The 114,363-nt window shown below is 67.9% G+C and carries 104 protein-coding genes and 4 tRNA genes (2 of these 108 running past the window's edge); 46 read left to right on the top strand and 62 right to left on the bottom strand.

What is annotated here, in order from left to right:
• The 5 genes from tgt to ACFVAV_RS17410 form a co-directional block, all read right to left on the bottom strand.
• Positions 1–1,157, bottom strand: partial view of a tRNA guanosine(34) transglycosylase Tgt gene (tgt, locus tag ACFVAV_RS17430; protein WP_379035915.1) — the 5' portion only. The gene continues 97 nt to the left of window position 1, outside the view; the window shows 1,157 of its 1,254 coding nt (coding positions 1–1,157); it begins with the start codon at positions 1,155–1,157; its stop codon lies beyond the left edge, outside the window.
• Positions 1,158–1,205: 48 nt separating this feature from the next.
• A complete protein-coding gene (locus tag ACFVAV_RS17425; RefSeq protein WP_379035914.1) occupies positions 1,206–3,113 on the bottom strand; it encodes an ABC transporter ATP-binding protein in 1,908 nt (635 codons plus the stop codon).
• Positions 3,110–4,843, bottom strand: a complete 1,734-nt coding sequence (locus ACFVAV_RS17420; RefSeq protein ID WP_379035913.1) for an ABC transporter ATP-binding protein — start codon at positions 4,841–4,843, stop codon at positions 3,110–3,112. Before ACFVAV_RS17420 ends, ACFVAV_RS17425 begins: the two co-directional genes overlap by 4 nt.
• Before the next feature lie 83 nt (positions 4,844–4,926).
• Complete coding sequence (locus ACFVAV_RS17415; RefSeq protein ID WP_379035912.1) at positions 4,927–5,403, bottom strand: RrF2 family transcriptional regulator; 477 nt, start codon at positions 5,401–5,403, stop codon at positions 4,927–4,929.
• 10 nt (positions 5,404–5,413) lie between these two features.
• Positions 5,414–6,007 carry a TetR/AcrR family transcriptional regulator gene (locus tag ACFVAV_RS17410; protein ID WP_379035911.1) on the bottom strand — a complete coding sequence of 198 codons (594 nt, stop codon included), beginning with the start codon at positions 6,005–6,007 and terminating at the stop codon, positions 5,414–5,416.
• 204 nt (positions 6,008–6,211) lie between these two features.
• On the opposite strand from ACFVAV_RS17410, the gene ACFVAV_RS17405 reads away from it, so the two are divergent.
• Positions 6,212–8,506: an MMPL family transporter gene (locus tag ACFVAV_RS17405; RefSeq protein WP_379035910.1), complete on the top strand. Its 2,295-nt coding sequence runs from the start codon at positions 6,212–6,214 to the stop codon at positions 8,504–8,506.
• 181 nt (positions 8,507–8,687) lie between these two features.
• The gene (locus ACFVAV_RS17400; protein WP_379035909.1) at positions 8,688–10,976 is read left to right on the top strand and encodes an MMPL family transporter; all 2,289 of its coding nucleotides are present in this window, start codon (positions 8,688–8,690) and stop codon (positions 10,974–10,976) included.
• Between the two features lie 5 nt (positions 10,977–10,981).
• Here the strand turns inward: ACFVAV_RS17400 and ACFVAV_RS17395 are convergent, their stop codons facing one another.
• From ACFVAV_RS17395 to ACFVAV_RS17380, 4 genes are all read right to left on the bottom strand, one after another.
• Positions 10,982–11,173, bottom strand: a complete 192-nt coding sequence (locus ACFVAV_RS17395; RefSeq protein WP_218721347.1) for a hypothetical protein — start codon at positions 11,171–11,173, stop codon at positions 10,982–10,984.
• A gap of 153 nt (positions 11,174–11,326) precedes the next feature.
• Positions 11,327–11,417: transfer RNA gene (locus ACFVAV_RS17390), tRNA-Ser, on the bottom strand.
• A 46-nt stretch (positions 11,418–11,463) separates the two neighbouring features.
• On the bottom strand, positions 11,464–11,898 hold the full coding sequence (locus ACFVAV_RS17385; RefSeq protein ID WP_379035952.1) for a nucleoside deaminase: 435 nt from the start codon (positions 11,896–11,898) through the stop codon (positions 11,464–11,466).
• A gap of 11 nt (positions 11,899–11,909) precedes the next feature.
• Positions 11,910–12,449: a tRNA adenosine deaminase-associated protein gene (locus ACFVAV_RS17380; RefSeq protein WP_378854241.1), complete on the bottom strand. Its 540-nt coding sequence runs from the start codon at positions 12,447–12,449 to the stop codon at positions 11,910–11,912.
• A 58-nt stretch (positions 12,450–12,507) separates the two neighbouring features.
• On the opposite strand from ACFVAV_RS17380, the gene ACFVAV_RS17375 reads away from it, so the two are divergent.
• Positions 12,508–13,455 (top strand): prephenate dehydrogenase, encoded by a 948-nt coding sequence (locus ACFVAV_RS17375; protein WP_379035908.1) that lies wholly within the window; start codon positions 12,508–12,510, stop codon positions 13,453–13,455.
• A gap of 13 nt (positions 13,456–13,468) precedes the next feature.
• On the opposite strand, the gene ACFVAV_RS17370 is transcribed toward ACFVAV_RS17375, so the two are convergent.
• From ACFVAV_RS17370 to ACFVAV_RS17360, 3 genes are read right to left on the bottom strand one after another with little or no spacing between them, the layout of a single operon-like run.
• The gene (locus tag ACFVAV_RS17370; RefSeq protein ID WP_379035907.1) at positions 13,469–14,086 is read right to left on the bottom strand and encodes a putative glycolipid-binding domain-containing protein; all 618 of its coding nucleotides are present in this window, start codon (positions 14,084–14,086) and stop codon (positions 13,469–13,471) included.
• Between the two features lie 49 nt (positions 14,087–14,135).
• Positions 14,136–15,998, bottom strand: coding sequence for an ABC transporter ATP-binding protein (locus ACFVAV_RS17365; protein WP_379035906.1), 1,863 nt, complete (start codon positions 15,996–15,998; stop codon positions 14,136–14,138).
• Positions 15,995–17,701, bottom strand: coding sequence for an ABC transporter ATP-binding protein (locus ACFVAV_RS17360; RefSeq protein WP_379035905.1), 1,707 nt, complete (start codon positions 17,699–17,701; stop codon positions 15,995–15,997). The genes ACFVAV_RS17365 and ACFVAV_RS17360 overlap by 4 nt, the downstream gene beginning before the upstream one ends.
• A gap of 322 nt (positions 17,702–18,023) precedes the next feature.
• Here ACFVAV_RS17360 and ACFVAV_RS17355 point away from each other — a divergent pair, with 322 nt between their 5' ends.
• Both ACFVAV_RS17355 and ACFVAV_RS17350 read left to right on the top strand, forming a co-directional pair.
• The gene (locus ACFVAV_RS17355; RefSeq protein WP_379035951.1) at positions 18,024–19,157 is read left to right on the top strand and encodes a DNA cytosine methyltransferase; all 1,134 of its coding nucleotides are present in this window, start codon (positions 18,024–18,026) and stop codon (positions 19,155–19,157) included.
• Positions 19,154–19,636, top strand: a complete 483-nt coding sequence (locus ACFVAV_RS17350; RefSeq protein WP_379035904.1) for a very short patch repair endonuclease — start codon at positions 19,154–19,156, stop codon at positions 19,634–19,636. Before ACFVAV_RS17355 ends, ACFVAV_RS17350 begins: the two co-directional genes overlap by 4 nt.
• A gap of 31 nt (positions 19,637–19,667) precedes the next feature.
• Here the strand turns inward: ACFVAV_RS17350 and ACFVAV_RS17345 are convergent, their stop codons facing one another.
• Positions 19,668–19,796: a hypothetical protein gene (locus tag ACFVAV_RS17345; RefSeq protein ID WP_379035902.1), complete on the bottom strand. Its 129-nt coding sequence runs from the start codon at positions 19,794–19,796 to the stop codon at positions 19,668–19,670.
• Positions 19,797–19,938: 142 nt separating this feature from the next.
• Between ACFVAV_RS17345 and ACFVAV_RS17340 the strand changes: the two genes are divergently transcribed.
• Positions 19,939–20,619, top strand: a complete 681-nt coding sequence (locus ACFVAV_RS17340; RefSeq protein WP_379035901.1) for a DUF998 domain-containing protein — start codon at positions 19,939–19,941, stop codon at positions 20,617–20,619.
• Here ACFVAV_RS17340 and ACFVAV_RS17335 read toward each other — a convergent pair.
• Complete coding sequence (locus tag ACFVAV_RS17335; protein WP_379035900.1) at positions 20,612–22,192, bottom strand: esterase-like activity of phytase family protein; 1,581 nt, start codon at positions 22,190–22,192, stop codon at positions 20,612–20,614. The genes ACFVAV_RS17340 and ACFVAV_RS17335 overlap by 8 nt on opposite strands.
• Positions 22,193–22,277: 85 nt before the next feature.
• Between ACFVAV_RS17335 and ACFVAV_RS17330 the strand changes: the two genes are divergently transcribed.
• The 4 genes from ACFVAV_RS17330 (at position 22,278) to ACFVAV_RS17315 (ending at position 25,422) form a co-directional block, all read left to right on the top strand.
• Positions 22,278–22,673: a RidA family protein gene (locus tag ACFVAV_RS17330; RefSeq protein ID WP_379035899.1), complete on the top strand. Its 396-nt coding sequence runs from the start codon at positions 22,278–22,280 to the stop codon at positions 22,671–22,673.
• Between the two features lie 144 nt (positions 22,674–22,817).
• On the top strand, positions 22,818–23,543 hold the full coding sequence (locus tag ACFVAV_RS17325) for a maleylpyruvate isomerase family mycothiol-dependent enzyme (RefSeq protein WP_379035898.1): 726 nt from the start codon (positions 22,818–22,820) through the stop codon (positions 23,541–23,543).
• A 161-nt stretch (positions 23,544–23,704) separates the two neighbouring features.
• Positions 23,705–24,013 (top strand): hypothetical protein, encoded by a 309-nt coding sequence (locus ACFVAV_RS17320; protein WP_379035897.1) that lies wholly within the window; start codon positions 23,705–23,707, stop codon positions 24,011–24,013.
• A gap of 32 nt (positions 24,014–24,045) precedes the next feature.
• On the top strand, positions 24,046–25,422 hold the full coding sequence (locus ACFVAV_RS17315; protein WP_379035896.1) for a serine hydrolase domain-containing protein: 1,377 nt from the start codon (positions 24,046–24,048) through the stop codon (positions 25,420–25,422).
• An 82-nt stretch (positions 25,423–25,504) separates the two neighbouring features.
• Here the strand turns inward: ACFVAV_RS17315 and ACFVAV_RS17310 are convergent.
• From ACFVAV_RS17310 to ACFVAV_RS17300, 3 genes are all read right to left on the bottom strand, one after another.
• Positions 25,505–25,577, bottom strand: a tRNA-Arg gene (locus ACFVAV_RS17310).
• Between the two features lie 32 nt (positions 25,578–25,609).
• Positions 25,610–25,699 (bottom strand) — tRNA-Ser (locus ACFVAV_RS17305).
• Between the two features lie 93 nt (positions 25,700–25,792).
• On the bottom strand, positions 25,793–26,527 hold the full coding sequence (locus ACFVAV_RS17300) for a dienelactone hydrolase family protein (RefSeq protein ID WP_379035895.1): 735 nt from the start codon (positions 26,525–26,527) through the stop codon (positions 25,793–25,795).
• Between the two features lie 87 nt (positions 26,528–26,614).
• Between ACFVAV_RS17300 and hisC the strand changes: the two genes are divergently transcribed.
• Positions 26,615–27,691 (top strand): histidinol-phosphate transaminase, encoded by a 1,077-nt coding sequence (hisC, locus tag ACFVAV_RS17295; protein WP_379035894.1) that lies wholly within the window; start codon positions 26,615–26,617, stop codon positions 27,689–27,691.
• A gap of 188 nt (positions 27,692–27,879) precedes the next feature.
• Positions 27,880–28,986 (top strand): nitric oxide synthase oxygenase, encoded by a 1,107-nt coding sequence (locus ACFVAV_RS17290; RefSeq protein WP_379035950.1) that lies wholly within the window; start codon positions 27,880–27,882, stop codon positions 28,984–28,986.
• Here ACFVAV_RS17290 and ACFVAV_RS17285 read toward each other — a convergent pair.
• A complete protein-coding gene (locus tag ACFVAV_RS17285) occupies positions 28,929–29,441 on the bottom strand; it encodes a hypothetical protein (protein WP_379035893.1) in 513 nt (170 codons plus the stop codon). The two genes, ACFVAV_RS17290 and ACFVAV_RS17285, sit on opposite strands and share 58 nt — an antisense overlap.
• Positions 29,442–29,465: 24 nt before the next feature.
• On the bottom strand, positions 29,466–30,338 hold the full coding sequence (locus ACFVAV_RS17280; protein WP_379035892.1) for a VOC family protein: 873 nt from the start codon (positions 30,336–30,338) through the stop codon (positions 29,466–29,468).
• A gap of 84 nt (positions 30,339–30,422) precedes the next feature.
• On the opposite strand from ACFVAV_RS17280, the gene ACFVAV_RS17275 reads away from it, so the two are divergent.
• Positions 30,423–31,373, top strand: coding sequence for an Lrp/AsnC family transcriptional regulator (locus tag ACFVAV_RS17275; protein ID WP_379035891.1), 951 nt, complete (start codon positions 30,423–30,425; stop codon positions 31,371–31,373).
• Positions 31,374–31,455: 82 nt separating this feature from the next.
• Here ACFVAV_RS17275 and ACFVAV_RS17270 read toward each other — a convergent pair.
• Positions 31,456–31,543 (bottom strand) — tRNA-Ser (locus ACFVAV_RS17270).
• A gap of 169 nt (positions 31,544–31,712) precedes the next feature.
• On the opposite strand from ACFVAV_RS17270, the gene ACFVAV_RS17265 reads away from it, so the two are divergent.
• Entirely contained in the window at positions 31,713–32,714 is a 1,002-nt protein-coding gene (locus tag ACFVAV_RS17265) for an NAD(P)H-quinone oxidoreductase (protein WP_379035890.1), read from the top strand.
• 79 nt (positions 32,715–32,793) lie between these two features.
• Here the strand turns inward: ACFVAV_RS17265 and ACFVAV_RS17260 are convergent, their stop codons facing one another.
• On the bottom strand, positions 32,794–33,996 hold the full coding sequence (locus ACFVAV_RS17260; RefSeq protein ID WP_379035889.1) for a cysteine desulfurase-like protein: 1,203 nt from the start codon (positions 33,994–33,996) through the stop codon (positions 32,794–32,796).
• A gap of 86 nt (positions 33,997–34,082) precedes the next feature.
• On the opposite strand from ACFVAV_RS17260, the gene ACFVAV_RS17255 reads away from it, so the two are divergent.
• The 6 genes from ACFVAV_RS17255 to ACFVAV_RS17230 all read left to right on the top strand — a co-directional run bounded on the left by ACFVAV_RS17255 (position 34,083) and on the right by ACFVAV_RS17230 (position 40,576).
• Entirely contained in the window at positions 34,083–34,670 is a 588-nt protein-coding gene (locus ACFVAV_RS17255; RefSeq protein ID WP_379035887.1) for a bacterial proteasome activator family protein, read from the top strand.
• 189 nt (positions 34,671–34,859) lie between these two features.
• Positions 34,860–35,687, top strand: a complete 828-nt coding sequence (locus ACFVAV_RS17250) for an ABC transporter permease (RefSeq protein ID WP_379035949.1) — start codon at positions 34,860–34,862, stop codon at positions 35,685–35,687.
• Between the two features lie 12 nt (positions 35,688–35,699).
• Positions 35,700–36,542: an ABC transporter ATP-binding protein gene (locus tag ACFVAV_RS17245; protein WP_379035886.1), complete on the top strand. Its 843-nt coding sequence runs from the start codon at positions 35,700–35,702 to the stop codon at positions 36,540–36,542.
• Positions 36,539–37,573 (top strand): glycosyltransferase, encoded by a 1,035-nt coding sequence (locus ACFVAV_RS17240; protein WP_379035885.1) that lies wholly within the window; start codon positions 36,539–36,541, stop codon positions 37,571–37,573. The genes ACFVAV_RS17245 and ACFVAV_RS17240 overlap by 4 nt, the downstream gene beginning before the upstream one ends.
• 197 nt (positions 37,574–37,770) lie before the next feature.
• Positions 37,771–38,802, top strand: coding sequence for a ribosome small subunit-dependent GTPase A (gene rsgA, locus ACFVAV_RS17235; protein ID WP_379035884.1), 1,032 nt, complete (start codon positions 37,771–37,773; stop codon positions 38,800–38,802).
• 1,441 nt (positions 38,803–40,243) lie between these two features.
• Positions 40,244–40,576 carry a hypothetical protein gene (locus ACFVAV_RS17230; RefSeq protein ID WP_379035883.1) on the top strand — a complete coding sequence of 111 codons (333 nt, stop codon included), beginning with the start codon at positions 40,244–40,246 and terminating at the stop codon, positions 40,574–40,576.
• A 76-nt stretch (positions 40,577–40,652) separates the two neighbouring features.
• Here ACFVAV_RS17230 and ACFVAV_RS17225 read toward each other — a convergent pair whose 3' ends face one another.
• Together ACFVAV_RS17225 and ACFVAV_RS17220 are read right to left on the bottom strand one after the other, a co-directional pair.
• On the bottom strand, positions 40,653–42,551 hold the full coding sequence (locus ACFVAV_RS17225) for a glycosyltransferase (protein WP_379035882.1): 1,899 nt from the start codon (positions 42,549–42,551) through the stop codon (positions 40,653–40,655).
• A 111-nt stretch (positions 42,552–42,662) separates the two neighbouring features.
• On the bottom strand, positions 42,663–43,193 hold the full coding sequence (locus ACFVAV_RS17220; RefSeq protein WP_379035881.1) for a GtrA family protein: 531 nt from the start codon (positions 43,191–43,193) through the stop codon (positions 42,663–42,665).
• A gap of 127 nt (positions 43,194–43,320) precedes the next feature.
• Between ACFVAV_RS17220 and ACFVAV_RS17215 the strand changes: the two genes are divergently transcribed.
• Complete coding sequence (locus ACFVAV_RS17215) at positions 43,321–44,286, top strand: glycosyltransferase (RefSeq protein ID WP_379035880.1); 966 nt, start codon at positions 43,321–43,323, stop codon at positions 44,284–44,286.
• Positions 44,283–45,827, top strand: a complete 1,545-nt coding sequence (locus ACFVAV_RS17210; protein WP_379035879.1) for a DUF2142 domain-containing protein — start codon at positions 44,283–44,285, stop codon at positions 45,825–45,827. Before ACFVAV_RS17215 ends, ACFVAV_RS17210 begins: the two co-directional genes overlap by 4 nt.
• A gap of 21 nt (positions 45,828–45,848) precedes the next feature.
• Here the strand turns inward: ACFVAV_RS17210 and rfbB are convergent, their stop codons facing one another.
• The gene (rfbB, locus tag ACFVAV_RS17205; protein ID WP_379035878.1) at positions 45,849–46,850 is read right to left on the bottom strand and encodes a dTDP-glucose 4,6-dehydratase; all 1,002 of its coding nucleotides are present in this window, start codon (positions 46,848–46,850) and stop codon (positions 45,849–45,851) included.
• Positions 46,851–47,175: 325 nt separating this feature from the next.
• Between rfbB and ACFVAV_RS17200 the strand changes: the two genes are divergently transcribed.
• A complete protein-coding gene (locus tag ACFVAV_RS17200; RefSeq protein ID WP_379035877.1) occupies positions 47,176–47,883 on the top strand; it encodes a hypothetical protein in 708 nt (235 codons plus the stop codon).
• Positions 47,884–48,014: 131 nt separating this feature from the next.
• Positions 48,015–48,716 (top strand): hypothetical protein, encoded by a 702-nt coding sequence (locus ACFVAV_RS17195; RefSeq protein ID WP_379035876.1) that lies wholly within the window; start codon positions 48,015–48,017, stop codon positions 48,714–48,716.
• A gap of 112 nt (positions 48,717–48,828) precedes the next feature.
• Here the strand turns inward: ACFVAV_RS17195 and ACFVAV_RS17190 are convergent, their stop codons facing one another.
• Positions 48,829–49,881, bottom strand: coding sequence for an alpha/beta hydrolase (locus ACFVAV_RS17190; protein ID WP_379035875.1), 1,053 nt, complete (start codon positions 49,879–49,881; stop codon positions 48,829–48,831).
• Between the two features lie 240 nt (positions 49,882–50,121).
• Between ACFVAV_RS17190 and rfbA the strand changes: the two genes are divergently transcribed.
• The gene (gene rfbA, locus ACFVAV_RS17185; RefSeq protein ID WP_379035874.1) at positions 50,122–50,994 is read left to right on the top strand and encodes a glucose-1-phosphate thymidylyltransferase RfbA; all 873 of its coding nucleotides are present in this window, start codon (positions 50,122–50,124) and stop codon (positions 50,992–50,994) included.
• Between the two features lie 2 nt (positions 50,995–50,996).
• Entirely contained in the window at positions 50,997–51,545 is a 549-nt protein-coding gene (locus tag ACFVAV_RS17180) for a dTDP-4-dehydrorhamnose 3,5-epimerase family protein (RefSeq protein ID WP_379035873.1), read from the top strand.
• Between the two features lie 60 nt (positions 51,546–51,605).
• Here the strand turns inward: ACFVAV_RS17180 and ACFVAV_RS17175 are convergent, their stop codons facing one another.
• Positions 51,606–53,087 carry an MFS transporter gene (locus ACFVAV_RS17175; protein ID WP_379035872.1) on the bottom strand — a complete coding sequence of 494 codons (1,482 nt, stop codon included), beginning with the start codon at positions 53,085–53,087 and terminating at the stop codon, positions 51,606–51,608.
• A gap of 85 nt (positions 53,088–53,172) precedes the next feature.
• Here ACFVAV_RS17175 and ACFVAV_RS17170 point away from each other — a divergent pair, with 85 nt between their 5' ends.
• The gene (locus ACFVAV_RS17170; RefSeq protein WP_379035870.1) at positions 53,173–53,574 is read left to right on the top strand and encodes a MarR family winged helix-turn-helix transcriptional regulator; all 402 of its coding nucleotides are present in this window, start codon (positions 53,173–53,175) and stop codon (positions 53,572–53,574) included.
• Between the two features lie 3 nt (positions 53,575–53,577).
• Here the strand turns inward: ACFVAV_RS17170 and ACFVAV_RS17165 are convergent, their stop codons facing one another.
• Together ACFVAV_RS17165 and ACFVAV_RS17160 are read right to left on the bottom strand one after the other, a co-directional pair.
• Positions 53,578–54,423, bottom strand: a complete 846-nt coding sequence (locus ACFVAV_RS17165; protein ID WP_379035869.1) for a helix-turn-helix domain-containing protein — start codon at positions 54,421–54,423, stop codon at positions 53,578–53,580.
• 147 nt (positions 54,424–54,570) lie between these two features.
• Positions 54,571–55,173, bottom strand: coding sequence for a DUF4282 domain-containing protein (locus ACFVAV_RS17160; RefSeq protein WP_379035868.1), 603 nt, complete (start codon positions 55,171–55,173; stop codon positions 54,571–54,573).
• 181 nt (positions 55,174–55,354) lie between these two features.
• On the opposite strand from ACFVAV_RS17160, the gene ACFVAV_RS17155 reads away from it, so the two are divergent.
• Positions 55,355–55,846, top strand: a complete 492-nt coding sequence (locus ACFVAV_RS17155) for a hypothetical protein (protein ID WP_379035867.1) — start codon at positions 55,355–55,357, stop codon at positions 55,844–55,846.
• A 192-nt stretch (positions 55,847–56,038) separates the two neighbouring features.
• Here ACFVAV_RS17155 and ACFVAV_RS17150 read toward each other — a convergent pair whose 3' ends face one another.
• Positions 56,039–56,449, bottom strand: a complete 411-nt coding sequence (locus tag ACFVAV_RS17150) for a hypothetical protein (RefSeq protein ID WP_379035866.1) — start codon at positions 56,447–56,449, stop codon at positions 56,039–56,041.
• A 155-nt stretch (positions 56,450–56,604) separates the two neighbouring features.
• Here ACFVAV_RS17150 and ACFVAV_RS17145 point away from each other — a divergent pair, with 155 nt between their 5' ends.
• Entirely contained in the window at positions 56,605–58,776 is a 2,172-nt protein-coding gene (locus tag ACFVAV_RS17145) for a molybdopterin-dependent oxidoreductase (RefSeq protein WP_379035864.1), read from the top strand.
• 170 nt (positions 58,777–58,946) lie between these two features.
• A complete protein-coding gene (locus ACFVAV_RS17140; RefSeq protein ID WP_379035863.1) occupies positions 58,947–59,585 on the top strand; it encodes a pyridoxamine 5'-phosphate oxidase family protein in 639 nt (212 codons plus the stop codon).
• On the opposite strand, the gene ACFVAV_RS17135 is transcribed toward ACFVAV_RS17140, so the two are convergent.
• Positions 59,586–60,083 (bottom strand): GtrA family protein, encoded by a 498-nt coding sequence (locus ACFVAV_RS17135; RefSeq protein ID WP_379035862.1) that lies wholly within the window; start codon positions 60,081–60,083, stop codon positions 59,586–59,588.
• Between the two features lie 15 nt (positions 60,084–60,098).
• On the opposite strand from ACFVAV_RS17135, the gene ACFVAV_RS17130 reads away from it, so the two are divergent.
• From ACFVAV_RS17130 to ACFVAV_RS17100, 7 genes are all read left to right on the top strand, one after another.
• Positions 60,099–61,526 (top strand): FAD-binding protein, encoded by a 1,428-nt coding sequence (locus tag ACFVAV_RS17130; protein WP_379035861.1) that lies wholly within the window; start codon positions 60,099–60,101, stop codon positions 61,524–61,526.
• Positions 61,523–62,302: a decaprenylphospho-beta-D-erythro-pentofuranosid-2-ulose 2-reductase gene (locus tag ACFVAV_RS17125; RefSeq protein ID WP_379035859.1), complete on the top strand. Its 780-nt coding sequence runs from the start codon at positions 61,523–61,525 to the stop codon at positions 62,300–62,302. Before ACFVAV_RS17130 ends, ACFVAV_RS17125 begins: the two co-directional genes overlap by 4 nt.
• Positions 62,303–62,431: 129 nt before the next feature.
• Complete coding sequence (locus ACFVAV_RS17120; RefSeq protein ID WP_379035858.1) at positions 62,432–64,402, top strand: galactan 5-O-arabinofuranosyltransferase; 1,971 nt, start codon at positions 62,432–62,434, stop codon at positions 64,400–64,402.
• Positions 64,403–64,607: 205 nt separating this feature from the next.
• Positions 64,608–65,147 carry a hypothetical protein gene (locus ACFVAV_RS17115; RefSeq protein ID WP_379035857.1) on the top strand — a complete coding sequence of 180 codons (540 nt, stop codon included), beginning with the start codon at positions 64,608–64,610 and terminating at the stop codon, positions 65,145–65,147.
• Positions 65,148–65,363: 216 nt separating this feature from the next.
• On the top strand, positions 65,364–65,876 hold the full coding sequence (locus ACFVAV_RS17110) for a hypothetical protein (RefSeq protein WP_379035856.1): 513 nt from the start codon (positions 65,364–65,366) through the stop codon (positions 65,874–65,876).
• Between the two features lie 36 nt (positions 65,877–65,912).
• Positions 65,913–69,230 (top strand): arabinosyltransferase domain-containing protein, encoded by a 3,318-nt coding sequence (locus ACFVAV_RS17105; protein ID WP_379035855.1) that lies wholly within the window; start codon positions 65,913–65,915, stop codon positions 69,228–69,230.
• A 151-nt stretch (positions 69,231–69,381) separates the two neighbouring features.
• Positions 69,382–69,543 (top strand): hypothetical protein, encoded by a 162-nt coding sequence (locus ACFVAV_RS17100; protein ID WP_218721237.1) that lies wholly within the window; start codon positions 69,382–69,384, stop codon positions 69,541–69,543.
• Between the two features lie 75 nt (positions 69,544–69,618).
• Here ACFVAV_RS17100 and ACFVAV_RS17095 read toward each other — a convergent pair whose 3' ends face one another.
• Positions 69,619–72,951, bottom strand: coding sequence for an arabinosyltransferase domain-containing protein (locus ACFVAV_RS17095; RefSeq protein WP_379035854.1), 3,333 nt, complete (start codon positions 72,949–72,951; stop codon positions 69,619–69,621).
• 463 nt (positions 72,952–73,414) lie between these two features.
• On the opposite strand from ACFVAV_RS17095, the gene ACFVAV_RS17090 reads away from it, so the two are divergent.
• On the top strand, positions 73,415–74,062 hold the full coding sequence (locus tag ACFVAV_RS17090) for a hypothetical protein (protein ID WP_378856326.1): 648 nt from the start codon (positions 73,415–73,417) through the stop codon (positions 74,060–74,062).
• Between the two features lie 233 nt (positions 74,063–74,295).
• A complete protein-coding gene (locus ACFVAV_RS17085; protein ID WP_379035853.1) occupies positions 74,296–74,793 on the top strand; it encodes a peptidylprolyl isomerase in 498 nt (165 codons plus the stop codon).
• A 90-nt stretch (positions 74,794–74,883) separates the two neighbouring features.
• Here ACFVAV_RS17085 and ACFVAV_RS17080 read toward each other — a convergent pair whose 3' ends face one another.
• The 3 genes from ACFVAV_RS17080 to ACFVAV_RS17070 all read right to left on the bottom strand — a co-directional run bounded on the left by ACFVAV_RS17080 (position 74,884) and on the right by ACFVAV_RS17070 (position 77,404).
• Positions 74,884–75,312 carry a hypothetical protein gene (locus tag ACFVAV_RS17080; protein ID WP_379035852.1) on the bottom strand — a complete coding sequence of 143 codons (429 nt, stop codon included), beginning with the start codon at positions 75,310–75,312 and terminating at the stop codon, positions 74,884–74,886.
• The gene (locus tag ACFVAV_RS17075; protein ID WP_379035850.1) at positions 75,291–76,082 is read right to left on the bottom strand and encodes a hypothetical protein; all 792 of its coding nucleotides are present in this window, start codon (positions 76,080–76,082) and stop codon (positions 75,291–75,293) included. The genes ACFVAV_RS17080 and ACFVAV_RS17075 overlap by 22 nt, the downstream gene beginning before the upstream one ends.
• 359 nt (positions 76,083–76,441) lie before the next feature.
• Positions 76,442–77,404: a hypothetical protein gene (locus ACFVAV_RS17070; RefSeq protein ID WP_379035849.1), complete on the bottom strand. Its 963-nt coding sequence runs from the start codon at positions 77,402–77,404 to the stop codon at positions 76,442–76,444.
• A gap of 429 nt (positions 77,405–77,833) precedes the next feature.
• Between ACFVAV_RS17070 and ACFVAV_RS17065 the strand changes: the two genes are divergently transcribed.
• Genes ACFVAV_RS17065 through ACFVAV_RS17050 form a run of 4 tightly spaced genes read left to right on the top strand, consistent with a single transcriptional unit; the run spans position 77,834 to position 80,904 of the window.
• On the top strand, positions 77,834–78,370 hold the full coding sequence (locus ACFVAV_RS17065) for a DUF3558 domain-containing protein (protein WP_379035848.1): 537 nt from the start codon (positions 77,834–77,836) through the stop codon (positions 78,368–78,370).
• A gap of 10 nt (positions 78,371–78,380) precedes the next feature.
• Positions 78,381–78,770, top strand: coding sequence for a hypothetical protein (locus ACFVAV_RS17060; RefSeq protein ID WP_379035847.1), 390 nt, complete (start codon positions 78,381–78,383; stop codon positions 78,768–78,770).
• Positions 78,770–80,134, top strand: coding sequence for a hypothetical protein (locus ACFVAV_RS17055; protein WP_379035846.1), 1,365 nt, complete (start codon positions 78,770–78,772; stop codon positions 80,132–80,134). Before ACFVAV_RS17060 ends, ACFVAV_RS17055 begins: the two co-directional genes overlap by 1 nt.
• On the top strand, positions 80,131–80,904 hold the full coding sequence (locus ACFVAV_RS17050; RefSeq protein ID WP_379035845.1) for an ESX secretion-associated protein EspG: 774 nt from the start codon (positions 80,131–80,133) through the stop codon (positions 80,902–80,904). Before ACFVAV_RS17055 ends, ACFVAV_RS17050 begins: the two co-directional genes overlap by 4 nt.
• Positions 80,905–80,968: 64 nt before the next feature.
• Here the strand turns inward: ACFVAV_RS17050 and ACFVAV_RS17045 are convergent, their stop codons facing one another.
• The 12 genes from ACFVAV_RS17045 to ACFVAV_RS16990 form a co-directional block, all read right to left on the bottom strand.
• Positions 80,969–81,394 carry a TA system VapC family ribonuclease toxin gene (locus ACFVAV_RS17045; protein ID WP_379035844.1) on the bottom strand — a complete coding sequence of 142 codons (426 nt, stop codon included), beginning with the start codon at positions 81,392–81,394 and terminating at the stop codon, positions 80,969–80,971.
• Positions 81,391–81,645, bottom strand: coding sequence for a hypothetical protein (locus ACFVAV_RS17040; protein WP_379035843.1), 255 nt, complete (start codon positions 81,643–81,645; stop codon positions 81,391–81,393). The genes ACFVAV_RS17045 and ACFVAV_RS17040 overlap by 4 nt, the downstream gene beginning before the upstream one ends.
• Positions 81,646–81,751: 106 nt before the next feature.
• Complete coding sequence (locus ACFVAV_RS17035; protein WP_379035842.1) at positions 81,752–83,296, bottom strand: acyl-CoA carboxylase subunit beta; 1,545 nt, start codon at positions 83,294–83,296, stop codon at positions 81,752–81,754.
• Positions 83,293–88,491 carry a polyketide synthase Pks13 gene (gene pks13, locus ACFVAV_RS17030; RefSeq protein ID WP_379035841.1) on the bottom strand — a complete coding sequence of 1,733 codons (5,199 nt, stop codon included), beginning with the start codon at positions 88,489–88,491 and terminating at the stop codon, positions 83,293–83,295. Before pks13 ends, ACFVAV_RS17035 begins: the two co-directional genes overlap by 4 nt.
• A 97-nt stretch (positions 88,492–88,588) precedes the next feature.
• Positions 88,589–90,502, bottom strand: a complete 1,914-nt coding sequence (gene fadD32, locus ACFVAV_RS17025) for a long-chain-fatty-acid--AMP ligase FadD32 (RefSeq protein WP_379035840.1) — start codon at positions 90,500–90,502, stop codon at positions 88,589–88,591.
• Positions 90,503–90,712: 210 nt separating this feature from the next.
• Positions 90,713–91,732, bottom strand: a complete 1,020-nt coding sequence (locus ACFVAV_RS17020) for an LLM class F420-dependent oxidoreductase (protein ID WP_379035839.1) — start codon at positions 91,730–91,732, stop codon at positions 90,713–90,715.
• 209 nt (positions 91,733–91,941) lie between these two features.
• The gene (locus ACFVAV_RS17015) at positions 91,942–92,880 is read right to left on the bottom strand and encodes a cutinase family protein (RefSeq protein ID WP_379035948.1); all 939 of its coding nucleotides are present in this window, start codon (positions 92,878–92,880) and stop codon (positions 91,942–91,944) included.
• A gap of 47 nt (positions 92,881–92,927) precedes the next feature.
• Complete coding sequence (locus ACFVAV_RS17010; protein ID WP_379035838.1) at positions 92,928–93,446, bottom strand: DUF732 domain-containing protein; 519 nt, start codon at positions 93,444–93,446, stop codon at positions 92,928–92,930.
• Positions 93,447–93,559: 113 nt separating this feature from the next.
• Positions 93,560–95,416 carry an alpha/beta hydrolase-fold protein gene (locus ACFVAV_RS17005; protein WP_379035837.1) on the bottom strand — a complete coding sequence of 619 codons (1,857 nt, stop codon included), beginning with the start codon at positions 95,414–95,416 and terminating at the stop codon, positions 93,560–93,562.
• Between the two features lie 362 nt (positions 95,417–95,778).
• The gene (locus ACFVAV_RS17000; RefSeq protein WP_379035836.1) at positions 95,779–95,928 is read right to left on the bottom strand and encodes a hypothetical protein; all 150 of its coding nucleotides are present in this window, start codon (positions 95,926–95,928) and stop codon (positions 95,779–95,781) included.
• On the bottom strand, positions 95,925–96,101 hold the full coding sequence (locus ACFVAV_RS16995) for a hypothetical protein (RefSeq protein WP_379035835.1): 177 nt from the start codon (positions 96,099–96,101) through the stop codon (positions 95,925–95,927). Before ACFVAV_RS16995 ends, ACFVAV_RS17000 begins: the two co-directional genes overlap by 4 nt.
• A gap of 110 nt (positions 96,102–96,211) precedes the next feature.
• A complete protein-coding gene (locus tag ACFVAV_RS16990) occupies positions 96,212–96,364 on the bottom strand; it encodes a hypothetical protein (RefSeq protein ID WP_379035834.1) in 153 nt (50 codons plus the stop codon).
• Between the two features lie 134 nt (positions 96,365–96,498).
• On the opposite strand from ACFVAV_RS16990, the gene ACFVAV_RS16985 reads away from it, so the two are divergent.
• Positions 96,499–96,984: a hypothetical protein gene (locus ACFVAV_RS16985; RefSeq protein WP_379035833.1), complete on the top strand. Its 486-nt coding sequence runs from the start codon at positions 96,499–96,501 to the stop codon at positions 96,982–96,984.
• A 197-nt stretch (positions 96,985–97,181) separates the two neighbouring features.
• Here ACFVAV_RS16985 and ACFVAV_RS16980 read toward each other — a convergent pair whose 3' ends face one another.
• The 14 genes from ACFVAV_RS16980 to ACFVAV_RS16915 form a co-directional block, all read right to left on the bottom strand.
• Positions 97,182–98,198, bottom strand: coding sequence for an alpha/beta hydrolase (locus tag ACFVAV_RS16980; protein WP_379035832.1), 1,017 nt, complete (start codon positions 98,196–98,198; stop codon positions 97,182–97,184).
• Between the two features lie 174 nt (positions 98,199–98,372).
• Positions 98,373–99,425 (bottom strand): alpha/beta hydrolase, encoded by a 1,053-nt coding sequence (locus tag ACFVAV_RS16975; protein ID WP_379035830.1) that lies wholly within the window; start codon positions 99,423–99,425, stop codon positions 98,373–98,375.
• 300 nt (positions 99,426–99,725) lie between these two features.
• The gene (locus ACFVAV_RS16970) at positions 99,726–100,796 is read right to left on the bottom strand and encodes an alpha/beta hydrolase (RefSeq protein ID WP_379035829.1); all 1,071 of its coding nucleotides are present in this window, start codon (positions 100,794–100,796) and stop codon (positions 99,726–99,728) included.
• A gap of 240 nt (positions 100,797–101,036) precedes the next feature.
• Positions 101,037–102,968, bottom strand: coding sequence for a flagellar motor control protein ZomB (zomB, locus tag ACFVAV_RS16965; protein ID WP_379035828.1), 1,932 nt, complete (start codon positions 102,966–102,968; stop codon positions 101,037–101,039).
• Positions 102,946–103,878, bottom strand: a complete 933-nt coding sequence (locus tag ACFVAV_RS16960) for a decaprenyl-phosphate phosphoribosyltransferase (protein WP_189032058.1) — start codon at positions 103,876–103,878, stop codon at positions 102,946–102,948. The genes zomB and ACFVAV_RS16960 overlap by 23 nt, the downstream gene beginning before the upstream one ends.
• Before the next feature lie 26 nt (positions 103,879–103,904).
• Positions 103,905–104,495 carry a phosphatase PAP2 family protein gene (locus ACFVAV_RS16955; RefSeq protein WP_379035947.1) on the bottom strand — a complete coding sequence of 197 codons (591 nt, stop codon included), beginning with the start codon at positions 104,493–104,495 and terminating at the stop codon, positions 103,905–103,907.
• A gap of 5 nt (positions 104,496–104,500) precedes the next feature.
• Entirely contained in the window at positions 104,501–106,432 is a 1,932-nt protein-coding gene (locus ACFVAV_RS16950) for a glycosyltransferase (protein ID WP_379035827.1), read from the bottom strand.
• The gene (gene glf, locus ACFVAV_RS16945) at positions 106,429–107,667 is read right to left on the bottom strand and encodes a UDP-galactopyranose mutase (protein WP_379035826.1); all 1,239 of its coding nucleotides are present in this window, start codon (positions 107,665–107,667) and stop codon (positions 106,429–106,431) included. Before glf ends, ACFVAV_RS16950 begins: the two co-directional genes overlap by 4 nt.
• A gap of 109 nt (positions 107,668–107,776) precedes the next feature.
• A complete protein-coding gene (locus ACFVAV_RS16940) occupies positions 107,777–108,517 on the bottom strand; it encodes a hypothetical protein (RefSeq protein ID WP_379035825.1) in 741 nt (246 codons plus the stop codon).
• Positions 108,518–108,540: 23 nt separating this feature from the next.
• Positions 108,541–109,194 (bottom strand): hypothetical protein, encoded by a 654-nt coding sequence (locus tag ACFVAV_RS16935; RefSeq protein WP_379035824.1) that lies wholly within the window; start codon positions 109,192–109,194, stop codon positions 108,541–108,543.
• Positions 109,195–109,244: 50 nt separating this feature from the next.
• Positions 109,245–109,790 (bottom strand): hypothetical protein, encoded by a 546-nt coding sequence (locus ACFVAV_RS16930; protein WP_379035823.1) that lies wholly within the window; start codon positions 109,788–109,790, stop codon positions 109,245–109,247.
• Between the two features lie 9 nt (positions 109,791–109,799).
• The gene (locus ACFVAV_RS16925) at positions 109,800–110,225 is read right to left on the bottom strand and encodes a hypothetical protein (protein WP_379035822.1); all 426 of its coding nucleotides are present in this window, start codon (positions 110,223–110,225) and stop codon (positions 109,800–109,802) included.
• Between the two features lie 30 nt (positions 110,226–110,255).
• Positions 110,256–110,711, bottom strand: coding sequence for a hypothetical protein (locus tag ACFVAV_RS16920; RefSeq protein ID WP_379035821.1), 456 nt, complete (start codon positions 110,709–110,711; stop codon positions 110,256–110,258).
• Positions 110,712–110,961: 250 nt separating this feature from the next.
• On the bottom strand, positions 110,962–111,720 hold the full coding sequence (locus ACFVAV_RS16915; protein ID WP_379035820.1) for a TipAS antibiotic-recognition domain-containing protein: 759 nt from the start codon (positions 111,718–111,720) through the stop codon (positions 110,962–110,964).
• Between the two features lie 93 nt (positions 111,721–111,813).
• Between ACFVAV_RS16915 and ACFVAV_RS16910 the strand changes: the two genes are divergently transcribed.
• Positions 111,814–112,095 carry a hypothetical protein gene (locus tag ACFVAV_RS16910; protein WP_379035819.1) on the top strand — a complete coding sequence of 94 codons (282 nt, stop codon included), beginning with the start codon at positions 111,814–111,816 and terminating at the stop codon, positions 112,093–112,095.
• A gap of 5 nt (positions 112,096–112,100) precedes the next feature.
• Here the strand turns inward: ACFVAV_RS16910 and ACFVAV_RS16905 are convergent, their stop codons facing one another.
• A complete protein-coding gene (locus ACFVAV_RS16905) occupies positions 112,101–113,117 on the bottom strand; it encodes an EamA family transporter (RefSeq protein WP_379035818.1) in 1,017 nt (338 codons plus the stop codon).
• Between the two features lie 101 nt (positions 113,118–113,218).
• Between ACFVAV_RS16905 and ACFVAV_RS16900 the strand changes: the two genes are divergently transcribed.
• Positions 113,219–113,719, top strand: a complete 501-nt coding sequence (locus tag ACFVAV_RS16900) for a MarR family winged helix-turn-helix transcriptional regulator (RefSeq protein WP_379035817.1) — start codon at positions 113,219–113,221, stop codon at positions 113,717–113,719.
• Positions 113,720–113,749: 30 nt separating this feature from the next.
• On the opposite strand, the gene ACFVAV_RS16895 is transcribed toward ACFVAV_RS16900, so the two are convergent.
• Positions 113,750–114,363, bottom strand: partial view of a SpoIID/LytB domain-containing protein gene (locus ACFVAV_RS16895; protein ID WP_379035816.1) — the final stretch only. It continues 892 nt past the right edge of the window; only the last 614 of its 1,506 coding nucleotides appear in the window; its start codon lies beyond the right edge, outside the window; its stop codon occupies positions 113,750–113,752.

The following is a 114,363-nucleotide window of genomic DNA, read 5'->3' as shown; positions in this document are numbered from 1 at the left end:
TCGACCAGCCGCACGGTGAACCGCTCGTTGTGGATCGTGCAGAGCGTGGCCGAGAGCATCTCCTTGGCCTTGAACAGGTGATGCAGGTACGCGCGGGTGTAATGCGCGCAGGTGTAGCAGTCGCAGTTCTCGTCGATCGGGGTGAAATCGCGGCGGAAGCGGCTGGTGTTGATGTTGAACCGGCCCTCGTCGACGTAGATCGCCGCGTTGCGCGCCACCCGGGACGGGTTGACGCAGTCGAAGGTGTCGGCGCCGTTCTCGATGGCGACGAACATGTCCTCGGGTTCGCTGATGCCGAGCATGTGGCGCGGCTTGTGCTCGGGCAGTTCGTCGCAGCACCAGCCGACGATGGTGCCGAGGTTGTGCTTCTCCAGCGCGCCGCCGATGCCGTAGCCGTCGAATTCCGTGCCGCCGGAACCGCGGATCTCCTCCAGCTCGCGACAAGCCTTTCGCCGCAGGTCCTCGTACTGCGCGCCCTGGATCACCGCGAACAGCGCCTGGTACGGCCGGTGGCCGCGGTCGCCGGTGAGCTTCTCGTGTTCATCGATGCAGCGCTGCGCCCAGTCGTGCGTGCGCTGGAGCGATTTCTCCTGGTAGCCGCGGGTATTCAGCAGCGTCGTTAGCTCGTCGAAGGCGAACATGATGTCGGCGCCGAGCTGATGCTGGATGCCCATCGACACCTCGGGCGTGAAGCGATGCTTCGAACCGTCCAGGTGCGAGCGGAAGGTGACGCCGTCGTCGTCGACGGTGGCGAGGCGTTCCTTGCCCGCGGCGATCACCTCGTCGGAGCGGATGTCGACGGCCTCCATCGCGAGCACCTTCTTGAACCCGACGCCCAGCGACATCACCTGGAAGCCCCCGCTGTCGGTGAAGGTGGGGCCGGACCAGTTCATGAACTTGCCGAGGCCACCGGCGTCGTCGACGATGTCGGCGCCCGGCTGCAGGTACAGGTGGTAGGCGTTGGCCAGCAGCGCCTGGGCGCCCAGGTCCTTCATCGTCTCCGGCAGCACCGCCTTCACCGACGCCTTGGTGCCGACCGGGATGAAGGCGGGCGTGGCGATCTCCCCGTGCGGGGTACCGATGACGCCGGTACGGCCGTGCCGCCCGCCGTCGAGACGGGCGCCTACGGTGAAGGAGAACTCGCTGGGATCGGCCACCCGCCCATCGTGCCAGGGCTGCCCGGCGCGGCACCGGACACCCTGTTCCTACAGTTCCGCCGCCGCGAACTGCGCGTTGTACAGGCGGTAGTACGCGCCCCGTTCCTCGAGCAGCCGCTCGTGCGAGCCGTGTTCGACGATGCGGCCCTTTTCCATCACCACGATCAGGTCGGCGTCGCGGATGGTGGAGAGGCGGTGGGCGATCACGAAGCTGGTCCGGTCTCGGCGCAGGGCCGCGGTCGCGTGCTGGACCAGCAGTTCGGTGCGGGTGTCGACCGAGCTGGTCGCCTCGTCCAGGATCAGGATCGACGGCTTGGCCAGGAACGCGCGGGCGATGGTGATCAGCTGCTTCTCACCCGCGCTGACACCGCCACCCTCCTCGTCGATCACCGTGTCGTAGCCGTGCGGCAGCGCGTGCACGAACCGGTCGACGTAGGCGGCGCGGGCCGCGGCGAGGATGTCGTGTTCGGAGGCGTTGGGATCGCCGTAGGCGATGTTCTCCCGGATCGTGCCCTTGAACAGCCAGGTGTCCTGCAACACCATGCCGATCCGGGACCGGAGGTGGTCGCGGGTGATGGTGGTGATGTCGACGTCGTCGATCGCGATGGTGCCCGCGTCGAGTTCGTAGAAGCGCATCAGCAGGTTGACCAGGGTGGTCTTGCCCGCGCCGGTCGGGCCGACGATGGCGACCACGTGCCCGGGATCGGCGACCAGCGACAGCCGCTCGATGACCGGGACCTCGGGCTCGTAGCCGAACGACACCGCCTCGAACTCGACCCGGCCGCGATCGACCGGACGCGGGTTCTCCACCGCCGGGTCGGGGCTCTGCTCCTCGGCGTCGAGGATCTCGAAGATCCGCTCGGCCGAGGCGACGCCGGACTGCAGCAGGTTGGCCATCGCGCCGATCTGGGTGAGCGGCTGGCTGAACTGGCGCGAGTACTGGATGAAGGCCTGCACCTCACCCAGCGACAGGTTGCCTGTCGCCACCCGCAGGCCACCGACCAGCGCGATGAACACGAAGTTCACGTTCCCGAGGAACATGATGGCGGGCATGATCAGGCCGGAGATGAACTGTGCCTTGAAGCTCGCGTCGTAGAGCTTCTGGTTGCGCTCGTCGAACTCCTTGCCGACCTCCCGGCTGCGGCCGAACGCGGTGATGATCTCGTGGCCGGTGTAGGCCTCCTCGACCGAGGCGTTCACCGCGCCGGTGTACTTCCACTGGTCGACGAAGTGCGGCTTGGATCGCTTGGCGATCTGCGCGGTGACCACGATCGCGGCGGGCACGGTGAGCAGGGCGATCAGCGCCAGCAGCGGCGAGATCCAGAACATCATGATCAGGATGCCGACCACGGTGAACAGCGAGACCAGCAGCTGGCTGATCGTCTGCTGCAGGCTCTGCGAGACATTGTCGACGTCGTTGGTGACGCGGCTGAGCACGTCGCCGCGCGGCGCGGTGTCGAAGTAGCGCAGCGGCAGGCGGTGCAGCTTGTTCTCCACCTCGTCGCGCAGCCGCTTCACCGTCCGGTTGATGACGATGTTGAGCAGGTAGCCCTGCAACCAGCCGAACACCGAGGCCGCCACGTACAGCGCGAGCACGATCATCAGCACCCGGGCGACGGCGTCGAAATCGATGCCGGTACCGGGGATGACGTCCATCGCCGAGAGCATGTCGGCGCGGGTGTTCTCGCCCCGGTCGCGCAGCATCTCGATGGTCTGTTCCTTGGTGAACCGCGGATCGAGCTGCTTGCCGACGAAGCCGTCGAAGACCAGGTTGGTGGCCTTGCCGAGCAGGTAGGGACCCAGTGTGTTGAGCACCACCGAGGTGATCACCAGGCCGATGATCGTGCCGACGGCGACGCGTTCCGGCGCGAGCCTGCGCAGCAGGCGCTTCAGCGACGGTCCGAACGATTTGGCCTTCGTGCCCGGGGCGCCGGGCACGGGTCCACCTGGCCTCATCGAGCCTCCTCCACACTCAGCTGGGACTCGACGATCTCGCGGTACTCGGGGCACCGCTGCATCAGGTGTTCATGGGTGCCGATGCCGGCCATCGCACCGTCTTCGAGGACGACGATCTGGTCGGCGTCGCGAATGGTCGCGATCCGCTGGGCGACGATGATCACCGACGCGTCGGCGGTCTCCGGCTTCAGCGCCGCGCGCAGCCTGGCGTCGGTGGCGACATCGAGCGCGGAGAAGGAATCGTCGAACAGGTAGACGCGCGGCTTGCGCACCAGCGCGCGGGCGATGCACAGGCGCTGGCGCTGGCCACCGGACACGGTGGTGCCGCCCTGGGCGACCGGCGTATCGAGCCCCTGCGGCATCTCGCGCACGAAATCGGCCGCCTGGGCGACCTCGAGCGCATGCCAGAGTTCCGCGTCGGTGGCGTCGGGTTTGCCGTAGCGCAGGTTGCTCGCGATGGTGCCGGAGAACAGGTACGCCTTCTGCGGTACCAATCCGATCCCGCCGCGCAGGCTCTCGAGGTCTAGGTGGCGCACGTCGGTGCCGCCGACGTAGACCGCACCGTCGGTGACGTCGATCAGTCGCGGGATCAGGTTGATCAGGGTGGTCTTGCCCGAGCCGGTGGAACCGACGATCGCGGTGGTGGTGCCGGGGGCGACCTGGAAGCGGATGCCGCGCAGCACCGGCTTCTCCGCACCGGGGAAGGCGAATTCGGCGAACTGCATGTCGACCGCGGCCGGGTCACCGGCGAAGGGCTGCGGCAGCCGCGGTGGCCGCACCGAGGACTCGGTCTCGAGCACCGCGCCGATCCGGTCGGCCGAGACGGCGGCGCGCGGCGCCATCATGGCCAGGAACGAGGCCATCATGACGGCCATCAGGATCTGCATGATGTAGGACAGCAGCGCGGTGAGCGAGCCGATCTGCATGGTGCCGTTGTCGACGTGGTGGCCGCCGAACCAGATCACCGCGACCGCGGTGAGGTTGCTGATCAGCATGACCGTCGGGAACATCAGCGCCATCAGCTTGCCCACGCGCAGCGAGGCGTCGGTGAGCGCGGTGTTGGCCATCCCGAAGCGCCAGATCTCCTGCCGTTCCCGCACGAACGCCCGCACGACGCGGATACCGGTGATCTGCTCGCGCAGCACCCGGTTCACGTCGTCGATCCGCGCCTGCATCTGCCGGAAGCCGGGCACCATCCGCGCCACGATCGTGCCCATGGCCAGCGCCAGCGCCGGGACCGCGATGAGCAGCAGCCAGGACAGCCCTAGGTCTTCGCGCAGCGCCATGATGATGCCGCCGATGCACATGATCGGAGCCATCACCAGAATCGTCACCGACATGACGATGAGCAGCTGCACCTGCTGGATGTCGTTGGTCGAGCGGGTGATCAGCGACGGTGCGCCGAACAGGCCGACCTCCCTGGCCGAGAACGTCTCGACCCGGTGCAGCACGCCACCGCGCATATCCCGGCCCGCGCCCATGGCCGCCTGCGCACCGAAGTAGACCGACGCCGAGGACGCCACGATCTGCACACAGCTGACCGCGAGCATCCACAGGCCGGTGGTCCAGATGTAGCCGATATCGCCCTGGGTGACACCGTTGTCGATCAGGTCGGCATTGAGACTGGGCAGGTAGAGCATCGCGATGACCGAGATCAGCTGGAGTACGAGAACCCCCGCCAGCTGGGCGCGGTACGGGGCCAGGTAGGTCCGCAGCAGGGTGATCAACATGATGGTCGCAGGCTACCGCGTGCCGGTAACCGGTGCCGCTAGGTTTTCACAGGCTGTGGATAAGTTCCCGGCCTGTGGACAACTCATGGCGCGGCAGGCGTTCGCGGCTCGCGACGCACCCACGCGCCGGGGTCGGCGACGAGCTCGCCGATGAAGCCGGGCAGCCGATCCGCCGCGATATCGGCGATCGACACGTTCTCCAGCACGGCCCTGATATTGACCCGAAGCGCGATCCACACCTGCTGCAGCGGTTCGGCGGCGCCGGGATAGCGCACGTCCTCGGGTCGCTGCCCGCGCACCGAGGCCAGCGGCGATTCCACGGCACGGATGACGTCGGCCACCGAGATCTCCGACGCGGGCCTGCCGAGGCGATAGCCGCCGTCGGGTCCGCGCCTGCTCAGCACGAGGTCAGCGCGGCGCAGCTCGGACAGGACGGTCTCGAGCACCTTCGGTGGGATCTGCGCTGCGGCGGCGATGGCCTCGGCCTTGACGACTCCGTCGGCCGCGGCGAGCTCGAGCAACGTTCGCACCGCGTAATCGACCCTGGCGGTGATATGCACGGTCTCGAACTTACGCGGTGCCGCACGCGGTCAGTACGCAGGTCGCCGCGTCGAGCAGGGTCTTCTCGACGATGGTGTCGGTGGCGCCCGGCGCCAGTTCGGTCGACAGCAGCGCGACACCGAGCACCTCGATCGCGGCGGCGGCCCGCAGCAGTGACTCCTGCGTCGGGTCGGGACCGGCCAGCCACACCCGGAACTCCCTGGTCGGTTCCATCAGATCGGGGTAGCGATCGGCGATCGCGTTGACGATCGCGGCGGTGTCGCGCACGCAGAGCGCGCCCGCGGCGCGGTGCCGGATCATCCCGCGCAGGTAGGTGCGCAGGACCGCGCGGATGCCCTCGTCGTTGTACGGGACGGCGTCGATGTCTTCGACGATGTCGCGCATGTGATCGATGATCGGGTCGATGATCGCGATCAGCAGATCGAGCTTCGACGGGTAGTGGTAGTAGAGCGAGGCCTTTGTGATTCCCACCATATCGGCGACCTCGCGCAGGCTCGCCTGCTCGAATCCCTTGGCCGCGAACAGCTGTACCGCGGCGTCGCGGATCGCCTCTTTAGTGCTTCTACCTGCGGTGACGGTATCGGCGATGCCTCGGGAAGCCATCGGGCAATCCTTCCACGATTCGGTGTAACCTCTGCGGCACCCCCAAAAATTGAGGTTGCCCCTCCACTTACCGTATCGCTATTCTACCTACCGCACGGTAGGCAGAAAACGACGATGTGGAGGCGGGTCACCCAGGGGACGACCCGCGAGTGCTGTCTACGAGCCTGATCCCACCCGAGTTCTTCGCGCTAGGAGCACACCCTCGTGTCCGTATACCTGTACAGATGGGGAAAGTTCGCTTTCCGCCGCAAATGGATCGTGTTGCCGGTCTGGCTACTGCTTTTCGTTCTGCTCGGCGGCCTGGGCGCGACGCTCAGCAAGCCGATGACCAACGACTTCAGCATGCCCTCGCTGCCGTCGGCGCGAGCCAACGACATCCTCGACAAGCACTTCCCCGGCATGTCCGAACAGTTCAAGTTCGACGCCGTCGCCGGCACCTACGTGATCGGCGCACCGGAGGGTCAGAAGCTGACCGACCCGGCCAACCGCGCCGCGATCGACGCCTTCATCACCAAGCTCGGTGAACTGCAGATCGTCGATCACGAGAAGCCGCTCATGAGCCCGATCGAGCTGACCGACAAGATGGGCTGCCTGAGCAACCCCGACCCGTCGCAGTGCTCGGGCGCGCCGCTCAACGTGCTCAGCTCGACCGCGCCGCAGAGCGTCGCGGTGCTGAACGTGCCGTTCACCATCAAGGCCGTCACCGATGTGACCGACGCCGAGCGTGCGGCCGCCTACGACGTCGCCGCCGAGGCCCGCAACGCCGGCCTGACCGTCGAGCTCAGCGGTTCCGTCGCGATGAAGCAGGAGCAGCCGAGCGGCAAGTCCGAGCTGATCGGCATGGGTGTCGCGCTGATCGTGATGGTGGTGGCCTTCGGCGCCATCGTCGCCGCGGTCGTGCCGATCGTCACCGCCATCGTCGGCCTCGGCGCCGCGACCTCGCTGATCATGCTCGGTACCTCGGTCATGGAGGTGCCCAGCTTCACCACCTTCCTGGCCTCGATGATCGGTATCGCGCTCTCGATCGACTACGCGCTGTTCATCGTCTCGCGCTACAAGCACGAACTGGCCGTGCGTGATTCGGCCGAGGAAGCCGCGGGCACCGCGCTCGGCACCGCCGGTTCGGCCGTCGTCTTCGCCGGTCTGACCGTCATCATCGCGCTCGGCGCGCTCAGCATCGTCGGCGTGCAGTTCCTGACCTTCATGGGTCTGGGTGGCGCCATCGCCGCCGGTTTCGCGGTGCTCACCGCGATCACGCTGATGCCGGCGCTGATGGGCGCCTTCGGCAAGTCACTGTTCAAGCCGAAGCTGCCGCTGGTCGCCCAGCACGACCCCGAGAACGAGAACTCGGTCACCAACGGCCAGCGTTTCGCCCGCCTGATCGGCAAGGCCCCGTGGGTCGCGCTGATCCTGTCGGTGGTCGTGCTCGGTGCGCTCGCCGCCCCCGCGGCCGGCCTGAATCTGGGTCTGCCCGGCGAGGACTCGATGCCGAAGACCTCCACCGTCCGCAAGGCCTACGAGCTGCGCACCGACGGCTTCGGCGAGGGCAGCAACGGCGTGCTGATGGTCGTCACCGATCTCAGCGCGGTGCCCGAGGACCAGCGTGAGGCCGCAGTCGGCGCGCTGCGCGACCGGCTCGCGTCCTACGACGGCATGGACTACGTCACCGAGCCGCAGTGGAGCGAGAACAAGCAGGGCGCCATGCTCAACGGCGTGCCGAAGTCGGGCCCCAACAACCAGGCCACCAAGGACCTGGTCGCCGAGGCGCGCGGCGCCGAAGGCGAGCTGCAGGCCAAGTACGGCATGGAGTACGGCATCACCGGCACCACCGCCATCTACGCCGACGTCGACCACGTGCTGCTCAGCAAGATCGTGCCGTACCTGGCGATCGTGGCGGGCGCCGCGTTCGTCCTGCTGATCCTGGTGTTCCGCTCGATCCTGGTCCCGCTCACCGCGGCCCTCGGCTTCCTGCTGTCGATGGCGGCGACCTTCGGCGCGACCGTGCTGATCTTCCAGGAGGGCAAGCTCGGCCTCATCGAGGACCCGCAGCCGCTGGTCAGCTTCCTGCCGATCATGTTGATCGGCTTGGTATTCGGCCTGGCCATGGACTACCAGGTGTTCCTGGTGACCCGCATGCGCGAGGAATTCGTGCACGGCAAGTCGCCCAAGGACGCGATGGTCTCCGGCTACCACCACGGCGCCCGCGTCGTGACCTCGGCGGCGATCATCATGATCTCGGTGTTCGGCTCGTTCATCCTGGAAACCGATGTCACCGCGAAGTCCTTCGGCTTCGCGCTGGCCGCCGGTGTGGCGATCGACGCCTTCATCGTCCGCATGATCGTGGTGCCCGCGCTGCTGGTCATCATGGGCAAGTGGTCCTGGTGGATCCCGAAGTGGCTCGACCGCATCCTGCCCGATATCGACGTCGAGGGTTCGAAGCTCGAGCAGCTGCGTAACCAGGGCGCCGAGACGGTGAAGCACCCGGTTCCGGTCGCCTGACCCGACCCCGCCGCACGGCCCCGCAATCCACTCCAGGATTGCGGGGCCGTCGTGTTTTCCGCCCCACCGCGGCCCGGCAGTTGCTTGATATCGCGGTGACCTGGCACCAGACTCAGGACTAGTTCGACCCGGCTGCACCTCCCGATCCGCGCTCCGCACCGATCACCACGAGGAGAAAACCGTGTCCGTCTATCTGTACCGGTGGGGCAAGCTGGCCTTTCGCCGCAAATGGATCGTGCTACCCGTCTGGTTACTGTTCTTCCTCGTGCTCGGCGGCCTCGGCGCCCAGCTGCAGAAACCGATGACCGACGACTTCAGCATGCCCAACCTGCCGTCGGAGCGGGCCACCGAGATCCTGGACAAACACTTCCCCGGCATGTCCGAGGCCTTCGCCTTCGACGCCGTGACCGGCACCTATGTCGTCGGCGCCCCGGCCGGGCAGAAGCTCACCGATCCGGCCAACCGGCAAGCGCTGGACACGATGATCGCCCAGCTCGAACAGCTCGGCATCGTCGATCACAGCAAGCCGATCCCGAATCCGATCGCGCTGACCGAGGAGATGGGCTGCCTCGGCGCCGAGCGCGATCCGTCGACCTGCAGCGGCGCACCGCTGAACGTGCTGAACAAGACCGAACCCGACACCGTCGCCTACGTCAGCGTCCCGTTCACCATCAAGGAATTCGCCGACATCACCGCCGCCGACCGCGAGGCCGCGTACAACGCCGGTGACACCGCCCGCGCCGCCGGGCTGACGGTCGAGATCAGCGGCACGATCGCGATGGAACAGGAGATGCCCAGCGGCAAGTCGGAAATGATCGGTATGGCGGTGGCCCTGGTGGTCATGGTCGTGGCGTTCGGCGCGATCGTCGCCGCGTTCGTGCCGATCATCACCGCGATCGTCGGCCTCGGCGCGGCCACCTCGCTGATCTTCCTGTCCACCTCGGTGCTGGCGATCCCCAGCTTCACCACGTTCCTGGCCTCGATGATCGGCATCGCGCTCTCGATCGACTACGCGCTGTTCATCGTGTCCAGGTACAAACACGAACTGGCGGTGCAGGATTCAGCCGAGGAAGCGGCCGGTAGCGCGCTGGGCACGGCCGGTTCGGCGGTCGTGTTCGCCGGTTTGACCGTCATCATCGCGCTGGTCGGCCTGAGCATCGTCGGCGTGCGGTTCCTGACCTTCATGGGTCTGGGCGGCGCGGTCGCGGCGGCCTTCGCGGTGCTCACCGCGATCACGCTGATGCCCGCCCTGCTCGGCGCGTTCGGCAAGCACCTGTTCACACCGAAGCTGCCGGTGATCGCCCAGCACGATCCGGAAGACGACACCATCGTCACCAACGGCACCCGGTTCGCCCAGGTGATCGCCAAGTGGCCCGCGGTGACGATGGTGCTGGCGATCGTCGCCCTCGGTCTGCTGGCCGCGCCCGCGATCAACCTGAACCTCGGCCTGCCCGGCGAGGACAGCCTGCCCAAGTCGACCACCGTCCGTAAGGCCTACGACCTGCGCACCGAGGGCTTCGGCGAGGGCAGCAACGGCGTCCTGCAGATCGCCGTCGACCTCAGCGACACCCCCGCCGACCAGCGGCAGGCTGCCCTCGGCGCGTTGCGCGAGAAACTCGAGTCCTACCCCGATATGGAGCTGGTCACCGAACCGCAGCTCAGCCAGGACGGGGCGGGCGCGCTGATCAACGGAATTCCGAAGGCGGGCCCCAACGCGCAGTCGACCAAGGATCTGGTGCAGTCGGCCCGTGACGCCGAACCCGCGCTGCACGACCAGTACAAGATGTCGTACGGCATCACCGGCACCACCGCCATCTACGCCGACATCGACCACGTGCTGCTCAGCAAGATCGTCCCCTACATGGCGATCGTGGCGGGCGCCGCGTTCATCCTGCTGATCCTGGTGTTCCGCTCGATCCTGGTCCCGCTCACGGCCGCGCTCGGCTTCCTGCTGTCGATGGCGGCGACCTTCGGCGCCACCGTGCTGATCTTCCAGGAGGGCGAGCTCGGCCTGATCCAGGACCCGCATCCGCTGGTCAGCTTCCTGCCGATCATGTTGATCGGCTTGGTATTCGGCCTGGCCATGGACTACCAGGTGTTTCTGGTGACACGCATGCGCGAGGAATACGTGCACGGCGCCGACCCCACCGACGCCGTGGTCAAGGGCTATCACCACGGCGCGCGCGTGGTCACCTCGGCGGCGATCATCATGATCTCGGTGTTCGGCTCGTTCATGCTCGAGTCCGATGTCACCGCCAAGTCCATGGGCTTCGCGCTCGCGGCAGGCGTCGCGCTGGACGCGTTCGTCGTCCGGATGGTGCTCATCCCCGCGCTGCTGGTGCTGCTCGGCACATGGGCATGGTGGCTGCCGAAGTGGCTGGACAAGATCGTCCCCGACATCGACGTCGAGGGCGCCCGCCTGCGCGAACTACAGCAGCAAGAGAAAACCCCGGTACCCGCGCATACGTGACCGGGCTACTGGCTGGGTTGGGGTACCTCGCACTGGCTGACCCGCGGGTTCAGGCCGACATAGTTGGCCGGGCCCGCGGCAGCGGTGACCGCGATCGTCGCCCAGTCGGAGCATTCCTTGGGCAGATGCGCGAAGTAGTGTCGCTGGCCCGCGGCGAGCAGCCCGACGGCTACCCAGCCGAGAACGACGAGAACCATAAGCTTCCCCCCGAGCCCCATTCCGGACTTCGCGGGTGGCGGCTGTCGCCCGCGCATAAGACATCGTTCCTTCCCGGATTTCGGTACTACCAGTGTATTACGTCCGGTCTAAAAAAAGAGCCCCTCACCTGGCATATCAGGTGAGGGGCTCTGTGGCGGTGGCGGAGGGATTTGAACCCTCGGACGGGGGTTACCCGTCACACGCTTTCGAGGCGTGCTCCTTAGGCCGCTCGGACACGCCACCGCCGACTACGATACCGGAGGGGGTGCCGGATAGTTAAATCGGCTGGTCAGCGCTGGGTTCGGAAGAAATCGTCGAGGAGGGCGGCGCACTCGGGTTCGAGGATGCCGCCACGGACCTCGGGCCGGTGGTTGAGCCGGCGATCGCGCACGACGTCCCAGAGCGAGCCGACGGCGCCGGTCTTGGGTTCCCAGGCGCCGAAGACGACCTTGCCGACCCTGGCCAGCACGAGCGCCCCCGCGCACATCGTGCACGGCTCCAGGGTGACGGCCAAGGTCGCGCCTTCGAGCCGCCAGCCGTCGCCGTGGACGGCAGCGGCGGCGCGTAGCGCGAGGATCTCGGCGTGCGCGGTGGGATCGCCGAGGGCTTCCCTGGCGTTCGTCGCGCGCGCGAGTTCACGGCCGTCGGCATCGAAGACGACGGCGCCGACCGGCACATCGCGCGGGTCGGCGCCTGCGGCGGCCGCGATCGCGGCGCGCACCATGTCTTCGTCGGTCACCGAGGCAGTTTGTCCAGGACCGCCGCGAATTCGGTGGCGAAACCGAGCCGCTGGGCGATCATGCCGAGCTGCTCGTCGGGGTAGAGGTCGGTCTCGGCGAGGATCACGGCGAGCACCGGTTCCGGCAGGCCGAGGTCGGCCAGCACGCCGAGGTCGCCCTCTTCCCACGGTTCGATGTCGTCGAGTTCGTCGGGGTCGATGTCGGGGATCTCGACGTTGAGCGCGTCGAGGACGTCGGCGGCGATGTCGTAGTCGATCGCGGCGGTCGCGTCCGAGACGAGCAGGCGGGTGCCGCTCGGCGCGGGGCGCAACACGATGAAGAACTCGTCATCGACGTCGAGCAGCCCGAATACCGCTCCCGAGCTGCGTAATGCCTTCAATTCGGTCTCGGCGGCCGACAGGTCGACGAGTGCATCCTGGCTCAGTGGACTGCATCGCCACGTGCCTTCTTCGCGGACCACCGCCATGGCGAACCCTTCGACGTCGAAGTCGTCATCCGACGTCGCCCTGTTCGAGCCCGAGCGCTGTGCTGCCATGGACCAAACGGTAGTCTGTCCCACCCGTAATGATGAACTCGTGTGCCAATCTGTTCCGATGACCCTCGACCAGCGTGCCCCTGTCTGCGTCCTCGGAACCGGTTTGATCGGCGGCTCACTGCTGCGCGCCGCGGTCGCGGCGGGGTACGAGACGTTCGGTTACAACCGGTCGGATTCGGGTGCGGAGGCGGCCCGGCGCGACGGATTCGACGTCTCCGGCGAGCTGGCCGCGGTGCTGCGGCGAGCGGCCGACACCGACGCGCTGCTGGTGCTGGCCGTGCCGATGCCCGCGGTCGAACACATCCTCACCGAGATCGCCGCCATCGCGCCGCGGTGCCCGCTGACCGATGTGGTGAGCATCAAGGGCCCGGTCGCCGACGCGGTGCGCAAGCACGGCCTCGAGGCGAACTACGTCGGCGGGCATCCGATGGCGGGCACCGCCGAATCGGGCTGGGCGGCAACTGATCCCGAGCTGTTCCGCGGCGCGGTGTGGGCGGTCGGCGTCGACGAGGGCACCCGGGCCGAGCCGTGGACGCGGGTGGTGCGGCTGGCGCTGGCCTGCGGCTCGGTCGTGGTTCCGGTGGTCGCCGACGAGCATGATCAGGCGGTCGCGCGGATCTCGCATCTACCGCATGTGCTGGCCGAAGCGCTGGCGGCGGCGGGCGCGGCCGGTGGCGCGCTGTCGCTCGGCCTGGCCGCGGGGTCCTTCCGCGACGGCACGCGGGTGGCAGGCACCGCGCCCGACCTGGTGCGGGCCATCTGTGAACCGAACGCCGCCGCGCTCGGGCAGGTGCTCGACGAGACGATCGCGGCGCTGATCACCGCACGGGACACCCTGCGCTCGGACGGCACCCTCGGCGATGTTGTCGAGGCGGGTTACCGCGGTCGCACCGCCTACGACGGGCACGCGCGCTGGGAGATCACCGGCATCGTGCCCGGTACCGGCGATTGGCTCGGCGAACTGCACCGGGCCGGTCGGCGCGGTGGGGTACTCCGCGCGCTGTGAACCTGGTTGGGCGTCAGACTCGTTCGGCGAGTCCCGGGTAGTCGAGCACGAAACCCTCCGGATCGACGGTCAGCGTCGCGCTCGAGACCGGGGACAGCACGTTGATGCCGTCGGAGGCGCTCGAGTAGGTGAGTTCGGCCTCCTGCACCAGCAGGTCGGGCAGGCGCACGTAGACGACCGGGACCTGCATGTCGCCGACCGCGTTCTGCAGGCCGAACCGGCGGATCGGCAGGGTATTGAAGAACGGGCTCAGCACCACGTCGACATCGAGCGCCCCGGCGAACAGGGAACGCACATGGCTGCCGCCCGCGTCGACGAGCCAGTAGTTCTCCTCGTCGCGGGAGATGGAGGCGTGGCGTTCACCCGCGGCTGTGGTGGTGCGCAACGACAACCGCCGGGTCGCGCCCGCCTCGTCGGTGACCAGATCGTAGGACGCGCTGAACGCCGGGTGCTCACCGCAGGCGCTGCCGATCATCCTGCCCGCTGCCCTGATCCGGTTGCCGTTGAGCGTCACGCGGACCGATTCCATCCGGGTGTTGTCGTGGGAGCGCCAGGTGAGTACCGCCGGCCACCGGGAAGCCGGTCTGATCTCGGTGGGGCCGTCGGCTGGGCCCGGGGCTGGGGTCGTCACCTCTCTACGGTAAGCGACACCAGCCCCGTGGCTGTACAACACGGTGGCATCAGACCAGCGAATCCCGCCATGCGGCGTGCAGGCCCGCGAAGCGGCCCTGTCCGGCGATCAACTCGGCGGGTGCGCCGTCCTCGACAATCCGGCCCGCGTCGAGCACCAGCACCCGGTCGGCAATGGCGACAGTCGACAGCCGGTGCGCGATGATCACCGCGGTGCGCTCGCGCAACAGCGTCTCCAGCGCGTGCTGGACCAGCCGCTCGCCGGGGATGTCGAGGCTCGACGTCGCCTCGTCCAGCACGATCACCGCGGGGTCGGCCAGGAACACCCGGGCGAACGCGACCAGCTGACGCTGGCCCGCCGAGAGCCTGCCGCCGCGGGTACGAACGTCGGTCGCGTACCCGTCGGGCAGCGACGCAACGAACGCGTCCAATCCGACCGCACGCGCCGCCGCCGCGACCTCGGCATCGGTCGCGTCCGGCCTGCCGAGCCGGATGTTGTCGGCGATGGTGCCGGAGAACAGGTAGGCCTCCTGGGTGACCATCACGACGTGCCTGCGCAGCTCGGCGTCGGCCAGCCTGCGCAGGTCGACACCGTCGAGGGTGATCGTGCCGCCGCTCGGGTCGTAGAACCGGGTGAGCAGCTTGGCCAGCGTCGACTTGCCCGCGCCGGTGGCGCCGACCAGCGCCACCACCTGCCCGGCCGGGATGACCAGGTCGAACTCCGGCAGCACCGGGGAATCGGCGTGGTAGCCGAACCAGACCTCGTCCATCCGCACCAGGCCCGTCGCCCGGTCGAGGGCGATCGGGTCGCCGGGTTCGGCGACCGCGGGCTCTTCCTCGAGCATGCCCGAGATCTTCTCCAGCGCCGCCGCGGCGGACTGGTAGGAGTTGAACACCTGCGCGAGTTCGTCGAGCGGGCCGTAGAACTGGTCGAGGTAGAGCAGGTAGGCGGCGAGCACGCCGATCGCGAGGTTGCCCTCCATCACCTGCCACGCGCCGACCAGCAGCACGATCACCGTGGTCACCTTGCCGATGAAGTTCGACAGGCCGGCGTAGTCGCCCATGCCGCGGATCGCGGTGGTGGTCGCCCGCTGGTACTCGCTGTCCTCGGCGCCGAGCACCTCTTGGTTGCGGTCTTCCCGGCGGAACGCCTGCACCGCGCGCATGCCGCTCATCGACTCGACGAACTGCACGACGACGCGCGCGATCGCGCCGCGCGTGCGCCGGTAGCCCGCCCGCTGGCGCCGCTGCGCCCACCGGGTCACCAGCACCAGCGGCACGAATCCGAGCAGCACGATCGAGGCCAGCATCGGATCCAGCCAGACCAGCAGCACCGCGATGGTGACGACCGACAGAATCGCGCTGAAGGCCTGGTTGAGCGCGCCTTCGAGCAGTTCCTGCAGGGTCTCGATATCGCTGGTGAGCCGGGTGACGACCTTGCCCGAGGTGTACTTCTCGTGGAACGACACGCTCAGCCGCTGCGTGTGCCGGAACGCGCGCACCCGCAGGTCGAACAGCACCCGCTGACTCAGCGAACCGGACGCACGCAGGAAGAAGTACGTGGTCAGGCCCGCCAGCACGGTGACGGCGAGGAACCCGGCGACGGCCGCCACCAGCGGCGTCCAATTGCCCTGCCGCCCTTGGCTGATGCCGTGGTCGACGCCGTAGGCGATGAACAGCGGCATCGACACCTTGGCCGCGTTGTCGAGCAGGATCAGCACGAAGGTGAGCACCGCCTGCTTGCGGTAGGGCCGCACCAGGTCGAACAGGAGCCGCCGGGATCGCCCGGCCAGCACCAGGTTTCCGGTGCCGGTGACGGTGTCGTCCTCCTTGGCGATGCCACGCCAATCCGCCGCCCGATCGGTCTGATCGGGCGCGATGGTGTCGGTGTCGGTGTCGGTGTCGGTGGTCATGATTCACCTCCCATCAGTTCGCGGTAGCGGCTGTTGGTGCGCAGCAGTTTCTCGTGAGTGCCCTCGGCGACGATGCGCCCGTCAGCGAGCAGGGCGACGCGATCGGCCAGCGCCGCCGTCGACGGCCGGTGCGCGACCAGCAGCGTGGTGGCGCCGGCGAGCACCGTGCGCAGCTGATCCTGCACGCGCTCTTCGGTTTCCACGTCCAGCGCCGAGAGCGGATCGTCGAGCACCATGATCCGGCCGTGCTCGGCGGCGGCCTCGCCGGTAAGCACCGCCCTGGCCAGGGCGAGCCGCTGACGCTGCCCGCCGGACAGGCTCATGCCCTGCTCGCCGATCCTGGTGTCGAGCCCCCAGGGCAGCGCGTCGACGAACTCGCTCGCCTGGGCGATGTCGAGCGCCTGGCGCACATCGGCGTCGGTGGCACGCGGATCGCCCAGTGCCACGTTCTCGCGCACGCTGGCCGAGAACAGCACCGGCTCCTCGAAGGCCACCGTCACCACCCGGCGCAGGTCGGCCAGACGCAGGGTGGCGATGTCGACGCCGTCGATGGTGATGCTGCCGTCGTCCACGTCGTAGAGCCGGGGAATCAGTTCCAGCAGCGCGGTCTTGCCGCTGCCGGTCGCACCGACCAGCGCGACGGTCTCGCCCGGCCGGATCCGCAGCGAGATGTCTTCCAGCACGGCCTTTTCCGACCGATCCTCGCCGGTCGGGTAGGCGAAGCGGACGTGGTCGACGACCAGTTCACCGCGCACAGTCGCGGGCAGGCTCACCGGGTGCGGCGGGTCGGTGATGTCGAGCGGGGTATCCATGATCTCCCAGAACCGGTCGGCGGCGGTGCGTGCCTCGAACAGTTCCGAGAGCAGGAAGCCCGTCCAGATGATCGGCCACTGCAGGAATGTCGCCAATGTGATGCTCGCGACCAGCGTGCCGATCGTCATCGACCCCTGCACCACCGAGTAGCCACCGACGCCGAGCGACACCGCGATCGAGACCGTCGGCAGAGTCACCAACGCAGCCCACAGCGTGGCGTCCAGGCGCACCTTCTCCAGCTCGGTCTTCTGCAGTTCGCGCGACAGCGCGGTGAAGCGCGAGCCGAAGAAACCGCCGCGTCCGAGCGCCTTGAGCACACGCACGCCCTGCGCCGACTCCTGGGCGATGGTCGCCAGGTCGCCGGACTGATCCTGCGAACGCCGCGAAGCCACCTCGAACCGGTTCACGAAGCGCACGCACATCAGCATCAACGGCAGCGAGAGCACCGTGAAGATCAGTCCCACTTGCCAGTTCATGGCGAACAGGGCGATCAGGCCGGTGGGCAGAACGATGCCGTGGACGATGAGGAACGGTCCGGTGAACGCGACGAACCGCCGCAGCTCGGCCAGATCGTCGATCGCGCGCGATAGCAGCTGACCCGACTGCCAGCCGTCGTGCCGACCGATCGAGAGCGCCTGGAGCTGGCCGAAAAGCTTGGCCCGCATCCGGATTTCGAACAGTGTCGACGGCTTGGACACCAGCCATCGCCGACCCCACATGCCGAAGGAGTCCAGCGCGCCGAGAAAGAAGATCAGCGCTACCGGCGCCAGCAGACCCGCGAAGTCCCGCCGCGCGATCGGCCCGTCGATCACCCGGGCGATGACCAGCGGGATCGCGATGGCAGTACAGACCATGAGGATGGCGAGCACATTGGCCGCGATCAGCGGCACCCGGTAAGGCCGGAGGTAGGGCAGAAACCGCCGCAGAGATCGCAATCTCCCGCTCGGCAACGGCGAAGGCCGCCCCGATCTGTCGGCCTCCGATTCGGTGGCCGCCAGCTCCAAAGTGACAGACAAGACTCCCCCTTGATGTCCGGTGGATGGTTTGTTTCCGGAACGGACGCCCAGTGATGTTCGCACCGGGGTCCGACAAGTCGGCCCACCAAGAGTCCCACCGGACCGCCACCGGGAGCCACTGATTTTCCTCGATACAATGCGCGGCAAGCGCGAGTAGCGGGGCGCTCCAACCAGTACAGGAGGGTCGTTGACGCGGATGGTCGGGCTGTTCGCCGGGATCGGCGGGCTCGAACTCGGCCTCGGCAGGCACGGCTGGTCGACCGAGTTGCTGTGTGAGATCGACCCCGGCGCGCAGGGTGTCCTCGCGGCCCACTTCCCGGAGACTCCGCTGCACGGCGACATCACCCGTCTGCGTTCCCTGCCCGCGGGCACCGAGCTGGTCGCCGCCGGTTTCCCCTGCCAGGACCTCTCCCAGGCCGGGCGGACCGCCGGCATCACCGGACGTCGTTCGGGCCTGGTCGACGAGGTGTTCCGGCTGGTCCGCCGCCGGCGTGGGCCGCGGTGGCTGCTGATCGAGAACGTCCCGTTCATGCTGCAGCTGGGTCGTGGCGCGGCCATGCGGCACATCACGGGCGCGCTGGAGGAACTCGGCTACACGTGGGCATATCGCGTCGTCGACGGCCGCGCGTTCGGGCTACCGCAGCGGCGACAGCGGGTGCTGATGCTGGCCTCGCGCACCGAGGATCCGCGGGAGGTGCTGTTCGGCGACGACGCGGGCCCGCGCGAGTACGGCGACGCGGACCGCGATCCGTGTGGCTTCTATTGGACCGAGGGTGTGCGTGGTCTCGGCTGGGCGGTGAACGCGGTGCCGACGCTGAAGGGCGGATCGGGTCTCGGCATCGCCAGTCCGCCTGCGGTCCGGCTGCCCGCGGGCGAGATCGTCACGCCGGGCATCGTCGACGGTGAGCGTTTGCAGGGCTTCGACGCCGAGTGGACCGCGCCCGCACTCGATGTGCCCGGTGTCCGGCACGGGCATCGCTGGAAGCTGGTGGGCAATGCGGTCAGCGTGCGGATGGCGAACTGGGTCGGCGAGCGGTTGGCCGCGCCGTCCGCGCCGTTGACGGTGGGGGAACCGCTGCGACCGGGCTCACCCTGGCCGACCGCGGCCTGGGGGCGCGCCGGTGTGGTGCATCGGGTGCCGTTGTCGACCTGGCCGGTGCACGAGCCGTATGAGGATCTGAAGAACTTCCTCACCGAGCCGCGTCTGCTCTCGCCACGCGCCACCGCGGGCTTCCTGCGCCGTACCGAGATGGGCAATCTGCGTTTCCCGCCCGGTTTCCTCGACGACGTGCGCGACCATCTCGACCGTATGGGCGGCTGGGCGGCATGAACGCGTGGCGGGTACCGGACGGGGGTGGTTCGCCGCCGGTTTCCAAGCCCGTCACCGATGCCGCGACCAGTGCGCGCATGTCCCGCCAGAAGCGCGTTGATACGACCCCTGAGCTGGCGTTACGCCGCGAGCTCCATCGCGCGGGCCTGCGCTATTTCGTCGATCGCGCGCCCATCAAAGGCCAGCGGCGACGCGCCGACGTGGTCTTTCCCCGCCTGCACATCGCCGTCTATGTGGACGGCTGCTTCTGGCATCGGTGCCCGGAACACGCGACCGATCCGAAGAACAATGCCCAGTGGTGGGCGGAGAAACTGGCCGGCAATGTGGCGCGGGACCGGGCCACCGATGCCGCGCTGATCGAAGCGGGCTGGCAGGTCGTGCGGGTGTGGGAACACGAGGATCCCCAGGTAGCGGCCGAACATATCCGTGCGCTGGTGCGCGAGCGTTCACCCGGTCAGGAACAGGGCCCGACCAGCTGATTCGACGTACCGTGCCCGATCGGCGGGTGGATCAGCGACGACGCGGGTTGCTCCGTACTCGGACACGCACCAGCGACCGTGGCGCGTTGGCCGCGGCGTAGCCGGAGACCGCCATCGCCAGGAACATGGCGAAGCCGGCCAGTGCGATCACGTAGCTCATCGAAGACCTCCCGGTTGGTTGCGACACCACCCTGCCCGGCGAACCTGACAACAACCTGTGCGCGCTGTGATGAAACCACGTACCCACCGTTCGACGCGCCCGATCCGCTCGAAAGACCGGGTGGTCTCCGCCGGGCAGCACAATGGTCGATGTGCCCGCGTCCACCCGGATATCCCGTGGCTATCCACTGCTGATCGCCGCTGCGATCGCGGTTGCCGGCCTGTGCTATTCGTCCTGGGTGCTGGAGTTCGTCCTGCCGATCGACACCGATCCGGTCAACTCCTTCCTCAGCGAACTCGACGCGGAGGGCAAGCCCTACCGGGTGGTGTTCGCCACAGCGGACAAGCTGGTCGGCCTGCTGCTGATCCCGGCCGCGATCGGCGGGCTGCTGGTGTTCCGTCGCCGCCGGTTGACCACCGTCGGCTGGGTGGCCCTCGCGTGTTTCGGCGCGTCGACGATCGCCGACGCGATGCTTCCGCTCCGCGACTGTGACCCAGCGGTCAGCGCGTGCGGCGGGTTGTTCCCGCAGCTGCATCAGCCGCACGCGCTGACCAGCACGCTGGCCGTCACCTCGATCGCGGTGGCGGCGTTCGCGTTCAGCGCCGCCGCCTACCGGTACCACCGCTGGTGGATCCTGCGCGAGTTCGGTGTGGTCGTGCTCGTCGTCGGGTCGGCGGCGACCATCTGGATGCTGGTCGCCGACAACCTGTCCGGCTCGTATGCCCTCGGCATCGCCCAGCGCATCCAGGTCGGGTCGATGTCGCTGTGGCTGCTCGCACTGGCCGCCGCCGTGCTCGTCGAGGCCGGGGAGTGGACTACTTGACGATGATCTTCACCGTGTAGCCGTCGAGCTTCGCCGGCAGCTTGGTGGTGTCGACCGCGAGCACCTCACCGCTGTCCTGAACGCCGTTGGGCAGCGTCTTGGGCTTCAGGCCGAACGGCGGCTGCTCGCCCTGGCCGGCGGCCAGGCCGAAGTCGCTGTCGTTGGCGATGTAGATGGTCTTGCCGTCGTCGGTGGTGGCGATGCCTTCGATCTTGTCGTGGCCGAAGAACCGGCCCTTCTCGTCGAGGGCCACGACCAGCGCCGACAGGTCGAGGTTGCTCTTCTTGGCGACCGGGGTGACGCCCACCTCGGTCAGCGCGGCGACCGCTCCCGCGGTCGGGGTGACACCGACGAGGGTTTCCAGCGGCTTGCCGTGGATCTGCAGGCCGCCCTTCTCGGCGTCGTAGGTCGTACCGGGGACGGCCGATTGCGGGCCGACATCCGTCGCGCCGGCGATGTCGATGGTCCAGATCTTCTTGTCCGACTTGGGCGCGAGGTTGCCGTCACGCTCGTCGACCAGGAATGTGGTCGCGCTCAGCGCGGTGATCTCCGAGACGGCAACCTCGGTCTGCTTCGGGTTCTCCAGCGGATACAGGAATTCCTTCTGCGCCTTGGTTTTCAGATCGACGGTGACGATGCGCGCGAACGGCACCTCCTTGGCCGAGCCGCTCAGGCCGGGGGTGTTGAGCGCGCTCTGCACCACGCCGACCAGCGTGCTGCCGTCGGGCGTGACGGTCAGGCCTTCCATGCCCTGGTTCGGGGTGCGCAGCGCGATCTCCTTCGGCAGGCCGTTGCCGGGCGACAGGCGCTCGAGCTCGGTGCCCGTGGCGTCGAAATGCACCAGGAACGGCCCGTATTCGTCGGACACCCAGAAGGTGCCGTCGGGGAGGGCGACGAGGCCCTCGGGGTCGAGGCCGTGATCGGTGGGCGGCAGCACCGTGCCCTGTAGATCCTTGATCGTCTCCCCGGTACTGGCCGCGGTGTCGACCTGGCCGTTGAACGGCACGCCCGACTTGTTGCGCAGCTCGATGCTCGATTGCAGCACCGCCTTGTTGCCGACCAGCTTGAACCGGCCGATCTTGGGCACGAAGGCCGGTGTGGGCGAGAGCTTTTCGTTCTTCGCCGGGCCGTCCACGTTGGGGCCGCGGTCGGTGAGGCCGTAGAACTCGTCCGCGCTACCCGGCACCGTGGTCCATGCCGAACCGAAGCCGCTGCCCTGCACGGTGGTGCCGCCGTACTCACCGAGCACCGGAATGTCGGTGGTGTAGAGCCGAACCGCGTCGGTGGTGGTGACCGTGAACTGGTCGAGCCCCTTGTAGCCTGCGATCGGCGTGTAGACGTAAGAGCCGTCGGTGCGCCGGGTCAGATTGCCGTGCTCGGGCTCGAGGCTCACTCCGAGAACCGCGCTCATGCCGGACTTGGCGACCAGGTCGTCGAGGGAGATGACCAGCGGCTGGTCCTTGCTCACGGTGAAGTCGGCATCCGAGCCGGGCGTCGAGCAGCCCACGGCGACAGCGGCCGCGCACAGCGCGGCGCTGAGCGGGAGGAGGCGGAAACCTGGACGTGCGTTCATCTTACCTGCGTACCGCCTCGAACCGACCAGCAGCCGACCGGCAAATGAATTGTCATCCACTGCCCGGTGGACCATTCTGGCTGCCATGACCACAACTCGGGTGAACATCTCTTCTGCCTCCGATTTCGAAGATGTCGTGGGGTATTCGCGGGCGGTGCGGGTGGGCGATCACGTCATGGTCAGTGGGACGACGGCTGCCGTCCCCGGCGGTGGCGCGGTCGGCGGCGACGACATCGGCGCGCAGGCCACCGAGGTGCTCGCCCGGATCGCCACCGCGCTCGAGCAAGCGGGCGCGAGCCTGCGGGATGTGGTGCGCACCCGCATGTTCGTCACCGATATCTCCCGCTGGCCCGAGGTCGCCGCCGCCCATGCCGCGGTGTTCGGCACGATCCGCCCCGCTGCCGCCATGTACGAGGTGACCGCGCTGATCGCTCCCGAACTGCTGATCGAGATCGAGGCCGACGCGATCGTCGCCGGCTGAATCGTCACACGCGGCCGGTCCCCGGCCCTGGCGTCAGACGCGAGAATTCCCCAGTTATCCACAGGTTTACGGTTATCCACAGACCTGCGCAGACACCGTCGTGAACGCCGGTGCCGACCGGGCCGGGCAACTACGCTCGGACCTGTGACCAGCGCAACGACCACTCCCACCGACCTGCTCGCCCAGGTCGCCGCGTCCACCGCCCGTTTCGACGCGGCGATCGGCGCGCTCACCGACGCCGAGCTGAGCGAGCCGTCTCTGCTGCCCGGCTGGACTCGCGGGCACGTCGTCGCGCACATGTCGCGCAACGCCGACAGCCTGCTGAACCTGCTGCTGTGGGCGCACACCGGCATCGAGATCCCGCAGTACGCCAGCGCCGCCATCCGCGACGCCGACATCGAGGCGGGCGCGCCGCGGCATCTCGACGTCCAGCACGCCGACTTCACCGCCTCCGCCCACCGCTGGCAGGCCGTGGCCACCACGATGCCCGCCGCGGACTGGCAGGCGGTGGTCCGCAACCGGCAGGGCGGTTCGCTCACCGCCGACCAGATTCCGTGGATGCGCCTGCGCGAGACCGAGATCCACCATGTCGACCTCGGCGTCGGCTACACCCCTGCCGACTGGCCCGCCGCCTTCGTCGCCCGTTTGCTCCCTGAAGCCATCGCCGATGTCTCGGCGAAGATGATCCCCGACGCGACCCCGACATTCGACATCCAGGCCACCGACACCGACTTCATCGCCACCGTCGGCCCCGGCCGCCCGCACCACACCGTCCTCGGCCCATCCTCCGCCCTGCTCGCCTGGCTCCTCGGCCGCTCCACCGGCGCCGACCTCACCGGCCCGCTGCCACCGCTGCCCGCCTGGAAGTAGTGCAGGTCAGTACCTGAATCACCCTCTCGGCCCGTCTCTTTCGGCAGGTCGTGCTCGCGGCATCGCACATCAGAACAGTGTTCCTTATTGCGCACACTGTTCGGTTATGCGTACAGTGTGCGTACAACGCGAACAGCGTACGAAACGAAAGAGAGATCGCCATGAACGCCACTTCCCTCGACCTGCACCGCACCGTCGTCCTGCCCGTCCGCGCGGTACGCGCCGGACTCGGCGCCGCCGCCGACGAGGACCCCGCCGTCGTCGCCCGCCGGACCGCGAAGGTCGCTCCCGCGCTGGCGGCCGCGGCCGAGCAGGTCGCCGAGATCCGCGACACGGTGGCCGGCTCCGAGCGCCACTGGGGTAGCGCAGCGGCCGATCGGCATGCGCGAAAGGCCATGGCCGACACCGTGGCCCGACTGGACGGCTACCAGGGCGAGCTGGCAGGCGCCGCCGCCGCGCTGACCCGCTGACCCGACCTGATACCCGAGAGAGACACGCGATCATGAGCACTTTCGACAGCGACCTGGCCGCCTTCGTCACCGCGACGGCCGCCGAGTACGGAATCCCCGGCGCCGCGGTGGGCATCACCCTCGACGGCGCCGAGTTCACCGCCTGCCACGGGGTGACCAGCATCGACAATCCGCTGCCGGTCGACGAGAACACCGTCTTCCAGCTGGGCTCGGTGTCCAAGAGCTACACCGCGACCGTGTTGCTGCGCCTGGTCGCCGACGGCCGCGTCGAGCTCGACGCCCCGGTGCGGCGGTACCTGCCAGAGCTCACCCTCGCCGACGAACAGCTCGCCGCCGAGGTCACCGTCGGACACCTGCTCAACCACACCGCCGGCCTGGACTGGAAGCTGGATGCCGAGACCGGCGACGGCGACGATGCGCTGGCCCGCTTCGTCGACCGGCTGCCCGAGCTCCCCGTGATCGCCCCGCTCGGCGCCCGCGCGTCCTACAGCCAGTCCGGCTACAGCCTGGCGGGCCGGGTGATCGAGAAGGTCACCGGGCTCACCTTCGAGCAAGCGGTCCGCACCCTGCTGTTCGACCCGATCGGCCTGCGGCACAGCTTCTTCACCGCCGCCGAGGTACTGCCCCACCGCTTCGCCGTCGGCCATACCGCCGACGACAACGGCGAGCTGTCGGTGCTGCGGCAGTGGGGCGACAACCGCGCCAACAATCCGGGCGCAGGCGTGGCCTCCTCGGTGGCCGACCAGTTGCGCTGGGCCCGTTTCCATCTCGGCGACGGCCACACCGCCGACGGCGAATCCCTGCTGCCCACCCCCCTACTGCACAGCATGCGCGAGCAGACGGCGGCACTGCGCGCCAGCTCCCTCGGTGACGGCTTCGGGATCTGCTGGTTCCTGCGCGACGTCGACGGTGTGCGCACGGTCGGTCACGGCGGTTCGGGCTACGGCCAGTTCGCCGAACTGCTGACCGTGCCCGACCGCGGATTCGCCGTCGTCGCCCTCTCGAACGCGGGCCCCGACGCCGGCCTGGCCTTCAACCAGGCCGTCCTGCGCTGGGCACTCGAGCACTACCTCGGCCTCGTCGAACGCGACCCCGAGCCCCTCCCCTACGACGCCGCCCGCGCCGCCGAGATGGCAGGCGTCTACGAAAACGACATGATGCGGCTCACGATCGCCGACTCCGGCACCGCCGTGTCCATCGACGCCAGGATCAAGCCCGAAATCCGCGCGGCCTCCGACACCGAACTGCCCGACGACCTCCCCTTCGCCGACCTCGGCCTTCGCCCCGACGACGAATACTTCGTCACCGAAGGCGGCCTCACCGGCCAACGCGGCTACTTCAGCCGCGACACCACCGGCACCATCACCGGCGTAGACCTCGCGGGCCGCCTCTTCTCCCGCGTCCCCTGATCGCGGCCGACGCGGTGGAACATGCCGCCGCAAACGAAAATCCGCCTCCTACCGGTTTGCACCGATAGGAGGCGGATTGTTGTGCGCCCGAAGGGATTCGAACCCCTAACCTCTTGATCCGTAGTCAAGTGCTCTATCCGTTGAGCTACGGGCGCATGGTCTTCAGTTGTACCCGGCGAACCGGGTGTGGCGGAGGCGAGAGGATTTGAACCTCCGGTCCCCGTGAAGGGACAACTCATTAGCAGTGAGTCCCATTCGGCCGCTCTGGCACGCCTCCTGGAGCCTTCTCTTTCGAGGGCACCGGTCCTTGTCGAACCGCCGGGAATGAAGATTACACGAGCAGTTCATGTAGTCCAAAACGCCTGGTCAACTAGCGTAAGTTGCTGTCGAACCAGTCGTAGATACGGGTCTGGGAATCGATCCGGATGGCGTTGGCCGCGTCGTCGTCCGGATCGGGTCGGTCGGCGCGGTGGCTGAGGCCGGGGTAGGTGATGGTGAGACTGGCCACATTCGCCCGTGCGGTCGCGTCGCGCAGCTGGTCGACGGCCTCGGGTGGGGTGGCGGGATCGTCGGCGCCGAACAGGCCGAGCCAGGGCGCCTGCAGGCTGGAGGCGATCTCGACCAGGGCGATGTCCTGGTCGGGCAGCGGCTCGGTGATGCCGGCGGCGGCCACGCTCACCGCCGCGCCGATGGGCCGGTTCGTGGCGACGAGGAAGGCGGCGGTGCCCGCGGAGTCGAAACCGAGCACCCCGATGGTGTCGGGGAAGACGCCGCGGCGGGTGAGCCAGTCGAAGCCCGCGTCGAAGTCGTCGAAGAGTTCGTCGCCGAACACCTCGTGCACCTGCGCGCCGGCGATCCGGTCGAACAGGTGTGGGGCGACGACGATCCAGCCCTCGAAGGCCAGCGCCCGCATCAGGTCCAGCAGCTGGGGCGAGAACTCGCGGGACTCGTGCAACAGGACGATGCCGCCGCGGGCGACCCGCTCCGGTTCGACGACAGTGATGGGCACAGACGTACGCGTCGCAGCAAGGGCCGTGCCTGCGGCGCTGTCGGCGGTGGGCTCCGCCACCCGCAGCGGAGCGACGTCGTCGTAGGTGCCCGACATAGAACCAGCGTAGGCCGAACGGTCGGCCTTGGGTAGGTTCCGACCAGGCCTCGACCGCCGGAAACACCATTCACTTAGGGTGGAGGCGTGACAGCGCACATCCGGCCCGACCTCGCCACCATCCCGGCCTACGTTCCCGGCCGTAGCCACCCCGATGCGGTGAAGCTCGCGTCGAACGAGACGACCTTCGGGCCGCTGCCGAGCGCCGCCAAGGCGATCGCGGAGTCGGCCGAGCAGGCCAACCGGTACCCGGACAACCAGGTCGCCGAGCTGCGGGCCGCGCTGGCCGATTTCCTGGACGTGACCGTCGCGAATGTCGCCGTCGGCTGCGGCAGCGTCGCGCTGTGCCAGGAGCTCGTGCAGATCACCTGCGACGCGCCGACCGACGAGGTGGTGTTCGCGTGGCGCTCGTTCGAGGCGTACCCGATCGTCACCCAGGTGGGTAATGCCACCGCGGTGCCGGTGCCGCTGGCCGAGGGCTACCTGCACGATCTGGACGCGATGGCCGACGCGGTCACCGAGCGGACCAAGCTGATCTTCGTCTGCAACCCGAACAACCCCACCGGCACCGCGCACGGGCGCGCCGAGCTGGAGCGGTTCATCGACCGGGTGCCCGCGCACGTGCTCGTCGTGCTGGACGAGGCCTACTACGAGTATCTGCGGCTGACTCCCGAGAGCAGGCCCGATGGTGTCGAGATCGGCCGCACCCGGCCGAATGTGGTTGTCCTGCGGACGTTCTCGAAGGCCTACGGCCTGGCGGGCCTGCGCGTCGGCTACGCCGTCGGCGATCCGGAGGTGATCACCGCGCTGCTCAAGGTGCACATCCCGTTCAGCGTGAACCGGGTGGCGCAGGCGGCCGCGATCGCCTCGCTGGAGGCGCGCGGCGAACTCCTCGATCGGACCGATGTGCTGGTCGCGCATCGGCACCAGGTGCGCGACGCGCTGCTGGCCGCCGGCTATCAGGTGCCCTCGAGCGAGGCCAATTTCCTCTGGCTGCCGCTGGGTGAGCGCAGCACCGCCTTCGCCGAGGCGAGTGCCGCCGCGGGCGTGCTGGTGCGTCCGTTCGCCGGTGACGGTGTGCGGGTCACGATCGGCGATTCGCACGAGAACGAGCAATTCCTCGCGTTCGCCACGGCACCGGAGACGGCCGCCCGATTCCGTTAGGTCAGCGCACGGTCAGCATGTCTTGACGTCAGTCACGGTGGGATTACCGCGATTTCGAGCACACTGCCAGCACACCGGTCGTAGGCTGGCGTGCAGTGAATTCTCGGTGTTCGAAGCTGCCCGACCGGAGATGTACCGTGAACCAACGCTCTCGCCCTGCTGTCTGCGAAAAAGCTTCCACCACAGTCATTTCGACCGGCGGCATCGCTCCGGGCGGCACCGACCTCGACCGTCGCCTACGTGAATGCGACGAGTTCTTCCGCCACCCCGAGCTGGGACATCTTCCCCTCCAGCGACGTCGCGGCGCGCTCGCCGAACTCCGCGACACCGGCACCTACCGGCAGACCGCCGAGGAAGTCCTGATCGGCGCGAAGTTGGCCTGGCGCAATCACGCTCGCTGCGTCGGACGCAAACATTGGCGCTCGCTCAAACTGCTCGACGCCCGCCGAGTTACTTCCGCGCGAGAGCTTTCCGACGCGTGCTGGCAGCATCTGCGCCTGGCCACCAACGGCGGCGCGATCCAATCGATGATCACGGTCGGCCCGCAGTACGAACCCGGCCGCGGCGAGTACCGGATCGTGAGTTCACAGCTGATCCGCTACGCCGGCTACCCCAACGGCGACGGAACCGTCACCGGCGACCCCGCCAATATCGCCGCCACCGAGCAGGCGACCGCCCTCGGCTGGCGCGGCGCGCGCACGCCCTTCGACGTGCTACCGGTGCTGATCAGCACGCCCGACGAAGGCCTGCGGTACTTCGACGTTCCGCGCGAACTGGTCCGCGAGGTCGACCTGATCCATCCCGGCTATCCATGGTTCGCCACCCTCGGGCTGAAATGGCATGCGCTACCCGCTGTTTCGAATATGGACCTGGAGGTCGGCGGCATCACCTATCCGTTCGCCCCGTTCAACGGCTGGTACGTCGGCACCGAGATCGGCGCGCGCAACCTCAGCGATACCGACCGCTACAACATGCTCCCGCTGATCGCCGACATGATGGGCCTCGACACCTCGTCGGTGCGCACGCTGTGGCGCGACAAAGCCCTGATCGAGCTGAATCACGCAGTCCTGCACAGCTTCCGGGCCTCGGGTGTGCACATGGTCGACCACCACACCGTCGCCAAGCAGTTCTGCGATCACGTCCAGCGCGAGGAAGCCGCGGGCCGCCGCTGCCCCACCGACTGGAGCTGGATCAACCCGCCGATCTCCGCGGTCCTCACCCCCACCTTCCACCGCTACTACGACGAGCCGGACCTCGACATCCGCCCCAACTTCGTCAAGCGCGTCGACGGCTGAGCCACCCACAGCGCCACCGTGATGAAGACGATCTGCTCGGGAATCCGGAACCACAGCGGCGTCGGCGGCTCATCGTCGAGCGGGATGTCCGCCAGTGCCGCATGGATATTGGCGGGCAGCATCACCACGAACAGCACGGCAAGGGCGACCCCCGCGCCGGCACGGGTGGCGCGCACCACCAGACCGGCGGCGCCGAGTAGTTCCAGGAGGCCGGTCACGTACACCATGACGTGCGGGAACGGGACGTATGTCGGCACCATCGCGGTGAGGTCGTCGTGGCTGGGCATCACGGTCACGCTGTCGGGCATGAAATGCGCGATGCCGGTGGCGGTGAGCATGACCGCGAGTCCGTGGGCGGCGCACTCGCGCCAGGTGCCGAACCGGGCGATCCCGGCCGCGCCGAGCAGGCGCAGGAGCACGGTGGGGACGAAGAGCAGGAGCAAGGTCGTGAACATCGTGATTCCTCGGGGTACCGGTGGTCAGGCGGTGAAGAACAGGCCGGCGCCGTAGGCGTCGCGGGCGGAGACGAAGAAGCCGTCCGCGGTCGAGATCGTCGGTGTGCCACCGTCTTCGACGAGCTCGCGGGCCGCGGTGACGTCGTCGACCCGGATGGTCACGGCGGCCGGGTAGGAGGCGGCGGGGGCGGGCTCGTCGGGCAGGACCTCGCCCGTGTCGCTCGCCCGAACGAGTTCGAGCCGCGCCGGGCCGACGGTGAACAGCGTGAGCGGGCCCTCGTGTTCGGGTGTCCGGTCCAGGATGGCGCGGTACCGGTCGGCGACGGCGGCGAACGCGGCGTCCTCGACGACGAAGAGCACCGAGCCGATCCCGCGGGCGCCGTTGGCGTGGCGCAGGTAGCGGGGTTGGTGGACGTATTCGCGGGTCAGGTGCTGGGCGATGCCGAGGTAGGTCTCGGGGGTGGCACGTGGATCGAGGTGGACGGCGCGGGCCCGCAGGGTGCGGGTGCCGTCCTCGGTGTCGACATCGCGTTCGAGCTCGAGCACACCGGAGGTACGCAGGCCCGCCTCGGTCAGATGGCGGTCGGCCTTGTCGGCGTCGGAGGTCTCGAGGTTGAGCAGGCGCAGGCCCTCGTACTCGTCGGCCATCGCCTTCGTATGCCACGGGTCGGGCGCCGACTCGTCGACGATGCCGAGCAGTTCCAGATAGGAATCGCCGAAGAGGGCGCACAGGTTGGCGGTGCAGCCCTCGACGGGCGGCCTGCCGGGCTCAGCGCCGAGGAGATGGCGGGAACGCGGGCTGAGGGTGAAGCCGAGGGAGCGGTATCGGCGCTCCAGGCCGTCGAGATCCCTGGTGAGGATACCGACGTGGTGGATGCCGCTGATGTCTGCTGTCATGACGCCGATCGTGGTTCGGTCGCGGGCGCCTGTCGCCGAATCGAGGTCGCTGCGCCGGAATCCGACACGTTCTACGCTGATCTGGTGGATTCGGTCAGGCTGGATGCCGTCGATCTGGGGTTGCTGCACGCCCTGCAGGTCGATGGTCGTGCCTCGTTCAGCCGGATCGCGGAGGTGCTCGACGTCTCCGACCGGACGGTGGCGCGCAGGTTCGCGCGGTTGCGGGCGCACGGTCTGGTCCGGGTCACCGGCGTCGCGGACAGTCGGCGGATCGGGCACGCGGAATGGCTGGTTCGCATCCGGGTCCGGCCGGGCGGCGCCGCCGCGCTCGCGCAGGCGCTGGCGCGGCGGGCGGATACGTCGTGGGTGAGTGTGCTGTCCGGTGGCACCGAGGTGACGTGTTTCTTTCGCGTCGACAGTGCGTCGACGGCGCCGCTGGACGCGCTGGCCCGGCATCCCCAGGTCGACTCGGTCGACGTCCAGCTGCTGCTGCGGCATCTGACCGATCGCCGCTGGCACGGCCGCACCTCGGCGCTGACCACCGAGCAGGTCACCGCCCTCGCCCCCGCGACGACCGACCGGCCGGACACTGTCGCGATGACCGAACTCGACCGCAGGCTGCTGCCCGCGCTCGCCGCCGACGGCCGAGCCGACTACGCGCGGCTGTCGCGCGCGGTCGACTGGTCGGAGTCAGCGGTGCGACGGCGCGTGGACGAGCTCCGCCATCATCGCGTGCTGCGGTTCGATGTGGAGATCGATGCGGCGGTGCTGGGTTATCCGCTGCAGGCAATCCTGTGGATGACCATCGCGCCCGCCCAGCTCGTCGCCGCCGCCCTGACGTTGTCGACGCATCAGGAGGCGGCCTTCGTCGGCGGAACCACCGGGCCGCACAACGTGATCGTCATCGTCGTGTGCCGCGACGCGAACGCCCTGTTCGACTACGTCGCAGGCCCCATCGGTGCGCTCGCGGGTCTCGAACGCGTGGAGGCGGTGCCGATCACGGCCATCGCCAAACGGGCCGCGCCGGTCGTCTGATTCAGGCCGTTCCCCGGACCTCGATCCAGTCCTGGGACGAGGCGAGTAAGACGCGATGCCGCGAGCCGGATGGCTGAGAACTTGGCGGAGACGGAGGGATTTGAACCCCCGATGGTGTTACCCATGCTCGCTTTCAAGGCGAGTGCATTCGGCCGCTCTGCCACGTCTCCCTAGAATGGAATGGTAGCGGACGCATCCGCGACAACAGATCTCGCTCGTACATGGGTAACTCGCCGGGTACCGGCCTACCCGACCACACACCCGACCGCCGGACGCCGAGCACCTCGTCGCGCACCTGAGTCTGGCCAGAAAACGCGGAGAGGCGGAACTGCTGCTCTCATGCATGCGATCGAGTTGAACGGGTTCGGTGGGCCCGAGGTGCTGGAGTGGACCGTGACGGTCGATCCGGAGCCGGGGCCGGGAGAGGTGCTGGTCGAGGTCATCGCGGCGGGGGTGAATCGGGCCGACGTGTTGCAGCGGCGGGGGTTCTATCCGCCGCCCGCCGATGCGAGTTCGGTGCCGGGGCTGGAGTGTTCGGGGACGATCGTCGCGCTCGGGGACGGGGTGCGCGATTGGCAGGTCGGGGATCGGGTGTGCGCGCTGCTGGCGGGCGGTGGGTACGCCGAGCTGGTGGCGGTGCCCGCGACGCAGTTGCTGCCGATTCCGGACGGGCTCGATCCGGTCGCCGCGGCGGGTCTGCCCGAGGTGGCGACAACGGTGTGGTCGAACCTGGTGATGACGGCGGGGCTGCGGTCGGGGCAGCTGGTGTTGATCCACGGTGGCGGCGGGGGGATCGGTACCCACGCGATTCAGGTGGCGCGGGGGCTCGGGGCGCGGGTGGCGGTGACGGCCGGGTCGGACGAGAAACTGGCCAAGTGCGCCGAGCTGGGGGCCGAGCTGCTGATCAACTACAAGACGCAGGATTTCGTCGCCGAGATCGCGGCTCAGCTGTCACCGGCGGGCGGTGCGGGCGCCGATGTCATCCTCGACAACATGGGCGCGTTGTACCTGGAACGCAATGTGGAGTCGCTGGCGCCGCACGGTCAGCTGGTGGTGATCGGCATGCAGGGCGGCATCGCCGGGACGCTGAACCTGGCCACGCTGCTGCGCAAATGGGGCACGGTGCACGCGACGAACGTGCGTAACCGGCCGCGTACCGGCGCGGGCAGCAAGGCCGAGGTCGTGGCCGCGGTGCGCGCGCAGCTGTGGCCGCAGGTCGCCGCGGGCGAGATCGTGCCCGTCATCTCCGCCGAGCTGCCGATCACCGAGGCGGGCCGTGCGCACGAGCTGCTCGACGACTCGGAGACCTTCGGCAAGGTGGTCCTGCGGGTCCGCGATTGACACTGCGCCAGGCGTCCACCGATCGCCGCGGTCGTCGGGAATGCGACCGATTCGGCGAAAAGCGAACGACTGGCGCAGGTTATTCGAGCGAACTCAGCGCCCGTCCGAGCTGGTCGATCTCATAGCGCGTGGTGTACGGCGCCAGGCCGATCGTGACGGCGCCACCCTCGTCGTTGACACCGAGCGCGTCGAGTAACCGGCTGCCGCCGTGCACACCGCTGACCGTGCCGATCCGGTTGTCGGCCAGCTTGGCCGCCACCTTCTCCGCCTGCATGCCCGCCATCGTGAAACTGACGGTGGGGATGCGGGTGGAGGCGCGGCCGATCACGGTGAGGTTCTCGACCTTGTCGAGCACCTGCATCAGGTGATCGAACAGCTGGTCGTGGTAGTCCTGCAGCGAGGTGATCGACATCTCGAGCCGTTCGCGGCGGGTGCCGCGGGCGCGTTCGTCGAGCCCGGCGAGGAAGTCGATCGACTCGGTGAGCCCGGCCAGCAGCGCGTACTGATGCCCGCCGACCTCGAGCCGTTCAGCACCCTTGGCATAGGGATTGAGCGACATCGACGGGATGCGGTCGAGGAACGCCGGGTCACGGAACACCAGCGCGCCCACCTGCGGGCCGCCCCAGGACGGCGCGCTCAGCGCGACCACGTCGGCGTTCAGTTCGTCGATGTCGATCAGCGCGTACGGTGCGGCGCCGAACGCGTCGGCGACCAGCAGACCACCCACGTCGTGCACCCGGTCCGCGGCCACCCGGACCGCGGGCGCGGAGCCGACGATCGGGGACGCCGCGGTGAGCGCGACCAGGCGCGCGGTCGGGCCGATGAGCTCCTCGAACTGCCAGGACGGCATCTCGCAGGTCTCGATCTCGACCTCGGCCCAGCGCACATGCGCGCCGTAGCGGTTGGCGATGCGCAGCCACGGGGCGACATTGGCCTCGTCGTCGAGCCGGGACAGCACGATGCCGGTGCCGAGACCGAGCCGGGAACTCAGCGATTCCGCCAGCCAGGCCAGCAGCACCGCGCGATCGGGTCCGAGCACGACGCCGGCCGGATCTCCACCGACCAGGTCGGCGACCGCCGCACGCGCGGCGTCGAGGATCGCACCGCTGCGGGTCGCCGCACCGTGGCGGCCGATGTGGGAAAACGAGGAGGTGCGGAAACCCGTTGAGACGGCACGCGATACCGAATCGGGAACGAGCATCCCCGCCTGCGGGTCCAGATGAATCCAGCCGTCGCCCAGGGACGGTATCAGGCCCCGAACCCTCGCGACGTCATAAGTCATGGTGGCCACTTTAAGGGCAGCGGGCGTCCCGGTGTAACCGCGTCGGGGTTTTAGCGCGAACCCGGCACACACGCAATGATGGGGATATGACGCACTCGGAGGATGTACCGGAATCCATCGTCGTGATCGGTCCTGACGGCCGTCCGCTCGCCGTGCCCACCGACCAGAACGGCGGTGCCACGTTCACCGGACAGGTCGTGCCCGACGGCGAGAAGACCGCCACCGACGACGCCGACGAGGGTGAGTCGCTGGCCGACATGGTCGAGCAGCCCGCCAAGGTGATGCGCATCGGCACCATGATCAAGCAGCTGCTCGAGGAGGTGCGGGCGGCTCCGCTCGACGACGCGAGCCGGACCCGGCTCAAGGAGATCCACAAGTCCTCGGTCCGCGAGCTCGAGCAGGGCCTGGCCCCCGAACTGCGCGAGGAGCTGGAGCGCCTCACGCTGCCGTTCACCGACGAGTCGGTGCCCTCGGACGCCGAACTGCGGATCGCCCAGGCTCAGCTGGTCGGCTGGCTCGAAGGCCTGTTCCACGGCATCCAGACCGCGCTGTTCGCCCAGCAGATGGCCGCCCGCGCGCAGCTGGAACAGATGCGTCAGGGCGCCTTGCCACCCGGCGTGCACGCGGGTGATCACAAGGCCGGTGGCCACGTCGGCGGCGGGCAGTACCTGTAGGCCCTCCGACCGGCGCACACGCCGTACCGGCCATCGATGCACCCTGTAAGGTCGGGGACCGTGCCCGCAGCTGCCGCTCGTCCCGATTCGGTCTCCGACCAGAGTGACGCGCGTACCGAAGAGAGCCCCGTGCATTCCGACGACAACTCCCCGGTGACCGAGGCCGAACCGGCCGAGGTCGCGCAACCGATGGTGTCGGACTCACAGACGTTCACGCGCGCGTTCAAGGACATGCGCGACGGCTTCCATCAGCGCGAGCTATGGCTGTCGCTGGGCTGGCAGGACATCAAGCAGCGGTATCGCCGGTCGGTGCTCGGCCCGTTCTGGATCACCATCGCGACCGGGCTGCAGGCGCTGGCGATGGGTCTGCTGTATTCGACGCTGCTCGATCAGCCGATCAGCGAATACCTGCCGTATGTGACGGTCGGCCTGATCGTCTGGAACGTCATCCAGGCCTCGATCCTCGAGGGTTCCGATGTCTTCATCGCCAACGAGGGCCTGATCAAACAGCTGCCGTCGGCGTTGAGCGTGCACGTGTACCGGCTGGTGTGGCGGCAGTTCCTGTTCTTCATCCACAACGCGGCGATCTACGCGGTGCTGGTGGTCGCGTTCTCGATCTGGCGTGACCTGAACTGGTCGATCCTGCTGGTGTTCCCGGCGATCATCCTGCTGTTCCTCAACGCCATGTGGGTGTCGATCGTGTTCGGCATCTTCTCCACCCGCTACCGCGACATCGCCCCGATCCTCGGCTCGATGACGCTGATGCTGTTCGTGCTGACCCCCGTCATGTGGTCGACGAAGGCGCTGGAGAACTCGGTCGGCGGGATGAGCGACCGGGCCAAGCTGATCGAGATCGTGCCCACCTTCCACTACCTGGAGATCGTGCGCGCGCCGCTGCTCGGCGAGCCGTCGGAGTGGCATCACTGGGCGATCGTCGGTGCGATCACGGTGGTCGGCTGGATCGTCGCGATCCTCGCGCTCAAGCAGTACCGTGCCCGCGTCCCGTACTGGGTTTAGGAGCAGTCTCCGATGAGCCGTGTGAGTATCGAAACCCAGCAGGCATGGGTCGAGTTCCCCATCTTCGACGCCAAGTCGCGGTCGCTGAAGAAGGCGTTCCTCGGCAAGGCGGGCGGCGCGATCGGGCGCAACAGCTCGGACGTTGTCGTCGTCGAGGCGCTGCGCGACATCAGCCTGTCGCTGAAGGAAGGTGACCGGGTCGGCCTGGTCGGCCACAACGGCGCGGGCAAGTCGACGCTGCTGCGGCTGCTGTCGGGCATCTACGAACCCTCGCGCGGCAGCGCGCGCATCCGCGGCCGGGTGGCGCCCGTGTTCGACCTCGGTGTCGGCATGGACCCGGAGATCTCCGGCTACGAGAACATCATCATCCGCGGCCTGTTCCTCGGGCAGACCCGCAAGCAGATGATGTCCAAGATCGACGAGATCGCCGATTTCACCGAGCTCGGCGAGTACCTGTCGATGCCGCTGCGCACCTACTCCACCGGTATGCGGGTGCGCCTGGCGATGGGTGTCGTCACCTCGATCGACCCCGAGATCCTGCTGCTCGACGAGGGCATCGGCGCGGTCGACGCCGAGTTCATGAAGAAGGCGCGCACGCGGCTGCAGTCGCTGGTCGCGCGCTCGGGCATCCTCGTCTTCGCCAGCCATTCCAACGAGTTCCTCGCCCAGCTGTGCGACACCGCGATGTGGGTCGACCACGGCCAGATCCGGCTGCACGGCGGCATCGAGGAAGTTGTGCGAGCGTACGAGGGTCCCGACGCGGGTAATCACGTGGCACAGGTGCTGCGTGAGCTGGAGACCGAGGGCGCAACGGGCGCAGGCGGCGAACGAGAACTGGAGCAGAACCAGGCATGAGCGACGACGACGGGAAGCCGGTGCCGGGTGGGTTCAGCATGACCGATCGGCTCGAGGCGAACGGTTCCGCACTGCCCGATGATGCCGAGTTGCCTGCCGGAGCCGAACTGGCCGATCTGCATACCGAGACCGGTCCGCAGGCGCGGATCATCGGCGTTGTCGTCACGCACAAGCGCCGTGAGCTGCTCGCCGAATCGCTGAAGGTGCTGGCCTCGCAGTCGCGACCGATCGACCATCTGATCGTCGTCGACAACGCCAACGAGGACGAGGTGGCCGAGCTGGTCGCCCAGCAGCCGATCGAGGCGACCTACCTGGGTTCGCGGCACAACCTCGGCGGCGCGGGCGGTTTCGCGCTCGGCATGCTGCACGCGCTCACCATGGGCGCGGACTGGGTGTGGCTGGCCGACGACGACGGCCGCCCCGACGGTCCCGAGGTGCTGGCGACCCTGCTCGATTGCGCGCGCCGCCACAATCTCGTCGAGGTGTCGCCGGTGGTGTGCGACATCGACGAGCCCGACCGGCTCGCGTTCCCGCTGCGCCGCGGTGTCGTCTGGCGGCGGCTTCGCTCGGAGCTCGGTGACGAGGACTTCCTGCCCGGTATCGCCTCGCTGTTCAACGGCGCGCTGATCTCGGCGAAGGCGGTCGACCTGATCGGCGTGCCCGACCTGCGCCTGTTCGTGCGCGGTGACGAGGTCGAGGTGCATCGCCGGCTCGTGCGCTCGGGCCTGCCGTTCGGCACCTGTCTGCAAACCGCCTACCTGCACCCGAACGGCGCCGAGGAGTTCAAGCCGATCCTCGGCGGCCGGATGCACACGCAGTACCCGGACGACCCGGTGAAGCGGTACTTCACCTACCGCAACCGCGGCTATCTGATGGCGCAGCCGGGCATGCGGAAGCTGTTGCCGCAGGAGTGGATCCGGTTCTCCTGGTTCTTCCTGGTGACCCGGCGCGATCCGGCCGGTCTGCGTGAGTGGTTCCGGCTACGCTCGCTCGGCCGCAACGAACAGTTCGGCAAGCCCGACCCGAAATAAATCGGTTGCCGCGGACCGCAGCGATGTGTCAATGTCTGTGGACCAGCGAGAAGAAGCGAGGAGGTGGATGTCCGTGATCGTGAGGATTGCCGTGCCCCGGCGGGCTGTGTATTCGCACACCGCCGACGTGGACTCCACCCCGAACTCTTCTCGCTGAGCCCGCCGTCGGGCTCGGCCCCGACGAAGGACTCCCCCTCATGGTCGACTACGACCGCCTCGTCCCTTACGGCTGGACCGAAGCCGTAGCTTCCGAATACCTTCCCCTCCTCGGCGACCTCGTTCCCGCGCGCATCGTCCGGATGGACCGCAGCGAATGCGATGTGGTGACACCCACCGGACCTGCCCGTGCCGCCTGCCCGCGGGACATCACCGGTCTGTGCACCGGCGACTGGGTCGGCACCGATGCCGAACAGACTGTGCGGCACCTGTTGCCGCGACGCTCGGCGATCATGCGGTCGTCGGTGTCGGGCCGTTCGGTCGCCCAGGTACTGGCGACCAATGTCGATACCGTGCTGATCTGCACGGCCGCCGACGGCGATGTGGACCTGGGCCGGATCGAGCGGATGCTCGCCCTGACCTGGGAGAGCAATGCGCAGCCGGTCGTCGTGCTCACCAAAGCCGATGCCGCGGTGGATATCCCGCTCGACGAGGTGCGTGCCGTCGCACCCGGGGCGACGGTGCTCGCGGTGAGCGCTTCCGCCGAGGTCGGCTTGGATGTCCTCACCGCACTGCTCTCCGGCACGGTCGCGCTGATCGGCCCGTCCGGTGCGGGCAAGTCGACCCTCGCCAACGCCCTACTAGGCGCGGAGGTGTTCGCCACCAACGCCGTTCGCGCGGTCGACGGCAAAGGGCGCCACACCACCGTGCATCGTGAGTTGCGGCCGCTGCCCGGCGGCGGCACCCTCATCGACACTCCGGGACTACGTGGCATCGGCCTGTACGACGCCGCCGACGGCATCGGCAAGACATTCAGCGATATCGAATCCCTCGCCGCCGAATGCCGTTTCGCCGACTGCGCTCACCTGACCGAGCCCGGATGCGCGGTCCTCGCCGCGCTCGCCGACGGCACCCTCCCCGAACGCCGTTTGACGAGCTATCGCAAATTGGCCAAGGAGAACGAGTGGATGGCGGCCCGCACCGACAAGCGCCTCGCCGCCGAACGGGCGCAGGTCTGGCGCACCATCACCAAACAGCATCGCCGCCAGTACCGCGAACGCGGCCACCGCTGACCTACCTACCGGGACAAATGATCACCACGCTCCGAGTTCGGCCTCGGCCTGCACCGGAGCGTGGTGATCGTGTTCCGCCAACGGGGCGAGCAGGCCCGTCGAACGGGCTTGCGCTCGCCCGGCCGGGGGCGCGGCGGCGCGATAGGGTTCGGGCGCACGGTTCGCTATCCGGGAGGGATAAATGAGTAGCCCCGGCGATTTCCCACCACCACAGCCCACCGATCCAGCTCGTGCCGATCTCGGCGAAACAGAAGGTGGCACACCGCAACCCAGCTTGATCCGGCAACCCACCGGCGACCAGTGGTCGGTGAGCAGGCCGGAGATCCCGCAGCCGGGCCACGCACGACCTGTCGCTCCCCCGCCGGGATTCGGTGGTCCGGGTACGCCGCCGCCCCCGTTCGGACAGCCTCCCGCAGGCCCCGGAACTCCCTCCCCGGGCTTCGGTCCACCACCCGCGGGCCCCGGCGCTCCAGCACCCGGGTTCGGGAACCCACCCGCAGGGCACGGGGCCCCGGCTCCGGGCTTCGGCCAACCCGGCCCCGGTACGCCGGCGCCGGGCTTCGGCCAGCAGGGCCCCGGCACTCCACCTCCCGGCTTCGGCCAACCACCTGTCGGCTCCGGCACTCCACCTCCCGGCTTCGGCCAACCACCTGTCGGCTCCGGCACTCCCGCTCCCGCATTCGGCCCGCCCGGATTCGGCCGACCGCCCGCGGAGTCAGGGGCTTCGGCCCCCGGACATCCGGCGGTGCCACCGCCAGGCTTCGGCCAGCAGGGCCCCGGCACCCCGCCGCCCGGATTCGGCCGTCCGCCTGCGGGACCGGGAGCCGAAGCTCCCGGTCAGCCGCCGACCGGCTTCGGACAGCCGCAGATCCCGCCACCGGGCCAGCCTCATAGCCCCGGTTTCGGCCAACCACACACTCCACCAACTGGTCTCGGTCAGGCGCAGGGCGCTCCGCAGGGGTACGGCCCGCCGCCGGGTGGACCCGAGCAGCCGGGATTCCCACCGCCCCAGCACCCTTCGGCCACGGTCTCCTTCGACGGTTTCGCCGGCCCGCCGACTGATCAGCCGCCATTCGGCGAGAGCGGACAACCGCCGCCTAGCGCACCGGACCGGGATGCCGTCGGCCAATCGCTCTTGGGCGCACCTGGCCAATTCGGTCTGGGCAGCCAACCACGCGAGGGCGTGCCGGGCCAATTCGGCCAGCCGCCCATGGGTGCCCCCGGCCAGTTCGGTGGCCGACCACCCCACGGCGCACCTGGCCAGTTCGGTCCCGGCGGTCACCCGCAGCAAGGCGGACCCGGCCAGTTCGGCCAGCCGTCCCCTGGCGCGCCGGGTCAATTCGGCGGTCCACCGCCCGCGACCGGCCCGCAGGGCGCATCGCAGCAAAGCTTGAATCCGCCTGGGCTGATGGTGGATTCGTCGTTCTCCTGGGTGTCGTTCATGATGGCGCTGGTCAAGCCGAAGATCTTCGTCAATGGTCAGCGGGTGCCCGATACGCGATGGGGGCAGACCCACGTGCCGGTCGGGCCGGGGCAGTACCACGTCCGGGTGGTGACGCCGTGGCTGTTCGACATCGGGCAGGCGGAGATCCAGGTTCCGGTCGGCCAGGGGCCGGGTAGCAAGGTCTACTACAGGTCGCCCGCCGCCATCTTCGTCAAGGGCGCGATCGGGTGGGAGCCGCAGAAGACGCCGGGCCTGATCTTCGTATGGCTGCCGTGGGCCGGGGTCGCGGTGCTTTCCGTGTTGATGTTCGGCCTGATCCTGCTGGGCTGACGCCGGTCGCCACACCGACAACGAGAAACGCCGCGCCGGAACGAATTCCGGCGCGGCGTTCAGCAGTACAGACCGCTCAGCTGGGGTCGATCCCGTAGAGCCTGGCCCAGTTCTCGCGGCTGGTGAGCTCGGGCACCGCGGTGCGGTACTCGGCCTGCAGGGCGGGCAGTTCCTTGCGGAGCTTGCGCAGGGTGCGGTAGGTGCGGATCAGCAGCGCGCGGGCGCGAGCCTTGTCGCGGCGGCGCACGCGGACGCCGGACTGGGAGGCATCGGTGACGACCACGTGGTCGAACAGGCCGATGTGCCACCAGTGCGCGTCCTCGCGGGTGATGCCGATCAGGCCGTGCTGGGTGCGCCCGGTCCACTGCGCGATCGCGCGCTTGATCAGCACCAGGGTGACCCGGCTCGGTTCACCACCGGCCCGGCGGATCTGGATGTCGGCGGAGTTCACCGGCGGGGTCGCGGCGGGGTGCTTGATGGTCTCGGGGTAGTCGCCGCGGGTGCCGCGGGCGGCGGCCAGGGCGTCGATGCCGCCGTCACGCAGCACCTTCGGGCCCTTCATGAAGTCCTCGATGCCCTGCAAGGTGGTGTGCACGAGGCCGTACTGCATGCCGACGAGGTGCTCGGCGATGTTGCGGAAGAACTCGCGCGTGATCGCCTTGCCGTCGAGATCGGTGTGCAGGGCGCCGACGATGAGCGAGTTGCGCGTGGAGAAGTAGCGCGCCCAGTCGTCGTAGTCCTTCCAGTAGAAGTCGGCGTGCCAGACGGCGGCGTTGGGCAGGGTGACGGTGACGAAACCGTGTTCCCGCGCGCGGATGCCGTACTCCACGTCGTCCCACTGGAAGAAGATCGGCACCGGCAGGCCGATCTTGGCGACCACCTCGGCCGGGATCAGGCAGGTCCACCAGGCGTTGTAGCCCGCGTCGACGCGGCGCTCCTGGTTCTTCTTGAGCATGGAGGTGTTGCGCAGCGCCTTGGGCACCTTCTGGCCGTGCTTGAGCTCGTGCAGGTGCACCTCCTCCGCGCCGACGTTGAGGTAGTCGGGGTTGAGCAGGAACAGCATCTGCGCGCCGACCAGGGTCGGTTCGACGGTCAGGTTGGCGAAGGCCTGCAACCGCAGCACGGTCTCGGGCTCGCAGAGGATGTCGTCGTCCATCAGGATGACGTCGGCGTGCTCGTTGGCCGCCGACACCTCGTAGAGGCCGCGGGTGAAGCCACCGGCGCCGCCGAGGTTGGGCTGGCGGATGTAGCGCAGCTTGTCGCCGAAGTCGGGGCGCACCTGCTGGAACAGCGGGCGGTCCTCGACCAGGTCGGTGCCCTGGTCGACGACGTAGACCGCGTCGATGGCGGCGAGCACGGTCTGGTCCGAGGCCAGCGCGGCCACGGTGTGCGCGCAGTCCTCGGCGCGGTTGAAGGTGCAGATCGCGATGGCGACCGGGCGGACCTTCTCCGGCGCCTGCGCGGTCCAGGCGAGCTCGGTGATGCCGAGCGGGCCGCCGATGGCGTCGAACTCGAGCCACAGCGCGCCACCGTCGACGTACTGGTCCAGCGGTGCGGTCAGGCTGACGCGGCCGCTGCTGGTTGCCACGAGCGAGGCGATGATGCGGCGGTGGCCCGCGATGTCGGAGGCGACCAGGCGCACATTGGCCTTGTCACCGACCTCGAGGGTCGCGCTCGCCGTCACTTCGGTGACGGTGGTCCAGCGCTGCCAGTAGCTGGCGGCGAAGCGGCCGAAGTAGGTGTTGGTGTGCGCGGTGGCGCCCTTGGGCAGGTGCAGCGCCAAGCGCTCACGGACCGCGGCGCCGCCCTTGACGACGGCGTAGAGCTCGTCGCTCACCCGGGCCGACGGACCGGTGAATATGCCCCTGGCCAGCACCAGCCGCTCCGGCGCCGCGTGTTCGCCGCGCAGCGATTCCGGCGCGGCCGCGCGCCGATCGTTCGATTCGGTCACGGCTCCCGTAGCCGACTGTTCCATGAAGTCCTCGAAATTCTCGGTATCGACTGCGCCGACGCAAGCAGTCACGTAAAGAAAGGGCGGCGCGGCAGGCGGGGGTGAGGATATCAATCGCCCGGCCTCGTCGCGCCGTCAGTGAGGGGTCGCCGCACCCCGCGCGTGTTGCTCCTCGGTTGCCGAAGAGCCGGTGAAGACGAATTTGTCGTAGGCCCAATAGCGGAATACGACCGCGACGATCTGGCCGATCAACGTGCCGGAAATGTTGTCCGACAGCGGCGAGGACAGGTCGAGCACATAGCGGGAAAAGCCGAGGCAGCCGAGTTGCAGGCCGATCGCGACCACGTTGAATACCGCGTACAAAAGGTATTCACGACCGGGGTTGTCGGTCTTCTTGTGCGAGAACGTCCACCACTTGTTGCCGAAGTAGGTGACCACCGTCGCCACCGCTATCGCGATGATCTTGGCGGGCAGCGGAGAGTGATACAGCACACCTTCGGAGAAGGAGAATCCCCCGCCCCAGAAGACGAGCAGGTTGTAGGTGCCCGCGTCGACGAGAAATCCGATCGCGCCGACGACGAGGAACGCCGCCCCCTGCCGCAGGGCCGTCACCACCTTGGACATCAAGGACGCGGGGACCGGCTCGGACAAATCGGGGTGGGACACGGGCCGACCGTACACCGATGGCCCGTCGGCTCCCGCGTTAAGCTCGCTGAACCGGGTGAGCGGATCGCCACCGCGCTGTGTACCCTCCCGGTGTCCCACTGCTGCCTACATCGAGGATTTGACCCGGGTGGACTCCACCGAGCTTCGCATTGCCGCCGTGGTCCCCTGCCACAACGAAGAGGCCGCGGTCGCCAAGGTCGTCGCCGACCTGAAGGCCGCCGTGCCGGGGATCGTCGTCTACGTCTACGACAACCTGAGCACCGACCGCACCGCCGAATGCGCCCGCGAGGCCGGGGCGATCGTGCGCTACGAGAACACCAAGGGCAAGGGCAACGTCGTGCGCCGCGCCTTCGCCGACATCGAGGCCGACGTCTACGTGATGATCGACGGCGACGACACCTACGAGGCGTCGGCGGCGCCGCTGATGATCAAGACGCTGCTCGACGGCCCCTACGATCACGTGCTCGGCGTGCGCAAGCAGGACGAGGACACCAACGCCTACCGCTCGGGTCACGAGACCGGCAACAAGGTGCTCAACGGCGTCGTCGGCAAGGTGTTCGGCGAGAACGTCGAAGACATGCTGAGCGGCTTCCGGGTGTTCTCCCGCCGGTTCGTCAAGAGCTTCCCCGCCGTCTCGCGCGAGTTCGAGATCGAGACCGAACTGACCGTGCACTCGCTGCACCTGCGGGTGCCGCAGACCGCGGTGCAGGTCGGTTTCCGTGACCGCCCGGCGGGCAGTGAATCCAAGCTGCGCACCTACCGCGACGGCACCAAGATCCTCGCACTGATCCTCGGCCTGGCCAGGCACGAGCGCCCAGTGGCGTTCTACGGCCTGTTCGGCACGCTGGCCTGGCTGGTGTCGCTGGTCCTGACCGTCCCGATCGTGGTCGAGTTCTACAACACCCACACGGTGCCGCGGTTCCCGACGCTGTTCCTCGCGTTCACGCTTGTCATGCTCGGCAGCCTGGCCTGGACCGCGGGCATGATCCTCGACGGCATCCGCCGGTCCCGCCACGAAGCGGCGCGACTGGTCTACCTGCGCTATTCGGCTGCCGGGGTGAACGACGACGTCGCTGCCGGAGACCATCGGTGACGACTTCGACCGAGCCGGACACCACCGTCGAACACAGCGTGCCCGCTCCCCCCGCACCGAGCGCCAAGGACCGGGTCCTCGCGCCGGTGCGCACGCTGATCCGGAAGCTGGGCGCGGCCACGGTCGCGTTCGCCGTGGTCGCCACGCTGTTCGGCGCGCTGTTCGCCGTGCTCACGCCATCGTTCTGGGGCCATGACGAGGTGACTCAGTTCGGCCGCGCCTACCAGGTCGCGCACGGCGGGGTGTTCCCGCAGCGCATCGCCGACGATCGCGGTGTCGCCTACGGCGGCCAGATCCCGGTCAGCGTGGACGCGCTGATGGGCTACGCCTTCCGCGACTACAACGACAACCCCGACGAGTCGGACGAGCCCAATGCCATGGTGGCCGACCCCGCCGCCTACGACCGGCTGGGCGATGCCGAGATCTCCGCGGCCACCACGCCCATGTGGTTCACCAATACCGCCGCCTACTCGCCGGTGCCGTATGTGCCCGCCGCCGTCGGCATCCGGCTCGGTGAGGCGATCGGCCTGGATGTCGGCGGGTTGTCTCTGCTGACCCGGCTGGCCGGGCTGATCACCTACCTCGCGGTCGTCGGCTTCGCGCTGTACTCGCTGAAGGAGCGGCGCAGCCAGTGGCTGGTGTTCACCGTCGCGGTGCTGCCGATCGCGCTGTTCCAGGCTGGCACCGTCACCGCGGACACGCTCACCAACGCGCTCGCGATCATGGTGTCGGCGCTGTTGCTGAAGGCGCTGTTCATCGGTGATCGGCTGCGGCCGGTGGAAACCGGTGCGCTGCTGGCCGCGACGATCGCGCTGCCGCTGAGCAAACCGACGTATGTGCTGCTGGCGATGCTCGTTGTCGTCGTACCCGCCGACCGGCTGGGCCTCACCGGGAAACTCAAGCTGATTCCGTGGGCGTTCGCCGCGACCGGCGCCACGCTTTTCCTGGCGTGGACCAAGATCGCCGCGAAGACCGGCGAGGGCATGGGCCTGATGCGCCCGCCGCACCAGTGGTACGAGGTGCGCCCCGGTGACCAGCTGAAGGGAATCCTCAGCGACCCGGTGCAATTCGTGCACACTTTCGGCGAGAGCATCGCGCTGCGTGATCACCGCTGGTTCAATCAGTTCTTCGGTGAACTCGGCTTCGCCTATGTCGACGTGCCCGCGATTTCGATGCTGGCGTGCCTGATCGCCTTCGCGGTGAGTTTCGGTATCGCCGACCGGATGAGCACCGTGACGGCCACTTTCCGGCGCACCCTGATCGTGGCGCTGACGGTGCTGGCGAGCGTGGCGATGATCTACGTGACGCTGTACATGTCGTTCACGCCGGTCGATTTTTACATCATCGACGGCGTGCAGGGCCGGTATTTCGTGCCGCTGGCGATCATGGGCCTGGCCGTCGTTGCTCGCTGGGTTCCCTTGCGGCTCACCGATTCCGACGGCGTGATTCCCACCCGGGGAACGGCGATCACCGTCACCTGCGCGTCGGTTTTCGCGCTGATCGCTGCGGCCGCAACGTATTACACCGTCGTCTGGGGATAATTCCCCGGAAAACGGTGGGGGTCAGAGCGTCTTTTCGCCCGCCGCGGCGTAGGCGCGTTCGGTGGCGGCCTTCTTGGGCCGCCACCAGTCCTCGTTCTCGCGGTACCAGGTGATGGTGTCGGCCAGGCCGGCCCGGAAGTCCGCGTACCGCGGTGACCAGCCCAGTTCCGCGCGCAGCAGGCTCGCGTCGATGGCGTAGCGCTGGTCGTGACCCGGCCGGTCCGTCACGTGATCGAAGTCGGCGGGATCGCGGTCGAAGGCCTGCAGAATGAGCTGGACGACGCTGAGATTGTCGAGTTCGCCCTCGGCGCCGATGAGGTAGGTCTGGCCGGTGCGGCCGCGGTCGAGAATGTCCCACACCGCGCGATTGTGATCGTCGACGTGGATCCAGTCGCGCACCTGATGCCCGGCGCCGTACAGGCGCGGGCGCACACCGTCGATCAAATTGGTGATCTGGCGTGGGATGAATTTCTCCACATGCTGATACGGGCCGTAATTGTTGGAACAGTTCGACAGCGTCGCGCGGACGCCGAAGGACCGGGTCCAGGCGCGCACCAGCAGATCGCTGCCCGCTTTCGTCGCCGAATACGGGCTCGACGGGTTGTAGGCGGTGGTTTCGGTGAAGGCCGGGTCGTCCGGGGTGAGATCGCCGTACACCTCGTCGGTGGAGACGTGGTGGTAGCGCACGTCGTGCCTGCGCACCGCCTGCAGCAGCGAGTAGGTGCCGACGATATTGGTCTGCACGAACGGCCACGGCTCGGCCAGGGAGTTGTCGTTGTGCGATTCGGCGGCGAAATGCACCACCGCGTCGACGCCGCTGACCAGATTGTCGACCAGGTCGAGATCGGCGATGTCGCCGTGCACGAATTCGATCCGATCGGCGACCGAATCCAGGGACGCGCGGTTTCCCGCGTAGGTGAGCGCGTCGAGGACGGTCACGTGCACATCCGGGCGCGTGGCCACGGTCTGGTGGACGAAATTCGCGCCGATGAAGCCGGCCCCGCCGGTTACGAGCACTCGCACGACGCCAACGATACGTGCTCGGGCATGCTTGCCGTGCGGCGGAGTCCGGCCGAAATCCGTTGCCGTACCGCTGCACTGCGGAGAAGACCTAGATATTTACACCGTGATGTCGGTCACACTACGGGCTGGTAGGTTACGACTCAGGGTCTGCTTTCCTGAGAAAAGGCCCGGTCAACGCTCAGGTTTCGCGCAGCGCACTGGTCCTGGGGTATCGACGGTGAACAGAATTTGAATAGACGGTCACGGCCGGTTCACCGCGCGTTAGCTGCAAGGGATTTTGATCATCGGGTCCCCTCCGAACGCTCCAACATCGAGGTTCAACGAAATGCTGATGAGGAAATTCGCCGCCACCTCGGCGCTGCTGATCGCTGCCATGGGCGTCACCGCCGGCGCCGTCAACGCTGCGCCGAACGAGGCCCCCGCCCCGGTCAACTTCACCGCCCAGGAGATCAACGGCACGTCCGTCATCACCACTGACGCGGGCTCGCTGGTCGAGGAAGAAGGCGCCTTCAAGATCAAGGCCGCCGACGGCACCACCATCGCCGCCACCCCGCTGACCTTCCGTCTCGACGAGTTCGAGCTGCCCATCGCGGCCGAGATCTCGGGCAACAAGGCCGTCCTGACCCCGCAGCTGGACCCGGCCAAGGCCGTGTACAAGCCGGTCGCCCTGCCTTTCGAGGACAAGGCCCCGTGGAAGTCGGAGTACGACCGTGAGGTCGCCGCCTTCAACCGCATGAAGGACACCATCTCCATGGGCGCCTCCATCGCGTCGCTGGTCGGTGGCCTCGGCGGCGCTGCCGTCGGTTGCGTCCTCGGTGGCGTGCTCGCCGGCACGGTCGCCCTGGGCACCATCGTCGGCCTGCTCGGCCCCTTCCTGCCTGCCGCCGCTGTCGGCTGCATCGCCGGCGCCCTGCTGGTCGGCCCGGTCGGCGTCATCGCGGGCAACATCTTCATCACCGCCCCGGTCGCGATCGGTGCTGCCATCCAGTACTTCGCCACCATCAACGCGCCGTTCACCGCGCCGGCCAAGTAATCCCGTCTCGAACGACGCACAACTTCACTCGCACAACTGAATACGCGAGCCAGGAGCCCCGCCCGGCATTCCGGGCGGGGCTTCGCGCATGAAATCCCCCTGCACCGCACCACATTGAGGACTCCCCACTCATGCTCATCAAGAAGTTCGCCGCCACCTCGGCGCTGCTGATCGCCGCCATGGGCGTCACCGCAGGCGCCGTCAACGCCGCGCCCGCCGAGGCCGCCCCGATCAACTACACCGCCCAGGAAGTGAACGGCACCTCCGTCATCACCACCGACGCGGGCTCGCTGGTCACCGAAGACGGCGCATTCAAGATCAAGGCCGCCAACGGCGACACCATCGCCGCCACCCCGCTGTCGTTCCGCCTGGACGAGTTCGAGCTGCCGATCGCCGCCGAGATCTCGGGCAACAAGGCCGTCCTGACCCCGCAGCTGGACCCGGCCAAGGCCGTGTACAAGCCGGTCGCCCTGCCTTTCGAGGACAAGGCCCCCTGGAAGTCGGAGTACGACCGTGAGGTCGCCGCCTTCAACCGCATGAAGGACACCATCGCGATGGGCGCCTCCATCGGCGCGCTGGTCGGTGGCCTCGGTGGCGCCGCCGTCGGTTGCGTCCTCGGTGGCGTGCTCGCCGGCACGGTCGCCCTGGGCACCATCGTCGGCCTGCTCGGCCCCTTCCTGCCCGCCGCCGCCGTCGGCTGCATCGCCGGCGCCCTGCTGGTCGGCCCGGTCGGCGCCATCGCCGGTCAGCTCTTCATCACCGCCCCGGTCGCGATCGGTGCTGCCATCCAGTACTTCACCACCGTCAACGCGCCGTTCACGGCGCCCAAGTAATCCGGACCGAACAGCGAAAAAGACCCGTCCGGCACGCGCCGGGCGGGTCTTCTCTCGGTAGGAGGCTCGTCCGGCCGATCGTGATCAGGACGTCCGAGCCAGTTCGACAGCTCTACGCGGTCCTGGCCCGCTGGGCGGGTTCCAGGGCGACCCGGACGAACTTGGCGACCCGGCCGAGTACCGAGCGGCTCTCCGGCATGCTCGGCAGGATGCTCATGAACGCGTGCACCTGGCCGCGCCAGAGCTCGAGGGTGTTGGGGACCCCCGCCGCGCTGAGCCGGTGGGCCATGAGCTCGCAGTCGTAGCGGAGCAGTTCGTCCTCCGCGGCGATGAGCAGGACCGGGGGCAGTCCGGCGAGGTCGGCGTTGACCGGCGACAGCGCCGGGTCGAGCGGGCCCTCGGTCTCGGCGCCGAGCCGGACGACGGCCTCGAGGCCCGACAGCGGGATATACGCGTCCCTGGTGACATTGACGTACCCCTCCTTGGCCCGATAGTCCAGGTCGAGCAGCGGGCTCAGGCCGACCAGCGCCGCGGGCAGCGGCAGGCCGATGTCGCGGGAGCGCAGCGCGGTGGCGAAGGTGAGGTAGCCGCCCGCGGAGTCGCCCGCGAAGACGATCCTGGCCGGGTCGGCGCCGTGGCGCAGCAGCCAGCGGTAGGCGAGCACACAGTCGTCGATCGACTCGCTGATCGAGCGGCCGGGCAGCTGCCGGTACTCCACATTGAGTACGGCCAGTCCGGTCCGCCTGGCCACGCCCGCGACGATCGCGCGGTGCGACTGCAGGCCGCCGACCGCGAACCCGCCGCCGTGCATGTACAGCACCGCACCGTGGCGCAGCGCGCGCGATCCGCCCGCGGGCCGGACCATCTCCATCTTGAAGCCGTCCAGCTGGATCTGCTCGCGCTCGATGCCGTGCGGTTCGGGCCGCAGCCGGGAGAGCAGGTCGACGGCGACGGCGCCGATCGGGATGGTCGCCCGGTTGATCGGGACGGTCCGCAGCAGCGGTCCGATGACGCCGACGCACGCGCCCATCAGGACCCGCGAGGTGGTGCTCGTCCGGCCGGAGTTCACGATGATGCCCTGATCGGGCTTGCCGGTGCGCTTGGCCGTGGTGGCGGGTGCGACCCCGCCGAACACACCGATTCCGGCGATCTTGGTCGTTGCCATCGCGCACCTACCTCACAGCTGGCGCGTCGACCGCGACCAGGGCGAATCCCCCGGTGCGGATGTCGACGCTGACATCTAACACGGCGATGTTTCACACATCGGCGCTCACATAATCAGATGAACGCAGTGTCTGTCTCGGTTATCGCCCGACACACCCGGTCACGAAACGTTCGTGACCATTTCGTCGACGTGTCGGAACCTCCCCGACTCCGCGGGACCGGGAGCTGGCACACTTCCCCCATGCGCGGAATCATCCTGGCGGGCGGCACCGGTTCGCGGCTGCACCCCATCACGCGCGGGGTGAGCAAGCAGCTCGTCCCGGTCTACGACAAGCCCATGGTCTACTACCCGTTGTCCACCCTCATGCTGGCAGGGATCGACGACATCCTGGTGATCACCACGCCGGAGGACGCCGACGCGTTCGCCCGGCTGCTCGGTGACGGCAGCCAGTTCGGCGTCTCGATCAGCTACGTGGTGCAGCCGGAACCCGACGGTCTCGCCCGCGCGTTCGTGCTGGGCGCGAGCCATATCGGTACCGAGCCCGCCGCCCTGGTACTCGGCGACAACATCTTCCACGGCCCCGGCCTCGGCACCAGCCTGGCCCGGTTCCACGACATCGACGGCGGCGCCGTGTTCGCCTACTGGGTCAGCGACCCGACCGCCTACGGCGTGGTGGAGTTCGAGCAGGGCCGCGCGGTCTCCATCGAGGAGAAGCCGAAGGCGCCGCGCTCGAACTACGCCATCCCCGGCCTCTACTTCTACGACAACGACGTGGTGGAGATCGCCCGCGAACTGCGCCCGTCCGCGCGCGGGGAGTACGAGATCACCGACATCAACCGCGCCTACCTCGAGCAGGGCAAGCTCAGCGTCGACGTGCTCGCCCGCGGCACCGCCTGGCTCGACACCGGCACCTTCGACTCGCTGCTCGACGCCGCCAACTACGTGCGCACCATCGAGGAACGCCAGGGCCTCAAGATCGGCGTGCCCGAAGAGGTGGCGTGGCGGCGCGGGCTGATCACCGACGACCAGCTGTGCGAGCTGGCCGAACCGATGGTGCGCTCCGGCTACGGCCGCTATCTGCTGGATCTGATCGACCGCGGGAAAGACTGGTAAGCATGCAGATCCGTGAACTGGCCATCCCCGGCGCGTGGGAGGTGACCCCGCGCCTGCTCGGCGACGACCGCGGCATGTTCTGCGAATCGTTCAAGGCCTCGGAATTCGAGAAGGCCACCGGGCGGCCGTTCGAGCTGCACCAGGTGAACACCTCGGTCTCGGCGGCCGGCGTGCTGCGCGGTATCCACTACACCGAGGACCCGCCAGGTCAGGCCAAGTACGTGACCTGCGTGCGCGGCGCGTTCCTCGACGTCGTCGTGGATCTGCGGCCCGGCTCCCCCACCTACGGGCGCTGGGACAGCGTGCTGCTCGACGACGTGCACCGCCGCTCGGTGTTCCTGTCCGAGGGCCTGGGCCACGCCATCCTCTCGCTCGAGGATCACTCCACGGTCACCTATCTGTGCTCGCTGGAATACACCCCCGAATTCGACCGGGACATGGACGCTTTCGATCCCCGTCTCGGGATCGAGTGGCCGACCGAGGGCCGCGACGGCAGCCGGCTCACCTATATCCGCTCCGCCAAAGACGAAGTGGCCCCACCTTTTTCCTGATCCACGTGAAACACCGGACGGCACCACCAGGGAAAGGTGGTGCCGTCCGGCGTTGTCCGATCAGGCGACCGGCTCGAGGACCTTCTCCTCGGCGACCGGCACGTCGGCGACCCGCGACCGGGTCAACCGCGGCAGGAAGACCGTCAGAGCGACCAGCGCGCCGACGATGGTGACGCCCGCGGCGAACTCGAGGCCCGGCCGGTAGGTGTCGAGCATCTGCTGCGGCGTCGCACCGGCGCCGTGCCCGCCGGAGGTGACGATCGCGGTGGTCACCGCGAGCACGATGGCCGCGCCGACCTGCATGGAGGTCTGCAGCACGCCGGCCGCCAGACCCTGCTCGTCGTCATCGATACCGCTGGTGGCCTGCACGTTGATCGCCGGGAAGCCGACCCAGCCGATGCCGATCAGCAAGATGGCGGGCAGCAGCACGGTCAGGTAGTCCGGCGCGGTGTCGACCCGCAGGAACAGCAGGTAACCCACGGCCATCACGGACATGGTGACGGCGATGACCGGTCCGGTGCCGAAGCGGTCGATCAGCTTCTCGGAGAAGAACGCCGACCCGACGACCAGGATGCCCACCGGCAGCAGCGCCATCGCCAGCTTCAGCGCCGACCAGCCCAGCGTGTCCTGCATGTACAGGGTGACGATGAACTGCCAGCTGAAGTAGGAACCGGCGACCGCGATGATGGCCAGGCTGGCCCGCACCAGCGACACCTTGCGCAGGATGCCCAGGCGCACCAGCGGGTGCCGCACCCGCTGCTCGGTGATCACGAACGCGGCGAACAGGGCGATGACGGCGAGGAACGAACCGATCGTGCGGACCGAGGTCCAGCCGACCTCCGGCGCGGTGACCACCGTGTAGACCAGCAGCAGCATGCCCGCGGTGGACAGCAGCGCGCCGAGCAGATCGTGGCCGCCCTCCTCGGCCTTACCGTCCTTGGGCACCAGCACGAACGCGGCGACCAGGGCGGCCAGGGCGATCGGGACCGGCAGCAGGAAGGTCCAGCGCCAGCCGACGCCGGTCATCAGGCCGCCGAACAGCAGGCCCATGGAGTAACCACCGGCACCGAAGACGGTGTAGATGGACAGCGCCTTGTTGCGCGCTTTTCCTTCGGCGAAGGTCGTGGTGATGATCGACAGGCCGGTGGGCGCGGTGAACGCCGCGGCCAGGCCCTTGACGAAACGGGTGACGATCAGCAGGGTCGGGTCGCTGACCAGGCCGCCGACCAGCGAGGCGACGGCGAACACGGCCAGCGCGATGAGGAAGACCTTGCGGCGCCCGAGCAGGTCGGCGGTGCGGCCGCCGAGCAGCAGCAGGCCGCCGTAACCGAGGACGTAGCCGCTGACGAGCCACTGCAGGGTGGAGGTGGACAGATCGAGTTCGGCGCCGATGGACGGCAGCGCGACGCCGATCATCGAGACGTCGAGACCGTCGAGGAACAGAACGATGCACAGGGTGATCAGCATGCCCCAGAGGCGAAGTGGCCACCTGGTCGGATCGGTCGCCTGATCTGCGGCCGAGAGCGTTGCTGGCGAAGTCATGCGGAGGACATTACATGCGCACGCATTAAATGCCAACACATAAATTGCCGTTGCATAGACATGCCTGCACTACTAAGATGGGGCCATGTCGAACCCGGCCACAGCATCAGCTCGGCGCAACGAGGCGCCCACCGAGCTGGTCGGCCAGTGGCGCGAACTGCTCGATCGGCACGCCGCCGTGAGCTGCGCACTGGAGAAGGCGCTTCAGCACCAGCACCGCATCGGACTCAGCGAATTCGAGACCCTCGATCGCCTGGTCGACGCGGACTGTCAGAAGTACCGGATGACCGAACTGGCCGGTGACATCTACCTGAGTCAGAGCGCGCTCTCGCGCGCCGTGGCCAGGCTGGAAAAAGACGGCCTGGTCGAGCGCACCATGTGCGCCGAGGACCGCCGCGCCATCTTCGTCCACCTGACGGAAAAGGGCAGGGCGGTCTATGACCAAGCCCTGCCCACGCACCGCTCGGTGCTCGCCAACTCCTGGTAGGAGCTACAGCGCGCCGGAGGCCGCCGCGCTGATGTCGGTGAACGCGCCGTGGTAGCGCTCGTAGTCGGCCGGCTTGTCCAGATAGGCCGAGCCTGCGAAGGTCTCCGCGAAGACCACCGGCGGCTCCGGCCGGTCGAGCGAGCCGTCGACGCCGAAGTCCAGGATCACGAACCGGCCCGATTCCAGGCCGGCGTGATAGCCCGTATCACCCGGCACCACCTGGATCCGGACCGTGTCCAGCTCGGCCAGCTCGCGCAACCGCGCGCGCTGGGCGGCCAGCACCCGATCGTCACCGATGCGCCGGGTCAGCACCGCCTCGGCCAGCACCACCTGTAGCCGCAGCGGCGCTTGCGCGCGGGTGAGCAGCGCCTGCCTGGACTCGCGCACCCGCAGCCTGCGCTCCAGCTCGGCCTCGGTCAGCCCGGGCACGGTCTGCTCGAGTAGCGCCCTGGTGTAGTCCTCGGTCTGCAACAGCGCCGGGACCAGGCCGTCCTCGTAGATCGACAGCCCGGTGGCCGCCTCCTCCAGCCCGATGTAGACCTCGAAGCCCTCCGGGATCACATCGCCGTAGCTCGTCCACCATCCCCGTGCCTTGGTTTCGCGAGCTAGGGCGGCCAGCGGCTCGACGAGCTCCGCCGGCGCCCCGTACACCTTGCACATCGCCTCGACATCGAGGCTGCGCAACGATGTCTGGCCGGTCTCGATCCGCCAGATCTTCGCTTCCGACCACTCGAGTTGCGCCGCGGCGGTCCTGGTCGTCATCCGCGCCTGATTGCGCAGATCACGCAAGTGCCTGCCCAGCTGCCTGCGCGGCATCGTCGAACCGGTGACGCCCTGTGGTGAAGCCATACTTCCCCCCTGTAATCCAAATCCGGTCTCCCCCATCTCTTTCGGAGACCGCCCTACGCAGCCGACCCAGTCGTCGGATCTGCGTACGGATTGTTTCACAATGAATCGGACAACGCGCAACACATAGTTCAGGAGGCAAGCACGGGGCTACTTCTTCTTCCTGAACCGCCAGAACTGCACGGCACGAACGTCTTCGGAGAGCTGGTTGACCGGCTCGGCGACATCCGAGAGCGCCTGGAACAACCCGTCGGCCAGGTCGCTGATGTGCTCGACCCGGCCCGCCAGCCGGGCGGCGTTGCTCGCGAACTCCAGCATCAACCGGACCGCGGCCGCGATCGTCAGCCCGAGCGGAATCGCGACCAGCGCGGCGAGGATGCCGAGCAGCGCCGAAGCCCGCCACGCCAGCACCGTGAGCACGACCGGAATGCCGATGCCGAAGGAGACGACGCCGAGGATGTAGGCCAGCGGCAGCAGCGTTCTGGTCGCCGGCCTGCGGAACTGGACATCGAGCAGCGAGCGCAGCACTTCGGCGGCCCACTCTTTGGCCGATCCGGTACTGCGGAACGGGTCCTCGAACCCCGCGTCGCGTGGTATATCCGAATCGTCCGCGTTTTCGTCGTCGTCCGCCTGCGCCGCCCGCCGCGCCGCGCGCTTCACGTCGGTCTCTTTCCAAGAGAGCCAGCGTGATTCGGCTTCGAACTCCTCGGGTTCCCCCTCGGGAGGCGGGGTGGTGCCCGGCGCTTCGGTCATATGCCGAATCCTGCCCGGTTTCGGCCCCTACGCCAACCCTGCCGGGCCGCATCCTCCGATAGCGAAGGTCGGCCGAGTGAGACGAACCAGACAGTCTCGAATATTTTTCGGTAACCGCGTAACAAGACTGCCACCCCGGTCCGATACGCCCCATGAACGCAGGAACAGAGCTCTTCGGGGAATGGAGAACACAGTGCGCACGACGTTTCCGACCACAACTACGGCCACCGAGAAAGGTGCCGCCGCGCAGGAGTACGCCGCGCGGGGTTGGACGGTTGCCGAAACGGCCAACGGCCTGTGCTTGATCACCGACGACGAGGTCTCGGCGATCGAGATCACCGGTGAGATGGCGGGCGAGGTCCGTCGCTTCCTGCGCGCCAACAACCTGTCCGGCCCCGTGATCGAGATCCCGGGCCAGGAGCGTCGCGAGATCCACCTGGTCACCGGTGTCCGCAAGGCCGCCATGGCGATCGAGGCCATGCGCGAGGCCGGCGTCGTCGTACACACCGACGGTGCCAGCATCCCGCTGCCGCCGACCCAGCTCGCCGCGGGCAGCGCCTCCTGGGGCGTCGCTCCCGCCGAGGCCCGCTGGCTCCCGCCGGTCGTCGCCCTCGGTGCCGCCGTGCGCGCCGCCGCGACCCGCAAGCGCGCCACGCTGACCGTGGCCTGCTAGAACACCGACTCCGCGGTGAACCCGCGATCGCGACGCGTTCCCCGACGTCGCGATCGCGGGTTTTCGGCGTTTTCGAGTACGGGTCTCCGCTGTACGCGCCGGCGCTGAGCCTGCGCATGAAAAGGCCCGGGCCGGGCAGCGGTCGATCCCCGCAGAGATCCCGCCTGACCCGGCCCGGGCTTGCCCCACTGCCTACTTCAGGCCGAGTGCCGCACTGCCCGCATCGAGAAGATCCTGGATCGGGTTGCCTGCCGCGCCACCCACAGCGACGTTCTTGTCCAGCAACTCGATGGCCGGGCTGTTGACGCTGCAGGTATCACCCTCACCGACGTAGAGGTGGATCCGCACCCGGTGGTTGCCCGCCTCGATGTTCCCGAGCACCGCCGACGGCTTCTCGCGGGAGAGGATGGTGCTCTGCATCATCTCGTCCAGCAGCACCGTCCCGGACCAGCATGCGTCGTCGGTGTTGTCGATGGAGACGGTGATGTTGTCGGTACCGCCCACCGCCTCGGCGGTCCGCGCGGCGGACGCGGTGCCCGCGAACAGGGTGATCGCGACGGTGACGAGGGCGGTCGCCCCGGTGGCAAGCTTGAAAGTACGCACGCCCGTGATCATAGGACGATCCGACCTTTTCGCATGCCCCCAATAGTGTTGGCGGAAAACATGTTTCGAGAAACCCGAACGTGGGCAATACGGTCGTCCACACGGCTTTCCGCGTTTTCCGACCCGGGTGCGCCGGACGGCGTAAGGATGGGGGCATGGCTCCGCGAACGCTGCTGCGCACCTGTCCGCTGTGTGAGGCCGTCTGCGGTCTCGCGATCACTCTCGACGACGCCGACCGGGTGGTCTCGGTGCGCGGCGATCGCGACGACCCGTTCAGCAAGGGCTTCGTGTGCCCGAAGGGCGCGAGCTTCGGCAAGCTCGACGACGACCCCGATCTGGTCACCACCCCGCTGATCCGCGAAGGCGACGGCTTCCGCGCCGCGAGCTGGGACGAGGCGTTCGACCTGATCGCGACCAGGTTCACCGAGGTCGTCACGGCGCACGGCAGTGGCTCGACCGCGGTCTACCTGGGCAATCCCAACGCCCACACCGTCGCGGGCGCGCTCTATCTGCCCGCCCTGATCCGCGCGCTGAGCACCCGGCACATCTACACCGCGAGCACCGCCGATCAGATGCCCAAGCAGGTCGCGGCCGGGCTCATGTTCGGCGACCCGCTGACCGTGCCGGTGCCCGACCTGGACCGCACCGACTTCCTGCTGATGCTCGGCGCCAATCCGCTCGAATCCAACGGGTCGCTGTGTACGGCGCCGGACTTCCCCGGCCGGTTGAAGGCGCTGCGGGCCCGCGGCGGCAAGCTGGTCGTCGTCGACCCGAGGGCGACCAGGACCGCGGCGCTGGCCGACGAGCACCTGTTCATCCGGCCAGGCGCCGACGCCTACCTGCTGTTCGCCGTCGTCCACACACTCTTCGCCGAGGAGCTGACCGACGTGCGGATCGAGGCCGACGGCCTCGACGACCTGCGCGCCGCCGCCGCCGAGTTCAGCCCGGAATCGGTCGTCGAGCGCACCGGCATCCCGGCCGACACCATCCGCGCCATCGCCCGCGACCTCGCCGCGGCGCCGACGGCCGCCGTCTACGCCAGAATCGGCACCTGCACCGCCGAGTTCGGCACGCTCACCCAGTGGCTGGTCGACGCGATCAACGCGCTGACCGGCAATCTCGACGCCCCCGGCGGCGCCATGTTCGCCACCGCGGCGGCGGGCGGTATCCCCCGCACCAGGCCGTTCCGGCCGGGCCGCTGGACCAGCCGGGTGCGCGGACTGCCGGAGACGATGGGCGAACTGCCCGTCGCCACCCTCGCCGACGAGATCGAAACCCCCGGTCAAGGGCAGATCAAAGCCCTGGTCACGGTCGCGGGCAACCCGGTGCTGTCCGCGCCGAGCGGCGCCAGGCTCGACCAGGGACTGGCCGGGCTGGAGTTCATGGTCAGCGTGGACCGGTACGTCAACGAGACGACCAGGCACGCGTCGGTGATCCTGCCGCCCCCGCGCTCGGTGCAGTCGCCGCACTACGACTTCGCGCTGCTGCAGTTCGCGGTGCGCAATTACACCCGGTACTCACCGCCGCTGGTTCCCCTCGACGGCCGCCCGTCCGAATCGGCGGTGATCGCGCGGCTCGCCGCCGCCGTCAGCGGGCAACCGCACGCGGGTACCGGCGCGGACAGCCCGATCGCGATGATCGACGAGCTGGTCATCGCGGGCATGCTGCACAAGGCGGGGATGAGCGACCGGCGCGACGAGCTCGACGGCACCGACACGACCGAACAGCGCATCGACCTGATGCTCAAACTCGGCCCGTACGGCGCGTGGAACGGCGGTGAGCTGAGCCTGCGAACCCTGCTCGCCAACCCGCACGGCATCGATCTCGGCCCGCTGCGACCGCGCCTGCCCGGCGTACTGCGCACCGCGTCCGGCCGGGTGGAGCTCGCACCGCCGGAGCTGCTCGCCGATGTGCCGAGACTGCGCGCCGGCCTCGCGACGAGCGCACCGGAGATGGTGCTGATCGGGCGCAGGCAGCTGCGCTCCAACAACAGCTGGATGCACAACATCGCCGGCCTGGTCGGCGGATCGAACCGGTGCACGCTGCAGATCCATCCCGACGACGCGAGCAGGCTCGGTCTCGGCGAGCTGGCCGAGATCAGTTCGGCGGCGGGCTCGTTGACGGTCCAGGTCGAGCAGACGCCGACGATCATGCCAGGCGTGGTGAGTTTGCCGCACGGCTGGGGACACGGCGCGAGCACCACCCAATCGGTCGCGCTCGCGCACGCGGGCGTCAATGCCAATGCGCTGACCGATGATTCGGTGGTCGACGCGATTTCCGGCACCGCGGTGTTCAACGGTGTCCCGGTGACGGTAGGACCGGCCTGATCGGTCTACCTCTGGAAACCGCTGCGCAAACCGGACTTTCGTACCATTCGCAACAATGGACACACCCCATAACTGGTGATGCTCCCCTAGACTGGGTGAGATTGCAGTCACAAGCGGGGGTTTCAGCGCGAAACCCGCACCACCCGGTTCGGCTAGCAGAGGGGGCCCCGATGCCCGGAAAACACGTCGGCAGCGATGGAGAGCACGAGCTTCAGGACACGTTGGGCACCACGGACAGGGCCGAACGCTTCTACGACGACCAGGTGATCGACTACCTGAACCCGTCGATGGTCGAATTCGTCGCGCGGATGGACATGGCTTTCATCTCCACCGCCGACTCACACGGTGAATGCGACGCAAGCTTCCGGGCAGGTACCCCGGGATTCCTGCACGTGATCGACGATCGCACGATTGCGTACCCCGAATATCGAGGTAACGGGGTAATGGCCAGCCTCGGCAACATACTCGAGAACCCGCACGTGGGGATCTTGATGATCGACTTCGTGCGCGACCTGATCGGGCTGCACATCAACGGGAAAGCCCGCATGGTTGCCGACAGTGAGCTACGCGAGACCGTCAGCGATCTGCCCGCCGCCGAACGCGGGAAGACATCGCAGGTGTGGGTCGTCGTTGATGTGGAAGAGGCCTATATCCACTGCCGCAAGCACATTCCGCAGATGGTGCCGGTCGAGCGGGATCGCCGCGAGTGGGGCACCGACAGTGTCAGGGCCAAGGGCGGCGACTACTTCGGCGTCAAGGCGGGCAAGCCGCTCGCGCCCGCGAAGGCCGCGGCGGCCAAGGCCAGCTGACTAGTCGAGCTTGAAGATCACCAGTCGCTGCACGACGAAGTTGATGACGGTGGCGGTGCCCTGCGCGATCACGAACGCCAGCGGCTGCCGCCACCACTCGTCGGGCAGCGCGAAGTACAGCACCGCGTTGATGCCGACCTGCACGGCGAAGGTCACCGCGTAGAGCGCGACGACGGCGAGGAAGCGCGCCCTGCTCGGTTCCGCCTTGAACGTCCAGCGGCGGTTGATCAGGTACGCGGTGGTCGTGCCCGCGACGAAGCTGATGGCCTTGGCCAGGCTCACCGGGAGGCCGAGCAGGTTCAGCAGCAGGCTGTAGATGCCATAGTCGACGATCGCCGAGAGGCCGCCGGTCAGCGTGAACCGCACGATCTGCGTCTTCAGGTCGACATCGGTTCCACCCGGCTCGTCGACCAGGGGAATCTCGGCGGGAAGCGGCAGATGCGGTTGGGCTTGCACGTGAGGAAGACTACGAGACCGGTCGCGTATCCCGCCATGCATGTAGCCTCTTAGCCGATGTCCGAGAACATTCCGACCACCACCGATGGGGCGTTTGCGCTGCCCACGCGCACTCGCACGCTCACCGGATGGGGTCGCACCGCACCCACCTCCGCCGAAGTGCTCTCGACCAGCGATCCCGAGTTGATCGTCAAGGCCGTGAGCATGGTCGCCGAGGACAACGACTCCAAGCCGGCGCACCTGCGACGCGGCGTGATCGCCCGCGGCCTCGGCCGCTCCTACGGCGACCACGCGCAGAACGCGGGCGGGCTCGTCATCGACATGCCCGCGCTCAACCGCATCCACCGCATCGACCGCGATTCCCGCATGGTCGACGTGGACGGCGGCGTGAGCCTGGACCAGCTGATGAAGGCCGCGCTGCCGTTCGGCCTGTGGGTCCCCGTGCTACCCGGCACCCGCCAGGTGACCATCGGCGGCGCCATCGCCTCCGATATCCACGGCAAGAACCACCACAGCGAAGGCAGCTTCGGCAACCACGTCCGCTCGATCGACCTGCTGACCGCCGACGGTCAGGTGCGCACGATCTCGCCGACCGTCGACGCCGAGCTGTTCTGGGCCACTGTCGGCGGCAACGGCCTGACCGGCATCATCCTGCGCGCCACCGTCGAGATGGCGCCCACCGAGACGGCCTACTTCCTCAACGACGGCGTCAAGACCTCGACGCTGGACGAGACCGTCGCCGTGCACAGCGACGGCAGCGAGGCGAACTACACCTACTCGAGCGCGTGGTTCGACGTGATGAACCCGCTGCCCAAGCTGGGTCGCGCCTGCCTGACCCGAGGCAGGCTGGCCAAGGTCGACGAGCTGCCCAAGAAGCTGCGCAAGAATCCGCTCAAGTTCGACGCGCCGCAGCTGCTGACGGTGCCGAACATCTTCCCGAGCTGGTCGGCCAACCGCCTCTCGCTCGGTGCGGTCGGCGAGGCGTACTACGCCATGGGCGGCACCTACACCGGCAAGATCCAGAACCTGACGCAGTTCTATCACCCGCTCGACATGATCGCGGAGTGGAACCGGGTCTACGGCAACGCCGGTTTCCTGCAGTACCAGTTCGTGGTGCCGACCGAGGCCGTCGAAGAGTTCAAGCGGATCATCATCGACATCCAGGCGTCCGGGCACATCTCGGCGCTCAACGTGTTCAAGCTGTTCGGCGAGGGCAACGCGGCGCCGCTGAGCTTCCCGATGCCCGGCTGGAACATCTGCGTCGACTTCCCGATCCGTCGTGGCCTCAACGAGCTGGTCACCGATCTGGACCGGCGCGTGATGGAGTTCGGCGGCCGCCTGTACACCGCGAAGGACTCGCGGACCAGCGCGGCGGCGTTCCACAAGATGTACCCGCGGATCGACGAGTGGATCAAGGTCCGCCGCAGCGTCGACCCGAACGGCGTTTTCATGTCCGATATGGCCAGGAGGCTGGAGCTCCAGTGATCAACGCAGTGGGCAACCCACAGACCATTCTGCTGTTCGGCGGCACCTCCGAGATCGGTCTCGCGATCTGTGTCGAGTACCTGCGCAAGGGCCCGGCCCGGATCGTCCTGGCCAACCTGCCCGGCGACCCGCTGCTCGATGGCGCGGTCGCGCAGCTGAAGGCCGCCGGTGCGACCCAGGTCGACGTCATCGATTTCGACGCGCTCGACACCGACTCGCACCCGAAGGTCGTCGACGCGGCGTTCGCCGCGGGTGACGTCGACGTCGCGATCGTGGCGTTCGGTGTGCTCGGCGACGCCGAGGAGCTGTGGCAGAACCAGCGCAAGGCGGTCATGACCGTCGGCATCAACTACACCGCCGGTGTGTCGGTGGGCGTGCTGGTCGGCGAGAAGTTCAAGACGCAGGGCCACGGCCGGATCATCGTCATGTCCTCGGTGGCCGGTGAGCGCGTGCGCCGCTCCAACTTCGTCTACGGCTCCACCAAGGCCGGCCTCGACGGCTTCTACCTCGGCCTCGGCGAGGCGCTGCGCCCGCACGGCCCGCGCGTCACCGTCGTGCGCCCGATGCAGGTGCGCACCTCGGCGACGAAGGCACACTGGGAGGCCACCGGCTCCAAGGAGGCCCCGCTCACGGTCGACCCGGAGGATGTGGCCCGGATGGCCGTCACCGCCTCGGAGAAGGGCACCGAGATCGTCTGGGCACCCGGCGAGGCACGCTTGCTGATGTCGGCGCTGCGCCACGTGCCGCGGCCGATCTTCCGCAAGCTGCCGATCTGATCTACCGCTTACCCGAACTGCCGCATCGTCCCCGGATGGTGCGGCAGTTCTCGTTCACGCCCCCGGGCGGGGGCTCCACTAGGCTGGCCCGGACCGTAGGGCCGACAGGAGCTGGAGGACAGCGCGCCGATGACGACGAACGAACAGGTGCCGTCGGGGCGCAGGATCGGGGCCGGGGCCGGTGAGGGCGTGGCGGCTGCCCTGGTCGCGCTCGTCGTCGCCGCGGTCGGGCTGTTCGCGTTCTCGGCGGTGCAGTGGCCCGCGTTCAACTCCTCCAACGTGACTCGGGCGCTGACCACCGTCGGCCAGGTCGTCGCCATCGGGCTGCTGGTGGTATCGGTGCTGCTGATCCGGCTGCGGAAGTGGCCGGTGGTGGCGAAACTGGCCTCCTGGGTGGGCATTTCGGGCTTCGTGACGGTGACGCTCGGTATGCCGCTGGCGGCGACCAAGCTGTATCTGTTCGGTGTCTCGGTGGATCAGGAGTTTCGCACCGAATATCTGACGCGGCTCACCGACAGTGCGGCGCTGCGCGATATGACCTATGTCGATCTGCCGCCGTTCTATCCGGCGGGCTGGTTCTGGATCGGCGGGCGGGTCGGCAACGTGCTCGGCATGGACGGCTGGGAAGTGTTCAAGCCGTACGCGATCGGGCTGCTCGCGGTCGCCGCGGTGGTGGCGCTGGTGCTGTGGACGCAGCTGGTACGGGCCGATCTCGCGGTCGGCGCTGCGGCGGCGGTGACCGCCATGACGCTGGCCTACGCCTCCCCCGAGGCCTACGGCGCGGTGCTGGTCGTGTTCATTCCGCCGGTGCTCGTGCTCGCCTGGGGTGCGCTGCACCGGTCGTCGGGCGGGTGGGGCGCGGTGCTCGGCACCGGACTGTTCCTCGGCGTCGCCGCCTGCTTCTACACGCTGTACCTGGCGATCGTGGCGTTCACCGTGGTGCTGATGGCCGTGGTCGCGGCCGGTGTGGCCGTGTACACGCGCCGGGAAGACCTGCGGCCGCGGGTCGGCGGGCCTCGTGCCGTCGGCGGTCCGGCGCCGTGGCGGGCGGCGATCGCGCCGCTCACCAAGCTGGTCGTCATCGGGGCCATCGCCGCCGTGCTCGCGCTGGTGGTGTGGGCGCCGTATCTGCTGAAGATGCTGTCGGGGGCGAAGCTGCCCTCCGGCAATGCCTTCCACTATCTGCCGCAGTCGGGCGCCGAGCTGGCCTTCCCGATGCTGGAGTTCTCGCTACGCGGTGCGCTATGCCTGCTCGGGGTGCTGTGGCTGGTGCTGCGCGCCGGAACCTCGCGCCGGGCCCAGTCGCTGGGGCTCGGGGTGGTGGCCATCTACCTGTGGACGCTGCTGTCGATGGCCGCGACCGCCGCGGGCACCACGCTGCTCTCGTTCCGGTTGGAGCCGGTGCTACTCGCTCTGCTCGCCGCCGCGGGCGTTTTCGGCTTCGTCGAACTGGCCGGCCTGATCTATCGCGCGATGAACGATTCGTCGCCGGTGCGCACCGCCGCCGGCGTGGTGGCGGTGCTCGGCGCGGTGGCCTTCGCCCAGCACATCCCGACCGTGCTCACCCACGAGATCGACACCGCCTACACCGATACCGTGCCGACCGAGGTGGCCAACGCCGACGGCACCTTCGGCGAGCGCGCCGACAAGCGCAAGCCCTCCGCGGTGAGCTACTACCACGCCGTCGACGAAGCTCTGCTGGCGCAAACCGGCCGTCCCCGAGACGAAACCGTCGTCCTCACCGCCGACACCAGCTTCCTGGCCTTCTACCCCTACTTCGGCTTCCAGGCCCTGACCTCGCATTACGCGAACCCACTGTCGGACTTCAAGGACCGCGCCGCCACCATCGCCGCCTGGAGCAAGCTCGACTCCGCCCCCGCCCTCCTCGACGCCATGTCGACGGCCCCCTGGCGAGCCCCGGATGCCTTCCTCTTCCGCCGCGACGGCGACACCTACACCCTGCGCCTGGCCGAAGACGTCTACCCCAACGACCCGAACGTCAAGCGCTATACCGTCGCCTTCCCCAAAACCCTCTTCGCCGACCCCGCCTTCACCACCACCGACATCGGCCCCTTCACCCTGGTCACGGTGCGCCGCTGAGCTCTGGCTCGATACGTCGCACCGTGACCGGGCCCGCGGATCGTTTCCGTTCCGTGCCGGATCGCCCTGTCCAGGCCGCTCGACGGCACTACACTGACATGTGCGGCACGGTCGCCGCCGACGGGCGAGTACCGCGGCGGATGGCGTTGGAATCTTCGATCCTGCACGTCACGGGTCCCGGCGACCCGATACCGGAGGAGGACATATGTCCGATCCGTTGCACACGAGGGTGTGCCTCACCGGAATGCACTGCGACTGCCCGAGCATCAGCTTCTTCGTGGTGCCCGAGCCACTGGTTCGCGGCGGGCAGGTGCTTCATCTGCTCGAACAAGCGCCGGTCGCCGGACGAACACCGGAACCGAAACCCGATATCGACATGATCGATCTGATCGAGGCGGTCCGTACGCCGCTGAGCACCCGCGGCCTGGCCCGCGTCGAGCGCGTCGCCTTCGCAGGCAGGCGGCACGATCCGCCCACCGCGCGCACCGTCCTGCACGACCATCTCATCGAGGAGACGCCGTGGGGTCTCGACGTCGACGACCCGGCGGAACTGATGCGCCTGGAGCTGCTGCCCGAACACCGCATCGGCCCGCGCCGCATCGATGACTTCCAGTCCCATTCGGTGCGCCAGGCGATGCTGGCGGTCTACCGGTATTTCGAGATCGATCAGCGCATTCCGCTGGTCTATCACGGTTTCGCCGACCCGATCGACGGCTGGTTCGCCCTGCGCGCCTCGGCCGCCTGAATTCCCCTGGTCAGACACCCACAACCGACTGTTGTGTTGATCGACACCCGGTAGCTACTGGTGTGCGGGAGCGCGATAGACCACAATATGCCCGGTCAGTGTCAACAAACTGCGCGGTTCGCGTCGCGGGGCGAGTACGCTGCGAAATGTTGAAATGTTCGGCCGACCGAAATCAGTTTTGGTAGTGCTGATCGGTACGGATGCAGAGGTATAGCTATGACGCTCAGCAGATCGGAGCGGATCGATCTTTTGCTGACCCGCCCGCACCGTCAGGAACGTGAACCCTCCCCCAGGGAAGAGCTGCACTCGGTCAGCCAGATCGAGCAGACCGTCGTCGACGCCGCGATCGCCCTGCTCGGGCCGGGCCAGAAGTTCGCGCTGTTGTGGTCGATGCAGGTCGGCGAGAACACCGTGGCGGGCGTGCAGGTCAAGAAACGCGACGGAACGGTCACCAACCTGGTGCTGCCGGTCGAAGTGCTCGAGTACTTCACCGACCACAAGCGCCTGTCCTACGACCCGGTGGCCGGCGCCTGGCTCAGCGCCGAGATCTTCATCGCGGGCCCCACCCGCTACAAGGCGACCTTCTCCACCGGCGCCGTCCCGGACTGGATGCCGGAGTTCTCGGCCGAGGATCTGCGCGCCGAATTCGCCGCCTTCCCCCGCGCCGACGGCGAGATCCCCGACTGGGCCAAAGCCCAGCTCGATTGGAGCGACCGCAAGACGGGATGACCCGGCGCACAGGTTCGATGGCTAGCATCAACCCCCGTGCTGCGATCTGACCGAGCGTTCACCCGATACCGCCTGATCGCCCTCGTCTGCGGGCTGCTCGGGTTCGTGCTTGCCCTGCTGACGCCGCTGCTGCCGGTGCAGCAGGACCGCGCGAGCCTCGATTGGCCGCAGGCGGGCGCGACCAGTGTCGAAGCACCGCTCGTGTCGTATGTGCCCCAGCAGCTCGACGCACAACTGCCGTGCACGATGCTGCGCGGACTGCCGGAGACCGGGTCGACGACGCTGGTGAGCACCATTCCGGTGGCGTCGGGCCAGACCCAGAAGGGGCTGACCGTCGCCGTGCGGGACGGCGTGCTCGGGGTGCAGGCGCGTGATGTGCCGATGCTGTCGGCGCCGATCGCCGAGATCGCGAACTGCGAGCGCATCACGATCGAATCCACCATCGCGGCGACCACCGTCGAATTCACCGGGGTGACGCGCGCGGACGGCAGCCCGTTCCGCAATACCGTCACCGTCGACAAGCGCCCGCAGATCGTCGGCATCTTCACCGATCTCGACGAGGCCGCGCTCGCCGGTGCCCGCGTGCACGCCGACATCGATTCCCGGTTCACCTCGACGCCGACGACGCTGAAACTGGTGACGATGATCGCCGCCGCGGTCGCCACCGTCATCGCGCTGATCGCCCTGCACCTGCTCGACACCACCGACGGCCGTCGCGCTCGCCGTTTCCTGCCCCGGCACTGGTGGCGGATCACCCCGACCGACGTGGTCGTTGTCGTGACGCTGCTCGGCTGGCATGTCATCGGCGCCAACACCTCCGACGACGGCTACATCCTCAATATGGCCCGCGCCTCCGGTCCGTCGGGCTACATGGCCAACTACTACCGCTGGTTCGGCGTCCCCGAGGCGCCGTTCGGCTGGTCCTACGAACTGCTGGCCTGGATGACCAAGGTCTCCGACGCCAGCCCCTGGATGCGCCTGCCCGCCCTCGCCGCCGGCCTGGTGTGCTGGGCAGTGATCAGCCGGGAGGTGCTGCCGCGCCTCGGCGCTCGCGTGCGCCGCGACAAGGTGGCGCTGTGGACCGCCGGACTGGTGTTCCTGGCCTTCTGGCTGCCCTACGACAACGGCCTTCGCCCCGAACCGCTGATCGCGGCGGGCGCGCTGCTCACCTGGTGCCTGATCGAACGCGCCATCGCCACCGCCCGGCTGCTGCCCGCGGCACTGGCGATTCTGGTCGCCGCGTTCTCCCTCGCCGCGGGCCCGACCGGACTGATCTGCATCGCCGCGCTCATCGCGGGTACGCGGCCGGTGCTGATGATCATCATCAAGCGTGCGCAGGGTGTGCTGCCGCGCCGGATCGCCGCCGACGAACTCGACGGCGATGCCACCGACAGCGCCGCGACCGGCACGGGACCGCACCTCACGCTGGGCGCCAAGATCTTCCGCTACGGCGCGCTCCTCGCCCCCGGCCTGGCCGCGGGCACGCTCGTGCTGATCATCGTCTTCGCCGACCAGACCCTGGCCATGGTGATGGAGGCGACCCGGGTCCGCACCCTGGTCGGCCCCAATGTCGCCTGGTTCGACGAACGCACCCGCTGGGACTCGCTGTTCATGCTCTCCCCCGACGGCTCGCTGGCGCGGCGCTTCGGCGTGCTGGTGATGCTGCTGTGCCTGCTCGTGTGCATCCTGCAGGTGCTGCGCAAGGGCCGTATCCCCGGCACCTCGCGCGGGCCGTCCGTGCGCATCCTGGGCATCGTGTTCGGCGCGCTGCTGCTGATGATGTGGACGCCCACCAAGTGGACCCACCACTTCGGCGTGTACGCCGGGCTCGCCGGTTCACTGGCCGCGCTGGCGGCGGTGGCGGTCGGCGCCAACGGCATTCGCGCCCCACGCAATCGCGCGCTGTTCACCGCGGCGGTGCTGTTCGTGCTGGCGATCACCTTCACCGGCTCCAACGGCTGGTGGTACGTGTCCAGCTTCGGCGTGCCGTTCTGGGACAAGGCGCCGCTGGTGGCCGGCAAGGGCGTCTCGACCATCTTCCTCGGGCTGGCCGTGCTCGCACTGCTGGTCGCGCTGTATTTCCATCTGCGCGATCCCTACCGCACGCCGTCCGCGCCGTCGCGTTTCGACCGCTTCGCGACCATGCCGCTGACCATCGCGGCGGCGCTGTTGGTGCTGTTCGAGGTGGCGTCGATGGCCAAGGGCGCCGTCACCCAGTACCCCGCCTACTCGATCGCGAAGTCGAATATCGAGTCGCTGCGGGGGAACACGTGCGGCCTCGCCAACGACGTGCTGGTGGAGACGAACACGGCCGATTCGCTGCTCACCCCCTACTCCGGCGCCCCCGCCGACGGGCTGAGCGCCCAATCCACCGGCTTCTCCCCGAACGGCGTCGCCGCCGACCTCACCGCCGATGCCGACGAAACCGTGGTCGGCGGCGCGAACTCGGTGGACACCGACTCGGCCAACAAGACGACCAACACCACCGGCGCGGGCACCGGCGGCGGCACCAGCACCGAGCCCGGCATCAACGGCAGCACCGTCGCCCTGCCCTTCGGCCTCGACCCGGCCCGCACCCCCGTCCTGGGCTCCTACCAGGACGGCGTGCAGCAGCAGGCGAAGCTGACCTCGCAGTGGTACCGCCTCGACCTCACCGACAGCTTGCGTGACGATCCCGCCTACCAGGCACTCGTCGTCACCGCCGCAGGCCGCATCCGCTACGTCGACACCGACGGCGTCGTGCACTACGGCCAGGACCTGCGCCTGGAGTACGGCACCCGCGCCGCCGACGGCGAGGTGACGGTGACCGGTTCGGTCGAGCCGCTCGACATCGGCCCCGCGCCGTCCTGGCGCAACCTGCGCGTGCCGCTGGACCGGCTGCCCGACGGGGTGAACGCGGTCCGCCTGGTCGCCACCGACAACGACATCACCCAGAAGCAGTGGCTCGCGGTGACCCCGCCGCGACTGCCCAAGCTGGCCACGCTCGACTCCGTCGTCGGGCAGACCGACCCGGTGCTGCTGGACTGGCACGTCGGCCTGGCCTTCCCCTGCCAGCGCCCGTTCGACCACCACGACGGCGTCGCCGAGGCCCCGAACTGGCGGATCCTGCCCGACCGGGTCGGCTCGGACGCCTCCAACGCCTGGCAGGACGACATCGGCGGTGGCCCGCTCGGGTGGACGGGTCTGCTGCTGAAGGCCGAGACCGTCCCCACCTATCTCGCTCACGATCTGGGCCGGGACTGGGGCTCGCTGGAGCGGTTCACGCCGTATCAGCCCGCGCCGCCCGCCGAGATCTCGGTGCGGGTTGTCGAGCAGTCGGGGAGGGCGAAGGAGCCGGCGATCCGGGCGCAGTAGTGAGTGCGGCAGCGTAAGGGCAGCGACCGGGCAGTTGTGCGTGGACGGCACGAAAAGCCTAGCGGCCGTTAGCGTTTCGTGTACGTGAAACGGCTGTAAATGTCGGCCGAATGGCCTTCCCCTGCGCGTTTCAGCACGTACCCTCATGGGTATGACAGGAGCCTTCGATGACATGGATCTGCGAGATCTCGTCGAGCTGCTCAGCGATGACGAGAAAAAGGAACTACGACCGGCCGTGATGCGGGTACTGGATAGATTGCCTTCACAAGAGGTGTTACGCCGCGACCTCAACCGTCGCATGCTCAACGTTTGACTCCTGCACCCTCATCAACGGCCAAAGGCGCGGACCACCTAGGTGGTCCGCGCCTTTTACTGTCTCGGGCTCAGGTCAGAAGACCCGCAGCGGACCGGGGGTCCACAGGCCGCTGCGCGGGGCGGTGCCCGTCGCGAGCTGGGCGGGCTCGGCCCTGAGGTACTGGTTGTAGCGTTCCAGCGAACCCCAGTCGCGAGCCCAGTCGTCCTTCAGGTAGGTCGGGATGGTGACCCGGCTCGCCAGCATCTGCGAGAAGCCGAGCGGGCCGCCGAACTCCTGGGCCTGCCAGGTGTCGGTGGACGAGATCGCCAGCGGGCGGTCCGGCAGGATGCGGTAGTTCGGCACCTCGGCGACGCCGTTGTGGTGCGCGAACGGCCGCTGGCACGGGAACTGCAGGCCGACGGCCCAGTCCAGCAGCACCGGCTGGGTGCGGCCGATGACGCTGTCCAGCGTCCGCAGCTTCGGCACTCGCGGCGGGGTGAACGCCAGCCACTGGTCACCGATCAGGATCGGGTCGTTGGCGACGATGCGGACCGCGTTCGTCTCGGCGGGCAGGTCGGCCACCGGCACGCGCAGGTTGCGCCACGACGGGAACGGGCCGATATCGCGCGGCAGATAGGTGCCGAGCGTGGTGACGCTGCCGTCGGGATTGCGGGTGCCGTATTCGACGAGCAGCGACTGTCCGTACTTGTCGGCGCCGGAGTCGTCCTTGGAGGCGATGCGGCCCGCCGCCGAGATCACGACCAGCGGTGAGTCGTCCGAGCGGGCGGGCAGCCCGTACCAGGCCGACTCCAGGAGCGCGGGCTGCTGCACGCCTTCCTGGTAGGAGCCCAGGATCGGGGTCTGCGCCGGGTCGAGCCCGAACGGCAGCGCGACGGTCGACCCGTTGACGCCGAGCGCGCCCTCACCGCCACCGGTGCCCGCGCTCTCACCCTCGGCGAAGGCGGCGCCGACCGACTGGTTGCTGGTGTTACCGGTACCCGGCTTCACCTCGACCGCGTCGGCGGACAGGTCGCCCGGCACGCCGTTGGGCGTGAAGCCGACCGCGCCGGTGCCCGCGAGCGGATCGTTCGGGTCGGTGAACGGGCGGGCCGGGTCGACGATCGCGTCGAGCCTGCCGCCGTTCGGATCGGATTCGACCAGCACGTCGTTGGCCAGACCGCAGGCATTGCCGCCGATGGCGTCGATGTTGGAGCGGGCCAGCGAGTACCCCGGGTACTGCTGGGTGGCGCCCTTGACCAGCGAGAGCACCTCGAACAGCACCATCAGCCCGACCACGATGGTCAGCGGGATGGCGGCGAACTTGCGGATCCGCCTGCCCCGCTCGGTCCTCGCCGACGGCTGCGGTTTCACGTAGTCCTCGCGCAGCGCGTACCAGCCGACCAGGGCCAGCGCCACGCCGAACAGGATCAGCATCACCGTGTTGGAACGGACGCCACCCAGCGAGATGGTCTTGTCGAACCACGGCACGCCGTAGCTGGACACGTACCAGTAACCGTTGATGCCCGAGAACGACAGCGCGAGCACGAACAGCAATCCGGCCAGGAAGATAGCTCGGTTCTTGCGTGAGCGCAGCGCGCTCTGCGAGACGGCCACCGCCGTGACCGCGGCCAGCGAACCGGCGATGCCCGCGTACGCGCCGAAATGGTGGGTCCACTTCGTCGGGTTGAACATCATGAAGAAGATGGTGCCGAAGACGATCCCCATCAGGCGCCAGGTCGGGCCGGACGCGATGCCGGGCACCTGGCGGCGGCGCAGCAGCACCAGCAGCGTGGTGAACAGGCACAGCAGCATCACCAGGAAGGCGAAGCGCCGGGCCAGCGAGCCGTCGACGGTCTCGACGAACATGTAGTAGTAGCGCAGGTAGTCCTCGTACCAGGCCAGGTTCGGCCCGGTGGCCTGCCGCACCCGGTTGGCTTCCTGGATGCCGGCGAAGGTCTGGTCGCCGTAGACCACCACCAGCACGAGCAGACCCGCCGAGGCGATCGGAGCGAGCAGCGGCAGCGTGCCGAACTCGCGGTGCCTGCGCACGACGATCCGCACCAGCGGGCGGATACCGGCCAGCAGCGCGGCCACACACATCAGACCGGTCGGGGCGGCGGCGAGGGTGAACGCCGCGATCAGCACCGCCATGCCCGCGGGCAGCAGCCTGCCGGTGGCGATGGCGCGTTCGATCGAGACCCAGGTCAGCAGCGCGCCGAGGGCGACGATGGGCTCCGAGCGCAGGCCGTTGTCGAACGGCAGCCAGAAGGCCAGGAACACCAGGCCGCCGGTCCACAGTGCCACCTGCGAGCGCTTGACCGCGTTGCCGAGGCGGGGCACCACCTCGCGGCTGATGACCATCCAGCACAGGATTCCGCACAGCAGCGCGGGCAGGCGCACCCACGGGCTGGCCGTGGAGATCTCGGCGAAGACCTGGATGACGTAGTAGTACCAGCCGAACGGCGCCTCGGGCACGCCGTACCAGCGGAAGTAGTTGGCCGTGTAGCCCGCGTCGGGCGCGACTCGCACCATCGACAGGATGTAGCCGTCGTCGGAGGTGTTGGCGCCGACGAAATGCCAGACCAGCAGGGTGCCGATGACCGCGCCGTCGGCCCAGGTCGGCTTCAGCCAGTTCTTCGGCAGGAACCGGCGGTGCCCGCGCCCGTCGCTGCCGTCGAGCACGGCCAGCGCGCCGAGCGCCAGCAGGGTGCACAGCGCCGCCGCGATGATCGCGATCAGCTTCACCAGCGACGGGCTGGAGGAGAACCGCGAGTCGATCGTCGAGGTCAGCGACAGGCCGTCCGGCACGGCGCCCTTGAGATCGGAGAACACGCCGACGATCTGCGGCCGCAAGTCACCGGCGAGCTGACCCTGCACGGGCGCCCGCACGGTCTCGACCGCGCCCGGCTGACCGGTGATCGGCCGCTCGACCTCCTTGGTCATGCCCCGGAATTCCGCGGTCGTGCGGTTCTGGTCGGAGCTGATGACGATCGCGGAGCACTGGTCCATCGCCGCGCGGTCCGCCGAGGCGACCACCGCGTTGCGATCGACCACGTCCACCGAGGTGTCGGAGACGCGGACGAACAGCGCCTCGAGCGCGGCCCGGTCGCCCTGCGGCGGCGCGGTGGCCAGCAGCATGCCGCCCTGTTCGGGCAGCGTCGCGACCGCCGAGCACGGGATGGTGACGTTCAGATCGATCGGCACCTGCGACATCAGCGGTGCCTGGATATTGCCGAGCTTGCCGTTCTGCGGCCAGTTCAGCTGCGCGGTCGTCTGGGTGACCGGCAGGAACGGCGTCGCCACCGCGAACAGGGCGCCGAGGAGTCCGGCGACCAGCGCGATCCATCGCGCGACCCGGAAGTCCTTCGGGGACGCCACCGGCGCGGCGGGCGGCTTGGTGAGAACGGCAGTTGCGGCGTCTGGCACGGTGGGCATCGTATCCGCACCCTGTTATTTGTGAGGGGTTGCACGCCGTGCCTGTGGACATGCAGCACGCTACGGTGTGAAGTTCAAGCGTTTCATTAAGGGTGCGACGTGCGCCTACCCGGCCGAGCAGCAGGTCGACGTAGGGCGACCAGCCGTTTCGGCGCTATGTGAATTCGCTATCGATCCAGGTCCGAACCAGGTGATCCGCGGACAACCGAGCGCGGCACAGGAGTTTTTCGATGTTACCAGTGTGCACGGTGCATATAGATAAAAAACACAGTAACCGTTACGCGCGGTAACAGTCCCGCATGATAAAGGCGATCCGGGACATCGGGGGCCGATTCGCGAAGGTTTCCACACGAAATGGTAGGCGCCAACAATGCACTACCGAAAAATGCCTTTCGTATTCTTGAACACGACAGCTTCACATCACGTGACTGTCGATTTCACCAAGGAGTACGCAATGTTCGACAATCAATTCTTCGCGCGGGCGACACTGGCCACCGCAGGCTGTCTGGTCGCCGCCACGACCTTCGGCATCGGCCCGGCGACGGCGGCCGGCTCGACCACGGTCGCACCCGCGGGCGCCGCGGTCTCGGCGACCAATGTGGGCACGGTGAAGGCGGTCGCGGGTGGTGTCAGCATCACCTGCACCACCTCGAACGCCACCGGCGCGGTGCCCGCGGCACCGAACAACACCAACCCCAGCGGCCCGATCACCGTCCCGATCAGCGCGCCCACCTTCACCGGCTGCACGACCAGCATGTGGGGCGTGAGCGCGACCGTGACCACCAGCGGCAGCTGGTCGATCACGGGCCAGAACGGCACGCCGATCGCCGGGACCATCAATATCCCGCAGGGCGGCATGGTCATCCAGACCAGCGGCCTGGCCTCCTGCAAGATCGTCGTCGCCCCCACCGCGGCGGCGAGCCTGGCAGGCACCTGGACCAACGGCAGCCCGTCGACCGTGCAGGCGACCAATGCGCCGGCCCCGATCAAGGTGACCGGCAGCTTCGGCTGCCCGACCAGCGCCACGACCGGGCAGGTGACGGGCAAATACGCCGTGAACAACACCACCACCCCGTCGGTGCCGATTACCGTCGGCCCCTGATTCACCGTGCCGAAGTCACCTTGAATTCGGCACGCTGAATGGGTGTGCAGTAAAAGAACCCGCGTGCGCCTCAGGCACGCGGGTTCCTTAAAAACTATATCCGATCAACCAAACGCGCACCGCATGCCGGTGGGCGGATTTCGACGTGCGCCGCACATCCGTCAGTTCCTTCGGCACCCATCGATCCGGACCCCACTCCCTTCCGGCCCTCTCCCCTCCCTAGACTCGACTCCATGACCAAGGTGAATCTCGAAACCAACTACGGACAGATCGTGCTCGAGTTGGACGACCAGGCCGCGCCGAACACGGTCGCCAACTTCGTGAACTACGTGAAAGCGGGCCATTACGACGGCACCGTGTTCCACCGCGTCATCCCCAACTTCATGGTTCAGGGCGGCGGGTTCGAGCCCGGCCTGAAGCAGAAGCCCACCCAGGCGCCGATCGAGAACGAGGCCACCAACGGCCTCAAGAACAACAAGTACACCGTCGCGATGGCCCGCACCAACGACCCGCACTCGGCCACCGCCCAGTTCTTCATCAACGTCTCCGACAACGCCTTCCTCAACCACACCGCCCCCCAGGGCCAGGGCTGGGGCTACGCCGTCTTCGGCAAGGTCGCCGACGGCACCGAGGTCGTCGACAAGATCGCCGCCGTCGAGACCGGCAACGCGGGCCCCCACCAGGACGTCCCCAAGGCCGACGTCATCATCGAATCCGCCACCGTCGCTTAATCATTCGATGCCGAGTCGGGCCGTCACCGTGAGATTCGGTGGCGGCCCGACTCGCCCAAAATGACACGGTTGCCGCCCACCCACGCGAGCCTACTTGCGACGCCACGTCATCCGGATAAGTTGCAATGAAACCAGGGTTACGAATATTGCAACCCACATGAACACCGCGAAGACGATCGTTCCTGAAACCGCCTGAACGTCAGACTTTACCAATAGTCCTACACCAATATTCGCCCCAGCGACCAGTATCAAGAGCAATCCTGCCGCATAGTTCAGCCATGGCGTGCGCCGATCAGCTGTCCACAGCGCGACAATACTGCAAGTCGCGACCACTGCAGAGGCGATCAACACAGCTATGCCGATCTCTGCCGCGATACCACGCGTACTGCCCGTACCGCCTAATTTCCATAGCAGCAGTGCAAAAAGTAGCGCCGGCAGTATTACCCAAAGAGCGTAGATGGTACCCAGTGTTTCCGTGCGACCGTGCGCCCGATTCACTATACCGACTTCACGGACCACTCAGCGGTACCGTCCAATCGCGTTCCGTTATCGAAGGTGCTGGTAGAAGCATCAGGCCACTTACCTCCCGGCCAGATCTCATTGCCTGTTGCCGTCGCTTTCAATGCAAGCAAAGAAGTAACTTGCGCGCCGAGTACTGCAGTAATTCCAGCAACCAGTGCCGTTATCATAGCTGGATCAGCGATTGCCTCCTCCGCTATCAGCGCCACCCCTGCCCACGAGAAGACGCCTGACGCTATACCTCCGAGCGCCGTAGTAACAGCAACGGCAGCCTTTACCGCAACGGCGAGAATGCCTGCATAGAAAACCAGGCCAGCCGCCGCTGACGCGCCGAGCGCTACTGCCGCATCCTTTCCGATATCGCTGATCCGTTTTGCAGCAGCATTATGCGCGGTCGCAGCATTGCGATACGCAAATTGAGCGGCACCTTGCCACTCACTACTAGATTTCAAGACAACCGGATCAACATTTGACGCGACTTGTGAAGCGTCACCCCTGATACTGAGCCAGTCATAGGACGTGACGGCGAGATATATTGGCGCCGCAACCCCCTTGAGTAGGTCAACAATAGTATCAATAACCCAAGTGGCAAACTCTACAATTTTATCGCCGCACCACCTGATAGCCGCTTCCATTGCGTCATTCACCCACCAATGGTCGACTGCACTGCTCACAATCTTGGGAGTTGAATCGATGTCCACTCGCAGTTCATCGAGCTTCTTTTCGATCCCTTCGACAATCTGCTCGAACTGATCGATACTAAATTCCATAATAACCCCCTCGTATCACGAATTCCTCACCATACATCTTTTAGCTGGTCAGCATATCGCCGGTCTTCATCGTCATAGGTGTCTGCGACAATCTTTAGCGTAGACCCTGTTGCATCGAAGGCTACCGAGCCTTCTTTGCATCGCTCCGATACCGCATCAACAAGCTCGGAGTGCGTCGATACAATCAGCTGAAAGAGTCCCGCCTCAATTCGGTTGAACTTGAGCGCAGATACTTCGTTTGCAATGGATGTCAGCGAGTTCGATCCATCAGCCCAGGTCCGGGCTTCGGTACGCAGATCGTCGGTTGCGACTTTGAGTTGCTGCGCGGTAGGCCTTGGCGCCATTCGAGTTGCTCCAGATCAGGGGGCGAGGTTGGATAGGTACGCAATTGCACCCGATATCAGTCGATCAGCGGGAGATTGCGAGAAGTGTTCAACCGATCGCCGCGTTAGGCCTAGCCGCGCCGCCGCTACCGCTTCATTTAATGCCCATGACACTGACGAACCGCTTCTTCCCGCAGCCCAGAAGGCATCCACTGTGCAGCTCACGAACGATCCATCAGGTGAAAGCTCAACGGTAACTCGTCCAGCTTCATCGCCACCCTCACCTGTATTTTTGCCGGTCAGGTTACCCTGCGGCGAAACGGCGGACTCCTCGCTCGACGTACTGACCAAATCAAATGCCGCATCGGCGATCTGATTCAGCGATGGCGCCTCGGTGTCGACAGGCGACCATGGCGGAGTCGGGGGCGCTGATTGAAACTCTTCAGGTCTCATTTCTTTCAGGCGCATCATCGCTCCGCTCCCGACCAGAGCCGCAGATATGGCGGCGCCGTGCGCCCGCTCAGCAACGCGAACTGCGGTGCCTATAGCATCGCTCAACTGACTCGCATAAATTCGATTCTCCCAGTTGTCCACAATATTTGCTGAAACAAACTCATTCCGCTGTCCAGCGACTGTTGCAGTGACAATTCCCTTGGAATCCATACCAGTCGACTGCGTAGGCGCCGCACTCAATGCACTACCAAGCAAGCGCTGAGTCTCTTGCGCGTAAGTTTGGAACGCGGATATCCTTTGCAGCAGGCTTTCCGTTGTAGCCTCAGCTCCACCATCGGTGGTTCGTTGCACGTGAGCAGGCTGAGCGGGCTCTACACCTAGTTTGCTACTCCGGACATCCGCATCAGATGCCGGTGCAGAAAACGCGGCATCGGTTCTGAACGGGCGCTGGACCACCAGTGGCTCATCGTCCCAGTACTCGTCTGGATCGTCGTAGTGGTTATACCAACCTTGACTTGCCACAATGCGGCCCCCTTCGGCATTCAACAGTCTGATCTATCCGCAACATCGTGCGAATAATCGATCTATCCGCCGCTCCAGTACCTAATACGTCGAATTCGACCAATCGACGCCACCATAGCCGGGATCAGTCGCCGGCGCATCCGTCCGAGCGCATCTGGGTCCAGATCAGCTCACCCCCGGCCCGCTCGCCCGTCGACAGTCGCGGCCCTCCTCCGTGCGAATCCACACCTAACCAAACCGCTGACCCCACCAGGGCTTTCGTAGGACCTGCCCCATCGCCGAGCGCAGGTCGACCACGGTTACCGGTCCATCACCCTGGCGGTAGGCTCAGGACCACTTTGGGTCGATGGAGTATTCGACGGAACCGATCCGGGGCTCGGTGCGTCCAAGCTACTGAGAACATGTTGTCGCAGGCGAACTGGGAGAGTTGTGCGAAGCGCTGGGATGATTCGGGTGGCTGTCGGCACTGTCGTGGTTTCGGCTGCGGTCAGCGGGTGCGGGACGGGTGGGGAGACCGGGTCTGCGCGGCCGACGCCACGGGATCTGGACAAGATCGTTGTGTTCAACGTGTGCAGTCAGTTGAGTGACGAGGTGCTGCGCGGGGCGGGGTTGGACCCGACAACGAAGCGTGTGCTGACCGATCCGCCCACCGGCCCCTCGACGTGGCGAGTATGCAATTGGAAGCCGATCGACGATCGGTATGGCGCTGGCAGCCGTCGGGTCTCAGTGTTCTCGACAAGCCACACCCTCTCCGAAACTCGGGTAAAAGAGAGTCTTGTCGATGTTCGCGAGACCACCGTGGGCCCGAGACCAGGACTGACATTCCGAGAGAACAACGACCCGGATGGTTGCTATGTAGCGTTCGAAGCCGACCAAGGCATGTTCGAGGTACGCGTGTCCTGGCTGAGTAACGAGGGGCCACGCGTCGGTGACGTGTGCGAGATGGCTGCCAAGTACGCAGCCGACCTCGAGCCTGGTCTGCCGAAGTAGGGGGATGCAAATGACAGACCAAGCCACATATTGGCGAAACCTCAAGCAGCAAGCCCTTGCCGGAACCTTCCGCATGGAAGAAGGCCTCGGCGAGGCCTTGCGCTCCGCGTGCGAGCAGTACGTCACCGAACTCGCCGAGTTGAAGAACGACACCAAGGAGCTCGAGCACCTCTCCGGCTGGGGCGGCCTCGAAACCGCAATCCTGCTGAAGCAGAAATTCGAGCAGAAAGCCGTCAGCGGCAGCGCGGACGACCCGAACGACTCGGCTGACAAACGCCTGGCCTCGCACATCGAGATCGCCCAGCTCATGCGCGATACCTTCGCCGCCGCGATCGGCAAACTGCAGGCCGTCGACGGCCAGAACGCCGGCGATATCGCCGCGAACGGGGAGGGGATCTGATGCCGCTACCGCTGATCGCGCTCGCGGTCGTCGCTGTCGGCGCGGTCGCCGCCGAGGGCAAGGCCATCTATGACGGCTACAGCACCTCCTATGACGAAGCCAAGGCCCGAGGGGAACTCGGCGTCGCGGCGAACAACGAGGTGAGTGGCGATCGCACGATCATCGAGTCCGAACGCGCACGGCTCGAGACAGGATTCGACGGCACCTACTCGAAAGCCGTACTGACCGGAAAGCTGGAAGGGTTTGCCACGCTGACCCATCAGGAGATCTGGGATGCGCTGAACGGCAAGGGCGATCAACCGGGCGTATCGGCCGGTGAGATCAATGCGGGCGCCGATGGCTGGCGACGGTTGACAACCGGCATGACGGACGCGGTGACCAACTTCCGCACCCGGATCGACACCGCGATCAACGAGGGCTGGGCCGGCACGAGCGCGAACGCCGCGATCGACGGAGTGCGCAGCTATGCGACGGAGGCGGAGAAACTGCCGACGACGTTCCAGATGGTCGCCAATGGCATCGACCTGATGGAAGGCGCGCTGAAGCAGGCGAAGCTGGCGATCGACGAGCCCAAAGACGTGTCGTGGGACGAGGAGCTCCTCGGCGCGATCCCGGGCACCGACTACCTCAAAACCGAGCAGTTCCGGGCCGACGAAGCCGAACGAGCCGCCCGGGAGATCCTGGAACGCGTCTACACGCCGCAAGCCAGCACCGTCGACACCACGACGCCGGTGCTGGCCGTGGCGAAGAATCCGGTCGGCGACGGCCTGCCCGGTGATGGCACCGGGAGCGGCCTGACCAACGGCGGGGGCGGGTCGAACGCCGGCAACCCCAACGGCTCGAACCCTGGCGGGGACCAGACCGCACCGCAGACGACAACACCACAGACGACGACCCCGACGACCGAGACCCCGGATGACGACACCGAGGACGACGAGGCCGAGGACGACACCACCCCCACGTCGACGACACCCACCACGACCGCCGAGCCGACGACGCCGGCCGCCACCCAGCAGAACCCGGCAGCCACACCGGGCACCGCTCCCGGCACCGGCACCGGCGGAACACCCGGCGGCGGATCACCCGGTCTCGGCGGGACGGCACAGGCGCCGGGCGCGGGCCGCTCGGTACCCGGCAGCCCCACGACCGCGACCCCGGCGGGGAGCACCGCCGGCCGCGCCGCGGGCGCCGGCGCCCGCGGGATGTCCGGCATGCCGGGCATGATGGGCGGCGGCGGACGAGGCGGCGGACGCGACGACGAGAACGAGCATCAGACCCCGGACTACCTGATCCAGGATCGCGAGCATGATCTCATCGGCCAGCTGCCGCCGAGCCTCCCGACCGGCGGTGTGATCGGCGGATGAGCACCTCACACCCCATGCGCTGGCAGCTGGACGGTCTCGCCTTCACCATCGCCCTCGAGGCAGTCGGTCGCGACCGACTGCCCTACCCGCTGCGCTACCAGCCCGAGTTCCGGGAAACCGCCAACGAATTCACGCTCAGGCGGGCACGCAGTGCACAGCGCCTGCGACAGGTCTACGACGAATCCCTGCATCGCGCACTGGAACTCCTGCTGGAACCGCGGGTACGCGTGGAAATCCAGGGCTTTCATGGTGCGCGGCAGAACGAGGTGATCGGTATCCACGCCGGCATCATCGACGCGGAAGCCGTTGTGGCAGTGCAGCACTCGGAACGTGATCGCCGTGGAGCCGGCGACATCGTCCTCAGCCGCCATCCCGCCCACCTGGTGGCAGCCGAAATCGTCGGTCACCTGCCCCGCTGCTCCGGCGGCGCCGAACCCCGCTTCGAAGGCAGGCGCAGCGACCTCGACACCCCGGTCTACAGCCGTCACCCCACCAAGCTCTCGAACACCGAACACCTGCAGCGCTTCCTGAAACGCCCGCGCACCGGCACCGGCACCATCACCGTCTACCCCGGCTTCGAGATCGACGCCCGCCCCACCACCGACGGCAGCGCCTTCCTCTGGCTGGACTACCCGGACGACGGCCGCTACCTGATGCAACACCACGACGCCGAGAACTTCACCGTCATCCCGGGCCCACCCGAGGAGGTCCACCGCCGCCTGCAAGCCCGGATCAACAGCCTCACCGACCGAGTTCAGACGGCTCGCTGAGATCGCCCGACGCGAGTTCGGCGATCGCCGAGATACGTGGCGCGGTCGTCGCCGACGTGACGGATCAGGCGAAAACTGTCACGACATCCACGGAGGGATAACGTCCAGCGAGCTTGCGGTCGAGGGTCGCCAGTGCAACGCCGCTGGACTGGGCGAAGGCCGCCAGATAGTCGTCTGTCCACAGCTTGTGGCTGTGATCGTTACGCGCCGACAGGGCTCGGAACACCGGCTCCAGTGCAGCGGGCTCGTCGGCCCACAACACCCGCTCGTCGGCATTGAGTTGGTCAACGACCCGCCAGGCATCGCTGCGGGACAAGACTTCGGTATCCATCACCGATGGATTGGACAGCAGCCGCAGAAGGCCTGTCTGCGTAACCCTGCACATCAGCAAGCTGTCCGACTGCGCATCGAACCATGCCGCGGCGGCGCGGTGATGGGTGTGCCTTCCGTACACGGCCGCAAGCCACAGCCCCACATCGATCAGGGTCACCGACCGTACCTCTCGACGTCTTCGGAGTCGAAGATGTCCGCGATGTCGGCATTGGTGATTTCCCGGAGAGGCCGCGCGTCACTGGCACCGACCAAGGGGAAAGTGACCCTGCCGACGTGCGGCGAAGGCGAAGCACCGACCTCTCGCGCAAGTGCCTTGGTGAACAGTTCCTTGAGGCTGATCCCGCGCGCAGCGGCAGCGATCTTGGCCGCCTGCATGAGTGCGGGAGATAGGTCAACCGTGGTGCGCATAAAAGCATATTAGCACTTCGGCGCGGCGCCGGCAGCTGCTGCGGCCTTGGATACGCAAAACGGGCCGCCTCGGATGGTCTCCGGGGCGGCCCGCTACGGGTGGTGATTACAGCGGCAGGACGTGGTGTTTGCGGGGGTTGCGCTGGATCTTCTTGTCCTGCAGCAGTTTCAGGGCTCGGCGGATTTCGAGGCGGGTGGTGGCCGGTTCGATGACCGCGTCGATGAAGCCGCGTTCGGCGGCTACCCAGGGGGTGGCGATGTTGGCGTTGTAGAAATCGACGAGGTTCTGGCGGATGGCGGCGCGCTGGTCTTCGGGGGCGGCCGCGATCTGGGCGGCGCCGAGCAGGCTGACGGCGCCTTCGGCGCCCATGACCGCGAGACGGGCGGTCGGCCAGGCGAGGTTGATGTCGGCGCCGAGCTGCTTGGAGCCCATCACCGCGTAGCCGCCGCCATAGGACTTGCGGACGACGAGGGTGATCTTGGGAACCGAGGCCTCGACGTAGGAGAACAGGAAGCGGCCACCGCGCTTGATCACGCCGACCTTCTCCTGTTCGACGCCGGGGAGGAACCCGGGAGTGTCGACGACGAAGACCAGCGGGATCTCGAACGCATCGCACAGCCGCACAAAGTGCGAGGCCTTGTCGGAGGCGCGCGCGTCGAGGGCGCCGGCAGAGGCCAGCGGCTGGTTGGCGACGACACCGACGGTCTTGCCGTCGACGCGGGAGAAACCGGTGATGATATTCGGGCCGGTCTCGGCGCTGATCTCCTTGAACTCACCGTCGTCGAAGATGCGCAACAGGATGTCGTGCATGTCGTAGCCGGCGTTGTCGGAATCGGGCATGAGCGTGTTCAGCTCGCGGTCGGAGTCGGTGATCTCCGGTTCCAGACCGGGGTTCACCACCGGCGGCAGTTCCTGGCAGCTGCTCGGCAGGTAACTCAGGTACTCACGCACCCAGGTGAACGCCGCTTCCTCGTTCTTGGCGACGTGGTGGATGTTGCCGTACTCGGCCTGCGTGCGCGCACCGCCGAGTTCCTCGAGGCTGACGTCTTCGCCGGTGACCTCTTTGATGATCTTCGGGCCGGTGACGAACATGTGCGCGGACTCGGTCGCCACCACCACATCGGTGCAGATCGGCTCGTACACCGCGCCACCGGCACAGTTGCCGAGGATCAGCGAGACCAGCGGCACCATCCCGGACAGCGGCTCGAGATTGGTCGCCATCCAGGCGTACCAGGCCAGCGAGCTGATCGCCTCCTGCACGCGCGCGCCGCCGGAATCGTTGATACCGACCAGCGGGATGCCGACCTTGGACGCGTACTGCATGATGCCGCACAGCTTGCGGCCGAACGCCTCACCGACCGAACCGCCGTAGACGGTCTGGTCGTGCGAGAACACCGCCACCGGACGACCGTCGACCATGCCGTGCCCGACGACCACACCGTCACCGTAGAGCGCGTCCGGGTCGCCGGGCTTGCGGACCAGGGCACCGATCTCGACGAAGGTGCCCGGGTCCATCAGCATGTTGATCCGGTCGCGGGCACTCGGAATGCCCTTCCGCGCGCGCTTCTCGATCCCCTTCGCGCCTGCGGGCTCTTTGGCGAGCTCGAGGCGCTGATGTAGATCGGCAAGCTTTTCGGCGGTCGTGCTCACTTCTCTCCCTTAGCGATCTTCCCCAGCTTGGCGGACAGGTCCGCACCGATCTGGCCGATTCGCGGCTCGTCCACGATCTGGAGGTGATCGCCGGGGATGTGGACGATCTCCAGGTTCGGGATGTACTCGTCCCAACCACCGTTGGGCTTGCGATCGGCGAAGCGGGGCTCGAGCTCGATCATGCCGTCGTGGTAGCGATCGGCCAGGTAGAGCACGGCGTCACCGTCGTATCGGGTCGGCTGCGCCTTCGCGAGATGACGGCTCTCGATCCACGAGGTGCGCTGGTGCTCGAGCACGCCACCGGGGATCTTGGCGCCGGTGAGCTTCACCAGACTGGCGACGATGTCGTACTGCTCCTCGTCGTTGGCTTGGGCGAGTTCCTGCAGCTGTTCGTCGGGCAGTTCGCCCTCGACGCCGTAGGTGGTCTTGGCGAACTGCTGGTAACGCTGGATGCGGCGCACCCGCTCCTCGGGGCTGTTGTCCTCACCCTTGACCGGGAGGGCCAGGTCGATCAGGCCGACGACGCGCACATCGGCGCCTTCCTCGCGGAGCAGCTGTGCGACCTGCAGCGACAGTACGGCGCCGAGCGACCAGCCGTAGAGCACGTACGGACCGTTGCCCTGGATCTTGCGCAGCTCGGGCAGGTACTGCCGAGCACGTTCCTCGATATCGCCCTCGACCCGCTCGAATCCGTACATCGGCGTGTCAGCGGGAAGGCGCTTCAGCAGCGGCTCGTACACGAGGGTGTTACCACCCGACGGGTGGAACACGAAGACCGGCACAGCATCCGAGCCCTCGGCACGTGCCCGCAGTGGACGCACGAATCCGTCGACGTCGGCACCACTGTCCTGCAAGGTGCGCACGACTTCGGCCAGCTGCTCGATCGACTCGCAATCGAGCACGTCGTCGACGGTGACCTCTGCCTTGATCCGCTCGGTGAGGCGGGCTGCCATCTTCTCGGCGACCTCCTCTTCCAGGATCGGCAGAGTGTTGAAAACGCCGCCGGGGGAAGTACCGGTGACGACAGCCCAGGTCGCGTAGGTCAGGCGTTCAGCCGCATCACGCGGAGGGACGTTGTCTTCATCCGCACTTGCGTCGGCGAAGTAGTCGACGTCGGGGACATTCGACTCAGCAGCCTCGACGGCAGTCTCAGTCGACTCCGGCTCTGTCGCCTCGACAGGAGGCTGAGCCGTAACCGATTCGGCGACAGCAGCTTCCGACGACGGCAGCTCCGCACCGGCCTGCTTGGCAGCAGCCAGCGGATCCTCCCCCGCCGCGATAGCCGCACGCGCGGCCTCGACGAAGTTGGCGTCGACACCGATCTCGACATCCTCGCCCGCCGCCTTGGCAGCAGCCTGCTTCTCCGCCATCGCCGCGACCTCGTCGCGATGCTCGATCGCGTAGCGCAGCACCTTCGACACCTCGTGGAGGCTGGCGTCGCGCACGGCGGAGATCTGCAGCTGCGGGATGTCGAACTCGTATTCGACGCGGTTCTTGATGCGCATCGCCATCAGCGAGTCCAGGCCGAGCTCCATCAGCGGGATCTCCATCGGGAGGTCCTCGACGGCGTAGCCCATCGACTCGGCGACGATGACGCACAGTCGCTGCTCGACGGTCTCACTGCCGTTGGGGTCCCAGCGGTCGCTGGTCGCCACGGCCACCTCGGCGGCGGTCGGTTCGGCGACGGCAACCGGAACGGCAACGGCGGCAACCGGTTCGGGCAGCGCGACACCGGAGGTGACGACCGCGTCGAACAGCAGGGTGAAGCCGACCGGGGTCTTCGCGTGCACCTGCACCGACGCACCACCGAGGTGCGGGGTGAGGGTGGTGGTCAGCGTGCCGGTGGTGGGCAGCGCGGCGTGCGGGTGCGAGACCGTCACGGCCACATCCGACAGCACCTGCGCGGCAGCGGCTCGCACCAGCGCGGTCAGATCGGTGACCGACCCCGCCTGCACCTCCCAGGCGTGGCGGCCGTCCGGCATGGCGACATGCGCGCCGGGCACCCGGCTGTTGCCGCCACCCGCGGCGAAGGTGGCCTTGGGCCAGTACTGCTTGCGCACGAACGCGGTTCGCGGCACATCGGCGTAATCACCCTGGGGCAGCAACGAACTCAGGTTCACCGCGTGGCCGTGCACGTAGAGCTGGGCGAGCGCGCCGATGACACCGGCGGACTCGTCTTCCTTGCGCTTGAGCGTCGGGATGAGCTGCGCGTCGTGCACACCCGCGGCGAACGTGGTGCCCAGGACCTGCATCAGCGCAACGGAATTGGGCGCCAGCTCCAGGAACGTGGTGTGCCCGGAATCGACGGCGGCCTTGATCGCGTTGGTGAAGTACACGGCGTGGCGCATGTTCTTCACCCAGTAGGGCTCGTCGTGGATCGGGTCGGAACCGGGCCGGAAGAACAGGCCCTCGTGCACGGTCGAGTAGAGGCCGGTCTTCAGCGAGGTGGGCTCGATGCCTGCCAGTTCGGCGGCGAGCTCGCCGAGCAGCGGGTCCATCTGCGAGGTGTGGCCCGCGCCGCGGGTGGGCAGGATGCGGGCGAACTTGCCCATGCCCTCCACCTCGGCGACGATCTGCTCGACCTGCTCGCGCGGACCGCCGATGACGGTGTTGGTCGGCGCGGCGTAGACCGCGCACTCCACGTCGGGGAAGCGCGGCAGCAGCTCGGCCACGTCGTGGGCGCTGAGCTCGACGAGTGCCATATTGCGCACGTCGTCCTCGGTGATCATCTGCTCGCCCTCGCCCATCAGGCGCGAGCGGGCGCAGATCACGCGCACCGCGTCCTCGAGGCTCAGGCCGCCCGCGATGTACGCGCCCGCGACCTCACCCATCGAATGACCGACCACCGCGGCGGGTTCCGCGCCGTGTGCGCGCAGCACCGCGGCCAGACCCAGCTGGGTGGTGAAGATGCCGACCTGGCAGGTGCCGACGTCGTAGTCCTGCTCGTCGTCGAGGAACATCTCGCGGATCGAGTAGCCCGCCTCGTCCTGCACCAGCTCGTCGACCTCGTCGACGGTCTTGCGGAAGATCGAGTTCTCGTTGTAGAGCTGCTTGGACATCTTGCGGTGCTGCGCGCCGAAGCCACACATCACCCAGACCGGCGCGGCGGCGGCCGGGGAATCGGCAGTGAACACACCGGCACCGGGCTTGCCCTCGGCAATGGCGCGCAGACCGGCGACGGCCTCCTCGTGCGTCTTGGCCAGCACCACACCGCGGGAACGGTGATGACTGCGCTTGGCCAGCGACCGGGCGACATCGGCCAGCGGCACGTCCTTGCCCGGGCCCTCCAGCCAGTCGGCCAGCTCGGCGGCGGCGCGCTTGCGGCGCGAGGGCAGGTAGGCGGAGACGGCCAGGATCACCGGCAGCGGCTCGGCGCGCTCGCCGTCCCACTCGAGAACAGGTTCCGTGTCCTCGGCGGCGGCGACGATCGCGGCAGCCTCGGCGACCACATCGGTGGCCTCTTCGCCGGCAAGCTCGTGGGCGGCAACCTGCTCGGCCGTCACATCGACATCGGGAACGGCCGGGGTCGGCACGTATTCCTGCAACACGACGTGGGCGTTGGTGCCACCGAAACCGAAGCCGGAGATGCCGACGGTCGCGACGCCGCTGTAGCGCGGGTACTCGGTCGGCTCGTCGACGACCTTGAGGTTGGCCTGCTCGAACGGGATGTAGGGGCTCGGGCCCGCGTAGTTGATGTTCGGCGGAATCACGTTGTGCTGGAACGACATCAGCACCTTGGCGAGGCTGGCCGCGCCCGCGCCGGATTCGAGGTGACCGAAGTTGGTCTTGGCCGAGCCGAGCAGGGCGGGCTTGTCGGCGTCACGGCCACGGCCGACGACGCGAGCGAGCGCCTCGGCTTCGATGGGGTCGCCGATGGGGGTGCCGGTGCCGTGCGCCTCGATGTAGTCGACCGAGGACGGGACGATGCCCGCGTCGCGGTAGGCGCGGCGCAGCACGTCGGCCTGCGCGTCCGGGTTCGGCGCGAGCAGGCCGTTGGAGCGGCCGTCGTTGTTGACCGCCGAGCCCTTGACCACCGCGTAGATGTGGTCGCCGTCGCGTTCGGCGTCGGCGAGCCGCTTGAGCACGACCAGGCCCGCGCCCTCGGAACGAACCATGCCGTCGGCATCGGAGGAGAACGCCTTGATGCGACCGTCCGCGGAGGTGCCCGGCGCGAAACCGAGCGTCGGGAACGGCATCAGCAGCATGTTCACACCGCCGGCCAGCGCCACCTCGGCGTCGCCCTCCCGCAACGCGCGCACCGCCTGATGCACCGCGACGAGGGTGGACGAGCAGGCGGTGTCCACGGTGACCGACGGGCCACGGAAGTCGTAGAAGTAGGACACCCGGTTGGCGATGATGCCGTTGGAGCTGCCCATGATCGCGTAGCCCTCGGCCGACGCGGGCACATCGGGGTCGGTCTCACCGAGCGCGAGTGCGGCGATCATCCCGAAATCGCTGGACGAGGAACCGATGAACATGCCGACAAGCGCGCCCTTGAGGTCGCTCGCCGGAATCCGCGCGTGCTCGAGCGCCTCCCAGGTGAGCTCCATCATCAGTCGCTGCTGCGGATCCATCCGCTCGACCTCGACCGGCGAGGTCGCGAAGAACTCGGCGTCGAAGCCCTTGACGACGTCCTGGTCGAGGTAGCCGCCCCTGGTCTTGCCCCCGGCGACGGCCGCGGCCACGGTGGGATCGCTCAGGAACTCAGCCCAGCGTCCCTCGGGCAGCTCCCGGATCGCGTCGCCGCGACCGATGATGAACTCCCAGGTCGACTCGGGCGTATTGCCCGCGCCCGGCAGCCGTGTCGACAGGCCGACAACCGCGATGTCGTGCGCCTCGCTCGGCGTGAACGCGGCGGTGTAGTCCGCGTCGTTCTCGGCGGCGGGCTCCGGCTCACCGTTGACGATGATCTCGGCCAGCGACGCGATCGTCGGATGCTGGTAGATCACCGTCGGGGCGAGCGAGACACCGGTGTAGTCCTCGATGTCGCCACCGAGGGCGAGGGCATCGCGCGAGGCCAGCCCGAACTCCTCCATCGGCCGGTCGACCGTGATCGCGTCGACCGACTGCCCGGTCGCGTCCGCGACCCATTTCCGCAGCCAGTCGCGCACCTCGGCAACCGAGTGATCACCCGCAGGGGTGCTCGTCGCGGGAACTTCGGGGTTCTGGGTGGGCGTGCCCTCGTTGTCAGCCATCAATTCCTCAAGCTACCTGTCTGCGTACAGGGCGCGCCGTGGAATGACGCCCGGCGCGTGTGCCACGTCGAGCGTCATCACCGATCCGGTCGGCCGATTACTCTTCCGGTGCATCGGGGAAAGCCTGCTGGGTGTAACCACCGCGCAGCGTTCCCTCGAGGTAGGCGGCCTTGCAGGCCCGCCGTGCAATCTTTCCACTGGAGGTACGCGGGATGGAACCCGCGGGGACCAGCAGGATGTCACGGGCGGTCACGCCGTGGCGCAGCGAAACCGCCGCGCGCACCGCGTCGGCGATCGGGGCCGGGTCGGCCTTGCCCGCGCCGGGACCACGTTCGGCCACGATGACCAGCTGCTCGGACGCGTCGTCGGCGTCGAACTTCAGGCCGGAATGGCTGTCGGAGGCGAAGACCTCGGCGGGCAGCTGGTTGGCGGGCACCGCGAAGGCGGCGACGAAACCGGGCCGCAGCGCCTTGGACGCCTCCTGCGCGGAGTACTCCAGATCCTGCGGGTAGTGGTTGCGGCCGTCGACGATCACCAGGTCCTTGACGCGACCGGTGATGTAGAGCTCACCCTCGAAGTAGACGCCGAAGTCGCCGGTGCGCATCCAGTCCGCGTCGGCCGTGGTGCCCTCGGTGTGCCCACCCGGCTGACGCTCGGTGACCCGGTTGCGGAAGGTCTTGGTCGACTCGTCCGGGCGTCCCCAGTAGCCGATGCCCATGTTGTTGCCGTGCAGCCAGATCTCGCCGACCTGGCCGTCGGGCAGCTCACGGCCGCCCTCGGGGCCCTCCACCGACTCGGGGTCGATGATCGCGGCCCACTGCGACAGCCCCACGTAACCGCAGGAGACCTGCGCGATGGCGTTCTCGGCCGACTGCTCCACGCGGACCATCCGGCCCCTGTTGAGCTCGTCGCGGTCGACGTAGATGTACTTGGCCTCGTCCTCGGCCTTGGTCGCCGAGACGAACAGCGTCGCCTCCGCCATGCCGTAGCAGGGCTTGATCGCGGTCTTGGGCAGGCCGTACGGGGCGAACGCCTCGTTGAACTTCTTCATCGACGAGACCGTCACCGGCTCGGAACCGTTGATCAGGCCGATGACGTTCGACAGATCCAGCGACTCGCCCGCCTTCGGCACACCACGCGCCGCGGCGTGCTCGAACGCGAAGTTCGGGGCGGCCGCGAAGGTGCCCGCACCGTCGGAGACGGCGGCGAGCTCGTTGATCCAGCGCGAGGGGCGGCGCACGAACGCGCTCGGCGACATGATGGTGATGAACTTGCCGCCGACCGCGGGCAGGATGACCGTCAGCAGGCCCATGTCGTGGAACAGCGGGAGCCAGGTGACACCGCGCGAGTTCTCGTTCATGTTCAGCGAGTTGATCATCTGCAGCAGGTTGGTGCCGACCGCGCGGTGGGTGATCTCCACACCGGCGGGCACCCGGGTCGAACCCGAGGTGTACTGCAGGTAGGCGATGTCGTCGATCGCGGTGTCGGGGCGGACCCAGGAATCACCGAGGGTGTCCGGGATGGCGTCGACGGCGATGATGCGCGGACGCTGCGCGGCGGGCAGCGAGCGGAAGAACTGGCGGACACCGGCGGCCGAAGAGGTCGCGGTGAGGATCGCCGAGGGCTCACAGTCGCCGAGCACGGCATGCAGCCGGTCGGTGTGGCCCGGCTCGTCCGGGTCGAACAGCGGCACCGAGATGGTGCCCGCGTAGATCGCCGCGAAGAAAGAGATCACGTAGTCCAGGCCCTGCGGCGCGAGGATCGCGACCCGGTCACCCGGGTTGGTCACCTGCTGCAGGCGAGCGGCCACCGCGCGCAGCCGAACTCCGAACTCCTGCCAGGTCAGCTCGTGCACCTCGCCGTCGCGTTCCCGCGAGTAGTCGATGTAGCGGTACGCGAGCGTGTTCGCATCGTTACGGGTGTGCTTCTCGACGTGATCGACCAGGGTCCGACCCTCGGGAATGATGAGGTTCCCGGTCTCGTCCAGGTAGTCGTCGAAAGTCTCTGCCATTCCTTCTTCTCCTCCGAGGCCCGGGCACCGGTGAATTTCCCAACGCACTTCGGCGCTGACACCTGTGAGGCCCCGACTCGCTATCGCCACCGGCCCCCGGACGACGCCGTGCGTACATCCTGACAACCTGCGGATTTTCGAGCGGTCTGCGCGGTGACCGCTATCGGCTAGATGTTCTCAAACCAGAGTCATGTTACAGAGAACCCCCGCTCAGTCCTCCCGCAGCAGCGGAATGACAGGCGCGAAAGCGTCCATCTGGGTGGGGAAGATACCCACATACGACATCGACGTGAGTTCGCGCACACGCTTGATCTGTTCGGCGATCTCTTCGAAGCTGCCGATCGCGACGTACGGCGAATTCAGGATGTCTTGTACCGAGAGCTCCACGTCGACCTCGAGGTCGGGGTGCAGGCCGCGTTCGATCGCGCGCAGCGCCATCTCCGCGGTCTTCTCCCGATCGTCGGTGATGACGATGGCGGTGATCGCCCAATTCAGCTCGATGTCGGCGAACCGGTCACCGGCAGCCGCCTTGACGATGTTGACCTTCTCGATCGTCTTCTCGAGCGTGATGCCCGACAGCAGACCCTTGCCGTTCTTGGTGGTCTGCGGGACGACGGAGACGATATCGGCGTGCTTGGCGGCCAGCGCGAGCATCTTCGGGCCGCCGCCACCGGTGCACAGCGGCGGACGCGGGCCCTGCCGCGGTCGCGGCGTGCCCTTGATGCCGCGCACCTGGTAGTGCTTGCCCTCGAAGTTGCACTCCTGGCCGCGCAGCAGCGTGTCCAGGATGGTCAGCGACTCGTCGAGCTTCTCCAGCCGGACGCCGGGACGCTCGTAGGGCAGGCCCGCGTTCTCGAACTCTTCCTTGATCCAGCCCGCGCCGACGCCGACCTCGAGCCTGCCCTTGGACAGCACGTCGATGGTGGCCAGGTCCTTGGCCAGCACGACGGGGTGCCGGAAGCCGTTCGCCAGCACCGACGTCCCGAGCCGGATCTTCTCCGTGGCCTGGGTGAGGGCGCCCAGCGCGGCGATCGGCCCGATCTGGTCACCCAGATGATCGGGCACGAAGAAGGTGTCGTACCCGTACTCCTCGGCCTGCTGCGCAGTCTGGACGAACTTGCGTGCGCCGCCCTCCTGCTTGTTGCCCTCGCCCGCCGCTCCGAAGCGGAACGGACGCAGCGGCGTACCCAGCGCGGTCAACTCACCGACGGGTGCGGCAGCTTCGGTCATGTACTCATCGCTCCTGGCTGTTGCACGCTGCGCGTGCTAGGCGGTGTACTCCGGGCCCGCCGGCTACTCCGCGGTAGGCGGGGAAGACGGCGCGATCATCAGCGCACTTTACAGCGTGCCGGCGAATGGGAGTGCGGATGTCACAGCGAGGCATGATCCATGGCAATCACACGCCCGCTGTGACTGTGACAACTCCGGCTTCGCGCCGCTCAGGAATGCGGTGGGTGCGGCGCGTTCTCGATCAGACCGGCGGCCCAGTTCACCGTCCACTGGGTGGCGGTGGTGCCCTGTCCGTCCACCGTGTTGGAGGCGTACAGCGCGTGGACCGGGTTGCCCGCGGAGCGGATCAGGGCGCTCAGGCTGGTCAGCGCGTTGGCCGGGCTGAGTGCCTCGCGCGGCGCGTCGCAGATCATGTCGCCGGGCGCGCAGATCGAGTTCACCTTCGGCGCCAGCGAGCCGAAACCGGCGGGACGGGCACCGGTCATGCTGATGCCGGGCACGTTGATCCCCCGCAGCGCGACCTCGGCGCCCTGGCCGGCCGGCGGCGGGTCGCCGATCTCGATGGGCTGGCCAGGTCCGGTGTCGCCGGTGCGGCGGCCGTCGGCGATCACCGTCACGCCGAGGACCTTGTCGGCCGGGACGGGACCGTTGCCCGCGCCGATCTGCGCGGCCAGGTCACCGGCGATGACAGCGCCCTGGGAGAAGCCCGAGATGACATAGGTGGTCAGCGGGCACTCCTTGTGCCGCTGGGCCAGGATGTCGGTCGCCCGCGCGGTGCCCTCGGTACGGCTGTTGTTGTAGGAGGCCTGGCCGTCCGGCGGGAACGCGATCGGGTTCGAGAACTGGGCCACGTAGGGCACGGTGTAGACCTCGAGCCGGTTGTCCGGGAACTGCGCGCGCAGCGGCCCGCTGACGCTGAGCATCAGCGAGATCGGGTTGGCGTGCGGGTTGTACGGATCGTCGTTGCTCGCCGACTCCCAGGTGCCGGGGATCGAGAGCAGCATCACATCGGGACAGTCCGCCGACTGCGACGTCGGTGGCGGCGGCCCGGGCGGCGTCGGCCCCGGCTCCCGCAACCGGCCTGCGAGCAGGTACCAGAGCAGCACGATGACGATGATCGCCAGAACGAACAGCGCCAGCACGGTCAGGCACCCCGCAGGCCAGAACCTGCGGGTACGTCGCGATCGGGGGTTCACTAGCAGTAGGTGGAGGTCGCGGCGGCGATGTAGATCTGAGCTGCCTTGTTGACGTCCATCTTGGCCGGGTCGAAGGCCGGGTCGGTGCCCGCCATCGCGGCCACGAAGGTCGCCATGTCGGCTTCACTCGCACCGGTGGCCTTCGTCGAGCAGATGTAGCTCGCCGCGGTCAGCGCGCTCGCCGGATCGGCCGGGGTGATCCCGTTCTTGCTCAGCTCGTCGAGGAAGGCCTTGTCCTTACCGGCAGCGGGCGCAGCCGCCGCCGACGTGGTCTCCGGCGCGGCCTGCGGCTGCTCGGGGGCCGCACTGGTCTCCGGCGCGGCGGTCGCGGACGGGGCGTGGTCGCCGTGTCCGCCTTCGGCGGGTGCCTGGGTGGCCGACGAAGCGGCAGCGCTCGCGCTGGTGGAGAGGGTGGGCGTCTGCGACGCGGTCGAGTCGTTGCCGCCACAGGCGGACAACAGGGCGACGGCAGCCAGGGCCGCGACCGATCCGGCAACCTTGCCAGGGATCCGATGCATGAAGATGTCTTTCCTCGATCGTTCGTCAGGGAAGCGGTCGGAGACCAGGCTAGCCGGACATTCGGCGCCGCCGGGTACCGCGCGGCGATGCTCAGAGAGTTCTCAGCCCGAGCTCACACCCCGTGGACTTCGGATTTGCCATTGCGCACGACGATGAACCCGGTCTGAAAGTTCTGCTGGATTCCGCCGGGAACGGCGAATTCGTCGGACACCGGATACCCCAGCCGTCCGTTCTCGAACCCCTGCGCACCCCAGGCGTCGGCGACCGCGCCGTTGCGCACCGACCAGGCGCCCGACAGCGGACTCCAGTAGATCTTGCCGCCCTCGAACTGGCTGTACCGCCCGAGATCCTTCAGCGGCGCCTCCTCTGCCACCGGGAAGCCGAGCGGGCTGTTCTCGAAACCGAGGGCGGCGTATTTGTCCAGGATGAAGCCGTGCACACGGTGTGCGCCGGTGGCCGCGCTGTAGAACATCGGGCCGTGCTCGAAGGCCTGCACCACGCCGTCGCGGCTGGGCGTGCGCGCCTCGGCCGCCACCGGATAGCCGGCGGGCCCACGCTCGAAGCCCTGCTTGCCCCATTCGTCGAGGATCGCGCCCCGCATCAGCTGCGCGCCGGTGTCGGGGGTCCAATAGATCGAGCCGTCCTCGAAGGTCTGCATCCGCCCGCGCCCGTCGGGCAGGCCCCGCTCGTCGCCGGTCGGCAGGCCGAGCGGCGAGAACGGCCCGCCCGCGCCCGTGTAGGCACCGCCGATGCGGCCCGCGACCGGGTGCGCGCCGGTCGCCGCGGAATAGAAGACCCGGCCGTTCACGAAGTCCTGCGCCACCGCGGGACCGAGGGGGTACTCGCCGGTGACACAGTTACCGATCCAGCTCTGCGCCACCGGGGCGATCGCACCGGCCGTCGAGCAGACAGCGCCGTTGGGGTCGGCGCCGAGGGCGGCCGCGGCCTGCGGCCAGGACTGGCGCATCTCGAAATCCCAGTACGGCCAGGTGTGCGTCCCGGACGGCCGATAGTTGACCTGTACCGGGATCGCGAGTTCACCCAGTTTGGTGACGAAGTTCTGCGTCGAGAGCCTGGACAGGATCTCGAGCCCGGTGCCCGACCAGTTGTCACTGGTCATCGGCAGCGGACCGGGCTGGTCATGCGTGCCTGCCAGGCCACTGCCCGAGGACACGTACACGCTGATCCCGCGCAGCTTGTCGGCCATGCGCTCCGGATCGTGCTCCGCCCATTCCGGTCCGCCGGGCGGTCCCCACATCGCCGTGGAGTCGAAGCCACCCACGGTGCGGACGGCGAACTCGATCGCCTGCGGCATACCGAGCGTCGTGGTGGTCAGCAGCCCGGAATACGACGCGGCGTACTTGACGAAATCCGGGTTGCGGGCGGCCAGATTCATCGCGCCGGTGCCCCCCATCGACAGACCCGCGACACCGCGGACAGCGGTGGTGCGCCAATCGCGTTCGAGTAGCGGTGGCAGTTCCTTGGTCAGGAATGTTTCCCACCGATAGTTCTTTCCATTGTTCGGTTGCAGCCAGTCGGTATAGAAACTGGACTGACCACCGACGGGCAGTACGACATTCACATTCTTATCGGCGAAGAATCCTTCCGCGTCGGCATCTTTGGTCCAGCCGTTTTCATCGTCGGCCGCGCGGAGACCGTCGAGCATCAGCAGCACCGGAAAACGCGCGTCGGGCCGCTGATGCCAATCCCTGGCAAGCAACATCTGCACTTGGATAGAGGTATTCATCGCCGCGGAGTGCACCCACAGTGCCACCCGCCGATCCGACAGCCACTCGAGGCGCTCGATCACCGAGACCGTTCCGGGCTGGGCGACCGCCACAGCTGGAAACACGGACTGGCCCAAGGGAAGCGCGATCGCCGTCGCCACGGCCAGTGGGGCGCCCAGTCGACACGCGAGGCTCCGCCGGTCAGCCGGGCCGCGGTCCCTCTCCTTCTGCGCGACTCTCATCAGGTCGTTGTACCTCGCCAGGGGCGAGATACCCGGCAGGCGCGCGGAAGTAACGACCGGTTCACTTCGCTCTGTGACCTGACCGAACGCGGAGTTGTGCAATCATCACCTCGTGCTGAACGTTCGGTCGATATCGATCTGATGCCGATTCAGCTTCCCGGTCGCGAAAAACGATTCGGCGAAAAGCCGCACACCGAAATTAATCTTGCACGGCCTGTTCGCCAGCGGCTCGCCGAACCCGTGGAATCCGCGGTCCGAGCGTGCGACCCAGCTGTCCGACAAGCAATTCCTCGCGCAGCTGGAGATATTCGCCGGTTACTGCCGGGCCCGCTGTTGCGAGCTGATGCATTGTTCACCTCCTCTCAGATTGCTCGGTCGAGCTCGGTTGGAGCAGGATTGGCGAACTCATACACGGTGGTGCTCTGATTGCGCGCCGGTGCGACCGCGGCGAGAGATTCCAGCGTCCACCGCCGGCAGCGGGTCAGTGTGACCGGCGCGTCGTCGTCGATCATTCAGCCGCCACCTCGAGCACGTCGGGGACCGCGAGCGCGGCGCGCACGTCGGCATCGAGCTCGCGTAGCTGGGTTCCGTTGTCCCATGGACCGAACGCCATGGTGTGTTCGCGGCCCTCGTCGTCGATGCGCGACCATGAGGCGTCGTCGCGTTGCAGCCACCCGAGCGTCACAGGACTGCCCGCCGAGGCTGTACCCGCAGCGGCGGCCAAAATCTGCCACAGCTCGTCTGCGGAACGCGATCCCTTCCCGGAACAGCGCCCCCGAGGGCGCGGCGAGCTTTCTACTTCGGCAGGCCCGTGCCGCGGGCGATCTGCTCGACGGTCAACATGCCGCCGGGTACCGTGAACGCATCGGGATGACTCGGCCCGTGCTGGGTGGCCTCGTCGACCGGTCGGCCGAGTGGGTCAAGTCGGTTGAGACCGGGATCAGACACCGCGGCTCGCATGGGAGGTCCGGCACGAAACTCCGGACCATCGGACCGCGCTTGGCGAGCTGCTACCCGACCTCATCCGCGCCGCCCAGCAGGCCGCCCGCGCCCCCGGACACGACCGCCGCGCCGCTCGTGCGGTGCTCGCCGGCGTCTACCAACTCACCGATTTCTACGTCGCGTGCCAACAGGATGCGGCGTTGGTGTGGCTCGTCGCCGACCGCGCCCGCGAGCAAGCCGAGGCCGCCGACGATCCGTACATGATCGCTTGCTCTGCATGGGGAATGGTGCAGGCGCTGCGCGACTCCGGCCGACGGGATGAGGCGCTGAGCCTGATCGACTCTGGCACAACGCTGCTCGCCCCGTACGTCGAGCTTGACGAGACCCCGGACGATTGGCGAGGGATCACCGGCGCCCTACACGCCGAGGGTGCACTCGCACACTCGCGCCGCGGCCGATATGGCGATGCCTGGTCGGCATGGGACCGTGCCGACGGCTGGGCTCGCAAGCTCGGCAGACGATCAGTTACAACGGCTACGCACGCGACATGCTGCTCGCGTTGCGGAAGGCGCCATCAACCGGTATGGCGCGCGACGTACGCGAGCTGTGCGAGCGTGGCGGCCTGACTGCGCTGCCCTGGCCGTGGCTCGCGCCGCCCTTCACGGGGGCGGCTGCGAGCCTTTCTCGTTGCGGGGCAACCTGCTCGGCACCTGTAGACGCGATTCAAGACCCCATCAAGTCGAGCGGTGACACAGCGAAGGCATGGCCGCGAACGATGTTCGCCACAGCCATGCCTTCGTCGATATTCAGATATTGATGCGGATCAGACGCCGAGGGCGGCGAGGATCTGCGGGCGACCGGCCCAGAGCTGGTCCTCCCAGTACTTCCAGGTGTGGGTGCCGGTGGCAGGGAAGTCGAACGTGGCGGGAACGCCGATCGACTTCAGCCGCGATTCGAACGACCGGGTGCTGATCAGGGTGACCGCCTCGATGCCCATACCGACGCCGGTATCGAAGACCTCGCCGGGGTTGCGCGGGTTGTTGTACTGACCCGGCAGGCCGCTGCCCGCGGAGATCCGCATCGGCAGACCCTTGAGCTGCGCCGCCACGGTGAAGGGGTCCATCCGCAGCCACTGCGGGCTCCACGGCGGAGCCAGCGAGTCGGAGCTGTAGGCACCCCAGCGCAGCATGGCCACCCGCACGGCTTCGCGCATGCCGGGCTGCGAGAGGTTGAGTGCGCCGGAGAACGAACCGGCGTACTTGAACTGGTCGCGGTGCATGGCGGCCAGCGACAGCGCCGCGCTGCCACTCATCGAGAGGCCGATGATGCCGTTGTTGGTCCTGGAGACACCGTAACCGGCGAGGAAGTTCGGGAGTTCCTCGGTCAGGAAGGTTTCCCACTTGTAGGTGGTCTTCTGGCCGTTGAGGCTGCTCGGCGAAACCCAGTCGGCGTAGAAGCTCGACATACCGCCGACCGGCATCACCAGGGTGACATTGTCGTTGGCGAACTGCTGCATGGCGTTCGTCTCGAACGACCACGCGTTCTTGTCGTCGCGCGCGGCCATACCGTCGAGCAGGTACAGCGCGGCGGAACCGCCGTTCTTGGCCCACTGGACCTGAACCTTCACCGGCCCCATCACCGAGGGGACCATCAGCTCTTCGTAGCCACCGGCAGGTGTCCGCAGGACGGGAGTCGCGGGCGCGGCCGAAGCCGCGACGGTGGCGGTAAAGGGCATGGTGACCGCGGCGGCGATCGCGACAAGCGCACGCAGCCTCCGGTGCAGCCGAGGATCACTGCTCGCGTCGCTCAGCACTGAGGCTGGCGTCCGGGCGAAGCGCATGGTGCGGCTCTCTTTCCGAGTTGTTCTCGACGGCGCCGGTATGCGCCCGACCGCATACCACCACGTCTATTCAATTGGCCACGCATACTTGGTTTTTCAGGTGGGGGCATGCGGCCTTGTGTCCGCGATGAAGGGTAGTCATACACCGACGTCAGTGCAACCTATCCTGGAGTTTCACCCGATATTTGCCGACAGGTCGGGAATCATGCGGAATGCTTCCGCACCCCAGGTATTCCACGCGTGAATTCCGTACGCGGGGTAGGAGTAGGTGACATTGCGTGCCCCGAGCGTGGCCATGCGGACCTCGAATGCCCGGGTGTTGGCCAAGGCCATGGCTTCCAGACCCATGCCGTTGGCGGTATCCATGGACGGGCGGTCCTGTCCCGTCGGCAGACCGGAGGCCGCGCCGATCCACAGGCGGGTGTTGTTGCCGATCAAGTTGGGCGCGAACACGAACGGGTCCATCCGCAGCCATTGGAGGCCCCACGGCGGCGCCATCGAGTCCACGTTGTATCCGCCCGCGTCGAGCATGGCCAGGCGGATGGCCTCCCGCATTCCGGGCGCCGAGATGTTCAGGTAACCGGAGAATGCACCGGCGTAGGAGAACTGATCCGGGTGATAGGCAGCCAGCGTCAAGGCGGCTGATCCACCCATCGATAGGCCGAATGCGCCGTTGCGGTCACGGCGGAACCCGAGCCGGTCGGCCAGCGCGTTACGCAGGTCGACGGTCAGGAAGGTCTCCCACTGGTACCGGTAGGTCTTGCCAGGGCCCGCAGCGAACGCGCCGGAGCCGGAGGGGCCGGCGCCGCCCGACTGGACGCCGAAGAACTCACTCGGCGAGTTCCAATCGGCGTAGAAGCTCGACATGCCGCCGACCGGCATCACGACATTGATGTTCGCGGCGGCCAGCGCGTTGGGTACGTCGGTGTTTTCCTCCCAGCCGTTGAGGCTCTCGGGGGCGCGCATGCCGTCGAGGGCGTAGACGACGCGCTGGGTGTTGCCGTCGGCGGCACGCAGGATTCGGGTCTTGATCGGGCCCATGCCGGAGTCGACCCAGAAGTCGAACGCGCCGGGATGGAATCCGGCGGACGCCGGTGCCGCGGTCCCCGCGACAACTGTTCCGATCGGCACCAGCAGGGCCATGGTTACGCCGGCGGCCCAGCGCTTCGTCCACGATCCTCGGGCCGCGGTCTCGACAGGCCCACGCTTCCGGCGCAGTGTTCGCATTCGACTCGACCTTTCTCGGAAGATCGATTGCGCAAACTCTGAGCTACGCAATCCAATCCCTCATCGGACGTCGAAAAGACTCAATCCGGGGCAAAACGGACGATTCAACCTCGACGCATGCTCACCGTGTATCAACCTCTGACGAACGCTTCCATGTTGCTGGAAAGTGACCCGCAACACAACTCGCGGTGACCTGCCGCACATGATTCGTCACCCCCTGTCCTTCGGATCGTGACGCGGACAAAGAAAACCGCCCGGTGCGTTCATGCACCGGGCGGTTTGTTCGTCGAACGGGTCGAGCTAGCCGATGTTGGCCGACAGATCCGGGATCATGCGGTTGACTTCGGTCTCCCAGTTGCGCCAGTTGTGCACGCCGGTGATCGGGAAGTCGAAGTTCGCGTTGCCGCCGCCGAGAGTGGCCATCCGGACCTGGAAGGCCCGGGAGTTCACCATCGCGAGCAGCTCGAGCGGCACGCCCTGGACGATCTCCATCGGGTTGGACACGTCGCCCGCACCCGGAATACCGCTGGCCGCGGACACCCACACGCGGGTGCCGTTGGCGACCAGACGCGGCGCGAAGACGAACGGGTCCATGCGCAGCCACTGCGGGCCCCACGGCGGCGCCATCGCGTCGATGTTGAAGCCACCGGCCGAGACCATCGCGACGCGCATCGCCTCACGCATGCCCGGCGCCGAGATGTTCAGGTAGCCGGAGAACGAGCCGGCGAAGCTGAACTGATCGGGGTGGTAGGCGGCCAGCGTCAGCGCGGCCGACCCGCCCATCGACAGACCGAACACACCGTTGTTGTTCGGGTTGAAGCCCAGCCGGCTGGACAGCGCGTTACGCAGGTTGTTGGTGAGGAAGCTTTCCCACCTGTAGGTGTTCTTCTTGCCGGCGACCTGGGCCGGAGCGATCGACGAGCCCGTCATCGCGGAGCCGGTGGCGGCCGAACCGGTCGAGCTGCCGCCCGAGCCGGCGTCGAGGCCGAAGAAGTTGCTCGGTGCGTTCCAGTCGGCGTAGAAACTGGACTGGCCGCCGACCGGCATGACGACGTTGATGTTGGCCGCGGTCAGCGCACGAGCGACGTTGGTGTCGATCTCCCAGCCGCTGAGATCGTCCCGCGCCCGCATGCCGTCGAGCGCGTACACAACGCGACCGGTGTTGCCGTCGGCGGCACGGAAGATCCTGGACTTGATCGGACCCATCTCGGAGTCGACCCAGAAGTCGAAGCCACTGGGGTCGAAGGCCGCCGTCGCCGTACCGGTGGGGCCTGCCACCGATGCACCGAGCGGCAGCACAACCGCCAGGGAAACCAACACCGACCGCTTGAGCCAGCCGGATCCCCGGGCTCTTAGACGTCCGCCACGCATTCTGTTTTTGGCCTTTCCTCGTGCGGTTCGCGCGGAACCGCGGTTGCAATGACCGCCGACTTACTACCGGCACACCAGTGCGCCGACGGGCCGTACTTCGTTGACCATATCGCTACATCGATAGCCGGACGTTACCGAAAAGAGATTTAATGGTGTACGCCACTAAGAAAAGCCTGAACAGAGGTGTAACCACTGGGCTCATGGGTACCCATGAGCCCAGTGTGACGCAAGGAGAGTACTTCAGCGGGGCGGCTCGGGGAAGGGATCCGCCAGCCCACAACGCTGGATTTCGTACTTCGGCACCCGGTCGATCCGGTACTTCGCGAAACTCAGCGCATTGCGCAGGTTGTGCTTGAACCGGTCGAAGGTGAGCGGGTCGCGGGTGGAGAGCATCAGCGCCTGCGTGTCCGGGCACGAGAACGCCGTGCGCGCCTGGGTGACCCAGTCCTCGTCCAGGTACCAGGGCATCCACGGATGGATGTCGACCATGCCCGAGTCGACCACCACCCAGTCCGGGTACAGGCTCTTGTCGTGCCCGATGCGGCCGTCGGCGAGCCGGTCCGAATGCGCGGCCAGCGGGTACGCCAGGCCCATCGGATCGATGACGCGCACGCTCAGCGGCACGTTCATGCTGGTCATGCCCAGGTTCAGGAAGTAGACCGTGTGCCCGGCGCCGCCCTCGGGGATCGGCTCCGGCGGCGGGTCGAGGTACCAGAACGTGAACGCAGGCGAGTTCAGCAGCAGGCCGCCGTCGGGGTTGGCCGCGATGTCGTTGACCATCGCCCGCATACGCGGATAGTCGAGGTAGTCCTCGGCCAGGATCGGATGATCCCTGCCGGTGTTGAGCACGTAGTAGACGCGCTCGTCGACGATGCCCGACGAACTGATCTTGGTGCCGGTCTTGATCGCGGTGGTGCTCGCCGCGTACAGCGACCAGCCCGCGGTGCCGAGCAACGCGGCAAGCACGACGACCGTCGACCAGTCACGGGGGCTGAACGCTCGCAGCCGGATCGGCACGACGGCCACCGGCAACAGCAGCAGGAACAGCTGGGTCAGCAGCATCCGGCCGTGCATGAAGTCGCCGCCGACGCGGATCGCGTAGACGGTGAGCAGCAGACCGCTGACCAGGACCAGCACGACGACCGCGCTTGGCGAGCGCAGCCAGGTCCGGAACCCGGCGACCGACCACTTCGGCCGGACCGAGACCCCGCGCGCCGCCGCGGTGACCGCACCGGCGATCAGCAGCACGAGCAGCGGAATCCACAGGTAGTACGGGCCGACCAGGTCCCAGAGGTACTTCATGCCCTGGCCCCACTTGGCCCCGCCCGCGTCCTTGGCGACCGCGGTGTTCGGGTAGGGCAGGCCGTAGTAGCCCATCCGCCAGATCTGGTAGGCCACCGGCACGATCCCGGCGACGAACACGATCAGCGCGCGCAGCGCGATCGGCCCGTACCGGAACTGCGGCATCGGGGTCAGGAAGATCATGCCGAGCGCGAGCACGCCGATCAGCGTGGCCTCCGGCCGGATCAGCGGCGCCAGACCGGCCAGGAAGACCAGCCCGAGCAGGCTCGGCACGCGAACCACCGCGGCCTGACTCCAGCGGATCAGCAGCCACCACAGCAGCCCGACCCAGCAGATGACCAGGCCGCTCTCCAGCCCGGAGGTGGCGTAGTCACGGGCGGGCGGCAGCGCGATGTAGACGAGCACGCCCGCCGGGATCAGCAGCTGACCGGCGCTGCCGCCCCACAGCCGGGCGGTGCCGAGCATGGCGAACACGATCGCCAGCAGCGAGGCCACCAGCGCGACGCCGAGCACCACGTACTCGAGCCTGGCCTGGGTGAGCCAGCTGAAGAACCAGACCACATACGTCCACGCGGTGCTGGTGTTGGCCTCGACCCGCTCGCCCATGTTGAAGACGGGGCCGTTGCCCGCGAGCAGGTTGCGCACCGTCCGCAGCACGATGAGGCCGTCGTCGGCGATCCATCGCCGCTGCCAGGCGCCCACCGTGAACAACACGACGGCGAGCACAACCCCACCGACGAAGGTGGCGCGGGACAGAATCGTGAAACGCGCGGCCGGGCGCACCGACTGCTCGTCGTCGCGTAGCCGCTCGTATTCGGTTGTTTCCTGCTCCGCTACCACGATCTCGTCAGGTGAGATAGACAGCGACACCTACCGCTCCGATCCAGGCAATAGCGAGGAACTGCAGGATGCGGTCCCCCAGCGCGATCTCTTCGGGTTCACCGGCCTCGCCACCATCGACGTCGACCGCGTAACGCAGGATTGCGATGGTAAACGGGATCATGGAGATCGAGTACCACTGGGTGTCACGCAGCTCGTCCTGCTGGAATGCCCAGAGGCCGTAGAAGATCACGACGGCGGTGGCCGCGAGGGTCCAGATGAAGCGCAGGTAGGTCGGCGTGTAGTACTGCAGCGACTTGCGGATCTTGGCGCCGGTCTCCAGCGCGATCTGCAGTTCCGCGTAGCGCTTGCCCGCCGCCATGAACAGCGAACCGAACGCCATGATCAGCAGGAACCACTGCGACAGCGCGATGCTTGCCGCCGCGCCACCGGCGACAGCGCGCAGCAGGAAGCCCGACGACACGATGCAGATGTCGAGCACGGCCTGGTGCTTGAGGCCGAGGCAGTAGGCCAGCTGGATGGCGATGTAGATGGCCATCACCACGGCAAGATGCCAGGACGCGAGGAACGAACCGGCGATCGAGCCGATCAGCAGCACCGCGGCGAGCCCGTATGCCAGGTTGACAGGGACGACGCCGGCGGCGATCGGCCGGAACCGCTTGGTCGGATGCGCCCGGTCGGCCTCGACGTCGAGCGAATCGTTGACCAGGTAGATGCCCGAGGCCGCCATGCAGAACACGACGAACGCGATCGCGACGTGCACGAGCACGCCCGCATCGCCGACAGCTTCCGGGCCGACGGCCAGCGGCGCTGCGAGCACCAGGACGTTCTTCACCCACTGACGCGGGCGCATGGCCTTGACGACGCCACCGACCAGAGTCTTCGGCGGGCCCTTCACAACACCTTCGTCGAGGACGGCGGCGGACGGTTCTTCGCTCATCTCAGCCAAGGTTCTTTCGGTTGCGGTCACTGTCGGAGTCTCTTTTCGGCGGCTAGCACGGCAGCTGCCGACGCGGCACCCAATGCGGAACCGGCGAGCACGTCGGAAGGGTAATGCACGCCGAGCACGACCCGGGAAAGGAGCATCGGCGGCACGAGCACCGCAGGCAAGGGTAGCCCGGTCAACCTGCCGAGCAACACCGCCGCCGCCGTAGTCGAGGTCGCGTGCGAGGACGGGAAGCTCAGTTTGCTCGGCGTCGACACGTTGACCTGCACCGCGGGGCTGTCCGGGCGCGGGCGCCGGACGATCCGCTTGATCACGATCGACGCGGCGTGCGCGCCGACGGCGCCGACCGCGACACCGGCCCACTGCCGACGGCGCGGCTTGTCGACCAGCCAGCCCGCCGCGGCGATGCCGACCCAGCCCAGCGCGTGCTCACCGAAGTGCGACATGCCGCGCGCGGCCGAGACGACGGCCGGGTTGGTACCGATGGTCGTCTGCACGGTGTTGATGATGCCGACCTCGAGCGGCACCTCCACGTACTCGCCTTCGCCACAGGCGCACTCGCCGCAGCAGCCTTCTTCGGCCAGCTCCAGCTCGGGCAGGTCCTGGTTCATCGCGCTCACTTCTTGGTTCCGTTCGTTGTGATGCCGAAGGTCTTCTCCCACGCGGCCGTGCTGGTCAGCTCGGCGTGCGCGGCCCGGTAGCGCTGCTGCATCTCCGGGAAGCGCGTGGTGAGCTCCTTGCGCAGGCGCATCGCCTCCTTGAGGAGTTCGGCGGCCTTGCGCGGGTCGCGCTTGCGGTAGACGACGCCGCGGCCGTCGGCGGTCGTCACCGTGACGCCGTCGACCTGGGACAGCAGGAACCAGCGCGCGTCCAGCGTCGGCACGTTCAGCTGCGGTGTCTCGTGCGCGGCCGGGTCGGCCTTGCGGAAGTTGTGCACGACGCCCTTGGCCAGGCGCGCGACCTTCGCGATCGGGTTGCCCGGCTCGCCGGTCGCGCCGACGCCGTGCCGGTTGGCCAGCGGCAGCTCGGTCGAGGACGGCAGCACGACCGCGTCCGGGTATTCCTTGCGCATCGCGTGGATCTTGCCCAGCGCGCTCGGCAGCAGATCGAACAGGCCCTCCGGGCCCGCCAGGAAGTCGCGGATCGCCTCGTTCTGGATGGCGACCGTCGAGTACTCCAGACACAGCAGGTGCTTGAGGGTGGCCTTGACCGTGTTCACGATCATCGGCTTGCCGTCGCCGGGCAGGTGCAGCGAGGCCACGACCAGGCGGTTGCGCAGGTGGAAGTAGGCCTGCCAGTCGATGGCGTCGTCCTTGTCGGACCAGGCCATGTGCCACACGGCCGCACCCGGCAGGGTGATGGTCGGGTAGCCGGCCTCGCGGGCGCGCAGGCCGTATTCGACGTCGTCCCACTTGAGGAACAGCGGCAGCGGCTGACCGATCTGCTCGGCCACCTGGCGCGGGATCACGCAGGTCCACCAGCCGTTGAAGTCGACGTCGATGCGCCGGTGCAGCAGCTTGGAGTTGTCGCGGTCCTTGAGCGGGTACTTCGAGAAGTCGTGGTCGTACTCGACGTTCGGCGCCGAGGACCACATGAAGACCCCGCGGTCGACGACCTCGCCCATGCTGTGCAGGTGCGAGCGCTCCTGCAGGTTCAGCATCTGCCCGCCGACCAGCAGCGGCGACTTGGCGAACCGGGAGAACGCGAGGGCGCGCAGGATCGAGTCGGGCTCGATCTCGATGTCGTCGTCCATGTAGACGATGAACTCGGCGTCGGTCTTGAGCGCCTCGTACATGACGCGGCTGTAGCCGCCGGAACCGCCGAGGTTGGGCTGGTCGCAGATGCTGAGCCGGTCGCCGAGCGTCGCGGCGGCCTCGTCGAAGCCGGGCTCGTCGACGACCTTGCGGTTGCCCTGATCGGCCACGATCACCGCGGCGACATTGCCGAGCACCAGCGGGTCCGAGCCCAGCGCGGCCAGCGTCTTGACCAGGTCGGTGGGCCGGTTGAAGGTGGGCATGCCGACCGCGATGGTGCCGGTGCCCGGCGCCTCCTGCGGCGCGTACCAGCCACCGGCCAGCAGCGTCACCGCCGTGTCGGTGGTGATGTCGAACCAGATCCAGCCGCCGTCCTCGAACGGGCCGAGGTCGGTCTCGAACTCCACGGTCACCGAGTCCGCACCTTGGGCGACGGCGAATTCCTTGCCCTGCACATGGATTCGCGAACCGTCGGCCTTGGAACGGTAGACGTCGACGCGGCCGTGCCCGGCCAGTTCCAGGCGAAGCACCACCGAGTTCAGCACGCTCCAGCGTCGCCAGTAGCTGGCGGGCAGCGCGTTGAAGTAGGTGCAGAACGACACCTCGGACTCGGCGCCGATCGAGAGCGCGGTCCGGCTGGTGGCGTGCGCGCGGCGCGCGTTGGTGGTGGATTCCTCCAGGTAGAGGGTCCGCACGTCGAGCGGCTCACCCGGACGCGGCAGGATGATCCGCTGCAGCAGCGCCTTGGCGCGCGTCTCGGTGGTCACGTCGTCCAGCACCGGCTGCGCGCTCACGCCTCGTCCACCAGTGCCGCGCCGGACTCCAGGTGCGGACGCAGCACGTTCTCGAACATGCTCAGCGCCGAACCGATCGCCATGTGCATGTCCAGGTACTGGTAGGTGCCGAGGCGGCCGCCGAAGAGGACCTTCTTCGCGGCGGTCTCCTTCTTGGCGAGCTCGCGGTAGGCCAGCAGCTTGGCGCGGTCCTCGGGGGTGTTGATCGGGTAGTACGGCTCGTCGCCGGTCTGCGCGAAGCGGGAGAACTCGCGCATGATGACCGTCTTGTCGGCCGGGTAGTCGCGCTCGGGGTGGAAGTGGCGCGGCTCGATGATGCGGGTGTACGGCGCGTCGGCATCGTTGTAGTTCATCACCGAGGTGCCCTGGAAGTCGCCGATCTCGAGGACTTCGGTCTCGAAGTCGATCGTGCGCCAGCCCAGCTCGCCCTCGGCGTAGTCGAAGTAGTGGTCGAGCGGGCCGGTGTAGACGACCGGCGCGTCCGGGCTGGCCGCGACGATCTCGTCACGCACGTCGAACCAGTCGGTGTTCAGGCGCACCTCGATGAGCTCGGAGGCGGCCATGTTCTCCAGCCACTTCGTGTACCCCTCCTTGGGCAGGCCCTCGTAGGTGTCGTTGAAGTAGCGGTTGTCGAAGGTGTAGCGCACCGGCAGGCGGGTGATGTTGCCCGCGGGCAGTTCCTTCGGGTCGGTCTGCCACTGCTTGGCGGTGTAGTCGCGCACGAACGCCTCGTAGAGCGGGCGGCCGATCAGCGAGATCGCCTTCTCCTCGAGGTTCTGCGCGTCGGCGGTCTCCACCTCGGCGGCCTGCTCGGCGATCAGCGCCTTGGCCTCTTCAGGGGTGAAGTAGCGGCCGAAGAACTGCGAGATCAGGCCGAGCCCCATCGGGAACTGGTAGGCCTGGCCCTTGTGCAGCGCGAACACGCGGTGCTGGTACCCGGTGAACTCGGTGAACTGGGTGACGTAGTCCCACACCTTCTTGTTCGAGGTGTGGAACAGATGCGCGCCGTACTTGTGGATCTCGATACCGGTTTCCGGCTCCGGCTCCGAGTAGGCGTTGCCACCGAGGTGGTAGCGGCGGTCGATCACCAGCACCCGCTTGCCGAGCAGGTTCGCGGCACGCTCGGCGACGGTCAGGCCGAAGAAGCCGGAGCCGACCACGATCAGGTCGTACTGGTTTGCCGAAGTGGCGGAATCTGCGTTGACGGAGTTACCCGGGGACGATGCGACGGTCACGGGTGCCCAGCGTATCGGAAGACGGCAGATTGTCCCGGCGGAGTCACCGACCTGGCCCTGAGCTGGGCGGAGCCGGGCACCCGGACAACGATGGGACCGACGGGCGCAGTCAGTACCCGTAGGGCTGGGACCTGCGCCTGCCTTCGCGGATCCAGCGACCGGTCGACGGGGCGGCGACCAAGCCGAGGATCAGCAGGGCGGGGCCACCGGACAGCGCGACATTGAGGCGAATAGCGGCTACCAGATCGGCGTCCCACCTGATTCCGAGCACCATCACGAGGGTGATCCCGAGCTGAATCAGCGCGAGCGAAGCCGCGACGATGAGCATCGACCGGCCTGCGGCCCTACGCCTGAACAGCAGGATCGAGCCGAGCATGTAGAGCACGGTGATCACGCCGCGGACGATCACCAGCACGGGAGCCGTCAAGAACGGGCCGTTGATGGTGAGGCCCAGATGGCCGGCCGCCATCGCGATGACGCCGTCAACGAGCAGCAAGGCGAAGCACAGCGACATCAGTACTGCGATCACCCCGGCGGTGATCGCAGTACCGCCACTCGGCCGCGGCTGCCCATCGCCCGGCATCGGGTGCGGTGTCATCCCGTAAGCGGGCGCGGCACCGTAGCCCTGGGCGGACACTGGCACCGGGCCTGGCGACTGCCACCATTCCCCCGACGGCTGCGCCTGCCCACGTTGGGCAGCGCCGTAAGCAGGCGGCGGGTTTCCGTCGAGATGACCGGGAAGGCCCGCCGGTGCGGCGTTGTGGTCGGGGCCGTACCAGACGGTCGCCGGAGCGGGCGAAACCGGCTGGGCGGCACCCTCGTTCGGAGCGTGGCCGGATGGATAGCTCATGCGTGATCCCCCCCTGTGCGCTGTCAGTGGTACGGGTACGGAGGGTACGCGGGCTGGCGGCCGGCGCGGATCCAGCGGCCGGTGGACGGGGCTGCGGCGAGGACCAGGATCAGGAGTGGCGGCGCAGTGGTGATGGCTCCGCCGACCAGCGTGATCGCCGGCTCCTCAGCACCGCCCGCGATCGCCGCCGCGATCGAGATCGCGCTCATGACCACGGCGATCAAGGACAAGATGATGAGGATCACCCGGCCCGCGGTCTTGCGCCGGAACAGCAGGATCGAGCCGAGCAGCAACAGCAGGCCGGGCACTACACCGATCGCCAGGCCTATGCTCACCGCGGAGCGCGCATCGTCTTCGGCAGCACTCACCGCATCCGAGCCGAACAGGACGGCAGCGGCGATACCCATGCCTCCCAGGGCGACCAGTGACAGCAGCAGGGAGAGCAAGGCCGCGGTGATCGCGGTGCCACCGCCGGCACGCGGCTGCGAGTATCCGGGCACCGGGTAACCCGGTGCACCGTAAGCCGGTGCGGCGTAACCGTATTCAGGCCCCGGCACACCATAGGGCTGCGGCACGTATCCCTGTTGACCGTACGGGTCGCCGCCGTAAGCGGGTTGCACGTAGCCCTGGCCCGCGTACGGGTCGTAGCCCTGTTGCGGGCCATGCGGATACCCCATCGTGTCCCCCTCCTTCGCAGCACCACGGCGGTGATGCTGACCTGCTGAAACTATACGTTCGGTCCGACAACCGTTTCCGGGCGAGCGAGCGTGTACGCCGCCGTCCACGGCAGTGCCGCGGGCAGCAGCACCAGCGCGCCGAGGACGACAGCGGCCAGCGCGGCCGCCCAGCTGTGGTTCACGATCGCCGTCACGGCACCGGGTACCCCGCCGAAGCCGATCAGAATCGAACGGATCACCGGCTCCTCGGCGAACCAGTGGATTCCGTACTCGGAGTCGTAGTTCACGAGCGTCGCCAGCAGGCCGAGCACACCGAGGCCGACCTGCGCGCCGGCCGCCACGATGAGCACCCACCGGCCGGTCTGGTCGCGCCGCGCCAGCAGCAGCCCGCCGTAGCCGAACGCGAACGCCGACACCAGCGCGCCGAGCGTGGTGAACAGGGTCAGCGAGTCGTCGAGCCGGTCGGGATGGGCGAGGAAGGAACGCACGAGAATCAGTGCGCCGAGCAGATTCGCCGCGGCGGCCAGGGCGGCGCAGCACACGGCGGTCATCGCCGTCACCTCACCGATTGTCGACTTCGTTTCCTGCACGACCATCCTCAAAACTTATCCCGTGCCGTGCTGCCGCGTGGTGGCCCAGCGCCGCGTCGGCTCACTCAGGCTGAGCGCGAGGATCACCACATTGAGCGCGAGCCAGAAATCCAGCGGCCCCAACCGCCACCCGTGACTCGACCCGTTGAGCACGACGACCAGCAACGTCGCCCCGGCCATCACCGCGGACATGGTGACCAGCATCCGCCTGCCCAGCATCCGCCGCCGCAACAGCAGCACCGCCCCGACCAGATAGACCAGCCCGAGCCCGCCGACGATCCCCGCCCCCGCGTAATCGAGCTCGATATCCCGCCCGAACACCCGCACCACCGCCGTCGCCGTGCCGACGATGATCCCCGCACCCCCGACCAACACCCCGAGCCATCCCGCGACCAGCGCGGTCACCGCGCGAGAAGGCCGCTCCGGCCGCACCTGATCCACCACTGTCCCCGCTACTTGTCGACGTCGCCGTCAGTTATACGGCGGAACAGCCGATCGCGGGGTGTTCGCGGGCGCGGACGGACCGCTCGGCCGAGACTCGACCCAGCGGTGGGTCGCCGGAAGCAGCGCCATGACCAGCACCACCGCGCAAGCGAGCGCGAGCCCGACATACATGACCTGCGTCTGGACGTGCGTCGCCGTCGCGAGCGGGACGAGGCAGCCGAAGATCCCGAGACCGCCGCCGATGATCACCATCGTCAGCCCGGCGGCGCGCCGCGCGAGCAACAGCGCTCCACCCAGGCCGAGCAGCACGAGGAAAACCGCGCCGGTTGCGAGCTCGAGCCGGTTCTCCAACTCCATCCCATTCCAGTCGACTTCGACCGTGGGATCCCGCATTTCCGCCACCACTCGGAGCCCGGCGTACCCCATCTGTGCCCGGACCAGTCCGACCAGCCCACCGACGATTGCACCGATTCCCGCGATCATTGCCGAGGGGGGAAGCGCATGGTCCGCACGACGCTGCGAGGGCGGAAATCCCTGCGGTCCTGGCTGATGGTTCATAACTCCCCCGAGATACCGAAATAGTGTCCAACGCCCAGCATCCGGGCGCGGGGGAAGCCTACCGTTGTCTCGCACCTCGGCATGAGCGCGCGCAGCAGGCCGACAGCCGCGCCCGGACGGCTATCGTCCGAGCGCGGCTGTCTTCTTTGCATTCCGGCCACATGACCGTGATCTGTCAGGCGGACTTCCCCGCGACGTACGCGCGGAACGCGTCGAGGATGTACTCGGCCGTTCCGTCGCCGTGGATGTCGTAGTTCTTCCGGAAGCGCGGGTCGGCGACGTACATTTCGCCGAGTCCGAGCAGGTGTTCGTCCGTCACGGGCTTGCCCTGCGAGCCACCGCTGATCCAGTCGCGGTGCCGGACGACGATCGCCTGAACGACCTCACTGTCGACGGGAAGCCCTGCGGCGTGCGCCTTTCCGTAGTCAGCGGCGATGTCCAGGTGCTGCTGCAGGAACGCCTGCTTGTCAGCCTCGGTCAGCGAGCGCCAGAAACGGTCGCCGCTTTCGTAGGCGTCCTTGCCCCAGCGTTCGGTGACCTCGTCCTTGTACTGGGTGTGGTCGAAGCCGTCGAAAACCTCTGCGGCCATGAGTGGTTCACCTCTTTCGGTCTTGTGCAACGTGGTGGACACCGACTCGATCTGGCGTGCGATCCGATCCTGTTGCTGCCGAAGCAGTTCCAGGTGGGTACGCAGGGCGCCCGCGGTGTCCTGTTCACCGGCGAGGACCTCGGCGATCACCGGTAGGCCGAGGCCGAGTTCGCGCAGCAGCAGGATGCGCTGCAGGCGGATCAGGGAGTTCTGGTCGTAGTAGCGGTAGCCGTTGGCGCCGGTCCGGCTCGGCTCCAGCAGCCCGAGCTGCCCGTAGTGGCGCAGCGTCCGGCTGGTGGTGCCCGCGGCTTTCGCGAGGTCCTGGATGGACCATTCACCCGCCATGACCACTCCTTTTCTCGTCGGTGTCTCCAGTCTGCAAGTTGACGCTACGTCAATGTCAACACCGAAAGTCAGAACCCGATCTCGACCTCGACGGTGTCGCGTTCGGTGTACATCCGCCAGTACCGCGCCGAGTTCGTCGTTGCCGATCCGCGGCAGTTCCAGCCCGGCGGGAATCAGCTCGGGATGCGCGTCGACCTGCTGTTGGACAGCACTGTTCTCGATGAGCGCGCCGATCGCGAGCAGCCCGACGTAGACCCCGAGCTATGGCGCAGCAACCTCGCCCTGATCCTCGACGGCCTGCGCGCGAAAGCCGCGCACCCCCTGCCGGTTCCGGCCCTCACCGAGGACCAGTTGATGCAGGCGATGCGCGGCTGAGCGGTCTACTTGCTCAGCGGAGTGGCGGCTCCGTCCACCGAAACCACTTCCGGCGCAGTCAGAACCGCGACCTTGGTGATTGCACCAGTCCCGGCGAGGCCGCCGTCCTCAATCTCGTTGGGCGAAACCGGTTCAGCCACCGCCGGTGCGGGCTTCGGCGGAATCTGGCCGAGCACCGTGCCGGCGAGGGCGATGCCGAGGCCGAGGATCTGTAGCGGAGTGAGCGCCTGGCCGAGTGCGATCCAGCCGATCACCGCGGCCGACATCGGGCTCAGCAGGCCGAGGAATGCCACCGAAGTCGCGGGCACCCGCGAGATTCCGCGGAACCACAGCCAGTACGCGAGCGCGGTGCCGATGATGCCGAGGTACAGGTAGCCGCCGACGGCGGCACCGTCGAGTGCGGGCGGAGCGCCTTCGACGAGCAGTGCGAGCGGCAGGATGAACAGTCCGCCGGCGGTGAGCTGCCAGCCGGTCATGGCCAGCGGACCGACGCCGTCGGGGCGTCCCCACTTCTTGGTCAGCACGGTGCCCGCCGACATCGACGCCGCGCCTGCCAGTCCGGCGACGACACCGATCGTGTCCAGCTCGGCATTACCGCGGAGCACGACCAGCGCGACACCGAAGACGCCGATCACCCCGGCGATCACCTTGCGCCGGGTCGGCGCCTCGGCGAGCAGCACGGCCGCGAAGCCGAGCGCGATCATCGGCGCCACCGCGCCGAGCACCCCGGCCACGCCGCCGGGCAGCCGGTACGCGGCCAGGAACAGCAGCGGGAAGAACGCGCCGATATTGAGCACGCCGAGGACAGCGGCGCGACCGAGCCAGATGCCGCGCGGCAGCACCCTGGTCAGCGCCAGCAGCACCAGGCCCGCGGGCAGGGCGCGCAGCAGGGCGGTGAACAGCGGCCGGTCCGGTGGCAGGAATTCGGTGGTGACGGCGTAGGTGGAGCCCCACACGATCGGAGTGAGGGCGGTGAGTGCGAGGGTGCCCGCGTAGCCGGTCGGGCGGGTTGCAGTCGTCATGTTCACTCCTGATTGATAATCTCAACGTTGAAATATCTACCCGGCGAGATGCCTCATCGTCAAGTAGATGAACGTTGAGATTTTCAATCGAGAGGAAACTCATGCGCGACGCCGTCGACCTGATCACGGAGCACTGGCGGGCCGAACGACCTGATGTCGACGTGTCACCGATGGCGATCGTCGGCCGGATCACCCGGCTCTCGCGCGTCCTCGAACAGGACCTCAAGCGCTTCTTCGCAGGTCACGGCCTGGAATTCTGGGAGTTCGACGTGCTTGCCACACTGCGCCGCTCCGGCGGCGACACCGGCCTGACCGCGGGCTCGCTCAACCGGGCCGCCATGGTCACCTCCGGCGCGATCACCAATCGGATCGACCGGCTGGCCGCGAAGAACCTGGTCCGGCGCGTCCCCTCCGCCGACGACCGCCGCTCGGTCTTCGTCCAGCTCACCGACGAGGGCCGGGAACTGGTCGACCGGCTCCTGCCACTGCACATGGCGAACGAGCAGCGGCTGCTCGCGTCACTCGGCGCCGGGGATCGCGAACAACTCGCCGGCCTCCTGCGCACCCTGGCCGTCGGCCTGGACGACACCACCCTGGACTGACCGCACTCCGAGCCGCACGACTACGCCGGACTACTCACCGTCGTGAATCCCCGGCGCGGCAGCGGGATTCGCCGGACCGTACACCGGTTCGCCCAGCGGCACACCGGCCACCGGCGCACCGCCCGCGGCCTGCGTCGGTCCGCCGGGATGCGACGGTACGGCGGCCTGTGCCGGTCCGCCGGGATGCGCCGGGACCTGCGCGCCGTCGCCCGGCGTGATACCCGTGGGCGCCTGGCCTTCCGGCGTCGTCACCTTCGGCTCCGCCGACCCCGACGGCGACAGCTGATCACCCGCGCCGGGAACGAGCTGGAGCAACGTCGAGAAGTCGACCACCTGCGCGCCGAGCGTCTTCGTCGCCACGATGACACCGTTCGTATACAGCCGATAGGTGCCCGCGTGTTGCGGCAGCTGCATTTCCGGCCCGATCGGCGCCCCGATCGCACTCTCCGCACCGCCGATCCGGCGGTACTCGGTATCGATGACGCTCTCGCCCGCCAGTGCCTCGATGGTCGGATCGGGAACGGTCGGCTCGAGGGGAATCGGTGGCGCGGGGGCGGTTTCGATGATCTCGTCCGGCGCGGGGCCGACCGCGAAGGTCTCGATATCGGCGGGCCTGCCGCCGTCGGGGGCGGCGGAGTACTCCG

The sequence above is a fragment of the Nocardia sp. NPDC057663 genome, assembly GCF_042799895.1.
Classification (GTDB): Bacteria; Actinomycetota; Actinomycetes; order Mycobacteriales; family Mycobacteriaceae; genus Nocardia.
The sequence above is the reverse complement of the archived record's forward strand: the minus strand, read 5'-3'. Positions and strand labels throughout refer to the sequence as shown.

What these genes read in the sequence shown, in the direction of transcription:
- ACFVAV_RS17425 (WP_379035914.1), bottom strand. Translation starts at nt 3,113, where the DNA reads ATGAGGCCAGGTGGACCCGTGCCCGGCGCCCCGGGCACGAAGGCCAAA.
- ACFVAV_RS17420 (WP_379035913.1), bottom strand. Translation starts at nt 4,843, where the DNA reads ATGTTGATCACCCTGCTGCGGACCTACCTGGCCCCGTACCGCGCCCAG.
- ACFVAV_RS17410 (WP_379035911.1), bottom strand. Translation starts at nt 6,007, where the DNA reads ATGGCTTCCCGAGGCATCGCCGATACCGTCACCGCAGGTAGAAGCACT.
- ACFVAV_RS17395 (WP_218721347.1), bottom strand. Translation starts at nt 11,173, where the DNA reads ATGGTTCTCGTCGTTCTCGGCTGGGTAGCCGTCGGGCTGCTCGCCGCG.
- ACFVAV_RS17385 (WP_379035952.1), bottom strand. Translation starts at nt 11,898, where the DNA reads ATGGTGCGCGCCGCGATCGCGGCCGCCGCAGGCGCCGACCCGCGCGAT.
- ACFVAV_RS17380 (WP_378854241.1), bottom strand. Translation starts at nt 12,449, where the DNA reads ATGGCAGCACAGCGCTCGGGCTCGAACAGGGCGACGTCGGATGACGAC.
- ACFVAV_RS17375 (WP_379035908.1), top strand. Translation starts at nt 12,508, where the DNA reads ATGACCCTCGACCAGCGTGCCCCTGTCTGCGTCCTCGGAACCGGTTTG.
- ACFVAV_RS17365 (WP_379035906.1), bottom strand. Translation starts at nt 15,998, where the DNA reads ATGACCACCGACACCGACACCGACACCGACACCATCGCGCCCGATCAG.
- ACFVAV_RS17355 (WP_379035951.1), top strand. Translation starts at nt 18,024, where the DNA reads ATGGTCGGGCTGTTCGCCGGGATCGGCGGGCTCGAACTCGGCCTCGGC.
- ACFVAV_RS17350 (WP_379035904.1), top strand. Translation starts at nt 19,154, where the DNA reads ATGAACGCGTGGCGGGTACCGGACGGGGGTGGTTCGCCGCCGGTTTCC.
- ACFVAV_RS17345 (WP_379035902.1), bottom strand. Translation starts at nt 19,796, where the DNA reads ATGAGCTACGTGATCGCACTGGCCGGCTTCGCCATGTTCCTGGCGATG.
- ACFVAV_RS17340 (WP_379035901.1), top strand. Translation starts at nt 19,939, where the DNA reads ATGGTCGATGTGCCCGCGTCCACCCGGATATCCCGTGGCTATCCACTG.
- ACFVAV_RS17335 (WP_379035900.1), bottom strand. Translation starts at nt 22,192, where the DNA reads ATGAACGCACGTCCAGGTTTCCGCCTCCTCCCGCTCAGCGCCGCGCTG.
- ACFVAV_RS17330 (WP_379035899.1), top strand. Translation starts at nt 22,278, where the DNA reads ATGACCACAACTCGGGTGAACATCTCTTCTGCCTCCGATTTCGAAGAT.
- ACFVAV_RS17320 (WP_379035897.1), top strand. Translation starts at nt 23,705, where the DNA reads ATGAACGCCACTTCCCTCGACCTGCACCGCACCGTCGTCCTGCCCGTC.
- ACFVAV_RS17315 (WP_379035896.1), top strand. Translation starts at nt 24,046, where the DNA reads ATGAGCACTTTCGACAGCGACCTGGCCGCCTTCGTCACCGCGACGGCC.
- ACFVAV_RS17300 (WP_379035895.1), bottom strand. Translation starts at nt 26,527, where the DNA reads ATGTCGGGCACCTACGACGACGTCGCTCCGCTGCGGGTGGCGGAGCCC.
- ACFVAV_RS17285 (WP_379035893.1), bottom strand. Translation starts at nt 29,441, where the DNA reads ATGTTCACGACCTTGCTCCTGCTCTTCGTCCCCACCGTGCTCCTGCGC.
- ACFVAV_RS17280 (WP_379035892.1), bottom strand. Translation starts at nt 30,338, where the DNA reads ATGACAGCAGACATCAGCGGCATCCACCACGTCGGTATCCTCACCAGG.
- ACFVAV_RS17265 (WP_379035890.1), top strand. Translation starts at nt 31,713, where the DNA reads ATGCATGCGATCGAGTTGAACGGGTTCGGTGGGCCCGAGGTGCTGGAG.
- ACFVAV_RS17260 (WP_379035889.1), bottom strand. Translation starts at nt 33,996, where the DNA reads ATGACTTATGACGTCGCGAGGGTTCGGGGCCTGATACCGTCCCTGGGC.
- ACFVAV_RS17255 (WP_379035887.1), top strand. Translation starts at nt 34,083, where the DNA reads ATGACGCACTCGGAGGATGTACCGGAATCCATCGTCGTGATCGGTCCT.
- ACFVAV_RS17250 (WP_379035949.1), top strand. Translation starts at nt 34,860, where the DNA reads ATGGTGTCGGACTCACAGACGTTCACGCGCGCGTTCAAGGACATGCGC.
- ACFVAV_RS17245 (WP_379035886.1), top strand. Translation starts at nt 35,700, where the DNA reads ATGAGCCGTGTGAGTATCGAAACCCAGCAGGCATGGGTCGAGTTCCCC.
- ACFVAV_RS17240 (WP_379035885.1), top strand. Translation starts at nt 36,539, where the DNA reads ATGAGCGACGACGACGGGAAGCCGGTGCCGGGTGGGTTCAGCATGACC.
- rsgA (WP_379035884.1), top strand. Translation starts at nt 37,771, where the DNA reads ATGGTCGACTACGACCGCCTCGTCCCTTACGGCTGGACCGAAGCCGTA.
- ACFVAV_RS17230 (WP_379035883.1), top strand. Translation starts at nt 40,244, where the DNA reads ATGATGGCGCTGGTCAAGCCGAAGATCTTCGTCAATGGTCAGCGGGTG.
- ACFVAV_RS17225 (WP_379035882.1), bottom strand. Translation starts at nt 42,551, where the DNA reads ATGGAACAGTCGGCTACGGGAGCCGTGACCGAATCGAACGATCGGCGC.
- ACFVAV_RS17200 (WP_379035877.1), top strand. Translation starts at nt 47,176, where the DNA reads ATGCTGATGAGGAAATTCGCCGCCACCTCGGCGCTGCTGATCGCTGCC.
- ACFVAV_RS17195 (WP_379035876.1), top strand. Translation starts at nt 48,015, where the DNA reads ATGCTCATCAAGAAGTTCGCCGCCACCTCGGCGCTGCTGATCGCCGCC.
- ACFVAV_RS17190 (WP_379035875.1), bottom strand. Translation starts at nt 49,881, where the DNA reads ATGGCAACGACCAAGATCGCCGGAATCGGTGTGTTCGGCGGGGTCGCA.
- rfbA (WP_379035874.1), top strand. Translation starts at nt 50,122, where the DNA reads ATGCGCGGAATCATCCTGGCGGGCGGCACCGGTTCGCGGCTGCACCCC.
- ACFVAV_RS17180 (WP_379035873.1), top strand. Translation starts at nt 50,997, where the DNA reads ATGCAGATCCGTGAACTGGCCATCCCCGGCGCGTGGGAGGTGACCCCG.
- ACFVAV_RS17175 (WP_379035872.1), bottom strand. Translation starts at nt 53,087, where the DNA reads ATGACTTCGCCAGCAACGCTCTCGGCCGCAGATCAGGCGACCGATCCG.
- ACFVAV_RS17170 (WP_379035870.1), top strand. Translation starts at nt 53,173, where the DNA reads ATGTCGAACCCGGCCACAGCATCAGCTCGGCGCAACGAGGCGCCCACC.
- ACFVAV_RS17165 (WP_379035869.1), bottom strand. Translation starts at nt 54,423, where the DNA reads ATGGCTTCACCACAGGGCGTCACCGGTTCGACGATGCCGCGCAGGCAG.
- ACFVAV_RS17160 (WP_379035868.1), bottom strand. Translation starts at nt 55,173, where the DNA reads ATGACCGAAGCGCCGGGCACCACCCCGCCTCCCGAGGGGGAACCCGAG.
- ACFVAV_RS17155 (WP_379035867.1), top strand. Translation starts at nt 55,355, where the DNA reads ATGGAGAACACAGTGCGCACGACGTTTCCGACCACAACTACGGCCACC.
- ACFVAV_RS17145 (WP_379035864.1), top strand. Translation starts at nt 56,605, where the DNA reads ATGGCTCCGCGAACGCTGCTGCGCACCTGTCCGCTGTGTGAGGCCGTC.
- ACFVAV_RS17140 (WP_379035863.1), top strand. Translation starts at nt 58,947, where the DNA reads ATGCCCGGAAAACACGTCGGCAGCGATGGAGAGCACGAGCTTCAGGAC.
- ACFVAV_RS17135 (WP_379035862.1), bottom strand. Translation starts at nt 60,083, where the DNA reads ATGCATGGCGGGATACGCGACCGGTCTCGTAGTCTTCCTCACGTGCAA.
- ACFVAV_RS17130 (WP_379035861.1), top strand. Translation starts at nt 60,099, where the DNA reads ATGTCCGAGAACATTCCGACCACCACCGATGGGGCGTTTGCGCTGCCC.
- ACFVAV_RS17120 (WP_379035858.1), top strand. Translation starts at nt 62,432, where the DNA reads ATGACGACGAACGAACAGGTGCCGTCGGGGCGCAGGATCGGGGCCGGG.
- ACFVAV_RS17115 (WP_379035857.1), top strand. Translation starts at nt 64,608, where the DNA reads ATGTCCGATCCGTTGCACACGAGGGTGTGCCTCACCGGAATGCACTGC.
- ACFVAV_RS17110 (WP_379035856.1), top strand. Translation starts at nt 65,364, where the DNA reads ATGACGCTCAGCAGATCGGAGCGGATCGATCTTTTGCTGACCCGCCCG.
- ACFVAV_RS17100 (WP_218721237.1), top strand. Translation starts at nt 69,382, where the DNA reads ATGACAGGAGCCTTCGATGACATGGATCTGCGAGATCTCGTCGAGCTG.
- ACFVAV_RS17090 (WP_378856326.1), top strand. Translation starts at nt 73,415, where the DNA reads ATGTTCGACAATCAATTCTTCGCGCGGGCGACACTGGCCACCGCAGGC.
- ACFVAV_RS17085 (WP_379035853.1), top strand. Translation starts at nt 74,296, where the DNA reads ATGACCAAGGTGAATCTCGAAACCAACTACGGACAGATCGTGCTCGAG.
- ACFVAV_RS17075 (WP_379035850.1), bottom strand. Translation starts at nt 76,082, where the DNA reads ATGGAATTTAGTATCGATCAGTTCGAGCAGATTGTCGAAGGGATCGAA.
- ACFVAV_RS17060 (WP_379035847.1), top strand. Translation starts at nt 78,381, where the DNA reads ATGACAGACCAAGCCACATATTGGCGAAACCTCAAGCAGCAAGCCCTT.
- ACFVAV_RS17055 (WP_379035846.1), top strand. Translation starts at nt 78,770, where the DNA reads ATGCCGCTACCGCTGATCGCGCTCGCGGTCGTCGCTGTCGGCGCGGTC.
- ACFVAV_RS17050 (WP_379035845.1), top strand. Translation starts at nt 80,131, where the DNA reads ATGAGCACCTCACACCCCATGCGCTGGCAGCTGGACGGTCTCGCCTTC.
- ACFVAV_RS17040 (WP_379035843.1), bottom strand. Translation starts at nt 81,645, where the DNA reads ATGCGCACCACGGTTGACCTATCTCCCGCACTCATGCAGGCGGCCAAG.
- pks13 (WP_379035841.1), bottom strand. Translation starts at nt 88,491, where the DNA reads ATGGCTGACAACGAGGGCACGCCCACCCAGAACCCCGAAGTTCCCGCG.
- fadD32 (WP_379035840.1), bottom strand. Translation starts at nt 90,502, where the DNA reads ATGGCAGAGACTTTCGACGACTACCTGGACGAGACCGGGAACCTCATC.
- ACFVAV_RS17020 (WP_379035839.1), bottom strand. Translation starts at nt 91,732, where the DNA reads ATGACCGAAGCTGCCGCACCCGTCGGTGAGTTGACCGCGCTGGGTACG.
- ACFVAV_RS17010 (WP_379035838.1), bottom strand. Translation starts at nt 93,446, where the DNA reads ATGCATCGGATCCCTGGCAAGGTTGCCGGATCGGTCGCGGCCCTGGCT.
- ACFVAV_RS17005 (WP_379035837.1), bottom strand. Translation starts at nt 95,416, where the DNA reads ATGAGAGTCGCGCAGAAGGAGAGGGACCGCGGCCCGGCTGACCGGCGG.
- ACFVAV_RS17000 (WP_379035836.1), bottom strand. Translation starts at nt 95,928, where the DNA reads ATGATCGACGACGACGCGCCGGTCACACTGACCCGCTGCCGGCGGTGG.
- ACFVAV_RS16980 (WP_379035832.1), bottom strand. Translation starts at nt 98,198, where the DNA reads ATGCGCTTCGCCCGGACGCCAGCCTCAGTGCTGAGCGACGCGAGCAGT.
- ACFVAV_RS16975 (WP_379035830.1), bottom strand. Translation starts at nt 99,425, where the DNA reads ATGCGAACACTGCGCCGGAAGCGTGGGCCTGTCGAGACCGCGGCCCGA.
- ACFVAV_RS16970 (WP_379035829.1), bottom strand. Translation starts at nt 100,796, where the DNA reads ATGCGTGGCGGACGTCTAAGAGCCCGGGGATCCGGCTGGCTCAAGCGG.
- ACFVAV_RS16960 (WP_189032058.1), bottom strand. Translation starts at nt 103,878, where the DNA reads ATGAGCGAAGAACCGTCCGCCGCCGTCCTCGACGAAGGTGTTGTGAAG.
- ACFVAV_RS16955 (WP_379035947.1), bottom strand. Translation starts at nt 104,495, where the DNA reads ATGAACCAGGACCTGCCCGAGCTGGAGCTGGCCGAAGAAGGCTGCTGC.
- ACFVAV_RS16940 (WP_379035825.1), bottom strand. Translation starts at nt 108,517, where the DNA reads ATGAGCTATCCATCCGGCCACGCTCCGAACGAGGGTGCCGCCCAGCCG.
- ACFVAV_RS16935 (WP_379035824.1), bottom strand. Translation starts at nt 109,194, where the DNA reads ATGGGGTATCCGCATGGCCCGCAACAGGGCTACGACCCGTACGCGGGC.
- ACFVAV_RS16930 (WP_379035823.1), bottom strand. Translation starts at nt 109,790, where the DNA reads ATGGTCGTGCAGGAAACGAAGTCGACAATCGGTGAGGTGACGGCGATG.
- ACFVAV_RS16920 (WP_379035821.1), bottom strand. Translation starts at nt 110,711, where the DNA reads ATGATCGCGGGAATCGGTGCAATCGTCGGTGGGCTGGTCGGACTGGTC.
- ACFVAV_RS16915 (WP_379035820.1), bottom strand. Translation starts at nt 111,720, where the DNA reads ATGGCGGGTGAATGGTCCATCCAGGACCTCGCGAAAGCCGCGGGCACC.
- ACFVAV_RS16905 (WP_379035818.1), bottom strand. Translation starts at nt 113,117, where the DNA reads ATGACGACTGCAACCCGCCCGACCGGCTACGCGGGCACCCTCGCACTC.
- ACFVAV_RS16900 (WP_379035817.1), top strand. Translation starts at nt 113,219, where the DNA reads ATGCGCGACGCCGTCGACCTGATCACGGAGCACTGGCGGGCCGAACGA.